Raw genomic sequence first — 115,343 nt, 5'->3', positions numbered from 1 at the left:
TCGGCTCGTCCACGGTCACGGCCTCTCCGCGAGTCGCTCGACGAGGCCGCCGACGACGGCGGCAGCGGTGAACCGCGGCGCGGCTGCCCGGGCACGTGCGCGGAGATCGGCGATGAGAGTGGGGTCGCCCGCGAGGCGGTCGATGGCGGCTGCGAGGGCCGAGGCGTCGCCCGGCGGAACGAACTCGGCGGCGTCACCGAGGACACGTCGCTGGGCCGCACTGTCGGACGTGATGAGCCCGACCTCGGCGGCGAGCGCCTGGTACGCCTTGTTCGGGACCACGCTCAGCGCCTTCTCGCTCGTTCCGAAGATGCCGAGGGCGAGGTCGTGCCGGGCGACGAGGGCAGGCAGTTCGGACGGCCCAACCCAGTCGAGTCGAGTGACCCCGTCCACCGCGCGGAGCGTCGCATCGACGGCCTCGCCGTCCTGGCCCGTCCCGATGATCGTCGCGTCGACCCGACCGTCGAGGGTCGCGATGGCCTCGGCGATCACGGGAGCGCCCTGCAGCGGGGTCATGAGCCCGTAGAAGACGACGCTCAACCGAGCGCCCGGTACCCGCTCGCCCGCCGCCGCCGCGTACCACGACGAGTCGGCGCCCACGGGCACGACGACCGTGGACGCGGAGGCCGGCACGAGACGGGCATGCTCCTCGGTGTCGACGACGACGATCGAGGCCGCGGCGATCGCCAGTCGATCGAGGCCCGCGAGCAGGCGCCCTTTGAGTCCTCCCGACACCCCGCGGTCGCTCGCCGTGGTTCCCGCGAAGATGAGGTGGTCGAGCACGATCGTCGTGCGCGGGAACAGGAGCCGCGCGAGAAGGACGTCGAAGTGGCCGAGGTAGCCGACCACGACGACATCCGGGCGTCGACGCAGACGGGCGCTCGTGGAGCGCACGGCGAGCCTCGCCCAGCAGGACACGAGCCGCAGGGCGAACAGTGGGAGCTTCCACGGGCGCTTCAGCATGTCGACACGTTCCGCCGTGGAGAAGCCCATCGGCACGTCGACCTCGCGGACCTCGAAGCCATGCGCGGCGAGTCCCGCGAGGATCACGCCGACGCGAGGATGACGCGCGGTGTCGTACGTGCCGAATCCGAGCACCGAGCGCCCGGTCGGCCGACTACTGGCGATACTGCAGCTCCTTGAGCCGCTCGAGCTGTTCCTCGAGCAGGATCCTGTTCGTGCGGAGCAGCTCGGAGATGACACCGAGCGCGAACGACAACAGGGAGCCGACCAGGAAGGCCGTGCCGAAGACGAGGGACTGGACGTGTCCGCCCTCCGTGCCCTGGATGAAGAAGATGCTGAACCGCACGAAGGGCACGAGCCCGATGGCGAGGAGGAAGAGTCCGAGGACCGTGAAGATCACATGCGGCTTGAACATGAGATAGCTGCGGACGATCGCGCCACCCGATTGCGCCATGTGCTGCCAGATGTTCTTGAACAGGCGGGACTCGCGCGTCTTCGCGTTCGTCTTCACGGGGATGCTCGCGATGCGGAGACGCTTGTTGCCCGCCTGGATGATCGTCTCCATGCAGTAGCTGAACTGCGTGACGATGTTGAGACGGTACATGGACTGCCGCGAGTACGCGCGGAATCCACTCGCCGCGTCGGGGAGCTGGGTGTCCGCTGCGTAGTTCACGACTCCGCTGCCGACCTTTTGCATGAATTTCTTGAAGGGCGAGAAGTGCTCGATCGTCGCGGTCTGGCGGTCGGCGATCACGATATCGGCCTCGCCGCGCAGGATGGGCTGCACGAGGTCACCGATGCGATCCTGCGGGTACTGGTTGTCGCCGTCGGTGTTGACGATGATGTCGGCACCGTGCTTGAGCGCGTAGTCGACACCGTCTCGGAACGAGCGAGCGAGTCCCATGTTCCGCGCATGACGCACGAAGTGGGTCACTCCGAACTGCTTCGCGATCTCGACGGTGCGGTCGCTCGACCCGTCGTCGATCACCAGGATCTCGACGGAGTCGACTCCCGGGATCTCGCGAGGGATGGAGGCGAGCACGAGAGGAAGGGTCTCCTCCTCGTTCAAGCAGGGGATCTGGACGAAGACCTTCATGCGCTCAGCAGGCCCTGCAGGTAGCGACCGTAGCCGCTCTTGACGAGCGGCGCGGCGAGCGCGGCGAGCTGCTCGTCGTCGATCCAGCCTGCGCGCCAGGCGATCTCCTCGATGCAGCCCACCTTGAAGCCCTGCCGGTCCTCGATGACGCGCACGTACTCCGACGCCTGCATCATCGACTCGAACGTGCCGGTGTCGAGCCACGCCGTGCCGCGGTCGAGCACCTGCACGTGCAGGGCCCCGGCCTCGAGGTAGCGCTCGTTGACCGTGGAGATCTCGAGCTCCCCCCGCGCACTGGGCTCGATGGTCTTCGCGATCTCGACGACCCTGTTGTCGTAGAAGTAGAGGCCGGGGACCGCGTAGTTGCTCTTCGGGATCTCGGGCTTCTCCTCGATGGAGACGGCCGTGAAGTCGTCGTCGAACTCGACCACGCCGTAGGACGTGGGGTTCGACACGTGGTACGCGAAGATCGTGGCACCGTCCACGTCGGTATTCCCCCGGAGCGACGAACCGAGGCCCGTGCCGTGGAAGATGTTGTCGCCGAGCACGAGGGCCACGCTGTCGTCGCCGATGAACTCCTCACCGATGATGAACGCCTGGGCGAGGCCGTCGGGCGACGGCTGCACGGCGTACTCGAGTCGGATGCCGAGCGACGAGCCGTCGCCGAAGAGCGCCTTGAACTGCTCGTTGTACTCCGGCGTCGTGATGATGAGGATCTCGTTGATGCCCGCCATCATGAGGGTCGACAGCGGGTAGTAGACCATCGGCTTGTCGTAGATGGGCATGAGCTGCTTCGAGATGCCCTTGGTGATGGGCCAGAGCCGGGTTCCCGACCCTCCAGCGAGGATGATCCCCTTCATCGCGTCACTCCCCTGCCTTGAGACCGTCGTAGAAGGCGCGAGCCGCGTCCCACGTGGGCAGGATACCGGCGGCCTCCGCCTCGGCGAGGGAGGGGGCGTCCGTGTCCTTCGGGGAGAGGAGGAGCTCTCCGGCCTCGGCGGGGAACGCGAGCGCGATGCGCTCGTCGAGAGGGTTGATGCCGTGTTCGCGCTCCGGCCGGTAGACGTCCGTCACGAGATAGCTCACGGTCGCGTCCTCCGTCAGGGCGACGAAGCAGTGCCCGAGGCCCTCGGAGAGGAAGATCGCCTTGCGGTCGGTGTCGTCGAGGATCACGGAGTCCCACTCGCCGAACGTCGGCGACCCCACCCGGATGTCGATGACGAAGTCGATGACGGCTCCGTGCGTCGCCGTGACGTACTTGGCCTGGCTCGGCGGGATATCCGCGAAGTGGATGCCGCGCACCGTCCCGCGCTTCGACACCGAGGTGTTCGACTGCGCGAGGGAGATCGAGCGACCCGTCGCCTGCTCGAGCGCCTCCGCCTTGTACCACTCGAGGAACACGCCACGATCGTCGCCGAACTGCCGGGGGACGATCTCGTAGCTGTCGGGGATCTTCAGTTCACGGATCTGCACCGGGAAAGTCTAGCAATCAGTGCGCGGCGACGGTCTCGCGGTCTCTCGCGAGACACCCTGAGTACTGCTCGGCAGGGCCCGATGTGACGATGCCTCACGATATGATCGGCGGAGAGCCTGGTCAGGGGTGGATTCTGGCCCCCAAATTGATTACATTCAAACCCCACGCACAACGAGGGCGCCTGACCCGGTGGCGCATCTTCAGACGGAAGGTACGCACCGATGATTCGACTCCGCCCCTTCGCTGCCGCCGCGGCGATCGTAGCGCTGCTCGCCGGAGGTCTCACGCTCGCCGCCCCCGACCCGGCTCAGGCCGCACCGCGCGACGACGTGGTCTCCCTCACCAATGCGAACCGTGCGAACGCGGGGCTCCCCGCGCTCCAGCGCGAGTCGAGCCTCGACGCGATGGCCCAGGAATGGGCGACGTACATGGCGTCGCAGAAGAGCATGGTGCACAGCTCGAACGAGTGGCGCACCTCCCGGGCGTCGAGTGGATGGACCCTCTGCTGCGGCGAGAACATCGCGTACGGGTACACGACGGCCTCCTCCGTCGTCTCGGCCTGGATCAACTCGCCCGGCCACCGCGCCAACATCCTCGACAGCCGCTACACGCACATGGGGGCCGGCTACAACGCCGACGGTCACTACTGGGTCCAGGTCTTCGCCACCTTCCCCGACGTCAAGACCGTGAAGGGGACGACGCCGACCATCTCCGGGACGACGACCGTCGGTCAGACGCTCACGGCGGCGGCGACCGGGTGGAGCCCGAGCGGCACGAAGCTCGCCTTCCAGTGGAAGGCCAACGGCAAGGCGATCTCGGGAGCCACGGGCACGTCCTTCAAGCTCACCGACTACCAGGCGGGCAAGCGGATCACGGTGACGGTCACCGGGACCGCGTCGGGCTACCGCTCAGCGAGCACGACGAGCGGCCAGACGGCCGTCGTCAAGACGACCTACGGCGTCGAGAGGGTGAGCGGGCAGACCCGCTACGCGAGCGCCGTCGCCGTCTCGAAGCGCACCTACCCGAGCGGCAGCGGCGTCGTCTACATCGCCTCGGGCGAGAACTTCCCCGACGCGGTCGGCGCAGCCCCCGCCGCCGTGAACGCTGGAGGAGCGCTGCTGCTCACGCGGCGGGACTCCGTCCCGTCCGAGGTCGTCGCCGAGGTGAAGCGCCTGAACCCCCGATCCATCGTCATCGTCGGCGGAGAGGCCGCCGTGGGTTCCGCGGTCCAGGCCACCCTGTCGGGCATCGCGACCACGACCCGCGTCGCGGGTGCATCGCGCTTCGAGGTGTCGACGGCTCTCGCCATCCAGGGATTCCCCGGAGGCACCGACACCGCGTACATCGCATCGGGAGCGGGATTCGCCGATGCTGTCTCCGCGGGCTCCGCCGCCGGAGCGGACGACGCCCCGATCATCCTCGCCCGACCGAAGGCCGGGCCCGACACTGCTCTCCTCCAGACCCTCGAGCGTCTGGGTGTGCGCACGGTGAAGATCGCGGGCGGCACGGCCGCGGTCTCTTCGTCGTTCGAGTCGACGCTCCGATCGAAGGGCTACACGGTGGAGCGCCTCGGCGGCGCGAACCGATACGCGGCGAACCAGGCGATCAACGCGGAAGCGTTCGGGTACAGCAACACGGCGTTCGTCGCGAGCGGACTCGCCTACCCCGACGCCCTCACGGGATCGACCTGGGCGGGCAAGTCGAACGCTCCCCTCTTCATCACGACGAGCGGGTGCGTGCAGCCCGGGATCATCTCCACCATGAAGGGAATGGGCGTCAGCAAGGTCATCGTGCTCGGCGGCACCTCGTCGCTCAGCGTGGACGTCTCGAATCTCGCGACCTGCTGAGGCGGGGACTGTTAAGCTTCCCGCTGGGCTCCGGCGGTCGGGTCGAGCCCGGACGGCGGAAGGCGGCGCGATGACGGAGACGACGGATTCCGCCCAGAAGCCCGTCGGCGCACTCCGATCACTCACCGCTCGACTCCGCGTCCTCGCGGCGCGCGTCCGCCATCGTGTGCTCCGTTTCCGCCGGGAACGGGCGCGCGTCCGATACGCGAAGGGCCGCTTCCACACGTCCACCCTCGCGGGTGCCGCACCCGCTGACGGGATCGCCGTCGTGATGTGCCTCTGGAACCGACCGGAGCGCATCGGAGACATCCTGCGGGTGCTCGCCCGGCAGACCGGCACTCCCCCGATCCGCCTCGTCCTCTGGGCGAATCGGGCTGCCGACCGTCGCCACTACGAGCGCGAGATCCGACGGATCGGCGCCTCGGGGGCGCTCGCCTCGGTGGAGCTCACGACGAGCCGCGTGAACGTCGGCGGGCTGGGGCGCTTCTTCGCTCTCCGCCGCCTGCGCGACTCCGGGTACTCCGGGCCCGCCATCACGCTCGACGACGATCAGGAGATCGAGCCGACCTTCATCCGGACGCTCCTCGACGTGTACGCACCGAGATCGCTGCACGGGGTGTGGGCGTTCCGCCAGGGCTCGAGCTATTGGGACAGGGAAGCGGCGGACGACGGACAGCCCGCCGACTACATCGGCACCGGTGGTTGTGTGCTCGATCCGAGCATCGTCGACGACGACGGATTCTTCACGGATCTGCCCGACCGCTACAGCTTCCTCGAGGACCAGTGGATGTCGTGGCGAGCGGCACGCGCCGGCTGGGACCTGCGCAAGGTGGACGCGCCGTTCGAGTTCGTCCTCGCCGAGCGCAACCAGTACGGCGCACTGCTGTGGCTGAAGGACGAGTTCCACGCGTACCTGGCATCGCCCGACCGGGGCTGAGGCCGGACGCCCCCCGTTCACGGTTCATCACCAAATCGTTACTGACAGGATCCTCACAGGTCTGGCATGATCCGAAAGACCGGCGCTCTCGACCGGCCAGCTCTCGACGAACGGTTCCGATGAACGCCAGCGCTCCACGGCCACGCGCCCTGTCCCGCCTCCTCCGGATCACGGCGATCGGCGCCCTCGCCGCCGCGGGGATCGCGATCCCCTCAGCCGCCTCAGCCGCGACTCGGACCGTCACGATCGACGCGTCCGACTTCCACCGCTACGTGAGCGTCTACGACTTCGACGGCCAGACGATCTCGAGGAACTCGACGACGATCACCGTCACGCTCCCCGACGTGGTCGACAGCGTCGAATACGACCTCGAGTCCGCGGACCTCGACGGCACGCTCGTCACCCTCGCACGCCAGGGCACGACGGCGACCCTGACCGTTCCGGGCAGCTTCTGGACGTCGCACCGCGTGAACTCGAGCTTCGACGTGACCCTCGTCGGCAATGACGAGCCCGAGGACGACTACGACATCACCGATATCTACACCGCGACCTTCACGGTGACGGTGGGCTCGGTCGGCGGCGGAGCGACGACGCTGACGAGTGACAACGCCCTCCTCGACATCCAGACGGCATTCGAACCGGCCTCCGCGCCGGTCGCCGTCGAAGAGGGCGACACCCTCGTCCTCGAGTCCGACGCCGGTTTCTGGACGGAAGGACCCGCCGCCTCGACGCCCCTCGTCGAGAGCGACTCGTCCGAGGACGCCGTCGAGATCTCCGAGGACGGCTCCACGGCGACTGTGACGGTCGGGCCGCTCTCCCGCTACCGCCAGGCCGTCTCCCCGTCGGGGCAGACAGTGGACGTGCTCGCCATGTCGGACTTCGCCGAGGACGTCACCGAGACCGTGTGGGTCACGTTCCCCGTCGCGTATCCGAAGCCCACTCCGGTGGTCGAGCGTGTCTCCGGTTCGGACCGGTACGCCGGTGCTGCAGCGATCTCCGCCGCGGCGTACCCTGACGGCTCCGACGTGGTCTACATCGCGGCCGGAACGGCGTTCCCCGACGCCCTGTCGGCGGCCCCAGCGGCCGCGCACGAGGGCGCCCCGCTCCTCCTGACGCTCCCGGGACGTCTGCCCGCATCCATCGAGACGGAGATCGCGCGCCTCGACCCCGACCGCATCGTCGTGATCGGCGGGACCACCGCCGTGAACAGCACCGTCTTCGACCAGCTCGAGACCATGGCCCCGACCGTCGACCGCATCGCCGGCGCCAACCGCTTCGAGGTCTCCCGCGCCGTCGCCGACTACGCCTTCGGCGAGGAGGGCAGCCAGGTCGCGTTCTTCGCCACCGGCGTCGCGTTCCCCGACGCCCTGTCCGCGTCCTCCGCCGCCGGCGCCTTCGGCGCCCCCGTCATCCTCGTGCGCGGCAACGCCTCGAGCCTCGACGACGCCACCTTCGACACGATCGAGTCCCTCGGCGTCGAGGTGCCCCTCATCGCCGGCGGCACCGTCTCCGTGTCCGAAGGCATCGAGGATGACCTCAACTCCGTGGCGAACCAGGAGATCGGCGCCGTGCGTCTCGCCGGGAGCAACCGCTACCTGACGTCCCTCGCGATCGCTCGATTCGCCTTCGACGCGACCGACCAGGTCTTCATCGCGAGTGGCGCGAACTTCCCCGACGCGCTCGCGGGTGCCGCCTGGGCCGGCAGCGTCGGCGGTCCGCTCTACATCGCCCCGACGTCGTGCGTCCCCGACGGCATGGTCCGAGACATCGACCGCTACGCCGAGAGCCGCATCACCATCCTCGGCGGTACGAAGTCCCTCACGCCCGCCGTCGAGAAGCTGACCATGTGCGGCTTCGGCGACGCGCCGGAGGACGACTGGTTCTTCGGGACCACCACGGCCGATGACGCCGTGGAGTCCATCGACGCCCTCGAGGGCCTCGAGTCGATCGACAAGTTCGAATCGATCCAGGGCATCCTCGAGCGCGACGAGAAGTGAAGCCGGGCTCCCCCCTGGTCCGACCGCGGCGAGCGACTCGTGTCCTCGCCGCGGTCGCCGCGGCCCTCACGGTTTCTCTGGCATCCACGACAGCGGTCGCGGCGCAGGCGGAGAGCAGTCCCACGGACCACGCGATTCAGGCTCCCTTCGGCCAGTGGGATGAACACCGTCGCCTCTCGGCTCTCGGCAACAGGATGGACGACGGTGGAACGAGTCCATCGGTCGGGCCGTCCGTCACGTCGCTTCTCATCGATGTGGGCTCATCGAGCAGTGGGCTGACTCTGGGCTCGACGACGTGGACGCTGCAGGCAGGCTCGACACGGACCACGGGAACGCTCTCCGCCAATACATCGGGTGAGGCGAAGGTGCCCATCTCGCCGGCCCTACGATCGGCGATCTCCTCCGGGCAGAGTCTGACGTTCTCGGCCACAGCCGGTGCCGACGAGAACACGACCATTGCGGGCGATTCGCTGTCGCTCTACGCCTATGTGACCTACGACGAGGGCGATACCAGAGCCACGTCAAGCATCACGTTCCGAGGTGCTCGAGCATCGAGCAGCTACTCCTTCACGGCGAAGCGGGCGCTCGCGGTGACGGCCGGACAGAGCGTGTCGGTGACGACCGATCGACCCGTGTGGGCGTCTGGGCCCGATGGCTCCTGGACGACAGAAGCCGACATGGGACCTGATTATTGGGTCGGTGATGGTCGCCTCGATGACGATCGTTGGACGTTGTTCGCGCCTGATGCAGCGATCGATGACGATGGTTCGACCATTCGGTGGGAGTTGCCGTTGCTCGAGCGCGGACTCGAAGCATCCGGGAACCCCGTCTTCGCCATGGTGCGCCAGGACATGAGAGCGCCCGGGTCGTCCTTCTACAGCTCCGTCTACGTCCGCATCCCCGTCGTGTACACGGAAGGGGATCCTCTCGTCGAGCGCATCAGCGGCTCTGACCGCTTCCAGGTGGCCGCGGCCGTATCGCGCGCCGCCTATCCGAGCGGGGCTGAGGTCGTCGTCCTCGCGAGCGGAGCCGCGTTCCCGGATGCATTGTCGGCGGCGCCGGCGGCTGCACGCCTGGGCGGACCGCTGCTCCTGACCTTGCCAGGCCGTCTACCATCCGTGATCTCCGAGGAGATCGACAGGCTGGAGCCCAGCCGTCTTGTGATCGTCGGCGGAGAGAAGGCGATCGGCTCGAGCGTCGAGCAGAGCCTCGAGTCGCCGGGCCGAGAGATCGTCAGGATTGCTGGAGCCAACCGCTACGAGGTATCGGCGGCACTCGCCGTCTTCGCCTTCAGCGATCCGCCCACGAGCGGTGCGTTCGTCGCGAGCGGAGCGAACTTCCCCGATGCGCTGAGCGCAGGACCGGCCGCGTTGGAGACTTTCGATGGCCCGGTGATCCTGACGAATGGGACGTCTCCCCGTATTCCTCAGCCACTCGTCGGGGCTATCGAGGACCTCGATCTCTTCCTCTTCCGGATCGCCGGTGGGCCGGCATCGGTGTCCACAGGGATCGAAGCCGACCTGAAGACCATCGCGGAGATACCCGAGCGCGTGGCCCGCATCGGGAAGGCCAATCGATTCGCGACCTCCGTCGAGATCGCTCGTTCCGCCTTCGATACCGCGACGACGGTGTACCTCGCATCGGGGAATGCCTTCCCTGACGCGCTCACGGGGTCCGCCTGGGCGGCGGCCGAAGGCGCTCCCCTCTATCTCGTGCCTCGGAACTGCGTCCCTCGCGCGGTCCTTGCCGACATCGCGGCGTTCCACGCGGAGCGCATCGTCGTACTCGGTGGAACCACGGCGCTCGGCACGGGTGTCTCCGACCTCACGGCGTGTTCGTTCTGAGGTCGACGACCGCGACCGGACCGGCAGCCCGACGCCGCGAACCAGACGCCCCGTCCTTGCTCCTTTCGTAAGATGGTCGTCGCCCGCTCGTCGAGCGGCGGCCATCTGCGCACGGAGGGGATCATGCGACTCGTCGGGCTCGACCTCCTCCGCGTCGTCGGCGTCGCCGCCGTCGTCTCGGCGCATGTGTACACCGGACCTCTCACCCACCAGTGGGTGTACCCGTGGCACGTCCCCCTCTTCTTCTTCCTCACCGGATACTTCTGGACCGCCGGCCGTTCGCTGGGGCATGAGGTGACCACTCGAGTGCGCACGCTCCTCGTCCCGTACGCGACCTGGCTCGTGATCGACACGGTGGTCTACTCGATCCTCGTCGGGTTCTCCGTCCCGCTTCTCGTGGCGGCGCTCTGGGGCGGATCCCGGGCGACCGGACCGTTCGGAGCCTTCTGGTTCATCACCGCCCTGTTCTTCACGGCACTGCTCTATCGAGTCGTCGAACGGTTCCCCCCGGTCGTGCACTGGAGCATCGCCGGGATCGGCCTGCTCGTGTGCGCCGTCCTCCCTGGGCGCCTCGACGACCTCCCGCTCGCCGTGGGGATGGCGCTGCCGTGCCTCACCTACGTCCTCGCCGGACGCGCCGCGCGAACGAAGACTCCGTCCGGTGGCCGAGGTCGCCTGCTCGGCGTCGGTCTGCTGCTCGTCGGCACGGTCGCGATCGGTCTGCTCCCGGTCGGAACGATCGACCTCAAGGTGGCCGCCGTCGGGACACCGGTCCTCGGAGTCGGCGTCTCGATCGCCATCTGCTGGGGACTCGTGGCGCTCTTCCGCGACATGGCCCTCCCGCCGCCGCTCGCGCGCGCGACGATCGCCCTCGCGGCCGTCGCCGTCACCGTGGTCCTCACGCACACCGTCGCCATCTCGTATCTGAGACTCGAGGGAGTGCAGCCGAAGATCATCCTGCTCGTCGCGCTCGTCGGGTCCTGGATCCTCGCGCTCGCTCTCCATCGCCTTCCGGGGTCACGGCTCACCGTGGGCGCGGCGCGTCCGCGCAGGGAGCCCTCCGGAACCTCCCCGTAGAATCGTCCTGGCCCATTCGAAGGAGCAGGATGCGATACCTCATCACCGGCGCGAACGGCATGCTCGGCACCGACCTCCAGGCGGTTCTCGCCGATCGCGCGGTCACCGCTCTCGGCCGTGCCGATCTCGACGTCACCGACCTCGACGCCGTGCGCGCAGCGGTCGCCGGCCATGACGCCGTCATCAACGCGGCCGCGTACACCAAGGTCGACGATGCCGAGACGCAGGAGGACGCGGCCTTCGCCGTGAACGCGACCGCCGTACGCAACCTCGCGATCGCGGCTCGCGAGGCCGGGGCGAAGCTCGTGACCGTCTCCACCGACTACGTCTTCCCCGGTGATGCGACCGAGCCGTACGCAGAGGACACCCCGCGCGACCCGATCAACGCCTACGGCCGTAGCAAGGCCGCCGGCGAGGAGGCGGCCATCGCCGAGCACCCCGACGGCACGTTCGTCGTGCGCACGGCGTGGCTGTACGGCGAGCACGGGCCGAACTTCGCCGCGACGATGGCTCGACTGTCCACCGCACACGAAACGGTCTCGGTCGTCTCGGATCAGACCGGCCAGCCCACCTGGACCCTCGACCTCGCGACACGCATCGTCGACCTGCTGGACTCCGATGCTCCCGCGGGCGTCTACCACGGCACGAACGCGGGGCGCACGACCTGGCACGGTTTCACGCGCGCGATCTTCGAAGAGCTCGGGCTCGATCCCGAGCGCGTCCTCGAGACCGACAGCTCGACGTTCGTCCGCCCCGCCCCGCGTCCGGCGTTCTCCGTCCTCGGCCACGACGGCTGGGCCGCCGCGGGACTCGAGCCCATGCGCGACTGGCGCGATGCGCTGCACGCAGCCGTCGCCGCCGGTGCCGTCTCCGTGCCGCCGACGGCACCCGCTCGGTCGTGAACGTCGTCCTCCGGGTCGTCGTCGACCACCTCGCCACACCCGTGCCGACCGGCATCGGCCGGTACACCCGCGAGCTGACGCGCGGACTCATCGAGACCGCTCCTCCCCGGTGCGCCGTCGAGGGGATCGTCTCGGCCCTCCCCCCTGAGAAGATCGACGACCTCGAGTCGCAGCTCCCCGGTCTCGCCGAGCTGCACCGGACGACGCTCCCCCGCCGTGAACTCGCCGCGGCGTGGCAGCTCGGCATCGCGCCGACCCTCGCGAACGGGATGATCCACGCGCCCGGCCTCCTCGCGCCCCTCGTGAAGCACGAGACGGCGAGCGACGGTACGCAGATCGTCGTGACCGTCCACGACACCCTCGCCTGGACCCACGCGAAATCCCTCACGCCCGCCACCGTCGCGTGGAACCGGGCCATGCTGAAGCGTGCACGCAAGCACGCCGACGCGATCGTCGTGCCATCGCACGCCGTCGCCGAGCGGCTCGCCGACATCGTCGATCTCGGCGACAGGGTACGGGTCATCGGCGGAGCGGCGAGCGAGGACCTCGTCGTTCCGGGTGACGCCGACGCACGCACCGAGCGGCTCGGTCTGCCTCCGGAGTACCTCCTGACGATCGGGACGCTCGACCCCCGCCGCGGGCTCACCGACCTCATCACGGCTCTCGGACTGCCGGGCGCGCCGGATCTCCCACTGCTCATCCTCGGCCCAGACACGTGGGGCGAGCTCGCCGTCGCGACCGTCGCAGACGAAGCGGGACTTCCCGAGGGGCGTGTGCGCGCGCTCGGAGTGGTCGACGACGCGGATCTCGCCGTCCTCCTCGACCGGGCGACACTGTTCGTCCACCCCGGACGGCAGGAGGGCTTCGGCCTGCCCATCATCGAGGCCTTCCGCTTCGGGACGCCCGTCGTCCACTCGGACGACGCCGCGCTCGTCGAGGTCGCCGGCGGTGCGGGGGTGGCGGTCGAACTCGACGGCAAGGGGTATCCGGAGCGCCTCGCCGCCGCGATCTCGTCGACGCTCTCGGATCCGGAGCGCCTGCGTCGCCTCGGCGTGCTCGCAGCAGACCGTGAGCGCGCCTTCAGCTGGCGCGACTCCGCTGAACGCGTGTGGCAGCTCCACGCCGATCTCTGATCGACCGCCTCGGCTCTCCCGAGACGCCGCCATCGACCCCGGCCGAGTCCCGGCGCTCCCGGTAGGATGAACGAATGTCCAAGCTTCTCGTGACCGGCGGTGCCGGCTTCATCGGTTCCAATTTCGTCCACCACGTCATCGCGAACACCGACTCGCACGTGACCGTGCTCGACTCCCTCACCTACGCCGGCAATCTCGCGTCCCTCGACGGGCTGCCTGAGGACCGCTTCACGTTCGTGAAGGGCGACATCACCGACGCTGCTCTGCTCGACGAGCTGTTCCCGACCGTCGATGCCGTCGTCCACTACGCGGCCGAGAGCCACAACGACAACTCGCTGGACGACCCGCGTCCGTTCCTCGACACGAACATCATCGGCACGTTCACCCTGCTCGAGGCTGCACGGAAGCACGGCACGCGTTTCCACCACATCTCGACAGACGAGGTCTACGGCGACCTGGAGCTCGACGACCCGGCGAAGTTCACGGAGAACACCCCGTACAACCCGTCGAGCCCGTACTCCTCGACGAAGGCCGGGAGCGACCTCCTCGTCCGCGCCTGGGTGCGCTCCTTCGGTGTACAGGCCACCATCAGCAACTGCTCGAACAACTACGGCCCGTACCAGCACGTGGAGAAGTTCATCCCGCGCCAGATCACCAACGTGCTGCGGGGCGAGCGGCCCAAGCTCTACGGTGCCGGCGAGAACGTCCGCGACTGGATCCACGCAGACGACCACTCCTCCGCCGTCCTCACGATCCTGCAGAAGGGCGAGATCGGCGAGACCTACCTGATCGGCGCCGACGGCGAGAAGAACAACAAGGAGGTCGTCGAGCTCATCCTCACGACCCTCGGGCAGCCGGCCGACGCCTACGACCACGTCGTCGACCGCCCCGGGCACGACCTGCGTTACGCGATCGACTCCTCCCGGCTCCGCCGCGAGCTGGGCTGGGAGCCGCGCTATGTCGACTTCGAGGCCGGTCTGGCAGCCACGATCGAGTGGTACCGCGACAACGAGGCCTGGTGGGCCCCGGTCAAGGACGCGACCGAGGCCCGGTACGCGGCCCAGGGCCAGTAGGACGCGCATTCGATACGACGAGAGGGGCGCCACGCGGATCGCGTGGCGCCCCTCTCGTCGCGCCGGGCTCGGCTCGGACTATCCGCCGCCGGAGGACGTGTCGGTGGTCGGCGCGAGCTTCTCGGCGATGAGATCGCGGATGGCAGCGAAGTCCGGATCGTCCGGATCCACCGTCGGAGGTGTCAACTCGATCGACTCGATCGGCTGCTCTCGCGTCTTCGATGCGAGGTCGACGTAGTACGACAGCATCCCTTGGGGGATGTCGGTCTTCACGATCTTGGTGCCCGCGTTCGCGATCGACTCGAACTTCGTGAGGACGTTGCCGGGCGTGAACTGCGTCAGGATCGCCTCGATGAGCGTGTTCTGTCGCTGCATCCGATCCCAGTCGCTCGTCGAGTGCCGCGAGCGCGCGTACCACTGAGCGTGATAGCCGTCGAGCACCTGCTTCCCGGGCTCGATCCACTCGACGACACCGTTGAGCTGCTCGTCGCCGCCGATGGGCAGGCGCTCGGTCACGGTCACCTCGACGCCCCCGAGCGCGTCGATGAGGTTCGCGAATCCCTCCATGTCGATGAGGACGTAGTACTGGATCGTGAGCCCCGTGACGCCCTCGGCGGCCTCTTTCATCGCCTCGATGCCCGCTGAGCTTCCCTCGGCCGCTGCGTTCGGATACAGATCCTGGTGGCGCAGCTCCGCCTCTGTGTAGATCGAGTTGAGCTTGCACGCGCTCACGTCGCAGTGCTGGAAGCCATCGGGGTACAGGGCGGCGAGCGGCGAGTCGTCGGAGAACGGCGTGTACCGCATGTCGCGGGGAAGGCCGATGGTGGTGGCGGCACCCGTCTCGGCGTCGATGCTCATCACGCGGATGGTGTCCGGACGCAGGCCGTCACGGTCGGGTCCGGCGTCTCCTCCGAGGAGGAGGATGTTGTAGCGGCCGTCCACGGGAGGCTCGATCGCTCCGCCGCCGAAGATCGACGACAGCGTCCCTCGCGTGACCCCGGCGTAGTACGCGCCCACGGACGCCCCACCCGCGGAGATCGCGAGGAGCACGACGGTGGCGGCCGCGATCAGGAACCGGGCGCCCGGGGCCGCCTTGACGATCCGCAGGAGCCGGAAGGTGTCCAGGGTGAGGACGAGCCACAGCACCGCATACGCGACCATGAGCCCCTGCACGACCCAGAGCACGATGTCGAACGTGACGATGGTGATGAAGGCCGAGCGGAGGAAGACGAAGAGGGCGAGCCCCACGACGAGCAGCGCCCACAGCGACAACGTGGCCCCGAGCCCGAGCCGGCCGAGTCTCCGGTTACCGGCGAGGACCTGGGCCGAGCCGGGAATGAGGAAGTTCATGAGCACGAGCCACCAGGCCCGATGGGTCATGACGCGTGCGGAGCGCGAGTCCGGATAGCGGAGGGGACTCGCGGCGATGCCGCTCACAGGCTCCCTTTGAGGCGCTCGTTCTTCTCCATCACCTGGTGTTCGAGATCGGCCGAGTAGGCGTCGAGCCGGGCGCGGATGTCGGCGTCGGCCGACCCGAGGATCCGGGCGGCGAGCAGACCGGCGTTCTTCGCACCACCGATCGACACGGTGGCGACGGGGATCCCCGCGGGCATCTGCACGATCGAGAGCAGGGAGTCCATGCCGTCGAGGCGGGCGAGCGGAACGGGCACGCCGATGACGGGGAGGGACGTCACCGATGCGAGCATGCCGGGGAGGTGAGCGGCGCCACCGGCTCCCGCGATGATGACGCGGAGGCCACGTCCGGCGGCCTCACGCCCGTAGGCGATCATGCGGTCGGGGGTGCGATGGGCGCTCACGACCTCGACCTCGTGGTCGATGCCGAAATCGCTCAGGACGACGGAGGCGTCGCTCATCACGGACCAGTCCGAGTCGCTCCCCATGACGACGCCGACGATCGGGCGCGCGGAATCGTGGTGTGGCATAACGCACATGTTAGGTCGACTCCCTGCGACTGCCCTCCAGGCGCGCCACAGTACCCGGGCTACAGGGTCGTGAAGAAGGCGGCAGCGGCGCGTGCCGCGTAGACGACCTCGTCGAGGTCGTCTCCCACCACGTTCACGTGACCGAGCTTGCGGCCGGGCCGGGGGGTCTTGCCGTAGGCGTGCATCTTCGCGGCCGGGTGCTGCGCCAGCATGGCCGGGTAGTGATCCACGAGGGCCGAGCCGTCGGTGGGGCCGCCGAGGACGTTCACCATGACACTCCACTCGGCGACCGGGGCTGTCGCACCCAGCGGGAGGTCGAGGACGGCGCGGACATGCTGCTCGAACTGGCTCGTGACCGAGCCGTTCTGCGTCCAGTGACCGGAGTTGTGCGGACGCATCGCGAGCTCGTTGATGAGGATGCGGTCATCGTCCGTCTCGAAGAGTTCGACGGCGAGCACACCGGTCACGCCGAGCCCCTCGGCGACGGCGACGGCGATCCGCTCGGCGACCTCGGCGATGCGACCGGAGGCGCCGCGTGCCGGCGCGATCACCTCGGCGCACACCCCGTCCTTCTGCACCGTCTCCACGACGGGCCACGCCGCGATGTCTCCCGACGGGCGACGAGCGACGAGTTGCGCGAGCTCGCGGCGGAAGTTCACGAGCTCCTCGACGAGCAGCTCGGGACCGTCGCCGTCGGCGGCGGCCGCGAACCAGTCGTCGACCTCGCCGGCCGAGCGCACGACGCGCACGCCCTTCCCGTCGTAGCCGCCCCTCGACGTCTTCACGACGCCGACGCCGCCGTGATCCGCCAGGAAGGCCGCGAGCTCATCGGCGTTCGCGACCGTCGCCCAGTCGGGTACGGGAAGGCCGAGCTCCTGGAGACGACGACGCATGAGGATCTTGTCCTGCGCATAGAGCAGCGCGTCGGGGCCGGGTCGCACGGCGATCCCCTCGGCCTCGAGAGCCCGGAGCACGCCCTGCGGGACGTGCTCGTGGTCGAACGTGACGACGTCGACGGTGCGGGCGAACGCGAGCACCATCGCCTCATCGCGGTAGTCGCCCACGGCCGTCGCGCTGATGGAGGCCGGCGAATCGTCCGACTCTGCGAGCACGTGGAGGTCGATGCCGAGTTCGAGCGCCTCCGGCACCATCATGCGGGCGAGTTGCCCGCCACCGATCACTCCGACACGTGGCATGTGCTCACTCCGATCTCGCGAGGTCGCGGGCGACGCGCACGCCGCCGGTCGCGATCTCCGCCTGCTCCGACCCCTCCATCCTCCCCCATCGGACGACTGAGCCGCGACGATGCCGAGGCGGTCGTTCAGTCGAACCGGGTCGTGCCGCCCGGGTTCGGTCCCGTCGTGTATCCGCCACCGGTGGCCTGCGCCCGCTCCACGAGTTCGTGGAGTGTCGACTGGACGAGGACCGCGCCCGGCACGTCCGCGAGAACGAGCGGACGGTCGTTCCCGCTGTCCACGATGATCGTGCCAGAGCCGGCGATCGTCTGAAAGGGTCCCCGCTTCAGCGTCACCGCGTAGCCACGGGAATGCAGGACCTCTCGTCGCGTCCGCGTGAAGAGCCCGTGTCGCACGATCAGTCGCTTGGTCGTGAGTGTGTAGCTGCGCGTGAGCCAGAACAGGAACGGGATGAGGACTCCGAAGAGGAAGAGCAGGCCGGCGGTGACGAGACCACCGATGAGCTGCCAGGTCTCTTCGGCGACTCCGAGGAGATAGACGACACCTCCGGCGAGGGCGATGAAGAGCACGGCAGGCAGGAAGAGCACACGCGCGTTGCGGTGCATGCGCGCGACGACCTGTTCGGTGGCGCCGGCCGCGCGCGCAGCGGCGCCGGCCTGAGCGTGCTGCTCGAAGGTCATGGACCCATTGTGCAGTATGGTCACACCCCGGCCGTGGAGGCGGGGACGTCAGTCGTGCACGACGGGAGGCGCCTCAGGCGTCCGGCCGCACATGCGTCACGTCGCCGGCCGAGACCGGGAGGAGGCCCGAACCGTCGTGCGGCTGCACGACGAGCCGACCGTCGGCGTCGATGCCCCTGGCCGTGCCGTGCACGACACCGCCGCCCGGCATGTCGAGTCGGATGCGCGACCCGACTGTCGCGCACCGCTCGGTCACAGCCGCGCGGATGCCGGCCGCCGTGGCGTCGCCGCCCGCGTCGACGAAGGAGCGGTAGAGGGAGGACAACTCCGTCAGATACGTGGAGAGGACGTCGTCGACCGCCGTCGTCGACGCCCCCTCCACGGCGAGCGAGGTCGCCGTGTCGACAGGGAGTTCGTCGGCCGTGGCGGCCGTGTTGATCCCGGCCCCCACGACGACGGAACCGTCGGCCGTGAGCTCGGCGAGGATCCCGCACAGCTTGCGTCCCCCGATGAGCACGTCGTTCGGCCACTTCACGGCGACGCCGACGTCCTCGACCCCGTCGAGGAGCGAATCGGCGGTGCGCGCGACGGCGAGGCCAGCGATGAGGGGGATCCACCCGAGCCGCTCTATCGGGACCGCCGGGCGCAGCAGCACGGAGACGGCGAGCGCCGAACCGGGCGGCGTCACCCAGGTGCGGTCGAGGCGTCCTCGCCCGGCGGTCTGCGTGTCGGTGGCGATGACGGAGAGATCTGGCCAGCCCGGATCGGCCGCGGCGGCCACGAGGTCGGCGTTCGTCGACGCGCTCTGCGCGCGCCACTCGAGTCGGGCGGCCAACCGGGAACTGCGGTCGAGGAGAGGAGCGTCGTCGATCATGTCGCCAGGTTATCGGCGCAGGATGTGAAGGTGACGAGCGCCCGGACGGCGAGGTCTTGTGGAGGATCGTCGAAGATCCGTCCGGTCTCTTGTCGATCGTCATGCACGGTGCCGCTACCGAGGCCCGGGATAGAGTGACATCCGTGACAGAAGAGAGTACGACCGAGCCCGACATGTACACGACGGCCGGCAAAGTCGCCGACCTCAAGAACCGGTACCAGCAAGCGGTCGTCGATGCCGACGCCGTCGCCCAGAAGAAGCAGCACGCCAAGGGCAAGATGACGGCGCGCGAACGCATCGCCGAACTGCTCGACCACGGGAGCTTCGTCGAGATCGACGAGTTCGTCCGCCACCGCACCCACGCCTTCGGCATGGACAAGTCCCGCCCGTACGGCGACTCGGTGGTCACAGGCACTGGCACGATCCACGGACGCCAGGTGGCGGTCTACTCGCAGGACTTCACGACGTTCGGCGGCTCGCTCGGCGAGGTCGCCGGCGAGAAGATCATCAAGGTCATGGACCTCGCCCTCCGCACCGGCGTGCCGATCATCGGCATCCTCGACTCGGGTGGAGCCCGCATCCAGGAAGGCGTCGTCGCCCTCGGCAAGTACGGCGAGATCTTCCGCCGCAACACCGCGGCCTCCGGCGTCATCCCGCAGATCTCGATCATCATGGGACCAGCGGCCGGCGGCGCTGTCTACTCCCCCGCCCTCACCGACTTCGTGATCATGGTGGACAAGACGAGCCAGATGTTCGTGACCGGCCCAGACGTCATCAAGACGGTCACGGGCGAGGACGTGGGCATGGAGGAGCTCGGCGGCGCGCTCACCCACAACACGCGCTCCGGTGTGGCCCACTACCTCGCGCAGGACGAGCACGACGCCCTCGAGTACGCCCGCACGCTGCTCGGCTTCCTCCCGGACAACAACCTCGCGGAGCTGCCGGAGTACGCCACCGAGGTGGAACTCGAGACGACGGACGCCGATCGCAAGCTCAACACCCTCATCCCGGACTCGCCCAATCAGCCGTACGACGTCCACACGGTCATCGAGCACGTCGTCGACGCCGGCGACTTCCTCGAGGTGCAGCCGCTGTTCGCCCCGAACATCGTGATCGGCTTCGCTCGCGTCGAGGGCCGCTCCGTCGGCATCATCGCGAACCAGCCCAATCAGATGGCGGGAACCCTCAACATCGAGGCGGGAGAGAAGGCATCACGATTCGTGCGCTTCTGCGACGCGTTCTCGATCCCGATCCTGACCCTCGTCGACGTGCCCGGGTATCTGCCGGGCACCGACCAGGAGTGGACGGGTGTGATCCGCCGTGGCGCGAAGCTGCTGTACGCCTACGCCGAGGCCACCGTGCCCCTCGTGACCGTCATCCTCCGGAAGGCCTACGGCGGCGCGTACATCGTGATGGGCTCGAAGCAGCTCGGGGCCGACATCAACTTCGCCTGGCCCACCGCGGAGATCGCCGTGATGGGCGGTCAGGGCGCCGTGAACATCCTCTACCGCGGTGAGATCAAACGGGCCGAAGAGGCCGGGGAAGACGTGGCGGCTGTCCGCACGCGGCTCGCCAACGAGTACACGTACAACGTCGCGAGCCCGTTCCTCGCGGCGGAGCGCGGGGAGCTCGACGGCGTCATCGAGCCGGCGACGACGCGCGTCGCCATCATCAAGGCGCTCCGGACGCTCAAGGGCAAGCGTGCAACGCTCCCGCCGAAGAAGCACGGCAACATCCCTCTCTGATCGGAACGACGATGGCAGGACGGCACGCAGCACCCATGGACGAGACGACTCCCCCCCTCGCGGCATCCGTCCGCGTCCTCTCGGGCGCCGCGACCCCGGAGGAGCTCGCGGCCGTGACGGTCGTCGTCGGAGCACAGCTCGAGGAGGAGGTCGCCCGCTCGACGGCGGACGACGGCCCCGTCCGGAACCCGTGGGCCGTCACACAGCGAAACCTCCGGGTCCCGCTTCGGCCGGGACCGGGAGCCTGGCGCTTCCCCTGGGTCTGATCGACCGCATGTGGATTCAGCGGAGACCGTTCCTCCGTGTCCCCCAAAAAGACGACTAGCGGAGCATCTCCGGAAGGCACAGAATATGTAGTGCTAGGTGTCTCTCTCTCAGAGTTGCACTGCCACTCATTCGCCTCACTAGGGTAGATGCGAATGTTTGGGGGCGGGTCGGAGCAATATTCGGGTTATTGCTCTGACCCGGGGTTTGGAAGGGCCGGTTCGGGAAGAACCGGCCCTCTTCCATTTAAGTCGCTTCGCTCCCCCGGGGGCGTGAGGCGACTGTCGTGGGGTGTATCCGGCGCGTGTGCGTGCCGCGCGGCGCGGGTCTCACCCCCGCCACACCCTGGCGCGTGTGCGTGCCGCGCGGCGCGGGTCTCACCCCCGCCACACCCTTCCGCGTGTGGGGGCCGCGCGGGGCGGGGTCTCACCCCCGCCGCACCCTGGCGCGCGTGCGTGCCGCGCGGCGCGGGGTCTCACCCCCGCCGCACCCTGGCGCGCGTGCGTGCCGCGCGGCGCGGGGTCTCACCCCCACTACTCGTCCCCGTGCGCATGTCGCGTGCCACAGGTGTCGACGGGCGGTCCTTGGGGAGGAGGATGGGGGCATGCAGATCGATGTGAGTGGGAAGACGGCCCTCGTGACGGGGTCGACGCAGGGAATCGGCGCGGCCATCGCCGAGGGGCTCGCGCGCGCGGGTGCCGTCGTCGGTGTGAACGGGCGAAGCGAGGAGAGCGTCGCGCGCGGAATCGGAACGCTCGCGACCCGCGTCCCCGACGCGACGTTCATCCCCGTCGTCGCCGACGTCACGACGGATGAAGGGCTCGAGCACACCCTGTCGGTGCTGCCGGACATCGACATCCTCGTCAACAACCTCGGGATCTTCGGCGCGCGCGACGCCCTCGAGATCGACGACGCCGAATGGCGACGGTACTTCGAGGTCAACGTCCTCTCGGCCGTCCGCCTCATCCGCGCCTACCTCCCCGCGATGATGGAACGCGGATGGGGCCGCGTCCTCGATATCGCAAGCGACTCCGCCATCGTCATCCCCACGGAGATGATCCACTACGGCATGTCGAAAACGGCTCTCCTCGCCGTCTCGCGCGGGTTCGCGAAGGAGGCCGCCGGCACGGGTGTGACCGTCAACTCGGTGATCGCCGGCCCGACGCACACCGGCGGCGTCGAGGACTTCGTCTACGAGCTCGTCGACCGCTCACTCGGATGGGACGAAGCCCAGCGGGCGTTCATGAGACTGCACCGACCGCAGTCGCTCCTCCAGCGGCTCATCGAGCCGGAGGAGATCGCGAACCTCGTGGTCTACCTCTCGTCCCCGCTCGCCTCGGCGACGACGGGCGCCGCCGTACGCGTCGATGGCGGCTACGTGGACTCCATCGTCCCCTGAGGACGAGCGGCGCCGCACCTCAGGAGACCGAGCGAGGCACTTCCCGCCACAGGTCCACGTCGTCGTCCGGGTCGTCGGACCCGGGAGCGGGCTTCGACAGTCCCACGAGCGTCACAGCGGCCGCCGAATCGATGGGGGCCGTCCGGATGATGAGACGCTCCGTCTTCGTGCTCGCGACGGACTCCGCGACGACGGCGAGCACACGATCCATCTCGGCTTGAGGCAGGTCGTCCATCGTGCCCTCGTCGAGGAGGGACACGGTGGTACCACGACGTCGGGCCGCCAGCACCTCGCGGCGCACGTCGTCGTTGAGCAGACGGCGACCGCGGATCTCGTCGCGGAGCCCCGCCTCGAGCAGGCGGGCCTCCTCGCGTTCCGCCGGGCTCAGATCGCCTCCTGACAGGACGATCCTCCGGAGGGTCGGGCCGGCGAGGCGTGAGGCGTCGTCGAGGCGACGCGCGCGTTCTGTGAAGTGGGCGTCCTGAGCCGCCTGCCAGTTCACAGCGGCCCTCTCGGCGAGGACGAGCTTCTCGGCGTCCCGACCCGCGCGGGCGAGGGCGCGCGCGATGACGATCGAGAAGGCCACCCACACGATCGAACCGGTGACGCCGATCTCCGCCGACGTGCCGATCCCCGCCACGAGGAGGGAGCCGATCGGTTCGGCGGAGTCGAGCGAGCCGGTGACGGCCCAGAACACGGATTGAACGGCCAAGAACGCCACCCCCACCCAGGCGGTCCACTCCCGACGTCGCGCGGCGGTGATCGTCATGAGGGTGCCAACGGAGGCGACGTGCCACGTCGCGTATCCGTTGTTGTTGTTCGGGTCGAGCTCGCTCGAGACGAGAAGACACAGCACGATCGCGGTCGCGAGGTTGAAGTTCGCGAGCCGGAGACTCATCTGCACGGGTGCCGTCGGCCACAGGCTGATCGTCGTCGCCACGATGTAGATCACCATCGCGGCCACGCTCGGCCACGGCGAATCGGGGACCCCGAGCGTGATGACGCCTCGGAACACGTTGTACAGGGAGAAGAGGGCGGCGAGCGCCAGCATGGTGTACCGCGAGATACGGATCACAGGTCTGCCCCGTCCTCCCGAGGAGACCAGGAGAGCCGGACGCTGGTACCACGCCCCGGTGCAGAGTCCACGACCGCGGATCCGCCCGTGGACGTCATACGCTCGACGATGGACACACGGACGCCCAGTCGGCCAGGCTCGATCAGCTCGGGGTCGAAGCCGTCGCCATCGTCGTCGATCGTGATGATGACCCCTGCATCGCCGGTCGTTCGAACGGTCACCGAGCGCTCCACGGGCCCGCTTCCCGCATGCTGGATGCTGTTCTGCATCGCCTGCGTCGCCGCGAGCACCATCGCCTCGGCGACGACCGACGGCACCGCGCGGTCGCGCGATCCGAGGGACGTCACGCCGATCGTCCGTTCCATCGACACGGCCGCCGTCGCGAGGGCCGCCGCGAGCTCCCCTGTCGTCACGACCGCATCGCTGTCCGCGGGTGCGAGACCCGCGTTCCGGAAGTGGGCGAGAGCCTTCACCGCGAGGGACGTGGCCGCTCGCGCCTGATCAGGGGAGGCCGCTCGGTCTGCCGCCTGAAGCGCAGCGAGGACGCTGTCGTGCACGATGGCGTCGACCTCAACGCGTTCGGCCTCGACGGCGTGCAGCCTCACGGCTTCGTCGTATCGGGCCAGGGCGGCGTCCCGAGCGAGGTCGACCCCCGTCGCCGATCGGCGGAAGGTCACGCCGACGACGAGGACGACGAGCCCGATGATGATCCCGTAGGACGCGTCGAAGACGCTGACGGCCCACTCCTCCGGGTCGTTCGTCGCGGCTCGGACGATGCCGTAGATCACCGGGGAGACGAGCGTGTACGCGACGGCCGCGCGGATGCTCACCGCATAGACGGCGCAGGCTCCGGCGACGGTCAGCAGGTACCACACCCAGGGTTCGGCGGCGGATCCGCCCGGCACGTCGACGATGAAGGGCCACAGGACGAGGCACACGAGGTACGTCCAGCAGAAGACGAGGCTCGCGACCCGCATCCCCCGCAGGATGACGGAGGACCACGCCACCCAGACGATCGCGGCGCTCATGAGCACGATGACCACGATCCCGCCTGGTCGCTCGGTCGACGAGGGCGTCGTCAGGCCGATCGCGACGGCCTGCGCCCCGAAGACCACCGTCCCGATACCGACGGTGCGGGTGAAGAGCTCGTCGACGCGCTGCGAACTGAAGACCTTCCGGCCGGACACCTCTGCCCGGGATGCGATCGTCGCCGCGACGCTCGCCGGCGGGCGAGCTGCACCGGGCCCCTCAGTCACCATCCACTTGACCGGGGTTGAGCTCCGGGAGGATGCCGTCTTCCACGGCTCGCCGGAGGAGATCGACCTTGGTCGGGGCCGGTCGGCCCACCTCCACGTACTTGCTACGGATGCGGCCGAGGTGCTCCTTGGCCGTGGAAACCGCGATGCCCAGCTCGAGAGCGACCTGCTTAAGCGGCAGACCGGATGCGTAGAGGTGGAGCACATCCCGCTCACGGCGGCCGAGCTGCACCGTGGCGAACTCGCTGTCCGCGTCGATCGCGCTCGCCCACTCGAGGTTGTTGAGCACGCCGCCCGCCGCGACGGTGGCGATCGAGTCCACGACGACCTCGGTCGGGGAGGCCTTGGGGATGACGCCGGCGACGCCCGCGGCGAGCGCTTCCCGCACACTCGCCACCCGGTCGGCGATGCTGTGGATGAGTACGGCAGCGCCCGTCGAATGCGCCCGCTGCACGTTGCTCGTGATGGAGGAGCCGTCTTCGAGCGAGAGGTCGAGAACGACCACGTCGACGGGTTGAGCAACCGCACGGGCGACGAAGGCGTCGACCGTCGACACGCTGTGAACGACCTCGTACCCCGCCATGGCGCAGACCGCCGAGACGCCCAGCCGTACCGACTCGTGGTCGTCGATGATCGCTACCCGTACCATGCGCTCATCGTAGCGTCACGGACGGACGTTCCCGGCGCGCACGAAGGTCGCGACGGCTTCCACGTGGTGAGTGTGCGGGAAGAGATCGAACGCACGGAGAGCGGTGAGCTCGTAGCCGTCCTCCCGGAGGGTCCGCGTGTCCCGGGCGAGCGCGACCGGGTCGCACGCCACGTAGACGATCTGAGCAGGGGCGAGCGTGGTGAGCGACCTCACGACGGCCGTGCCGGCTCCGGAGCGGGGCGGATCGAGGACGACGGTGGCGTCGCGGTAGCGTTCGGCCCCCGTCTCGTCTCCGATCCCTCGCACGAAGCGGTCGACACGAGCGGTGACGGCGCGTGCACCGAGGACGTCCGCGAGGTTCTCAGCGGCATGATCGGTGGCCGACGCTTCGGCCTCGACGGTCGTGATGCGGATTCCCCGGCCGAAACGATCCGCGAGAGTGCCGGCGAACAGCCCGACGCCGCCGTAGAGGTCGAGGTTCGGTGCCGACGGGTCGAACCGGTCGGGGTCGACGGCTCCGGCGACGGCCTCGCTGAGGACGTCAGCGGCCTCCCTGTGGACCTGCCAGAAGCCGAGCGGATCGAGCGTGTAGACGCGATCGCCGACGCGCTCCCGCACGGTGCCGCCGCCGGCGACACCATCCACGGCGACGAGGACCGCGTCCTCCGACTGTACGACGTCGACCGTCTCGGAGCCCGAGAGCACGTCACCGAGCGGTGCGGCCTCGGCGACCGCGGCCGTCGCGAGCGGCAGGTCGTCGACCGGGATGACACGGTGCGAGCGGACCGCGAACGGCCCGACCCGACCGTCGCCGTCCACATGGAGCGTCACACGGGTCCGCCAGCCGAGTCCGTCACCCGACGCGTCGCCGGGCGTCGGCTGCACGACCGTCCGCGTCACGGGGTCGCCCGTCTCGAGGCCGCCGAAGCGCACGAGGGCGTCGGACAACACCTCGCCCTTGAGTCGGCGCTGGGCCGGTAGCGCGATGTGGCCGAACTCGGCGCCGCCCGCCCGGTCGCCCGGCTCGCGGTCGATCGACGCCGCCGACCAGATGTGCTCGACCCGATCGGGTGAGGCCTCGAGCACCTCGAGCGTCTCCGCCCGCCAGAAGCTCTTCTTGCGGGTGTCGACGAGACGGGCGCGCACGACCTCCCCCGGCATGGTGTCGGGGACGAAGATCACGCGGCCCTCGTGACGAGCCACGAAGATCCCTCCGTGAGCTACGTTGGTGATCGTCAAATCCACGATGTCGGGTGTGTCGGCCATGCGTTCGAGCATGTCACAGCCCGCGTGAGAGAGGACCTCCTCCTGCTTCTCTACCTCGCCTCCACGTCTCCGGCGCGACTCGCGCTCCTGCGCTCGAGCGGCGTCGAGCCGGTCGTGTTCCCCTCCTCCGTCGATGAGGATGCCGTGCTCGCCGACGCAGCGGCGAGTCGGACCCTCACCCCTCCCGAGGTGGTCGCGCTGCTCGCCCGCGCGAAGGCCGAGGCCGTCGTGGACGCGGTGATCGCCACCGGCGGCGAACCCGGCCTCATCCTCGGCGGCGATTCCATGTTCGAACTCGACGGCGAGATCTACGGCAAGCCGCACACCCCGGATCGGGCGACGGAACGGTGGCGCCTCCAACGGGGACGCACCGGCACCCTCCACTCCGGACACTGGATCATCGACGTCGATCCCGCTTCCGGCACCATCCGGGGTGCACGCGGTCGGACGGCGGCGGCCACCGTCACCTTCGCCGACGACATCTCCGATGCCGAGATCGACGCGTACGTCGCCTCGGGCGAGCCGCTCGCGGTCGCGGGCGCCTTCACGATCGACAGTCTCGGCGCCCCCTTCATCACCGCGGTGTCGGGCGATCCGTCCACGGTCGTCGGGCTCTCCCTCCCCACGTTGCGCCGGCTGGTGCGGGAGTCCGGTCACGAGTGGACCTCCCTGTGGAACCGACGCGGGGCCCTGTGAACGCACGAGCCCCACAGACGCTTTAGTCGATTCCCACGCGCTCGGCGGCCATTTTTGTGTATGTTCCTCACAGCACGGGGTCGTCGCCCCCATAGACTCGTCTCTTGTGCCACGCATTTCGAAGGTCCTCATCGCCAACAGGGGAGAGATCGCGGTCCGTGTGATCCGCGCCGCTCGTGACAGCGGAATCGGCTCCGTCGCCGTGTACGCCGACCAGGATCGGGACGCGCTCCACGTCCGCCTCGCCGACGAGGCGTACGCCCTCGACGGGAACACGAGCGCCGACACCTATCTCGTCATCGAGAAGATCCTCAGTGTCGCCAGACGCTCCGGCGCCGACGCCGTGCACCCCGGCTATGGATTCCTCGCCGAGAACGCCGACTTCGCGCGCAGCGTCATCGACGCCGGCCTCGTCTGGATCGGCCCGTCGCCCGATGCGATCGAGAAGCTCGGCGACAAGGTCTCCGCTCGACACATCGCCGAGCGCGTGGGCGCTCCCCTCGCCCCGGGCACCCTCAACCCGGTCGCCGATGCTGCCGAGGTACTCGACTTCGTCGACACCCACGGTCTGCCCGTGGCGATCAAGGCCGCTTACGGCGGCGGCGGGCGCGGACTCAAGGTCGCGCGGGAGCGCGACGAGGTCGCCGAGCTCTTCGAATCCGCCACCCGTGAGGCGATCGCGGCGTTCGGCCGCGGCGAGTGCTTCGTCGAGAAGTACCTCGACAAGCCGCGCCACGTGGAGACGCAGTGCCTCGCCGATGCCCATGGCAACGTGGTCGTGGTGTCCACGCGCGACTGCTCGCTGCAGCGGCGTCACCAGAAGCTCGTTGAGGAGGCTCCGGCCCCGTTCCTCACCGACGAGCAGACCGCCGAGCTGTACCGCGCGTCCAAGGCGATCCTGCGCGAGGTCGGTTATCTCGGAGCCGGCACGTGCGAATTCCTCATCGGCCAGGACGGCACCGTCTCGTTCCTCGAGGTCAACACGCGACTCCAGGTGGAGCACCCCGTGTCGGAGGAGGTCACCGGCATCGACCTCGTCCGCGAGCAGTTCCGTCTCGCGGAGGGCGGCGTCCTCGACTACGACGACCCGGTACCCACCGGCCACTCGATCGAGTTCCGCATCAACGGCGAGGACCCTGGTCGCGGCTTCCTCCCGCAGCCCGGCCCCATCCACGTCTTCAAGACGTTCGGCGGTCCCGGAATCCGGCTCGACTCGGGCGTCACGGCCGGCGACAGCATCTCGGGCGCGTTCGACTCCCTGCTCGGCAAGATCATCGTCACGGGCCGCGACCGCGCGCAGGCGCTCGAGCGAAGCCGTCGTGCGCTCGACGAGTTCGAGGTGTCGGGACTGCCGACGGTGCTCCCGTTCCACCGCCTCATCGTGCGCGACCCCGCGTTCACTGCGGAGGACGGGCGCTTCGGTGTCTACACTCGCTGGATCGAGACGGAGTTCGCGGGCGGCATCGAGCCGTGGGACGGCGAACTGTCCGACACCGACGCCCCGGCCGACCGCCACACCGTGGTCGTCGAGGTCTCGGGCAAGCGGCTCGAGGTCAATCTGCCGCAGGCGCTCCTCCCGACGACGAGTCCCCGGGGGCGGAGCGCGACCCCTCCCCCGCGTCGCGGTTCGTCGACGGCTTCGTCCGCCGCGGCGACGGGCGACGACGTGAAGGCACCGATGCAGGCGACGATCGTCAAGATCGCCGTCGAGGAGGGTCAGGCCGTCGTGAAGGGCGATCTCCTCCTGGTTCTCGAGGCCATGAAGATGGAGCAGCCGATCACGGCCCACAAGGACGGCACGGTCACGTCGATCGATGCCCCCGCCGGTCAGACCGTCTCCTCGGGCCACCGCCTCCTCTCCCTCCCCTCCTCCTAACCCCAAAAAGATCGGGATACAGCACGAAATTTCGCGGGGTATCCCGATCTTCTTGGTGCGCTGTGGGCTGTGGAGAGCATGTCTCTGCACGTGATCCGCGCAGCACCCCTCCTCGCGGCGACGCAACCCGCATCGTGTCGGGATGGAATCCGACGAACACAGACTCATTCGACGACGAGACCGAATCGCGATGGGCGACTCGACCGCCGACCTCGACCGGGCCCTCCGCCGCGCAGAACTCATGACGATCGCCCCCGGCACGTACATCACGGGAGAAGACTGGCGCGAGCTCGGACCGGACCGCCGTTACCGACTCCGGGTCCTGGCCGCCGTCGAACGCGTGTCGTCGGACCCGGTCGTGTCCCACTTCTCCGCCGCGTCTCTCTGGGGAATGGATGTGTGGGGCGGATGGCCCACGACGGTCGACGTGCTTGCCGCACCCGGGCGTGGTCGTTCGTCCGGGTCGTTCCGACGACATGGGACCGACGCAGCCCGTCACGAGGTGACGCGCCTGGGCGAGATCCTTCTGACCACTCCCGCTCAGACGGTCATGGATATCGCGACGATCGTCCCTTTCGCCGACGCCGTGGTGACGGCGGACAGCGCGCTCCGGGCCCGGCCCGACGCGGGCGCCCTGGTCACTCGTGAGGAACTGCAGTCAGCAGCGGAGCGAATCGAGGGCACGCCGGGCAGCCGACGTGCCGCGGCCGTCGCCGCGTTCGCCTCGTCGCTGGCCGAATCCCCTCTCGAGTCGTTCAGCCGTGTGCGGATGAGCGAGGAGGGTTTCCCCCCGCCGATCCTCCAGCATCCGTTCGTCCTTCAGAACGGCGCCGTCGCCCGGGTGGACTTCTGGTGGCCGGATTTCGGCGTCATCGGCGAGGCCGACGGTGCTGGGAAGTATGGCGATGACTCGACGGCGCGGGTGGCGGTGCTCGCGGAGAAGAGACGCGAGGACGAGCTTCGACGAACCGTCGACGGCTTCGCACGGTGGAGCCACGCCGACGCGCTGAGTCGCCACAGACTCGTCTACATCCTCCGAAACGCTGGGCTCGTCTCAGGACGACGACGGGCCTTCCCCTGACCCCATGAAGATCGCGATACAGCATGGGATTTCGTGCCGTATCGCGATCTTTTTGGGGTTAGAGGACGATGTGGAGCGCCTTCGCCGCGTCGGTGATGCTGCCTGTGAGGGACGGGTAGACCGCGAACGCCCGCGCGACCTGGTCGACGTTGAGGCGGTGCTCCACGGCGAGCGCGAGCGGGAAGATCAACTCGGAGGCCTTCGGGGCCACGATGACACCGCCGATCACCGTGCCGGAGCCCGTCCGGGCGAAGAGCTTCACGAAGCCCTCCTTGATCCCCATCATCTTCGCGCGAGGGTTCGACGCGAGCGGCAGCTTGTAGATGTCGCCCTGAGCGATGCCGTCCTCGATCTGCTTCTGCGTCCAGCCGACGGTCGCGATCTCCGGCTGGGTGAAGATGTTCGCCGACACGTTCCGCAACTCGGTCGGGGTGACCGCGTCGCCCATGGCGTGGAAGATCGCCGTGCGTCCCTGCATGGACGCTACGGAAGCGAGCGGCAGGAATGTCGTGCAATCGCCGGCGGCGTAGATGTTCGGGATGGAGGTGCGCGCGACGCGGTTCACGCGGATGTGCCCACTCTCCGACATCTGCACTCCGGCCTCCTCGAGGCCGATCCCGGCGGTGTTGGGTACCGCACCGATCGCGATCAGGCAGTGGCTGCCCTCGACCGTGCGTCCGTCGGACAACGTCACGACGATGCCCGTGCCCGAACGCACGACGGACTCGGCGCGCGACTTCGACAGGACCGTCATGCCGTTGCGCTTGAAGACGCGCTCGATCACGGCCGCAGCGTCGGCGTCCTCTCCCGGGAGGACCTGGTCACGGCTCGAGACGAGGGTGACCTCCGACCCGAGGGCGCGGTAGGCGGAGGCGAACTCTGCTCCCGTGACGCCGGAGCCGACGACGACGAGGTGGTCGGGGATGGCCGACAGGTTGTAGAGCTGCGTCCAGGTGAGGATGCGCTCGCCGTCGGGGATGGCCGTCGGCAGGATGCGCGGGCTCGCACCGACCGAGACGACGATGGTGTCGGCCTCGATACGGTCGAAGTCGGTGCCGGCGCCGCCCGGCTCGGTCGAGACGATCACGGCGTCGCGACCGTCGAGCCGCCCCTCGCCATTGATGATGCGGACGCCGTTCTCGAGGAGCGTCGAATGCATGTCCTCCGACTGCTGTCGCGCGAGCCCGAGCAGGCGCTTGTTCACGGCCGCGAGGTTCACCGCGACCTCGGGCCGGATCGGCTTGCCGTCGGAGTTGCGACCGTAGAACTGGACGCCGAGTTCGGAGGACTCGCGGACAGCGATGGCGGCCTCGGCCGTGGCGATGAGGCTCTTCGACGGGACGACGTCGGTGATGACGGCCGAGCCGCCGACCCCCTGGCGCTCCACGAGGGTCACCTCAGCCCCCTGCTGCGCTCCTGCGATGGCGGCCTCGTACCCGCCTGGCCCTCCGCCGAGTACGGCGATCCGCTGTTTCCGCTCAAACTCGTAAGCCATGTCCCGATTCTCGCAGTCCGGAGACGCGCGCACCAATTCGTCGTCCGGGTGCCGACGACGGCCGGTGGAGGAGAGCACCACGGCGGACCGTCGCGCTGCTCGGCCGGGCGACGAGGAGGACGGAGTGCCGACGATTAGAGTGGAGGAATGGCTGAATCCTCGTCGAATCCGTTGGACGCTCCGGGCGTCGATCCGTTCACCGTCGCCGCGCAGGCCGCCGAGCGGATCGCCGAGATCTCCGGCGTCGCGCGGCATGACATCGCCCTCACCCTCGGATCCGGGTGGGGCCGCGCCGCCGAACTCATCGGCGAGACCGTCGCGACGATCCCCGCGACCGAGATCCCCGGCTTCTCGAAGCCCGCCCTCGAGGGGCATGTCGGAACGCTGCGTTCGGTCCGTCTTCCATCCGGGAAGCACGCACTCGTCATCGGAGCGCGCACCCACTATTACGAGGGCCACGGCGTCCGTCGTGTCGTGCACAGCGTGCGGACCGCCGCCGCGACCGGCGTGAAGACGATGATCCTCACGAACGGCGCAGGTGGCATCAAAGAGACGTGGACCCCCGGGACCCCGGTCCTGATCAGCGACCACATCAACCTGACGGCGGACTCCCCGCTCGAGGGCGCGACGTTCATCGACCTCACCGACCTCTACTCCGCGCGCCTCCGAGCGATCGCCCGGGAGGTCGCGCCAGACCTCGACGAGGGCGTATACACCCAGTTCCGCGGCCCCCACTACGAGACGCCGGCGGAGGTCCAGATGGCGAAAGCCATCGGCGGCCACATCGTCGGGATGTCCACGGCCCTCGAAGCCATCGCTGCACGTCAGGCCGGTATGGAGATCCTCGGCTTCTCCCTCATCACCAACCTCGCGGCCGGCATCCAGAAGACCCCCCTCAGCCATCAGGAGGTCATCGAGGCCGGGCGGGCGGCCGAGCCCGTCATCAGCGATCTCCTCGCCCGCGTGGTGGAGCGCCTGTGAGCGCCGGTCGTCTCGCCCGCGCCCAGGCGTGGCTGGCGCAGGACCCGGACGAGGAGACCCGCGCAGAGCTGCAGGACCTGATCGACGCCGTCGAGGGCGGGTCCGCTGAGGCGGAGGCCGCACTCGCCGACAGGTTCGACTCGCGGCTCGCGTTCGGCACGGCGGGCCTGCGCGGCGAGCTGGCCGCCGGTCCCAACCGGATGAACCGGGTCCTCGTGACGCAGGCGGCACGAGGACTCGCGGACTGGCTGCTCGCCTCCGGTCCGAACCCGTCGATCGTCATCGGCTACGACGGTCGGAAGAACTCGCGCATCTTCGCCGAGGACACCGCCCAGATCATGGCGGGGGCCGGTATCCGCGCCGTCCTTCTCCCCCGGTTGCTTCCCACGCCCGTCTTGGCCTTCGCCGTGCGACACCTCGACGTGAGTGCCGGCGTGATGGTGACAGCGAGTCACAACCCGCCGCGCGACAACGGCTACAAGGTCTACCTCGGTGGCCGCGACGCCGGTTCCCAGATCGTCTCACCCGTCGACGCGGAGATCGCCGCGGCGATCGACGTCGTGGCGGCGGGATCGATCGTCGATCTGCCCCGTTCCGACGACTTCGAGGTCGCCGACGAATCTGTCGTCGATGCCTACGTCTCCCGCACGGCCGCCGTCGCTGCGGCCGCTCCGGCCGCGCAGCCGGTCGTCGTGTACACGGCCATGCACGGCGTCGGGTGGGAGACCACCTCTCGCGTGCTCGAGGCCGCCGGGTTCGCCGCACCGATCCTCGTCGAGGAGCAGCTGCACCCCGACCCGGACTTCCCGACCGTCGCGTTCCCCAATCCCGAGGAGCCGGGTGCGCTCGACCTCTCGTACGCCTCGGCTCGAGAGCACTCGGCCGATCTCATCATCGCGAACGATCCCGATGCCGACCGCCTCGCCGTCGCGATCCCCGACGCGACGCAGCCGACGGGCTACAGACGACTCACCGGAAACGAGGTGGGTTCGCTCCTCGGATGGCGTGCGGCGGAATCACTGTCATCGCACGACGAGGCTGCCGCAGAGGGCACACTGGCATGCTCGATCGTGTCGTCGCCCGCCCTCGCTGCTGTCGCGAAGCACTACGGGCTCGAGTTCGCCGACACCCTCACGGGCTTCAAGTGGGTCTCGCGGGCACCCGGCCTCGTCTTCGGCTACGAGGAGGCGCTCGGCTACCTCGTGAACCCCGAGACCGTGCGCGACAAGGACGGCATCTCCGCGGCCGTCGCGTTCCTCGACCTCGCCGCACGGCTCGCCGCCGAGGGATCCGACATCGCGACCCAGCTCGACCGCTTCAGCGAGACGTTCGGCCACTTCGCGAGCGATCAGGTGTCGGTGCGCGTCGACGACCTCAGCAGGATCACGGCGACGATGACCCGACTGCGCGACACGCCTCCCCGGGACATCGGCGGCGTGCGGGTGGAGCGCGTGGAGGACCTGGCCGGAGGTTTCGGCTCCCTCCCGCCGAGCGACGTCCTCCGCTTCCGGCTCGAGGACGGGTCGCGCGTCATGGTGCGGCCGAGCGGCACGGAACCCAAGCTCAAGGTCTACATCGACGTCTCGAGCGACACCGGCACTCTCGCCGAACGGATAGCGGAGGCCGACGCGCGACTCGCGGCGCTGCGTGCCGGAGTGGCCGACCTCGTCGCCTGAGGCGAGAAGAGGGCGGGAGGCGGACGCTCAGCCCTGGGCGCTCATTCAGCCCAGCGCGTCGAAGAGCTTCTGCTCGATCTCGGCCATGTCGACGTAGTTCTGCACCACAACGATGTCCGCCCACGTCGGTGGGATCTTGTCGACGAGTTCCGGGGACGTGAGGATCACCTGGGCGTCCGCTGCGGTCGTCGCGAGCGAGGCCACGTCTGACGCGGTCACGTCGGCCTCGATGTCGAGTCGCGCGAGCGCACGCTCGGCGTTGACCTTGAGGATGCCGGACGTGCCCACACCAGCACCGCAGACCGCGACGATCTTCATGACACTCCTCGAGAGGTGCTGTGCAGGACGAGAGCGATGGCGTCCGACGGCGTCGCCGCGGCGCTCAAGGCGGGAACCAGTTCCGGGTCGTTGAAGGCGTTGGCGAGGTCGGCGATACCCGTGACGTGGGCGTCGGCCGTCGTGACGGCGAGACCGATGACGACGCTGACGGGGTCGTTGTGCGCGTGGCCGAACGACACGGGCTCCGCGAGGGTGACGAGCGAGAGCCCGTCGGCGAGGACGTCCTCGCCCGGCCGTGCGTGCGCGAGAGCGAGGCCCGGCGCGATCACCACGTAGGCGCCGAACTCCTCGATCACGTCGATCATGCGCTGGGTGTAGGTAACCCCGACCGAACCCGCCGCGATGAGTACATCGCCGGCGGCGCGCACGGCGTCTCGCCACGTCGCAGCCGGGACGCCCAATCGGACGGAGGCTTCAGTGAGCGGGGGCAGCGGCATCGGCAGGTCCAGAGGTCGGTGTGTCAAGACGTTGTTCGACGTCTTGTTCCAGGGTAGCGCTCGAAGGCCGAGCATTTGCTGTCCATCAACACCCCGGACGGTGCGCTCAGGGTGCGTCATTCTCCGCGGCATCGAAGCCCTGCGAGATGCGCTCGGAGAGTTCCTCTCGTTCCTCGAGTGGGAGGAAGGACGCAGCGGCGGCGTTGAGCTGGAAGGCCTCGAGGTCGCCGAGGTCGTACCCGAACGCGTCGCTCAGGAGGCCGAGCTCGCGGGTGAGGCTCGTGGCGCTCATGGTGCGGTTGTCCACGTTGACGGTCACGCGGAAACCGAGCTGGTAGAGCAGGTCGAACGGGTGGTCGTCGAGCTCGGCACCCCAGCGCGCGATCGCGCCGGTCTGGAGGTTCGAGGACGGACTGAGCTCGAGGACGATCTCCCGATCCTTGACCCATTGGGAGAGACGACCGAGCGAGACGTAGACGTTCTCGTCGTCGCTGCGTTCGATCGTGATGTCTTCCGCGATGCGGACGCCGTGGCCGAGCCGCAGAGCGCGACCGTCGAGGAGCGCGCCCCGGATCGATTCGAGACCGTCGGCCTCACCGGCGTGCACGGTGACCGGGAAGTACTCGGAGGCGAGGTAGTCGAAGGCGACGCGCTGCCTGCTGGCCGGGAACCCGGCCTCGGCGCCCGCGATGTCGAAGCCGACGACCCCGCTGTCGCGGTGGCGGACGGCGAGTTCCGCGATCTCGAGGCCGCGATCCGCGTGACGCATCGCCGTGACGAGCTGGCCGACACGGATGTCGCGCCCGTCGCGGGCGGCGTCGTCGATCGCCTGGTCGATGCCCTCCTGCACGGCGACGACGGTCTGGTCGAGAGTGAGACCACCCTGCAGGTGCTGCTCGGGTGCCCATCGGATCTCGCCGTACACGACGCCGTCGTCCACGAGATCCTCGACGAACTCACGCGCCACTCGGCGGAGTCCTTTCTCAGACTGCATGACGGCGATCGAGAGGTCGAACGTCTTGAGGTAGTCCGGGAGGTTGCCGGCCGAGCAGGAGTCCACGAACCAGTCGGCGAGGGCCTCGGGCTCCGACGCGGGGACATCGAGACCGATCTCCTCACCCAGCTCGATGATCGTCTGCGGGCGGAGTCCGCCGTCGAGATGATCGTGCAACGAGACCTTCGGGAGGTCCCGGATGTCGATGCCGTCGGAATAGTATTCGTCGTCGCTCGTGCTCACTGGTTCAGCGTACCGTGGGCCGACCGACGCGGCTGGGCGGATCTGAGATCAGCCGATGCGCTGGCGCACGAGCGGGCCACGCTCGACGACGGTTCCGGACGGTGCGATCTCCCACGCCCCATCGACGGCGGCGAGCGCGCGCTCGAAGCGCGAGTCGTCGTCGGCCGAGAGGGTGAAGAGGGGCTGACCCGCGACGACGTAATCGCCGGGCTTCGCGTGCAGGTCGATCCCGGACGCATGCAGGACCGGGTCCTGCTGGCGAGCGCGGCCGGCCCCGAGCCGCCACGCGGCGATCCCGAAGGGAAGGGCCTCCTGTCGGCTGAGGACACCGTCACGGTCGGCCGTGACGGTGTGGGTCTCACGCGCGACCGGAAGAGGCGCGTCGGGGTCGCCGCCTTGCGCCTCGATGGCGGCACGCCACGAGTCCATTGCCCGTCCGTCGCGGAGGGCCTCCTCGACGTCGGCGTCCGGCTGGCCGACGAGCGCGAGCATCTCCCGGGCGAGGGCAACCGTGAGCTCGACGATGTCGGCCGGGCCCCCGCCCGCGAGCACCTCCACGGACTCGCGCACCTCGTTCGCGTTGCCGATCGCGAGGCCGAGCGGCACGTTCATGTCGGTGAGCAGGGCCGACGTGGCGACACCCGCATCGGTTCCGAGCTCCACCATGGTGCGGGCGAGCTCCTCGGCGCGCGCGTAGTCGGTCATGAACGCCCCTGAACCGAACTTCACGTCGAGCACGAGAGCCTCTGTGCCCTCCGCGATCTTCTTCGACATGATGCTCGAGGCGATGAGCGGGATAGCCTCGACCGTCCCCGTGATGTCTCGAAGCGCGTAGAGCCGCTTGTCCGCTGGGGCGAGGCCGCTTCCGGCAGCGCAGATCACTCCCCCGACGTCCCGGAGCTGCGCGAATATCTGCTCGTTCGTGAGGTCGGCCCGCCACCCGGGGATCGACTCGAGCTTGTCGAGCGTTCCGCCCGTGTGGCCGAGACCACGTCCGGACAGCTGCGGCACGGCGACGCCGAAGGACGCCACGAGAGGCATGAGCGGGAGCGTGATCTTGTCGCCGACGCCGCCCGTCGAGTGCTTGTCGACCGTGCGCTTGCCGAGACCCGAGAAGTCCATCCGCTCACCGGAGGCGATCATCGCGAGCGTCATGTCGCGGATCTCGCGGCGGCTCATGCCGCGGATGAGGATCGCCATCGCGAGTGCCGACATCTGCTCGTCGGCCACGTAGCGGCGCGTGTAGGCGTCGATGAGCCAATCGATCTCCGCGGTCGCGAGCTCGCCGCCGTCACGCTTCGTCCGGATGAGGTCGACGACGTCGAAGGCCTCGATCTGCTCAGGGGTGGCGGTGTCGTTCATGGTGGTTCCTTTCGCGTCGGGCGCTCGTGCGCTCCGACCAGATCCCGCAGGTGTCAGCGGGCGTAGGCGTCGAGCGTGCTCGGACCGAACGCGTCCGGGAGGACCTCGTCGATCGTGCGCACCCCCGACACCGTCTCGAGCAGCATTCCGGGCGCCGCGTGCTCGAAGAGCAGCTGGCGGCACCGGCCGCAGGGCATGAGGATGTTGCCGTCGCCGTCGACGCACGTGAAGGAGACGAGCTTGCCGCCACCCGTCAGATGGAGCGTCGACACGAGGGCGCATTCGGCGCAGAGCGTGAGTCCGTACGACGCGTTCTCCACGTTGCAGCCCGTGATGGTCCGGCCGTCGTCGACGATCGCCGCGACCCCGACGGGGAACTTCGAGTACGGGACGTAGGCCTTTCGCATGGCCTCGGAGGCGAGGGCGCGCAGGGCGTCCCAGTCGACGTCGGCTGCGTGGTTCGACATGTCGGTCATGACTTGATGTACGGCTTTCCCGAGGCGGCCGGGCCCCGTGCGTAGCCGACGAGGCCGGCGACCGCGAGGATCGTGACGACGTACGGCAGCATGAGCATGAACTCGCTCGGTACGGGCGATCCGATCGCCCCGAGCACGTTCTGGAGGTTCGTCGCGAAGCCGAAGAGGAGCGCGGCGAAGGTGGCCCTGATCGGGTTCCAGCGGCCGAAGATCACGGCGGCGAGGGCGATGAATCCGGCACCTGCCGTCATGTCCTTGCCGAAGCTCGAGACCGAGTCGAGGGTGAAGTACGCCCCACCGAGACCGGCGACGGCGCCAGCGAGCGACACGTTCCAGAACCGCGTGGCGTTCACGCGGATGCCGACGGTGTCGGCCGCCTGCGGGTGCTCGCCGACGGCGCGGAGCCGGAGGCCCCACTTCGTGTGGAACAGACCGAGGTAGACCGCGATGACGGCGATGTACATGAGGTAGACGATGAGCGTCTGGCGGAACAGGACAGGTCCCACGATGGGGATCTCGCTGAGTACGGGGATCGGGAACCGCGGGAAACGCGGTGCCGTGTTGAGGTTCGCCGTGTCCTGCGAGAGCACCGTCGAGAAGAGGAACGACGTGAGCCCGAGCACGAGCACGTTGAGCACGACACCGACGATGACCTGGTCTACGAGGTACTTGATCGAGAAGGCCGCGAGCACGAAGCTCACGAGCACGCCGGCGACCATGGCGGCGATGAGCCCAGCGAACGGGTTGCCCGTGATCGACGCGACGAGGGCGGCGCAGAACGCGCCAGCCAGCAGCTGTCCCTCGATCGCGACGTTCACGACGCCGACGCGCTCCGAGATCACGCCGCCGAGGGCTCCGAAGATGAGCGGCGCACTGAGGGACACCGTGCCGAGGAGGAGCCCCGTGACGGGGATCGCCGCTCCGGCGGCGGCCCACGTGAGGAAGCCGAGCAGGAAGAGGAACGTGAACGCCACGATCGACGCGGCGAGCACGATCCGGCGGGTCCGGAGACCGAGCCGCGAACCGGCCACCGTGAGACCGACGACGAGGGCGGTCAGCAGGGCGAGAAGGACGGTGACGACGATTCCCGTCCCGCGGGCTGGCAGGACCCAGTCCGCGAGCTGGACGAGGTCGCTGTCGGACGAGAGCCGGAACGTGGTCTCGCCGTCGCGACCGACGGCGACGAACAGGATCGCCGCGACGATCACGAAGATGGCGAGGGCGATGGGCGCCTTCCAACTGCGGATCTCGGTGGCCTCGAGCGTCTCCGAGACGGGCGTGGCGTCGGGGGTCGTGATGGTGGTCATTTGGCCGCGACCTCCTTCGTGACGATCGGCGTCGTTCGGCGTCGCCTCCGTGTGCCGTCCGGCAGGAAGAAGATGGCACGCACGAGGGGCGGGGCTGCGATGAAGAGGACGATGAGCGACTGGACGATCGTGACGACGTCGACGGGGACGCCCTGTGACGCCTGCATCGAGTATCCGCCGGCCTTGAACGCACCGAACAGGATGCCGGCGGCGAAGATGCCCCACGGTCGCGAGCGCCCGAGGAGGGCGACCGTGATCGCGTCGAATCCGATCCCGGCATCGATGCCCGAGCTGAAGCCCGTCGGCACCGTCCCGAGCACCTGCATGACTCCGGCGAGACCGAGGAGGCCACCGGACACGAGCATCGCGTAGACGTAGATGTTCTTCACGTCCATGCCCGCGACGCGCGCCGCGTTCGGGTTCTCTCCGACGGCGCGGAAGCGGAAGCCGAGGCTCGACCGGTTGAGGAGCCACCACACGAAGATCGTGGCGAGGATCACGAGGATGAAGCCAGCGTGCAGCTTGTACGCGGGCCCGAAGAGGGACGGGAAGATCGCGGTCTCGAGCATCGGCGGCGACTTGGGGTTCACCTGTCCTGGCGCCTGCAGGAGCCCGGGGGTCCGCAGCATGTAGGCCACGAGGTAGAACGCCACGTAGTTGAGCATGATGGTGAGGATCACCTCGTGCGCACCCGTCCTGGCCTTCAGCAGGCCGACGATGCCACCCCAGAACGCTCCGCCGAGGATTCCCGCGATGACCGCGACGATCAGGTGGATGCCCCACGGGAGCTCGAAGGAGAAGCCGACCCACCCGGCAGCCGCTGCGGCGATGAGCATCTGACCGCGGCCACCGATGTTGAACATCCCGACGCGGAAGGCGAGCCCCACGCCGAGACCGGCGACGATGAGCGGTGCGGCGTAGGTCAGCGTGTCGGTCAGCGGACGGATCGCGGTGAGGAAGTCGTCGCGGCGGAAGTTGTAGATCGAGCCCTGGAAGAGCGCGACGTACGCGCCGGAGACCGCGTTCCAGATCGCGAGGAACGTGTCCTGCGGTCGGCTGAAGAAGTAACCGGCGGCCGCCTGCACGTCCTCGTTCGTGAGGGCGATGAGCACGCCGCCGATGAGGAGAGCGAGGAAGACGGCGAGCACCGTGATGAGCACGTTGCCACCCGTGATCTCCTTGAGGATCGCGTTGGCACGCGGCTGCTCAGGCGTGCTCGTGGGTGTCGAGGACGTGGGCGTCGTCGAGGCGGTCGTCGACTCGGGCGCGCTCATGCGGCGACCTCGGCCGGACGCTCGCCGGCCATCATGAGGCCGAGCACATCGCGCGGGGTGTCCCCCGGGACGATCCCCACGATCGATCCGCGGTACATGACCGCGATGCGGTCCGCGAGCGCGACGACCTCGTCGAGCTCGGTCGAGACGACGATCACGGGGATGCCGGCGTCGCGCGTCTCGATCATGCGCTTGTGGACGAACTCGATGGAGCCGACGTCGATGCCGCGGGTGGGCTGAGCCGCGATGAGGAGCCGGAGATCCCGGCTCATCTCCCGCGCGAGCACGACCTTCTGCTGGTTGCCGCCGGACAGCCGACCGGCGGCCGTCGAGATGGACTGGGCGCGGATGTCGAACTCCTTCTTCTTCTCCTCGGCGAACTCGTCGAGGTGGTCGCGACGGAGGGAGCCGCGCACGACGAAGGGCTCCCCGTGCGATCGGTCGAGCATGAGGTTCTCCGCGATCGTGAACTCGCCGACGAGGCCGTCCTCCGTGCGGTCCTCCGGGACGAAGCCGACGCCGGCGTCGAGGACGCGACGGACGCTCAGCCCCGTGAGGGTCTGGGAGCCGAGGGACACGCGGCCGCTCACGCGCGGCTGGAGGCCCATGATCGCCTCGGTGAGCTCGGTCTGACCATTGCCCTGCACCCCGGCGATGGCGAGGATCTCGCCTTCGCGCACCGTGAAGCTGACGTCGTTGACGACCTTGAGGCCGAGAGGGTCGATGACGTCGAGGTGCTCGACGACGAGCGCCGCTCCCCCGGGGTCGGCCGGGCCCTTCTGCACGACGAGCTCGACGGCGCGCCCCACCATGAGGGCGGCGAGCTCGGAGTTGCTCGCAGTCGGCTGGGCCTCGCCCACGACCTTGCCGAGGCGGATGACCGTGATGCGGTCCGCGACCTCGCGCACCTCGCGCAGCTTGTGGGTGATGAAGACGATGGAGGTGCCCTCGTCGCGGAGTTGGCGCATGATGGCCATGAGCTCGTCGGTCTCCTGCGGCGTGAGGACGGCCGTGGGCTCGTCGAAGACGAGGACCTTCGCGTCGCGCGAGAGCGCCTTGATGATCTCGACGCGCTGCTGCACGCCGACGGGGAGGTCTCCGACGAGGGCATCGGGGTCGACACTGAACCCGAAGCGGTCGGAGATCTCCCGCACGCGCTTGCGCGCGGCGTCGAGGTTGAGGCGGCCGCCGAAGGTGGTCTCCTCGTGTCCGAGCATGACGTTCTCGGCGACGGTGAAGACGGGGATGAGCATGAAGTGCTGGTGCACCATGCCGATACCGGAGCGCATCGCGTCTCCCGGCCCGTCGAAGTGCTGGACGGCGTCGTCGAGCAGGATCTCGCCCTCGTCGGCCTGGTACAGGCCGTACAGGACGTTCATCAGGGTGGACTTTCCCGCCCCGTTCTCGCCGAGGAGGCAGTGGATTTCGCCGGGAGCGACGACCAGATCGATGTGATCGTTGGCCGTCAGGGCACCGAAACGCTTGGTGATCCCGCGGAGTTCGAGCTTCATTGGATGGTCCCTAGATGCCGGGCACGGATCGCGTGCTGGCGGAGTTCGAGCGTCGGGTGACGCTCAATCGTAAGACGGAACAGAGGGGGAGACCAGCCGGACGGCTGGTCTCCCCCGATGTGCATGAACGATCGGCGCCCACCCGCGACACGGGCGGGCGCCGATCCTCGGTCGACCTACTCCGCGGTGGGCGAAGCGGGCGACGTGACCTCGATCGAACCGTCGACGATGCCGGCGGAGATCTCGTCGAGCTCGCTCTGCAGCGTGTCGCTCACCGAGTCCTCGAAGTCGTGGAACGGCGCGATGCCGACGCCCTCGTTCTCGAGCGTGCCGACGTATGCGGTGTTGTCGAAGTCACCGTTGCCGGCGGCCGTGACGACGTCCTCGACACCGGTCGACATCTGCTTGAGGACCGAGGTGAGGAAGTACTCCTTGCCCTCGGGGTAGGTCTCGTAGAGGTCGGCGTCGACGCCGATCATCTTGATGTCCTTGCCCGAGTCGCGGATGGCCTCGATCGCGCTGATGAAGATCGGTCCACCGACGGGGAGCAGGATGTCGGCGTTCTGGTTGATGAGCGTCGTGGCGAGCTGCTTGGCCGTGTCGTTGGCCTCGAATCCACCCGTGAAGGAACCGGTCTGGGCGTCGACGTCCCAACCGACGACCTTGACGTCGGCGTCCTTCTGCTCGTTGTAGTACGCGACGCCGTCGGCGAAGCCGTCCATGAAGATCGTGACGGTCGGGAACTGCATGCCGCCGAAGGTGCCGACGACGCCGGTCTCCGTGGTGTCAGCCGCCGCGTAGCCGGCGAGGAACGCCGCCTGAGCGGTGTCGTAGATGATCGGCTTGACGTTGTCGGCCTCGATCGAGCTGTCGTCGAGCATGACGAACTCGACATCGCTGTTGGCCTCGGCGGCGGCCTTCGTTGCCTCGGCGAGCGCGAAGCCGACCGAGACGATGAGGTTGCAGCCCTCGTCGACGAGGCTCGTGATGTTCGGGGCGTAGTCGTCCTCGGTCTCGGACTCGACCTCGGTCACCTCGGTGCCGAGCTCGTCGGCCGCCTTCGTGATGCCTTCGTAGCTCGCCTGGTTGAACGACTTGTCGTCGAAGCCGCCCGCGTCGGAGACGATGCAGGGCTTGAAGTCGCTCGCCGCGTCGCCTCCGCCGGTGCCGCTCTCCGTGGGCGCCTGGCCGCAGCCGGCGAGAAGAGCGATGACGCCGAGGCCGGCGATGCCCGAGACGGTGACCCGTCGGGTGGTGATAGTCAAGATGTCCTCCAAATGAGTCCCCGGCAGGGCAGCGGGGACGGATGCAGTCAGGTTACCCAATGTGACGATCCGCCCCGAACCCCGGGAGGTTCTCGCAACAGACTCGTTACATAGCGGACCCGCGACGAGGATTTCCTGCTCGGCGGTGCCGTCGGGAGCACCGTGTTCAGACCCCCTGGACGACCGATCCGCCCCGGTTGATGACGATCTCCTCGCCCGCCCAGCGCCGCCTCAACCAGCGGTCGTGGCTCGCGATGACGACCGCTCCCGGGTATGCGCCGAGTGCGTCCTCGAGGTCGGTCGCGAGCGCGAGGGACAGGTGGTTCGTCGGCTCGTCGAGCAGGAATACGTGGGGTGGCCTCGCCAGGATCAGCGCGAGGGCGACGCGTCGCTGCTGCCCGACCGACAGCTGCGACACGGGGCGGTCGAGGTCGGTCGCGTTCACGAGGCCGAGCCCCGCGAGCGGGATGCGCGAGGCGCGCTCCTCCCCGAGCGCCTTCTCGTAGACGGTTCGAGGAGAGGCCGACGGATCGGCGAAGCTGACGTCCTGTTCGAGGAGCCCGATCCGCAGCCCCTTCCTCCGCGCGACGCGCCCTCCGTCCGTGGCCACCGTCCCGGCGAGCAGCGCGAGGAGCGTCGACTTGCCCGCCCCGTTCGCTCCCGTCACGAGCAGCCGGGTGTCGGGCTTCACGTCGAGCCGCTCGACACGAAGACGTCCCGGCACGACGGCGTCCCTCACGCTCACGAGCGGCTCGCCACCCCCGATGGATCCGAATCCGGCCGGGATCCCCGCGAAGGCGAGGGGCGTCGGCGGGGCCTCGACACGATGGGCCTCGAGGTCCTCGATGCGACGCTCGGCATTGCCGATCCGGCGGCTGATCTGCGCCTCGACCTTCGCGCCCTTGAAGGGACCGATGTACTTGTCGTTGTCCCTCCGGACACCGGTGAACCGGAGGGACTCGCCCGTGCCTGACACGGTCTCCCTGAGTTCGCGCAAGCGCTGCTCCTCCTCGCGGAATCTCCGCTCCCAGCGGTCGCGCTCCGCCGCTTTGACGGCGAGGTAGTCGCTGAAGCCGCCTCCGAAGACGGCGACGCCCGCCCCGGTGCCGCGCGGGTCGCTCGGGGTGCGCGCCGGGTCGAGATCGACGAGCCCCGTCGCGACCTCGTCGAGGAATGCACGATCGTGGCTCGCGAACAGGACGGGACCGTTCCACCCGACGAGTTCGTCGCGCAGGAAGGCGACGGCCACGTCGTCGAGGTGATTCGTCGGCTCGTCGAGGAGGAGGGCGTCCGGGCGAGACAGCAGCAGGCCTGCGAGGGCCAGCCGTGACCTCTGTCCACCGCTCACGTCCGAGACGAGCCGGGACCTGTCGACGTCCGCGACACCGAGTGCATCGAGCACGACGTCCAGTCGCGCGGCGAGCGACCAGACGTCGGCTCGCTCGGCGGCGTCGAGTGCGGCCGCGTAGCGCTCGGCGGCGGACGGGTCACCGTCGGCGAGCGCGTCGGCGGCGTCCGAGAGGTCCCGCTCGAGAGCTCTGACCTCGTCCGTCGCGGCATCGAGGAGCCCGCCGACGGTCGTCGACGCGGATCGCGGCACCTCCTGCCAGAGCATCCCGATCCGGCGCGGGGAGGCGATTGTCCCGCCGTCGGGGTCATCGACCCCCGCGACGATCCGGAGCAGCGTGGATTTGCCGGCACCGTTCTCGCCGATGAGTCCCGTGCGCGATCCCGGCGGCACCACGAACGACACGTCCGTGAGGACCCGCCGGTCGCCGAAGCGGCGGGAGACGCCGTCGAGCCGGATGTGGTCGAGCTCGGGGGACGACGGACGAGCCGTCTGGGCAGAGGAGGAGGACGAAGAGGGAGAGGAAGATCGCAAGGCTGCACCGCCGTCTGGAAAGGGGGCGTTGACCTTCCGCTGTGTAGAGCGTCGTCCCCACGGACAGAGCCAGGAGAAGACAGGAGGTGCGGATCACGAACGCCCGGAAACCGGATCACCCGCCGGGCATAAGCTCCCGGATCGAACGGGAGCGCCTCGGACGCGGGGAGGAATGGCGTTACAACTTCACCTCTCGACGCTAACAGACGGGCGCGCCGACGGAAAGGCCGGCGCCACGGATCCGGGGAATCCGTGGTGCCGGCCGGGCGTCATCGCGCGATGGATCGCGCACCGTCGGAGACGGTGTCAGGAACCGCCCTCGATGTCGTCCTCCTGCAGGTAGTTGCTCACCACGGGCAGGCTCGCCGTCATGAGGGTACCGTCGTCGCGACGCGCCCGCGAGTGGATGCGCTGCGTGGGCTTGCCGGGGATGCGCGGACCCTGGTCGCGCAGGGGCACCACGAGCTCCGCGCCGGCCTCCACGGTGTAGTCCTTCCCGCGGACGGAGAAGTCGACGGCCTCGCCCTCGACGACCTCAACGCTGAACTCGTTCGTCCGCACGCGCACGACGAGCTTGCTCCCGCGCCAGGTGAGGTTGAAGGCGAGCTTCGTCCACTCGGCCGGCAGTCGGGGGTCGAACGACAGCGAGCCGTCGTAGTCGCGCATACCGCCGAAGCCGCTCACGAGGGAGCTCCACACGCCACCGGCCGATGCGACGTGAACGCCGTCCGACGAATTGTTGTGGAGGTCCGCGAGGTCGACGAAGAGCGAGTCGGTGAAGTACTCGAGCGCGAGGTCCTGGTACCCGATCTCCGCGGCGATGATCGACTGCACGGCCCCGGACAGCGTGGAGTCCCCCGTGGTCAGCGGGTCGTAGTACTCGAAGTCGGCGAGTTTCTCGTCGTGCGTGAACTCGCCGCCCTGGAGGAACAGGGCGAGCACGACGTCCGCCTGCTTGAGCACCTGGAACCGGTAGATGACGAGAGGGTGGAAGTGGAGCAGGAGGGGCATCCGCTCCTTCGGCGTGTTCGCGAGGTCCCACACCTCACGGTCGAGGAACTGCGCGTCCTGCGGGTGGATGCCGAGCGCCTCCGAGTACGGGATCATCATCGACTCCGCGATGCGCTCCCACTCCTCGACCTCGTCGGCGTCGAGCGACAGGCGGGCCGTGAGGAGCGCGAAGCCCCGCGGGTCCGTCTCCTTGAGCTCACGGACGCACTGCGCCGCATACCGCAGGTTGAAACGCGCCATGACGTTCGTGAAGAGGTTGTCGTTGACGACCGTCGTGTACTCGTCAGGGCCGGTGACCCCGTGGATGTGGAACGTCTCCGTCTCCTCGTCCACGATGCGCCAGAAACCGAGCGTCGTCCACAGTCGAGCCGTCTCCACCGCGATGTCGATCGCTCCGCGGTGCAGGAAGTCGGTGTCGCCCGTCGCCCGAACGTAGCGCGCGAGCGCGAAGGTCACGTCGGCGTTGATGTGGTACTGGGCCGTACCCGCCGCGTAGTAGGCGGACGCCTCCTCTCCGCTGATCGTGCGCCAGGGGAAGAGCGCCCCATCCTCGTTCAACTGGCCGGCACGCTTCCGGGCCGCCGGCAGCATCTGCTCGCGCATCCGCAGCGCATTGCGGGCGAAGAGCGGCGTCGTGTAACTGAGGAAGGGGAGCACGTAGATCTCGGTGTCCCAGAAGTAGTGGCCGCTGTAGCCGCTCCCCGTGAGGCCCTTGGCGGGAATGCCGAGCCCATCGGCGCGCGCGGCCGCTTGTGCGAGCTGGAGCAGGTTCCACCGCACGGCCTGCTGGATCTCCGGCTGCCCGTCGATCTCCACGTCGGACGCGGCCCAGTAGGTGTCGAGCCAGTCGCGCTGCTTCTCGTACTGGGCGGCGAGACCCTCGGACCGCGCGCGGTCGAGGGTGCGGCGGCAGCGGTTGATGAGCTCGCGCGTCGGCGCTCCGCGAGACGAGTGGTAGCTCACGAACTTCGTCACGCTGATGGGTACACCGGCCTTCGCCTGAACGCGGTAGACGTTCTTCGCGATGTCGGGCTCGACGATCGTGCGATGGACGTAGTCGTTCTCGGTCTCGATGGCGTGGTCGGCCGCGACGGCGACCGTCATTCCGGAGTTCGCCACGCGGTAGCTCAGGACGCTCCGCCCGCCGTCCTGCCAGTACTCCCCCGGCACGAGCACGCGCTCGGAGATCTTGTCGGTCTTCCGCGGATCGAAGGACTTGCCGCTCCGTCCGGGGGCACCGCCGTACTCGTCCTCGCCGTCCTGGCGGTTGAGCATCTGGCAGGAGATCGTGACGGGGGCATCGGAGTCCTCGACCGTGACCTCCATGGTCATGACCGCGAGGTGGCGCTCGACGAAGGAGACCATCCGACTCGTCCGCACGCGAACACGCTTGCCGGCCGGCGTGAACCACAGCAGCTCGCGCGTGAGCACCCCACTGCGGAAGTCGAGGGTGCGGGTGTAGTCGATGAGCTCGGCCTCGTCGAGCGAGAGCGGCTCGTCGTCCACGTAGAGGCGCATGACCTTGGCGTCCGGCGCGTTCACGATGGTCTGCCCCACCTCGGCGAAGCCATAGGCCTGCTCGGCGTGGCGGATCGGCCACGTCTCGTGGAGGCCGTTGATGAAGGTGCCGTGCTCGTGCGCCTTCCGACCCTCCGCGTTGTTGCCGCGCATGCCGAGGTAGCCGTTCCCGATGGAGAACAGGGTCTCCGCTTGGCCGGCCGAGTCGAGATCGTACGTCTTCTCGACGAGCTTCCACGGGTCGACCGGGAAGCGTTCGCGGTCCATCATCGCCATGGGCGTGTCGTTCCTTCGCTGGAGGTGGGGTGGGTGAACGTCAGTGGGAGGAGGGGGCCGCGGCCCCCAGGAGATCGGAGAGATCGGGGACCACGAGGTGCGCGCCGGCGGCGAGCAGCGCGTCGGGCCCAGCTCCCCTGTCGACTCCGAGGACGAGGGCGAAGCCACCGGTGACCCCGGCGGCCACGCCCGATGCCGCGTCCTCCACGACGACGGAGCGCGCGGGATCCACGCCGAGCCGTGTGGCTCCGAGCAGGAACATGTCGGGGGCTGGCTTGCTCGGCAGCCCCTCGACCTCCGCGACGGCGCCGTCGACCACGACGGGGAAGCGGTCGCGGAGACCAGCGGCTCGGAGGACGGACTCGGCGTTCTTCGAGCTCGACACGACGGCCTTCGGGGTACCGGCCGCCTCGAGGACGTCGAGCATGGCGATCGAACCGGGGTACGCCGTGACGCCGTCACGCTCGAGGATGTCGGCGAACACGACGTTCTTCCGGTTGCCGACGCCGCAGACGGTCTCGGCCGTCGGTGCGTCGTCGGGCGAGCCCCAGGGGAGGTCGATCCCGCGGGAGGCGAGGAGCCGCGAGACGCCCTCATACCGCTGCATCCCGTCGAGGGAGAGGTAGTAGTCGTCGTCCGTGTACGGCTTTGCGACGCCCCACGCGTCGAAGAGCTCCGTGAACATGACCTTCCAGGCGTGCATGTGCACGTCGGCGGTGGGCGTGAGCACCCCGTCGAGGTCGAAGAGGATGGCGTCGTACGAGGTGAGGTCAGGCAAGGACGTGTTGCCCGGTTCCGGCTGGATGGTGGTCACTGGGTCTCCGCTGGTCGAGTGTTCAGCTGGTCGGGTGGAGCCGCGCTGCGGCCGGTGGCGCGGGGCGCGGAGACAACTCTCCTCAGTTGCGCCGGGAACTGCAAGATGAGCACGTCCGCTCGCTCGAGTGACGGATCACAGGACGTCGCCGCGGCCCGACAGCTTGAGGGCGTCGACGACCGACTTCACGCGCTGCGCGTTCTCCCGCGTGGTCACGAGCAGCGCGTCGGGGGTGTCCACCACCACGATGTCCTTCACCCCGATGAGGCTGATCACCCTCTCCGTCTGGGTCACGACGATGCCGCTCGACGAGTCCGCGAGCACGCGGGCGTTCTCGCCGAGGATCGCGAGATCCGACGGACGTCCGCCCGAGTTGATCTTGGCGAGCGACGCGAAATCGCCGACGTCGTCCCAGTCGAAGTGTCCGGGAACGACAGCGAGCCGTCCGGCCTTCGCCGCCGGCTCGGCGACGGAGTAGTCGATCGCGACCTTCGGGAGCTCCGGCCAGATCCGGTCGACGGCCGGCCCGCGCAGAGCCGGGTCGTCCCACACGGCTGCGAGTTCGAGCAGGCCGTCACGCAGGGCGGGCTCCGAGCGGCCGAGCTCCTCGAGGAGCACGTCGGCACGGCTGATGAACATGCCGGCGTTCCAGAGGTACTCCCCGGACCGCAGATAGCGACGTGCGGTCGCCAGATCGGGCTTCTCGACGAACGAGCGGACGCGCATCGCGCTCGGCGACGACGCGATCTCGAGGCTCTCGCCGCTGTTGATGTAACCGAATCCGATGGCCGGCTCCGTCGGCTGGATACCGATCGTCGTGACGTATCCGGCATCGGCGGCCGCGGCGGCCTCCGCCACGGTGGCGCGGAACTGACGGGAGCTCCTGATGACGTGGTCGGCGGCGAACGATCCGATGATCACATCGGGCTCGCGCCGCGACAGGATGGCCGCAGCGAGGCCGATCGCCGCGGATGACTCGCGCGGTTCGCTCTCCAAGACGATGTTGTGGTCGGCGATCCCCGGGAGCTGGGCCTCCACCGCCGAGCGGTGGGCGCGCCCCGTGACGACCATGATGCGTTCGGCGCCCGCGAGGGGTGCGAGACGGTCGTATGTCGCGCGCAGCAGAGTCGTGCCGCTGCCCGTGAGATCGTGCAGGAACTTGGGCGCGTCGGCGCGAGACAGCGGCCACAGCCGGGAGCCGATACCGCCGGCCGGGATCACGCTGTAGAACCGCTCGAGAGACGTCGTCATGGGGCCACCATACCGAGACCGCGTGACGGGAGGATTTCCGGGCTGACGGCACTGTGGGCAGGTCTACAGTGGTGTCGTCACGGAAGGGACACACGTGGACGACTCGAACACCCTCGGTATCCCGCTCCCCGACCCCCGACGGAACGTCTCGGCGCGAGGCGCGAGACGGCTCGTGCACGCTCCGGACGATCGGGACAGCCTCGTGGCGGCCGGCATCTACTCGGATGGACGGAAGGTCTCGGCGCCCGACAGCCTCCAGGAGGCGTTCGCGACTCTGCGCGAGACGCCCGACTCCTTCGCCTGGATCGGGCTCTACCGTCCGGACGAGAACGAGGTCGGGGAGATCGCACACGAATTCGGGCTGCACGCTCTCGCCGTCGAGGACGCCGTGCTCGCGCACCAGCGACCCAAGATGGAGCGATACGACGACGTGCTCTTCATCGTCCTGCGCGCCGCGGACTACGTCGACGAGACCGAGCGCCTCGTCTTCGGGGAGCTCCACGTGTTCCTCGGACCGAACTTCATCGTCACCCTGCGCCACGCCGAAGCACCCCAGCTCACGGGTGTGCGCTCGCGCATGGAGGACAACCCCCAACTCCTGAGGCTCGGCCCGCACGCCGTCCTGTACGCGATCATCGACGCCGTCGTGGACGAGTACCAGCCCGTGATCCGCGGCCTCTCGAACGACATCGACGAGATCGAAGAGGAGGTCTTCGAGGGCGACGCGACCGTCTCGAGGCGCATCTACGAGCTCTCCCGCGAGGTCATCGCCTTCGAGCGCGCCGAGCAGCCCCTCCTCGACGTCGTCCGCCGCCTCGAGCTCGGCAGCGACAAGTACGGGGTCGCGCCCGAGCTGCAGCGCGGGCTCCGGGACGTCGCGGACCACCTCGTGCACGTCGACGAGAAGGTCACGGCCTTCCGGCAGCTCCTGCGCGACATCCTCACGGTCAACGGCACACTCGTCGCCCAGCGGCAGAACGACGAGATCGCCCGCATGACCGAGACGAGCCTCGAACAGGGAGAGGTCGTCAAACGCATCTCCGCGTGGGCAGCGATCCTGTTCGGTCCCACGGTGATCACGGGCATCTACGGGATGAACTTCGACAACATGCCCGAACTGCACTGGGCGTTCGGGTACCCCTTCGCCCTCGCGCTGCTCGCCGGGTCGGGAGCAGCCCTCTACGCCGTGTTCAAGCGGAAGACGTGGCTCTAGCACGAAATCTCGACGTCGAGACACTTAGGGTGCCCTAAAGGGACAATTTGGACGCGCCCGAATACACTGGACCCACGCGCCGAAGTGACGCACGGAGCCTGTCGGCTCCGACAGCCCCCGTCGAACTGGGAGGTCGTTTCGTGTCAGTGAAGACTGTCGGAACACCGGAGCAATCGAGACAACCCGATCCGTCCACGACGACGTCGCGCCGTCCATCCGGAACGCTGTACCGCGGCCGCGAAGGCATGTGGTCGTGGGTGCTGCACCGGATCACGGGCGTGTCCATCTTCTTCTTCCTCCTCGTGCACGTGCTCGACACGGCACTCGTCCGCGTCTCGCCCGAGGCGTACAACGCGGTCATCGGCACGTACCAGACGCCCATCATGGGTCTGGGCGAGACGGCGCTCGTCGGCGCGATCGTCTTCCACGCCTTCAACGGACTGCGGATCATCCTCATCGACTTCTGGTCGAAGGGCACGCGATACCAGCGCGTCATGTTCTACGTCGTGATCGGCCTGTGGGTCGTCACGATGATCGGTTTCGTGCCGCGGCACCTCATCAACGTGTTCAGCCACTAGGGGGCCGGCCATGACATCCACCACCATCGAATCGCCCCGCACCCCTGCGGGCTCCGCGAAGCGTCGCGGCGTCAACTGGGAGAAGTGGGGATGGGTCTACATGCGGGTCTCCGGTGTGATCCTCATCGTCCTGATCTTCGGCCACCTCTTCGTCAACCTCATGGTCGGCGAAGGCGTGAAGGCGATCGACTTCGCGTTCGTCGGCGGCAAGTGGTCCGACCCGTTCTGGATGGTCTGGGACACGCTCATGCTGTGGCTCGCCATGATCCACGGCGGCAACGGAATGCGCACGATCGTCAACGACTACGCGCGTTCGCCCCGCCTGCGGAAGGTGCTCCTCGGAGCCATCGCCGCATCGGTCGTCGTCCTCATCCTGCTCGGCACGCTCGTCGTCTTCACCTTCGACCCGTGCCCCGTGGTGCCCGCCGATCAGGCGCACCTGCTGCCCTCCTTCTGCCCCGCTCCGTGACCTCAGGACCCATGACGAACTCAACAGCACCCTCTTCCGAGTCGACCGTCGTCGACGGCGTCCACTACCACCAGTTCGACATCGTCATCGTGGGCGCCGGCGGCGCCGGCATGCGCGCGGCGATCGAGGCCGGGCCCGGCGCCAAGACGGCCGTGATCTCCAAGCTCTACCCGACGCGCTCCCACACGGGAGCAGCGCAGGGCGGCATGGCCGCGGCACTCGCGAACGTCGAAGAGGACAGCTGGGAGTGGCACACCTTCGACACGGTCAAGGGAGGCGACTACCTCGTCGACCAGGACGCTGCGGAGATCCTCGCGAAGGAGGCCATCGACGCGGTCATCGACCTCGAGAACATGGGCCTGCCGTTCAACCGCACGCCGGAGGGGAAGATCGACCAGCGCCGGTTCGGCGGCCACACGCGCGACCACGGCAAGGCGCCCGTGCGCCGCGCCTGCTACGCCGCCGACCGCACCGGGCACATGATCCTGCAGACGCTCTTCCAGAACTGCGTCAGGCTCGGCATCAACTTCTTCAACGAGTTCTACGTCCTCGACGTCGTGATGACCGAGGTCGACGGGGTCGAGCAGCCGTCCGGCGTCGTCGCGTACGAGCTCTCCACCGGGGACCTCCACGTCTTCCAGTCGAAGGCGATCATCTTCGCCACCGGTGGCTTCGGGAAGATCTACAAGACCACCTCGAACGCGCACACCCTCACGGGCGACGGCGTCGGCATCATCTGGCGCAAGAAGCTCCCCCTCGAGGACATGGAGTTCTTCCAGTTCCACCCCACGGGCCTCGCCGGGCTCGGCATCCTCCTCACCGAGGGCGCTCGAGGCGAGGGCGCGATCCTGCGCAACGCCTCGGGCGAGCGCTTCATGGAACGCTACGCCCCCACCATCAAGGACCTCGCCCCCCGTGACATCGTCGCGCGCTGCATGGTCCAGGAGGTGGCGGAGGGCCGCGGCGCCGGTCCGCACAAGGACTACGTCCTCCTCGACTGCACCCACCTCGGCGCGGAGGTGCTCGAGACGAAGCTCCCCGACATCACCGAATTCGCCCGCACGTACCTGGGCGTCGACCCTGTCGTCGAGCCGGTTCCCGTCATGCCTACGGCGCACTACGCGATGGGCGGCATCCCCACGAACGTCGCGGCCGAGGTCCTGCGCGACAACACGACCGTGGTCCCCGGGCTCTACGCCGCCGGCGAGTGCGCTTGCGTGTCGGTGCACGGCTCCAACCGTCTCGGCACCAACTCTCTCCTCGACATCAACGTGTTCGGCAAGCGCGCCGGTCGGAACGCGGCCGAGTACGTGCAGAACGTCGACTTCACGCCGCTGCCGGAGGATCCCACCAAGGAGATCCGCGAACTCATCTCGCAGCTGCGCTCGGCCACCGGCACGGAGCGCGTCGCCGCGCTCCGCAAGGAGCTGCAGGACAACATGGACCGCAACGCCCAGGTGTTCCGGACCGACGAGTCGCTCGCTGAGGTGACCGAGACCATCCACGGTCTGCGCGAGCGCTACCTCGGCATCTCGGTGCAGGACAAGGGCAAGCGGTACAACACCGACCTCCTCGAGGCGATCGAGCTGGGCTTCCTGCTCGACCTCGCCGAGGTCGTCGTGTTCTCGGCGCGGAACCGCGAGGAGAGCCGTGGCGGTCACATGCGCGACGACTTCCCGAAGCGCGACGACGAGAACTACATGAAGCACACGATGGCGTACCTGTCGGGTGACCCCCATTCCGCGAACCCGGCCGACCACATCCGGCTCGATTGGAAGCCCGTGGTCATCACCCGGTACCAGCCGATGGAGAGGAAGTACTGACATGTCGACGGCCACCCTCGACGCAGCACCGAGCGACGCTGACGCGATCCAGTCGTTCACCGTGACCCTCATCATCCGCCGGTTCGACCCGGAGGTGGACGAGGAGCCGCGCTGGCAGGACTTCGACGTGGAGATGTTCGCGACGGACCGCATCCTCGACGCGCTGCACAAGATTAAGTGGGACCAGGACGGCTCGCTCACGTTCCGCCGCTCCTGCGCCCACGGGATCTGCGGTTCCGACGCGATGCGCATCAACGGGCGCAACCGTCTGGCCTGCAAGACGCTCATCAAGGACCTCGACATCTCGAAGCCGATCTACGTCGAGGCGATCAAGGGCCTCCCCCTCGAGAAGGACCTCATCGTCGACATGGAGCCGTTCTTCGCCTCCTACCGCGAGGTCCAGCCGTTCCTCCAGGCCCGCACGGAGCCGGGCGCCGGCAAGGAGCGCGTGCAGTCGGTCGCCGACCGCGCCCGCTTCGACGACACCACGAAGTGCATCCTGTGCGCCGCGTGCACCTCGTCGTGCCCCGTGTTCTGGACCGACGGCCAGTACTTCGGCCCGGCCGCCATCGTGAACGCGCACCGCTTCATCTTCGACTCCCGCGACGACGAGGCGAAGGTCCGCCTCGACATCCTCGGGGGCAAGGACGGCGTGTGGCGCTGCCGCACCACGTTCAACTGCACCGAGGCGTGCCCTCGCGGCATCCAGGTGACCCAGGCGATCGCGGAGGTCAAGTCCGCGATGATGCGAGGCACCGCCTGACACCCCTTCTTCACCCCAAAAAGATCGCGATCCAACACGAAAATTCGTGCCGGATCGCGATCTTTTTGGGGTAAGGGGGGGGCTAGTGGCCGGCGGCGAGGGGCTGGCCCGGCATGATCTCGATCACGTTGCCGTCACCGATGTCGATGAAGGTGCCGGCCGGCACGACGAGGGATTGGCCGGCGGCCAAGCGCTGCCAGCTCGCGCCCGGAACGATGAGGGACGTGCCGTTCGTGGACTTCAGGTCGGTGACGACGACACTGTCGCCGAGCTGCTCGATCTCGACGTGCGTCGCGGAGACGGACTTCGTCGAGGACTGGACCACGACGACGCGGCCGCCGGCCGGCGGGCGCTTGGGGTTGCGGCCGAAGAAGTGGGGAACGTCGAGAGCGAAGGGCTGACTGCCGTTGAGGCGGTAGCCGAAGAGCAGGCTCCGCGGGCCGTGGGCCGGGGCCGGCTCGATCCCCTCGTCCAGATCGCGTGGGCGAGGGAGGTCCGAGCGCAGCACGGTGTGACCGTCGTGCGCGACGTCGACCGCCGACATGGAGCCCGTGCGCGGCTGGGTGAGGCGCTCGTCCGCGAAGACCATGTCGAGACGAGCGGCCCTGACGACACCGTCGGCGAGCGGGAGCGCCGGGGCGTGGATCTGGGCGGGATCGCCGAGCGAGAGGTGCGTGACGCCGTCGAGGCTCGTGCGGAACCACGGGCTCCCCTCGGCGGCGATGCGGCGTCGCACCCCGGACACCAGGACGTCGAGGCCAGCGCCGGCGTGCACGAAGAGGGTGAGCGCCGTCTCGCCGTCCTCCGGGAGGCCGACGACGGCGAACGGGAGCGGCACTCCGCCGACGTCGGCGGGGACATCCCGGAGGACACGATCGACCGTCGCGTCGTCGTTCGACGCGACGGCCCACAGCTTGTGGATGAGCGCAGGGTCGGGGGCGGAGTTGAGCGCCAGTACGATCTTCCGCGTGACGAGCAGCACCCAATCGGGGCTCTCCGTCCACGCGGAGTAGCGGATGCTGGGATTCACGAACTCACCTCGGACGACGACGGACGGAGGGCTCGGACCCGGACCACAGGTCCGCTCACACGATTGCCCTCGGATCATTCTGTCAGAACACCCCCCGTATGCGGCACGACGCAACGCGCGAACTGGGTCCGCGCGAATCTGTAGGCTTCTGGCCATGAGCCGAGCGAGCACGACGGAGACACCCGAACAGGACTCGCCGACGCTCGTTCAGCGCATGACGACACTCACGGAGCGCGTGATGCGGCTGAAGCCGGTGCGCGTCCTCACGCGGTTCACCGAGCGCGACGGTGACCTGCTCTCGGCCGGGATGAGCTTCCAATCCGTGTTCGCGGTGTTCGCCGCGATCTTCGTGGGCTTCGCCGTGGCGGGTTTCTGGTTGCGTTCGACCCCCGACCTGCTCGACGGTCTCGTCGACATCATCAACAGCTACGTCCCGGGACTGATCGGCGCGACCGAGGACGACGGGATCATCTCCCGTGAGGCGCTCGCGAGCGCGAGCGTCGCCAACTGGACGGGCGCCATCGCACTCGTGGGTCTGCTGTGGACGGCGATCGGCTGGCTCGGGTTCATGCGGCAGGCCGTGCGCGCGGTGTTCGGGGCCCCGCCCGTGACGCGCATCTTCGTGCTGCAGAAGGCGATCGATCTCGGCCTCGCACTCGGATTCGGGCTCCTGCTCGTCGCCGGCGGACTCGCCTCCGTCGTGAGCACCGCCGCCCTCGACTGGGTGGTGGGAATCCTCCGACTGAACGAGGACTCGCTGCCCGTCGTCGTCGGCGTGCGCGCCGTCGGCATCCTCGTCTCCGTGGTCGTCAACGTCGTCGCGCTGTCGCTCATCTTCCGTGTGCTCTCCGCTATCCCGATCCCCCCGAGGTTCCTGTTGATCGGAGCGGGAATGGGGAGTGTCGCACTGGCAGCGCTCAGCGTGGTGAGCGGTCTCATCCTCGGAGGAGCCGGTCGCAATCCCCTCCTCGCGACGTTCGCGGTCTTCATCGGTCTCCTCCTCTGGTTCGCCATCGTCTGGCGCGTCGTGCTCCTCTGTGCCGCGTGGATCGCCGTGAGCCTCGACGACCGCGGCATCGAGGTGACCCACTACACACCGGAACAGCGCGAGCGTCGGGAACGCGAGGCGAGGCGGATCGTGGCGGCCGCCGCTCTCGACGCCGCACGGACTCGCCTCGACGAGGCGACGGGGCCGATCAGTCGGTTCCGCGCCAGACGAGCCCTCGAAAACGCCGAGAGGGAGGACGCGGAGGCGCGCGCCGCCGAGAAAGAGCCCATCGTCGTCGGTTGACGCCCCGAACGGGCTGTCGGTGGTCGCCCCTAAACTGGGAGCATGCCCGCTCGTCCCCTTCGTGTCGCCTCTGTCAACGTCAACGGCATCCGTGCCGCGTACCGGAAGGGCATGGGCGATTGGCTCGCTGGGCGCGACATCGACATCCTCGCGATGCAGGAGGTGCGAGCGTCGACCTCCGACATCGAGGGGCTGCTCGGCCCCGAGTGGACAGTGCTCCATGACGAAGCAACGGCGAAAGGCCGTGCGGGCGTCGCGCTCGCCAGCCGCCGCGCGGCCGACGTCCATCGCGTCGACTTCGGCGCCGAGGACTTCGACAGCGCAGGACGCTGGATCGAGGCCGACTACGACGTCGACGGCACTCCCATCACCGTCGTGTCCACCTACGTGCACTCCGGCGAGGTGGGCACGCCCAAGCAGGTCGAGAAGTACAGGTTCCTCGACGCGATGACGGCCCGCCTCCCCGAGCTTCGAGCGCACGCCGAATACGCCCTCGTCGTGGGCGACCTCAACGTGGGCCACCGCGAGCTCGACATCAAGAACTGGAAGGGCAATCGCAAGAACGCCGGATTCCTGCCGGAAGAGCGCGCCTACTTCGACCGCTTCTTCGGCGCCGAGGGAGAGCAGATCACGGGCGTCGACGGCAGCGTCGGCCCCGGTCACGGCTGGGTCGACGTCGGCCGTGTTCACGCCGGCGAGGTCGAGGGGCCGTACACGTGGTGGTCTCAGCGCGGCAAGGCGTTCGACACGGACACCGGCTGGCGCCTCGACTACCATGTGGCCTCCCCCGCCCTCGCCCGGACGGTCGTGTCCTACGAGATCGACAAGGCCTCGGCCTGGGACACGCGATGGTCGGACCACGCGCCCGTGGTCGTCGACTACGCGATCTGACCCCACGCCCCCTTCTCACCCATCCACCGGGTCCGCGTCGTACGCGGACCGTCTCGCGAAGGACCACCATGACCTCGCCCCGTCTCTACTCCGGAATGCAGCCGTCGGCCGATTCGCTCCAGATCGGCAACTACATCGGAGCCCTCCTCCAATGGCGTGACCTCCAGAGCACGCACGACGCCTTCTTCTCCGTCGTCGACCTGCACGCGCTCACACAGCCGAACGAGGCCGCGGAGCTGCGGGACAAGACCCGGCGCACCGCCGCCCAGTACATCGCCGCCGGTATCGAGCCCGAGAAGTCAACGCTCTACGTTCAGTCGCACGTACGCGCCCACGCCGAGCTGGCGTGGATCCTCAACACCATCACCGGCTTCGGCGAGGCCGGCCGGATGACGCAGTTCAAGGACAAGTCGGCGCGCTACGGTTCGGACGCCACGTCGGTCGGCCTGTTCGCGTACCCGGTGCTCATGGCGGCAGACATCCTGCTGTACCAGACGAACGTGGTTCCCGTCGGCGACGACCAGCGGCAGCACATCGAACTGACGCGCGACCTCGCGGAGCGCTTCAATTCGCGCTACGGCACGACGTTCACGATCCCCGAGGCGATGGTTCAGAAGGAGACCGCCCGCATCTACGACCTCCAGAACCCCACGTCGAAGATGTCGAAGTCGTCCGAGTCGCAGGCCGGTGTTCTGTGGCTGCTCGACGATCCGGCGGTCAACCGCAAGAAGATCATGCGCGCCGTGACCGACGACGAGGGGTCCGTGCGCTTCGATCGCGAGACCAAACCAGGGGTGTCGAACCTGCTCACGATCCACTCCGCGCTGTCCGGTCGCTCCATCGCCGAACTGGAGGACGAGTTCGCGGGGTCGGGTTACGGAGACTTCAAGAAGGCCATCGCCGAGCTGGTGCTGTCGGAGTTCGAACCGGTGCGGGCACGCGCTCTCGAGCTGCTCGACGACCCGGCGGAGCTCGATCGCATCCTGTCGCTCAACGCCGAGAAGGCCGACACCGTCGCCGACGCGACCCTGTCGGACGTGTACGACCGAGTCGGACTCCTCCGGCGGCGGTGACAGACGCATGACGGCCCCCATCGAGCTGCGGACCGCGCGGCTCGTCCTCTCGATCCCGACCGGAGACGACGTCGACGACATCACGTCGGCCTGCCAGGACGAGTCGGTGCAACGGTGGACCACCGTTCCGTCCCCCTACAGCAGGAGAGACGCGGAGACCTTCGTCAGGGACTTCGTCACGGCCGGGTGGGAGACAGGGAAGACCCGGACGTGGGCGATCCGCCTCGCCTCCGAGCTCGATGGCGACGGACGGTCCGCGACGCTCGTCGGCATGATCGGCCTGGAAGGCATCGAGGACGGTGCAGCCGAGATCGGGTACTGGCTCGCACCGGTGGCGCGCGGCGCTGGCATCATGTCCGAGGCCGTCGCAGCCGTGATCGACCACGCGTTCGCCGCTGACGGGGTCGGTCTCCAGCGTGTGCAGTGGAGGGCGTACCGGGGTAATCGACCGTCCGCGCGGGTGGCGCACGGCGCGGGACTGCGGTTCGAGGGCACTCGACGTCTCGGAGCCGTCGGGCGCTCCGGTCGGGAGGATGAGTGGACGGCGGCGATCCTGAACACCGATGAGCGCTCGTCGGCACCTGGTTGGCCGGCTGAGGCTGTCGGAGGCTGAGCTCCGTGCCACACTGACCCTGATGAGTCGCCGCGCGGCGCGACGACGGGAAGGTGCGTCATGGTCCCGGAGATCAACTACATCGCGGTCATCCTCGCGACGCTGTCGAGCATGGTCGTGGGCTCGATCTGGTACGCGCCGAAGGTGTTCGGCGACCGATGGATGCGACTCGCGAACATCACGCCGTCCGGTCGAGCCTCCGACGCCGTGCGGCCCATCATCGTCACCGTGATCGTGAGCTTCGTCACGTCCTGGGTGCTCGCAGGCGCGACGTGGATCGCGTACGACTTCTACGGCGGCGGCTTCCTCGTCGGCGCACTCGTCACAGCGGGCACCCTCTGGGCCGGCTTCACCGCAGCCCGCTTCATCACGCACGACGCGTTCGACAACAGACCGACGGGGCTCACGGTGCTCAACTGCGCCCACGAGTTCGTCACGATCGTCATCATGGCCCTCATCATCGGCGTGTGGCCCCCCGCGGGAGCCTGAGGGACCCCTGAACACGAGAAAGCCGCGGGAGCACTCGATCCGAGTGCTCCCGCGGCCGTCAGGTCACGCGGTGGTGAAGGTCAGTCGACGTCCTCGTCCACCCAGTCGAAAGTCTTCGTGACGGCCTTCTTCCAGCTGCGGTAGAGCTTGTCGCGCTGCTCCTGCGGCATGGACGGCTCCCAGCGCTTGTCCTCCTGCCAGTTCTTGGCGAGGTCATCGAGGTCGGACCAGAATCCGACGGCGAGACCGGCGGCGTACGCGGCACCGAGCGCCGTGGTCTCGGCGACGACCGGACGCACGACCGGCACACCGAGCATGTCGGCCTGGAACTGCATGAGCGTGTCATTGGCGGTCATTCCGCCGTCGACCTTGAGCTCCGTGAGGGGCACACCGGAGTCGGCGTTGACGGCGTCGATGACCTCGGCCGTCTGGAACGCCGTCGACTCGAGAGCAGCGCGCGCGATGTGGTTCTTGTTCACGTAGCGCGTGAGGCCGACGAGGGCACCGCGGGCGTCCGGACGCCAGTACGGCGCGAACAAGCCGGAGAACGCCGGAACGAAGTACGCTCCTCCGTTGTCTTCGACCTTCTTGGCGAGCTCCTCGATGTCCGGAGCCTGCGCGAACATGCCGAGGTTGTCGCGGAGCCACTGCACGAGCGAACCCGTGACGGCGATCGAACCTTCGAGCGCGTAGTGGGGCTTCGCGTCGCCGAGCTTGTACCCGAGGGTCGTGAGCAGCCCGTTCTCGGAGTGGACGATCTCCTCACCCGTGTTGAAGATGATGAAGTTACCGGTGCCGTAGGTGTTCTTCGCCTCACCGGTCTGGAAGGCGGCCTGACCGAAGGTGGCGGCCTGCTGGTCGCCGAGGATTCCGGCGATCGGGACCTCGCGCAGGAGGCTGTGCGTCGACGCGTTGCCGTAGACCTCGCTCGAGGACTTGATCTCCGGGAGCATCGACTTCGGCACGCCGAAGGTCGCGAGGATGTCCTCGTCCCACTCGAGGGTCTCGAGGTCCATGAAGAGCGTGCGGCTCGCGTTCGTCACGTCGGTGACGTGGATGCCGCCGTCCGTCCCACCCGTGAGGTTCCACAGCACCCAGGTGTCGGTGGTGCCGAACATGAGGTCGCCGGCCTCGGCCTTCTCACGCGCACCCTCGACGTTCTCGAGGATCCAGACGATCTTCGTGCCCGAGAAGTAGGTGGCGAGCGGGAGCCCGACCGTCTTCTTGAAGCGCTCGACTCCGCCGTCCTTGGCGAGCCGGTCGACGATCGACTGGGTTCGGGTGTCCTGCCACACGATCGCGTTGTAGACGGGCTCGCCCGTGTTGCGGTCCCACACCACGGCGGTCTCGCGCTGGTTCGTGATGCCGATGGCGGCGATGTCGTGACGGGTGATGTTCGCCTTCGAAAGCGCCTGACCGATCACCTCGCGGGTGTTGTTCCAGATCTCCTTGGGGTCGTGCTCGACCCATCCGGCCTTTGGGAAGATCTGCTCGTGCTCGAGCTGGCCGGTGCTCACGATCGAGCCCGACTTGTCGAAGACGATAGCACGCGACGAGGTCGTGCCCTGGTCGATGGCGATGACGTATTGCGCCATGGGTTAACTCCTTTGTTGGGACAGCGTGTAACGGGGGGTCGGGTGCGGCGATCGAGGTCGCCGCACCCGCGGGGATCACATGATGGGGAGGAGGACTCCGGACAGACCACCGGCGAGCGCGCCGCCGATGAGCGGGCCGACGATCGGGACCCAGGCGTACGACCAGTCGCTCGAACCCTTGCCCTTGATCGGCAGGAGCGCGTGCACGATGCGCGGGCCGAGGTCACGTGCCGGGTTGATGGCGTAACCGGTCGGTCCACCGAGGGATGCACCGATACCGACGACGAGAAGCGCGACGGGGAGAGCTCCGAGGGCTGCGAGGCCAGCCGGGACACCGAGCTCGGCGTCGCCGACCCGGCCGAAGCCGATGACGACGAACACGAGGACGAACGTCGCGACGATCTCGGTGACGAGGTTCCAGCCGTAGTTGCGGATGGCCGGGCCCGTCGAGAAGACGCCGAGCTTGGCGCCCGGGTCCTCTTCAGCGTCGAGGTGCTGCTTGAAGGTGAGCCACACGAACACCGCACCGATGATCGCACCGACCATCTGTGCGGCCCAGTAGACGAGGGCCGTGGGGAAGTCCAGATCGCCCTTCACCAGCAGGCCGATCGTGACGGCCGGGTTCAGGTGGGCGCCGGACGCGTAGGAGACGGTCACACCGGCGAAGACCGCGAGACCCCAACCGAAGTTGATGAGCAGCCAACCGCCGCCGAGACCCTTCGACTTCGCGAGGATCGCCGTCGCCACCACACCTCCACCGAGGAGGAGCAGCATCGCGGTACCGACCACCTCGCTCAGGAAGATAGTTGCCAGAGGAGTGTCCACATTGACCTTCTTTCAGGTATGCCGGCCGGGTCTATCCCGACGATCGGCAAGGATTGTCAACCCACCTGAAACGTAGCGCCAGGTGGGAGTCGCAACAAGGGCCGATGGTCCCCGCTGTGGATCGTTCAGCGGACGCCGTTGGTCTCCTTGCGTGTAGAGGCATCGAGATCGACCCCGTGACGCTCGACGAGCAGGGCAGCCATGCGCTCCACCTCGGCGTCGGTCGTCGTCTCGTCCCAACCGAGCACACCGGCGGTGATCTCGGCGAGTTCGTGGAGCGCTGCACGCGACGCGCGGCCCGTGAAGGCGATGCTCGTGCGGCGGAGGAGGAGATCGTCGAGGTGGACGACCTGCTCGGTGCGCACGATGTGCGCGATCTCTTCGCGGCTGTAGGACGGCACCGTCTCGAGCGGCTGCTCGTCCGCCTCGTCGGCGAGCGCGATGAACGCGTCCGCGCGGGTGCCGTAGCGCTCGAGCAACTCGTCGACCCGCTCGGTCGAGAGCGCGTCGGCGCGAGAGCTCACCCACACCCGGCGCGCAGCCGGGGTCGTCGGGTAGTCGCGGCCCCCACCGATCGGGAGCGACGTCGTCGACACGGTGCGCTCGCGGCCGAGCTTGCCGAGGACCTCGTTCGCGAGGTGCTCGCCGAGGGCGCGGAACGTGGTCCACTTCCCGCCGACGAGGCTGAGGACGGGGGTCCCGGCGAGGTCGCCCTCAACGATCCGGTAGTCGCGGGACACGAAACCGGGTGCCGTGTCGCCGTGGCCGGGCAGCGGGCGGATGCCGGAGAAGCGGTAGACGATCTGCGAGCGGTCGACGGCGATGTCGGGGAAGACGTGCTTCACGAGGTCGAAGAAGTAGTCGACCTCCTCCTCCGTGCACACGGCCGGCTTCGTGGGGTCGGCCTCGAGGTCGGTGGTGCCGACCATGACCATCCCCTTGAGCGGGTAGATGAGGACGATGCGGCCGTCCTCGTGCTCGAAGAAGATCTCGCGGCCACCTGTGGCCTCGAGCAGCTCCGGGTGGTCGAGGACGATGTGCGAGCCCTTCGTCCCTCCCATGTAGGAGGTGGGCTTGCCGAGGCCGGCGTTGGTCAGGTCGGTCCAGGGCCCGCTCGCGTTGACCACCACGTCGGCGGTGAAGGGGAAGGTCTCCCCCGTCTCCTCGTCACGGAGCACGATGGAGCCGCCGTCGGCCCCCACGGCGGAGAGCCGGTTCGCCGCGCGCGCGGTCGGACCGGTCTCGACGCCGTCGCGGAGCACGTCCAGCGCGAGGCGCTCCGGGTCGTGCATGGAGGCGTCGTAGTAGGTGGCGGTGTACTTGAGGCCGGCGTTCAGGCGGGGCAGTTCCTCGAGAGAACGGGTGCGCCCGAGGAACCGGTGGCGGGGCACCGATCCGCCGTCCCGCGAGAAGGAGTCGTAGAGGACCATGCCGACCTTGATGAGGGCCGCACCGCGCTCGGTCGGCTTTCCGGCCTTGTGCGTGAGGAAACGCAGAGGCGCCGAGAGGATGCCCGAGAACGTCGAGTAGATCGGGATGGTCGTGCGCAGCGGCTTGACGTAGTGCGGCGCCGTCTTGATGAGTCGGTTTCGCTCCTGCACGGACTCGCGGACGAGGCGGAACTCGCCGTTCTCGAGGTAGCGGACGCCGCCGTGGATCATGTGGGACGACGCGGACGAGGCGCCCGAGACGAAGTCGTCGCGCTCGACGAGGACGACGTCGATCCCCTGGAGGGCGAGGTCGCGGAACGTGGCGATTCCGTTGATGCCGGCGCCGATGACGAGCACCTGGGCGTTCGGCCGTTCGGCGATGGCCGAGACGGTCGCGCGGCGTTCGGACGGGCGGGGGGTAGGACGAACCACGGTGTGCTCCTTGCGACGGTCGATAGGCACGTCTGCGTTCGGATTCCGCTCGTGCCCTCGCATCGATCATCGGCGTAGACTCACGTCTGTTCAAGCACGTTGCACAAACGTGCACCGAGGAGGAGCGATCGTGGACGTACCGGGGACCCTGAGCTCCAAGACACGGGACGCGCTGACGGCCGCCCAGCTCTATTACCTGCAGGACCTCACGATGGAGGCGATCGCCGCGGAACTGGGCACGTCGCGATCATCCGTCTCCCGGCTGCTCAGCCACGCCCGCGAAACGGGGCTTGTGGACATCCGCGTCCACTCGCCGTTCGACATGCCCCGTCAGCTCGAGGGCGACATCGCCAGCCTGTTCGGGATCGTCGCCCACGTCGTCCCCGTTCCCGACCAGACGGGCGACGTCGACCGGCTCGAGCGCGTCGCGGTGTCGGCTGCACGAATTCTCGGCACGTTCTTCGACTCCAACATGTCGATGGGCATCGCCTGGGGCTCCACGATGAGCGCGATCTCCCGACACCTGGTCCCCAAGGCCACCCACAACTCGAACATCGTCCAGCTCAATGGTGCAGCCAACCCGCGGACCACGGGCATCCTCTACGCGAGCGAGATCCTCGAGAGGTACGGATCGGCGTACGGAGCCCACGTCCAGCAGTTCCCCGTCCCCGCGTTCTTCGATGATCCCGAGACGAAGGCTGCCCTCTGGCGCGAGCGCAGCGTGGCTCGCGTCGTCGCCATGCAGCGCGCGCTCGACATCGCCGTGTTCGGCCTCGGTTCCCCGTTCGCCGGCGTTCCGAGCCACGTGTACATCGGCGGCTATCTCGACGACGAGGACTTCGCGAGCCTGTCGACGGCCGGTGTCGTCGGCGACGTCGCGACCGTCTTCTATCGCGAGGACGGGAGCGAGGACGGGGTCGCGCTCAACGCGCGATCGTCCGGCCCGGGGATCGCGGTGCTCCGCGGCGTCGCGCGCCGCGTGTGCGTCGTGTCCGGGGTGTCGAAGATCCCGAGCCTGAAAGGGGCGCTGGCGGCCGGAATCGTCACCGATCTCATCGTCGATTCGGGCACGGCACGTCGGCTCGTGGACGAGACCATGGCGGCGAGGGCTCACGGATCCTGACGGGACCCGCGTCACGCAGGGAAACCTCACAGGCGCGAATGACCCCGTGCCGGTCGCGGTGATTTATGATCGCAGGAGACACGTGCTCCGGGGTCGGTGAGAGTCCGAACCGGCGGTGATAGTCCGCGACCCGCATTCGTGCGGTTGAGCCGGTGGAACTCCGGCACCGACGGTTATGGGTCGATCCTCACGGATCGGCTCGAGTCCGGATGGAAGGCAGCACGACGGTCGCCGGTTCTCCGACGACCGCTGTCGTCGATGTCCCCACGGCATCGCGGCGCCCCGGAGTCCGTCTCGCGAACACGGACGGAGCGGGAGATGCCGGCGGATCGGAGCATCGACGAGGCGATGACGCGTGCGTTCGAGCTCGCCGCCCTCGGCCCCGCTCGCGGCGTGAACCCCCGCGTGGGGTGCGTCGTGCTCGACGCCGGCGGGCGCGTGATCGCCGAAGGACACCACCGCGGCGCCGGCACGGCCCACGCCGAGGTCGACGCTCTCTCTCACCTCCCTGCCGGAGCCGCGCACGGCGCGACAGCAGTCGTCACCCTCGAACCCTGCAACCACACCGGCCGGACGGGGCCGTGCGCCGAGGCACTCATCGCCGCCGGCGTCGCGCGCGTCGTGTACGCCGTCGACGATCCGGGACGCACGTCGGGCGGTGGAGCGGAACGACTGCGCGCCGCGGGTGTCGAGGTCGTCGCCGGATTCCGCCGCGAGGAAGGCGAGATCTTCCTCGACGACTGGCTCGTCACCGCACGCCTGGGGCGCCCCCTCATCACCGTCAAGTGGGCGTCGACCCTCGACGGACGGGTCGCCGCGGCGGATGGATCGAGCCGCTGGATCACAGGCCCCATCGCGCGAGCCGACGTGCACAGCCGCCGCGCCTCAGTGGACGCGATCGGCGTGGGGACGGGCACCGTCCTCGCCGACGATCCGGCCCTCACCGCACGCGACGGAGACGCCCTCGCGGACCGTCAGCCGATCCCCGTGGTGTTCGGCCGCACCGCGATCCCGTCGGGCGCCCGTGTGCGCTCGCACCCGCGGGGATTCCTCACGTCGCCGGGTAACTCCCTGGTCGGAGAGTTCGTCGCGCTCCATTCCCGCGGCATTCGCACCCTCCTCATCGAGGGCGGCCCCCGGTTCGCGAGCGCGGTCATCGCGACGGGGCTCGTCGACGAGTACCACGTCTACCTCGCCCCCACGATCCTCGGAGGGCCCCGCACGGCCATCATCGACATCGGCGCGACCACTATCGCGGACGGCCTCCGGCTCGACGTCCGCGAGACGCTCGCCCTGGGTCCGGATCTCCTCCTCATCGCAGCTCCGAAAGGACGTCACTGACATGTTCACGGGAATCATCGAAGAACTCGGCGAAGTCGTCGCCGTCGAGCGCGGAGACGACGCCGCCCGTCTGACCGTTCGCGGCCCCCTCGCCGTCACGGGTGTGCACATCGGCGACTCGATCGCGGTCAGCGGGGTCTGCCTCACCGTCGTGACCGCTGGCGACGAGAGCTTCACCGCCGACGTCATGGCGCAGACCCTCGCGATGTCGAGCCTCGACACGGTCGTGGCCGGCCGCCGCGTCAACCTCGAGCGGGCGGCCCAGGTGGGAGACCGACTCGGCGGGCACATCGTGCAGGGCCACGTCGACGGCACGGCCACCCTCCGGTCGATCACGGAGGGATCCGCCTGGCGCGTCCTCCGGTTCGCGCTCCCGGCTGCGCTCGCTCCCGTTGTCGTGGACAAGGGGTCGATCGCGGTGGACGGAGTCTCTTTGACCGTCAGCTCGCTGTCGGAGCCGGCCACGACGGACCACTGGTTCGAGGTGTCGCTCATCCCCGAGACGCTCGCCGTCACGAGCCTCGGGTCACTCGCGGTCGGAGACGTCGTCAACATCGAGACCGACATCCTCGCCCGCCACGTCGAGCGTATGCTCGCGTTCCGAACGCTCTCCGAAAGGGATGATGCATCATGACCATCGCAACGATCCCCGAGGCGCTCGACGCGCTCCGCGCGGGCAAGCCGGTCATCGTCGCCGACGACGAAGGACGCGAGAACGAGGGTGACGCGATCATGGCTGCGCAGTTCGCGACCCGGGAGTGGATGGCGTGGATCATCCGGCACTCGAGTGGCTATGTGTGCGCTCCCATGACCGGTGCGACAGCCGACCGTCTCGAGTTGCCGCCGATGGTGGCGCGCAGTGAGGACCCGCGCGGCACCGCCTACACGATCTCGGTGGACGCCGCATCGCACGTGACGACGGGTATCAGCGCGCACGACCGTGCCCACACCCTCCGCACCCTCGCGGATCCGGCGTCCGGACCGTCCGACGTGATCCGTCCTGGCCACATCCTGCCCCTCCGTGCCGTCGCCGGCGGCGTGCGCGCCCGCGCCGGTCACACCGAGGCGGCCGTCGATCTGCTGACGCTCGCCGGGCTCGAACCCGTCGGCGTCATCGCGGAGCTCGTCGAGGACGACGGCGACATGATGCGGCTCCCCGGACTCATCACGCTCGGGCAGCAGGCGGATCTGCCGGTGATCACGATCGCCGACCTCATCGACTTCCTCGACGCCCACCCGGAAGCCGCCGGTATCTGCGATCGCACCCCAGGCGAGGCGACGCACGAGTCGGCCGTGCGCTTCGAGGTCGAGACCACCATCCCCACGACACACGGCTCGTTCCGGGTGCGCGCGTACCGTGACCGCGAGACGGGGGCCGATCACGTCGCGATCATCTCGGGCGAACCGACCGACGGCGCGATCGTGCGTGTCCACTCCGAGTGCCTCACGGGTGAGGCCTTCGGCTCGCTCAAGTGCGAGTGCGGGCCGCAGCTCACCGCGGCCCTCGACGAGATCGACCGGTCCGGTGGCATCGTGATCTACCTGCGCGGGCACGAGGGGCGCGGGATCGGCCTCGTCAACAAGCTGCGCGCGTACAGGCTTCAGGAGGACGGGCTCGACACCCTCGACGCCAACCTCGCTCTCGGGCTGCCGGCCGACGCTCGCAGCTACACGGCGGCGACGGCGATCCTCGAGGAGCTCGGCATCTCGACCGTCCGGCTTCTCACCAACAACCCCGAGAAGGTGCGCCAGCTCGAGTCGCGCGGCATCGCCGTCTCGGAACGCGTCCCCCTCGTGGTGGGCGTCGGCGAGATCAACGCGGCCTACCTCGATACGAAGCGCGACCGCATGGGGCATCAGCTCGACCGGGTGATCCCCGTGTCCGAGCCCGCCATACACGGCGAGCGCCGGTAGCACTCCCTCGACGCAACACGAACGGAAGGACACCCGATGAGCGGTGCAGGATCCCCCGACCTCCAGGTCGACGGCAGCGGACTCGACGTGGTCATCGTCGCCGGCAGCTGGCACGAGACGATCAGCGAGGCCCTCATCGCGGGCGCCACGGCCGCGCTCGACGACGCCGGCGCATCACATCGTCTCGTGCGCGTGCCCGGGAGCTTCGAGCTCCCCGTGGTCGCGAAAGCCGCCCTCGAGGCGGGAGCGGACGCCGTCGTCGCGCTCGGCGTGATCATCCGCGGCGGAACCCCGCACTTCGAGTACGTCTCGGCGGCGGCGACCGATGGCCTCACCCGTGTCGCCCTCGACACCGGCAAGCCCGTCGGCTTCGGCCTCCTCACCCTCGACGACGAGCAGCAGGGGATCGACCGATCCGGGCTGCCCGGGTCGAAGGAGGACAAGGGCAGGGAGGCCGCGGAAGCCGCGGTCGTCACGGCCGTCGCACTGCGGTCGTTGCGCGCCTGACGGACGGCCCGCCGGGACGACGGAGCCGAAGCCCTCGTCAAGCCGTCCCCTGTGAAGTGGCGATGAATTCGGCGCAGGCGTAGGGTTGCCAGGTCCGTCACGAGCGGACCCACCAGCATCCACCGTCGGTCGCAGGCACGAACGGCGTGTCGCGCGGCGGTCCATCACTCCCACCTCTTTGGACCTCAGCACCGCCATGTCACGTACAGCCCCCGTCTCTTCGGGCACGACGCCCGCCAATCCCCGTTCCCGCGTCATCCTCGCGAGCCTCGTCGGCACCACGATCGAGTTCTACGACTTCTACGTCTACGCGACCGCCGCCGTCCTCGTCTTCCCGCGCCTCTTCTTCCCCGCGGCCGACGAGACCACCTCGCTCCTCGCCTCGTTCGCGACGTTCGGCGCCGCGATGATCGCCCGCCCCATCGGTGCGGTGGTGTTCGGCCACTACGGCGACAAGTTCGGGCGCAAAGCGACCCTCGTCGCGTCGCTCCTCACGATGGGCATCGCGACCTTCCTCATCGGCGTGCTGCCGACCTACGAGAACATCGGCTGGTTCGCGGCCCTCCTGCTGCTCGTCCTCCGCCTCGCGCAGGGCTTCGCCCTCGGCGGCGAGTGGAGCGGCGCGGCCCTCGTCGCCACCGAGAACGCACCGAAGGGCAAGCGCGCCTGGTACGGCACGTTCCCGCAGCTCGGCGCACCGCTCGGCTTCATCATCGCGAACGGCATCTTCCTCATCATCAACGCCGCGCTCCCCAACGCCGACGCACCCGGCTCCCCGTCGCAGGCGTTCGACGACTGGGGATGGCGCATCCCGTTCCTCTTCTCTGCCGTCATGGTGATCATCGGCCTGTGGGTGCGGCTGCGTCTCGTCGAATCGGCGACCTTCCAGAAGACGGTCGACCGCGGCACGGTGCGGAAGCTGCCGCTCGGCACGGTTCTGAAGTCGAACTGGCGCGAGCTCATCCTCGGCACGTTCATCATGCTCGCCACGTACGTGCTGTTCTACCTGATGACGAACTTCACGCTGACCTACGGCACCAAGGCGTCCGACGTCGACGTCGCGACCGCGAACGCGCAGGCAGCGGCGGAGGCCGCCGGCAACCCCTTCAACGAGGAGGCGTTCCGCGCAGCGTTCTACCCGGGTCTCGGATACACCTACACCGATTTCGTGCTCATGCTCATCTTCGGCGTCGTGTTCTTCGGGATCTTCACGCTCGTGTCCGGTCCCCTCGCCGACCGATTCGGGCGACGGAAGACGCTCATCGTGGTGACGCTCCTCATCATCGTGTTCGGCTTCCTCTTCGTCCCGATGCTCGGCGGCGGCACCCCGGCCGTGATCCTGTTCCTCGTCTTGGGCTTCGCGCTCATGGGGTCGACGTTCGGTCCGATGGGTGCGCTCCTGCCGGAGCTGTTCCCCACGAACGTGCGGTACACGGGGTCGGCGATCAGCTACAACGTGAGCTCGATCCTCGGTGCGGCGCTTGCACCCATCGTGGCTCTGTGGCTGTGGTCGTCCGCCGACGGCAGTCCGTTCTGGGTGGGCGTGTACCTGTCCGCGATGGGAGTCCTGACGCTCATCGCGCTCATCCTCTCGAAGGAGACGAAGGACATCGACATCGACCGCTGACCCGGTCCCCCACCTCCGTGAGGTGTCGCGTTCCGTTGCCGACCGTCGGGTCGAGCGGCCGGACGCGGCACCTCACGGTCGTTCGTGGCGGCGGATCAGTCCGTACGGTGCGGCCGGGGTGGAGAGGTCCGCCTGCGTCACCCGAACGATGACCGACATCCCGTGGGTCGGAGGCAGGGGCTGGGACTGGGTCAGGCGAGGAAGAGGGCGCGGAGGCGGCGGGTCGTGAAGACGAGGCCGAGTGCGATCATCACGAGGTAGTAGAGCACGTGGACGAGCATCCACGGGCCGACCGAGCCGGTGGTGAGGCCGCGGACGAGCTCCACGCCGTGCCAGAGCGGAAGAGCCTGGATGACGCCCTGGATGACGGGTGGGTAGACGCTGAGCGGGTAGAACGTGGCGGAGAACAGGAACATCGGCAGCATCACGAAGGTGATCCAGTCCATCTGCTGGAACGTCTTCATGTAGCTCGTGATCGCCATGCCAAGGCTCGCGAACCCGAACGCGATGAGCAGGACCGCGGGGAACGCGAGCAGAGCCCACCACGAGAGGTTCAATCCGAGCACCTGCATGACGAGGAGGAACCCTGTCGCGTAGAGCGCGCCCCGCAGGAGGGCGAGCGCGATCTCGCCGAGCGCGACGTCGAGCGGACCGAGGGACGTGGCCAGCATGCCCTCGTAGAGCTTCGAGAACCGCATCTTGAAGAACACGTTCCACGTGGAGTCGTAGATCGCGCCGTTCATCGCAGAGACCGCGAGGAGCGCCGGAGCGATGAACGCGGCATACGGGATCTCGTCGCCACGGGAGTCCGTGACGGCCCCGACGAAGCTCCCGAGGCCGATGCCGAACGACAACAGGTAGAACACAGGCTCGAAGAATCCCGAGAGCACCACGAGGTAGTTGGAGCTCTTCGTGGCGAGGAGGCCTCGGTAGACGACCGAGCGAGCGTTTCCGGCCGAGAGGGCGCTCACTCCCCCGACGCGCGACGGGCTGCGAGTGGACACGACGCTCACTTGTTCAACCTCCGAGCGGTGATGCGGGCGGCGAGGACCCAGCCGACGGCGGCGAGGGCGACGAGGTACACGACGTGCACGACGCTCAACCACGTGGGCTCCGTCATTCCGTAGGACGTGACCCTCGCCAGCTCGGTCGAATGCCAGAGCGGAGAGATCCACCCGATCCACTGCAGGCCGACGGGCAGCTGCGTGAGCGGGAACATCGTGCCGCTGAAGAGCGTCATGGGGACGACGATGAAGCGCATGACCATGGCGAACTGGCCGCGGTCCTCCGTGAGAGATGCGCTGTAGGCCATGAGCGGCGTTCCGAACGCGAGTCCGCCGAGCACCGCGATCGCGACGCCGAGGACACCGGCCGGCGACTGCACGGCGCCGAAGGCCGCGACGATCGCGAAATAGATGCCGCACGTGACCGTCATGCGGATGGCCACGAAGAGGATCACGCCATTGACGATCTGGAACGGCTGGAGCGGCGCGGCGTTCATGGCGAAGAAGATGGGGTTCCACTTGAAGCCCATCATGATCGTGTACGTGAACTCTTCCGAGGCGACCGTGACCGCGGCTGTGCAGAGGAGCGCCGGGGCCACGAAGACGAGGTAGTCGACGCCTGCAACAGCCCCCTCGCCGCGGTTCTGGGTGATGAGGGTGGCGAGTCCCACGCCGAAGGCGAACAGGTAGAGCAGCGGTGTGCCGAAGGCCGTGGCGACGACCGTCCACCCGTAGTTCTTGAGACGCCGCAGGTTGTGCTCGGTGACGTACCACGTGCCGAAACGCTGGGCCGTGGCCCGCGCGACGGCCGGTTCGGCTCGCTGCGTGACGGTGGCGCTCATTCGATGAGGCTCCGTCCGGTGAGTCGGAGGAAGACGTCTTCGAGGCTGGATCGGCGCACGAGGCTCGTCAGCGGGGTGAGACCCATCGCCGTGATGCGCGCGAGTTCCGCCTCGCCGTCTGCCGAGTACACGAGGATGCGGTCGGGCAGCACCTCGATGCGGTCGCCGACGGACGCGAGCCGCTCGGCCGCTTCGGCGTTGCGATCGCTTCCGAACCGCACCTCGAGCACCTCGCGCGACGAGTGATCGCGGATGAGGGACGCCGGGGATCCCTCCGCCATGATGGCCCCCTTGTCCACCACGACCAACCGGTCGCAGAGCTGCTCGGCCTCGTCCATGTAGTGGGTGGTGAGGACGAGCGTGGTGCCCTGCTCCTTGAGTCGGAAGAGCCGATCCCACAGGATGTGCCGTGCCTGCGGGTCGAGACCGGTCGTGGGCTCGTCGAGCAGCAGGATGCGCGGCTGGTTGATGAGAGCACGCGCGATCGTGAGGCGCCGCTTCATGCCGCCGGAGAGGTCGTCGACCTTGGCTTTGGCCTTCTCCTCGAGCTGCGCGAAGACGAGGAGCTCGTCGGCGCGCTCCGCCACCTCCACTCGGGGCAGCCCGAAGTAGCGCCCGTAGACCAGGAGGTTCTCGCGGACCTTGAGCTCCATGTCGAGGTTGTCCGCCTGTGGCACCACGCCCAGCTGCGAGCGGATCTGCGGGCCGGCGGAGTCGGGGTCGAGCCCGAGGATCGTCAGCTCTCCGGAGGTACGACTGGAGACGGCGCCGATCATGCGCATCGTCGTGGACTTGCCCGCTCCGTTGGGGCCGAGCAGACCGAACGACTCACCAGGGGCGACCTCGAAGTCGATGCCGTCGACGGCGGCGAAGTCGCCGTACTTCTTGACGAGTGAGCGAGCGGTGATCACGGGAGCAGACACAGTGATTCACTGTAGCCGCGGCCTCCGACATCGGTCGAGCGAGTGGGGGGATGGCGGCTGCGCCCCGACGATCGTCCGGATGTCGGAGTCCGGTGTCATCATGTTCGAGTGTCCACGACGCTCACGATCGACGACCACCTCGACGCCCTCCGGACCTCCGTCGCGCGCCTCCTCGATGTGGCGGCGAACGCGCCCCAATCGACACCCGTGCCCACCTGCCCGCGCTGGGATCTGCGCGCCCTCATCGCTCACGTCGTGATGGTGCACGCGTGGGCCGCGGAGAACGTGCGCGGACGGGAGGGGCCGCCCGCGCGAACCCAGACGGAACTGCGCCGGTCGGACGAGGACCTCGCGCTGCTGCTCGCCGCCGGCGCCGACGACCTCGTCGACGCGATCCGGACCGCTCCAGCCGAGGCCGCGGCCATGGTCTTCCTCCTCGACGCCCCTCCTCCACGAGCGTTCTGGGCCCGCCGACAGGCCCACGAGACGACGATCCATGCCGCCGACGCCCTGTCCGCAGCCCTCGGTCGCATGCCGACAGCCGCCGAGAGCGCGATTGCGCCGGCCCTCGCCGTGGACGGGATCGACGAGCTCGTCCAGGGCTTCCTCCCGCGGGGCGCATCGCGATGGAGGGTCGACGAACCGTTCTCCATCGCCGTCGTCCCGACAGACGCCGACGTCGCCTGGACTCTCGACATCAGTGCGGCCTCCGTCGAGGTCGACACGACCCCTCGACGCAACTCCCCCGGGTGCCGATTCTCGGGAACGGCCGCGGAACTCTATCTCGGCTTGTGGAACCGCGGCGGCGACATCCGGCAATCGGGCCGACCGGGAACGCTCGAGATGTGGCACGCCGTGCAACGGGTGCGCTGGTCCTGAAAGCGCTTCGGCGAATCCCTCGTGTCAATCCAGGTTGACACTTCTCCGATCTCGACATACAGTCGGATCGTCAACCTGGGTTGACAGAGCCCTGTATTGAGAGAAGGAGGACGCCGTGGACTCCACCACGATCCACACACTCGCGGCGAGCGCGGGCTCCAACGACCCCCTCGAGTCCCTCAAGGCCGTCGCCGCGCTCCGTCGCGAACTCGACCGGGTCGAGACGATCGCCGTTCGACGCGCTCGCAACGCGAATGCGAGCTGGCAGCTCATCGCGCTCTGCCTCGGTGTGAGCCGTCAGGCGGTTCACAAGAAATACGGTCGAAGCTGATGATCGACCACCCCTCCCTTCCTCCCCGAACGCCCCTTCCCGACAGGACCGACGAATGACCAGCACCACCAGCTCCGATCGATCGACGCCGGCCACCGAACGCGCCTCACGCGCGGGTGGCCGGGGTCGCGGACGACGCGGCGGCGAGATCGACGAAGGCCCCCGCGCCCGCTTCAGCGAGCTCCTGCCGTATCTCTTCGAGCACAGCCGGATCCTGTGGTTCATCATCGTGCTCAGCATCCTCGGGGCCGGCGCGTCGCTCGCCCAGCCCTTGCTTGTGAGCCAGGTCATCTCGATCGTGGAGAGCGGCGACTCGCTCGGCACCCTCGTCTGGGGTCTCATCGGCCTGGTCGTGGTGAGCGGACTCATCAGCGGATACCAGCACTACCTCCTCCAACGGACGGGAGAGGGCGTCGTGCTCAGCTCCCGACGACGACTCGTCTCACGCATGCTGCACCTCCCCGTGTCCGAGTTCGACGCCCGACGCACGGGCGACCTGGTGTCGCGCGTCGGCAGCGACACGACACTGCTGCGGGCCGTCCTCACACAAGGACTCGTCGAGGCGGTCGGCGGAGCCGTCACGTTCGTGGGCGCACTCATCGCGATGTTCATCATCGATCCGGTCCTCCTCGGGCTGACGGTGCTCGTCGTCGCCGTCTCGGTCGTGACGGTCGTCCTCCTCGCGGCACGCATCCGGGTGGCGAGCGCCCGCGCACAGAAGAAGGTGGGCGATCTCGCCGCCTCGGTCGAACGTGCCATCAGCGCCGTGCGGACCATCCGTGCCGCGGGAGCGACGGATCGCGAGATCCGCGCGATCGAGGAGGATGCCACCGGCGCATGGCGCATGGGGATCAGCGTCGCGAAGATCTCGGCCCTCATCGTACCGGTCGCGGGCATCGCGCTGCAGGTGTCGTTCCTCGTCGTGCTCGGCGTCGGCGGCTTCCGGGTGGCCTCCGGCTCGATCACCGTCGCGAACCTCGTCGCCTTCATCCTGTTCCTCTTCATGATGATCATGCCGCTCGGCCAGGCCTTCGGCGCCATCACGGCGACCAACCAGGCACTCGGCGCCCTCGGGCGCATCCAGGAGATCATCGGCCTGCCGTCGGAGGACGCGAACGACGCCGAGATCGCCGCATCCGCCGCTGCACCGAAGACCCCGGCGGAGGCGCAGCCGGCGATCGCGTTCGACGACGTGGTGTTCGCGTATGCGACCCGACCGGTCGCCGACGATGCGACGGGCGGATCGTCCGACCGGCCCCCCGTCCCGGACGTTACCCCCGAGTCGGCGTCCACCGAGAAGGACTCCACAGCGAAGCGCATGCCTGGCGACCCCGTGCTCCGGGGGGTGAGCTTCGCCGCCGAACGCGGTCGACGCACGGCTCTCGTGGGTCCGAGTGGCGCAGGCAAATCCACGATCCTCGGTCTCATCGAGCGCTTCTACGACCCCGCGTCCGGCGTGGTGCGGCTCGACGGCGTCGACGTGCGGTCGATGCCGCGCGACGAGCTCCGTGCTCGGATCGGCTACGTGGAGCAGGACGCACCCGTGCTCGCGGGGACGATCCGCGAGAACCTGCTCCTCGGCAACCCCGAGGCGACCGACGAGCTCTGCATCGATGTGCTCCACGCCGTGAACCTCGGCGACGTGCTCGACCGCGACCCCGCCGGGCTCGACGCGCCGGTGGGCGAAGACGGCATCATGCTCTCGGGCGGCGAGCGCCAGCGCTTGTCGATCGCCCGCGCTCTCGTGGCCGCTCCCCCGATCCTGCTGCTCGACGAGTCCACATCGAGCCTCGACGGGGTGAACGAGCAGAAGATGCGCCTCGCGATCGACGCCGTCGCGGCGGACCGCACGCTCATCGTGATCGCGCACAGGCTCTCGACGGTCGTCGACAGCGACCACATCGTCGTGCTCGAGGACGGCCGCGTGGTGGGCTCGGGCACTCACTCCGAACTCGTGGAGTCGACTCCGCTCTACCGCGACCTCGCGAAGCACCAGCTCCTCGTCTGACCCCCGCCCCACCCCACCCCACCCCACCCCAAAAAGATGGCGATACAGCACCGGGTTTGATGCTGTATCGCCGTCTTTTTGGGGTACGGGGGTGGGGTGGAGGGGGTGGGGGGTCGGGTGGTGACGCAGATCGGTCCCGCCAAGGTCGAGCTGCGCCGCCACCCGACCCACCACCCCCGCCCACGAGGCGCGGCGAGAGGAGCAGGTGGGTGGGTGGGCCGTCAGGCTGGCACAGTCGTGGCCAGGCGGTACCGGAGGGCAGCGAGCTCCGTCGAGAGGGCGGCCGGCAGTCGGCCGCCGAACTGAGCGAAGAACTCCTCGGTGAGGTCGGCCTCGTCACTCCACGACGCGGGGTCGACGGCGAACAGGCGCTCGAGCGCGCCATCGGCGAGGTCGAGACCCTCTACATCGAGGTCCTCGAGCAGCGGAAGGCGACCGATCGACGACTCCTCCGCGGCGACGTCGCCGGAGACGCGCCCCGCGATCCATTCGAGGACGCGGGCGTTCTCCGAGAAGCCCGGCCACAGGAACTCACCGTCCGGTCCCTTCCGGAACCAGTTGACCTGGAACATGCGCGGAGCCCGGTCGAAGCGCAGCTTCTCGCCGATCGACAGCCAGTGCGCCCAGTGGTCCGCCATGTTGTAGCCGCAGAACGGGAGCATCGCGAACGGGTCACGGCGCAGCTCGCCGACGGTGCCTTCCGCGGCCGCCGTCTTCTCCGAGGAGATCGTGGCACCGATGAAGACGCCGTGTCGCCAATCCGTCGCCTCGACGACGAGCGGCACGTTCGTCGCCCGCCGTCCACCGAAGAGGATCGCGTCGATGGGCACGCCGTCGGGCGCCTGCCAGTCGTCCGCCATCTGAGGGCACTGCGCGGCGGCCACCGTGAACCGGGAGTTCGGGTGCGCGGCCGGACGACCGCTCGTGGGCGTCCAGTCGCGTCCCTCCCAGTCGATGAGGTGGGCTGGAGGCGTGTCGGTGAGGCCCTCCCACCACACGTCGCCGTCGTCGCGCAGAGCGACGTTCGTGAAGATCGTGTTGCCCCAGAGCGTCTCGACGGCCGTCACGTTCGTCGACTCGCCTGTACCGGGTGCGACGCCGAAGAAGCCCGCCTCCGGGTTGATGGCCCAGAGCCGTCCGTCGTCGCCGGGACGCAGCCAGGCGATGTCGTCTCCGATGGTCTCGACGCTCCAGCCGGGAAGCGACGGGCGGAGCATCGCGAGGTTGGTCTTGCCGCACGCCGAGGGGAACGCCGCAGCGATGTGGAACGAGCGGCCCTGCGGATCCGTGAGCTTGATGAGCAGCATGTGCTCGGCGAGCCAGCCCTCTTCGCGGCCCATCGCCGAGGCGATGCGGAGCGCGAAGCACTTCTTGGCGAGGATCGCGTTGCCGCCGTAGCCGGAGCCGTACGACCACACCTCGCGCGTCTCCGGGAACTGGACGATGTACTTCGTCTCGTTGCACGGCCAGGCGACGTCCTCATCGCCCGGGGCGAGGGGAGCCCCCACCGAGTGCACGGTCGCGACCCACGACTCCCCGGCCGCGATGAGGTCGAGGACACGGTCGCCCATGCGCGTCATGACACCCATCGACAGCACGGCGTACTCCGAGTCGGTGAGCTGGACACCGAGCTGCGAGAGCCGACCTCCGACCGGACCCATCGAGAACGGGACGACGTACATCGTGCGCCCGCGCATGCTGCCGGCGAAGACACCGTCGAGCTCGGTGCGCATCTCCTCGGGAGCGACCCAGTTGTTGGTGGGGCCGGCGTCCTCCTCGAACGTCGTGCAGATGAAGGTGCGCGCTTCGACACGGGCGACGTCGCTCGGGTCGGTGCGTGCGAGGAAGCTGTTGGGCCGCCACTCGGGGTTGAGTCTGATGAGCTTGCCCTCGGCCACGAGCTGCTTCGTGAGTCGGTCCGACTCGGCACGCGAGCCGTTGCACCAGACGATGTCCGCCGGCTCGGTGAGGGCGGCGATCTGGTCGACCCACGCGCGGAGTGCCTCGATGCCGCGGTGTGCGGTGGGGGTGGTCTCGTCGACGTCGGCCCGGTCGACGTCCGTGATCTGCGCGATGCTCATGGCGAGTTCCCTCCATCGGGTTGCGTTCAAGAATCGGTGTTGACCTCAGTCTGGAATGGAATGAACCGCACATATCGGAAGATGTAGTGGAAAGAATCGCAATTCTTTCGATATTGTCAAGGCCATGGCCTCATCGAACGCCGAACTCGACACCCTCGGGCACCGCCTCCGCCACTTCCGCACGGCCGCGGGCCTCACCCTCGACGCGCTCGGCGAGCGCACGGGGGTGGCGCCGAGCCAGCTCTCGCTCGTGGAGAACGGCAAGCGGGAACCGAAGCTCTCGACCCTCCAGTCGATCGCCCGCGAGCTCGGGCTCGACCTCGCGGAGCTCCTCTCGGGCGAAGCCCCCTCGCGCCGCGCCTCGCTCGAGATCGAGCTCGAGCGCGCGCAACGGGGCGCCCTGTACGCCTCACTCGGACTGCCGCGCGTCCGCGTGACGAAAGGGACCTCCGACGAGACGCTCGAGGCCGTCGTGGGCCTGCACCGCGAGCTCCAGCGCCGCGCGAGCGAGGCGATCGCGACGCCGGAGGAGGCGCGGCGCGCGAACACGGAGCTGCGCGAACTCCTGCGGCGCCAGGACAACTACCTCCCCGACATCGAGACCGTTGCGGAGGAACGGGTTCGCGCCGCCGGTCACGTATCGGGCGCACTCACCCACCGGACGGTCGGCATCATGGCCGAGCAGCTCGGGTTCACCCTCATCTACGTGTCCGACCTGCCGAGCTCGGCCCGCAGCGTCATCGACCTCGAGAACGGGCGCATCTACCTTCCGCCGGCCTCGATCCCCGGCGGCCACGGCCTCCGGTCGATGGCGCTCCAGGCCATGGCCCACCGCGTGCTCGGTCATGAGCGCCCGGAGAGCTACGCGGAGTTCCTGCGGCAGCGGCTCGAGATCAACTACTACGCGGCGTGCTGCCTCATGCCGCAGACCGCCGCCGTCTCGTTCCTCACCCAGGCCAAGCGGGACAGGAACCTCGCGATCGAGGACTTCCGCGACGCCTTCGGGGTGACGCACGAGGCGGCGGCGCACAGGTTCACCAACCTCGCGACCTCGAAGCTCGATATGCGCATGCACTTCCTGCGCGTCTCGGGCGACGGCGCGCTCCTCCGCGGCTACGAGAACGACGCTCTCCCGCTCCCCACGGACGTCACGGGAGCGATCGAGGGGCAGATGGTGTGCCGGAAGTGGAGCGCGCGCAGCGCGTTCGACCGCACGAACCGGACGACGGAGCTCTACCAGTACACGGATACGCCGGCCGGGACCTTCTGGTGCGCGACGCAGACCGGATCGACGTCCGACGGGGAGTTCTCGATCAGCGTCGGCGTGCCGTTCGACGACGCGAAGTGGTTCAGGGGCCGGGAGACGACGGAACGCGCCGTGTCGACGTGCCCGGACGAGGCCTGCTGCCGCCGCCCCTCGGACGAACTCACCGCACGGTGGAAGGACAAGGCGTGGCCGAGCGCACGCGTGCACACGCACACCTTCGCTCCGCTCCCCCGCGGCACCTTCCCCGGTGTCGACGACACCGAGGTGTACGAGTTCCTGTCACGCCACGAGTCGTGACGCGGGACGGCGCCACCCGCCGTATCCCCACGGGCGACGCCCTGCCGGTCACCAGTCGTGCACGGTCCCGTCGGCGAGACGGTTGTAGGGCAGGTAGGCCTGCTGGTACGGGTACTGCCCCGCCGCATCCACGTCGAGCTCGACGCCGAGGCCCGGCTCGTCGCCCGGGTGGAGGAAGCCGTCGGTCCACGTGAAGGACTGCTGGAAGACCTCGTCGGTCTTCGCCCCGTGCTTCATGTACTCCTGGATGCCGAAGTTGTGGATGGCGAGCCCGAGGTGCATGGCAGCGGCCATGCCGACCGGGGAGATGTCGGTGGGCCCGTGCATGCCCGACTTGATCTGGTACTGGCTCGCGTAGTCGAGCACCTTCTTGAGGTGCGTGATGCCGCCCGTGTGCGTCACGGCGCTCCGCACGTAGTCGATGAGCTGCTCGCGGATGATCTGCTGGTAGTCCCACACCGAGTTGAAGATCTCGCCGATCGCGAGCGGCGTCGTGGTGTGCTGGCGCACGAGACGCAGCGCCTCCTGATTCTCGGCCGGTGTGCAGTCCTCCAGCCAGAACAGGTCGTACGGCTCGAGGCTCTTGCCGAGCTTCGCCGCCTGGATCGGCGTCATGCGGTGGTGCGCGTCGTGGAGGAGCGGCAGTTCCGGTCCGAACTCGCTCCGCACCGCCTCGAAGACGGTGGGGATGTGCCGGAGGTAGCTGCGGGTGTCCCAGTCCTCCTCGGCGGGGAGCGCGCCGCGCTGGGCGGGCTCGTGGTCGTAGCGCACGCCGGAGTTGGCCTCGAACGTCGCGTTGGAGGCGATGCCGTAGATCGACTTCAGCCCGGGCACGCCGGTCTGCACGCGGATCGCGCGGTAGCCCTGCTCCTGGTGCGAGCGGATGCTGTCGAAGAGCTCGTCGTTCGTCTTCCCCGACGCATGCCCGTAGGCGAGCAGGCCGGTGCGCGACGCGCCGCCGAGCAGCTGGTACACCGGCATCCCGGTGGCCTTGCCCTTGAGGTCCCACAGTGCCATGTCGACGGCGGCGATCGCGGCCATCGTCACGGGCCCGCGACGCCAGTAGGCGCTGCGGTAGAGGAACTGCCAGGTGTCCTCGATCTTGTGCGCGTCGCGGCCGATGAGGAGCGGCACGACGTGCTCGGCGAGGTAGCTCACGACGGCCAGCTCGCGTCCGTTGAGGGTCGCGTCGCCGAGTCCCGTGAGACCATCGTCGGTCGTCAGCTTGAGCGTGACGAAGTTGCGGTCGGGGCTCGTGACGATGACCTCCGCTTTGTCGATCCTCATCGGTCTCCTCCTTCTGCCGCGGCGTCGCGCCGCGCTGTCCATCGGGCCTTGAGCACACGGGCGACGGACTTCGGCCGCCGATCACGCGTGAACACGCCTTTCTTGTTGCCGTCCACCCGGATGATGCCGGCCTTCGTCTGGAAGTCGGCGAAGTTCCAGATCTGCTCACCGGTGACGGCGGGAATGCGGTCGAAGACGCGGTGGTACATCTCGAGGAAGTCGATCTGGTACTCCTCGCTCCACGGTGACGGCACGGCCTGGTGGAGTCCCGCGACGGTGTCGACGCCGTACTCGGTCATGACGATCGGCTTGTCGTACGTCGCGGCCCAGCCGAGCAGCTCCTTCTCGAGCTCGACCTCGGCGCGCGCCAGGTCACCCGTCTGCTGGTACCAGCCGAAGTAGCGGTTGAGGCAGATCACGTCGAAGAGGTCCACGATGAGGTCGTTGTCGAAGCGTGCATCGCCCTGGTTGGCGAACGTGACGGGACGCGTCGGGTCGAGCTCGCGTGTGAGCTCGACGAGCGGTTCGAAGTACTCGCGCGCGCCCTGCTCCGCCGAGGCCGGCTCGTTGGCGATGCACCACATCACGACGCTCGGGTGGTTCTTGTCGCGAGCGATGAGCTCGCGGATGCCCTGGGCTGTCGCGTCGCGAGTGACGTCGCTCATCGTCTCAGGGGAGAAGGTGGGCTTCCGCGCTCCGCCGAGGATGCCTCCCGCCATGTTGATGTTCATGCCGACGGCCGCGGTCTCGTCGATCACGACGATGCCGTGCCGGTCCGCGTACTCGAGCACCTCCTCGGCGTACGGGTAGTGCGACGTGCGGAAGGAGTTCGCCCCGATCCAGTCCAGGAGGGCGAAGTCGTGCACGAGCAGCACGTCGTCGTGGCCCTTCCCGCGGAACGGCGCATCCTCGTGCTTCCCGAAGCCGGTGAAGTAGAAGGGCTCGTCGTTGATGAGGAACTGCTGCCCCCTCACCTCGACGGTGCGGATGCCCACGGGGAGCGTGTACGAGTCGGCGTCGGCGCCGTCCCCCATGGAGACCTCGAGCTCGTACAGGTAGGCGGCCCCGGGCTGCCAGAGGTTCGGGTCGGTGACGGTGAGTGTGCCGCTCGCGCCGGCGGCCGCGGCGACCTCGCGCCGGTCCTCGTCGCGCAGCACGACGGACACATCTCCGTCGCCGACCGTGTCGACCGTGTAGTGCACGCGAGCGGAACCGTCGGACTCGCGCGTCGTCGTGACCGAGACGTCGTCGATGTGCGCAGGCGACGTCGCGATCAGGTGGACGGAGCGGTGGATCCCGGCGTAGTTGAAGAAGTCGTGGCGGTAGAGCTGCGTCGGCTTCCCGTCGGCCGCGGTTCCGACCTCGCCGGGCGGCACGGTCGCACTCGTGAGCCGGTTGTCGACGGCCACGGTCACGACGACCGCGGTGCCGGGTGCGGCGAGCTCCGTCACGTCGACCTCGAAGGGCGTGTAGCCGCCCTCGTGGTGCGCCACCTGCTCGTCGCCCACGAAGACGGTGCCCGTGTGGGTCACGGCGTCGAAGCGCAAGACGATGCGGCGACCCGTCCACGTGGAGGGGACGACGAATTCGCGCTGGTACCAGGCGACGCCGATGTGGTCGCGGATCTCGGCGTCGGCGAAGACGTCGTTGTAGCTCGCGGGGACGGGAGCCTGCCGGATCGCGGGCAGGCGTCCGCGCCAGGGCTCGTCGCCGACCTCGCTGTCGAGGGCGAAGGACCAGAGCCCGTCGAGCGATCGCAGGTCGCGAGTCCGGGTGGCCTGGGGCTTCAGCATTGAATCTCCTTCATTTCAGGGTGCGCTCAGGGGAACGAGGTCGTCGAGCAGGTCGAGACATCCGTCGACGACGGCGTCGTCGACGGGCGTTCCGGCGATGCGGTCGAGGGCGGCTCTCAGCGTGATGCGATCCGGCGAGGCCGTATCGATCCCGTCGAGCGTCGCGAGGTGGGCGGCGAGCGCTCGGGCGGCGCCCGAACCGTTGCGACCGGCGGCGCGTTCCGCGTCGAGCACGGGCACGATCCGCACGCGCAGCTTCGTCTCGGCGTCGGTCGCGATCTGCTCGAGCGAGTGCCGGATGGCCGAGTTGCCGAAGCGGCTCGCGAGGTCCGATCGGTAGCGGTCGAGGTCGAGCCCCTCGGGGAGGTGCCGGACGCATTCGTCCCAGAACTCCTCGACCCATGACCGCACCACGGGGTCGGCGAATGCCTCGTCGACGTAGGCATGCCCGCGCGCGGGCCCCGCCGCGGCGAGCAGCGTGTGCGCGCCGTTGAGGAGCCACAGCTTGCGACGCTCGAACGGTTCGACGTCGTCGACTATGCGCGCGCCGGCCGATTCCCAGTCGGGTCGTCCAGCAGGGAAGTCTCCGGACATCGTCCAGTCGGCGAACGGCTCCGCCACCACGACGCACGCGTCCCGGAACCCGGTGAGGGCAGCGGCCGCCTCCTGATCCGCGTCCGTGGCGCGCGGCGTGATCCGATCGACGGAACTCGACACGAAGCCGATGTGCGTCTCGGCCCAGGCGACCGTCTCGCCGCCGATCGCCTCGAGGAGGGGACGGAGAGCCTCGCGGAGCACTCCCCCGTTGTCCGGCAGGTTGTCGCAGCTCACCAGGGCGATCGGTCCGGAGCCCGAGCGGCGGCGGGCATCGAGAGCGACGGCCAGGCGTCCGAGTGCGGAACGAGGGGCCTCGCATCGCCCCTCGGCGGCGGATGCCAGCCTCTCGAGGTCCGCCGCGCCCTCCTCGGACGCCTGGTAGCCGGCCTCCGTGATCGTGAGCGTCACGAGGGCCGTCCGCTGGTCGCTCACGGCGCGAGCGAGATGCTCGACGTCCGCGCCGTCGACGGCCTCCGTGATGACACCGACGATCGTCGCGTGGTCCCCGGAGTCGTCGCGTTCGATGAGCGTGTAGAGGCCGTCCTGGGCCTGCAGGGCGTCCGCGGCGTCCGGGCGCCGACCGGAGTACGCAGTGATCTCCCAGTCGTCCCGATCGTTCGCGCGGGCCGTGTACCAGGCCTGGTGAGAGCGATGGAAGGCGCCGAGGCCGAGGTGCACGATGCGGCGGGGGCGCGTGCCGCGGGGCTCCGGGTGGGTCGATCGGTCGATGGGCGCCGTCACAGTTTGAACACCTTCCGCGGCATCGTGTCGGTGAGGTCGTGGATGATGCGCTCCGCGGCGGCTGGCCGCACCCGTCCCTCGGCCACGAGTCGCGCCAGGAAGGCCGCGTCGAGCCGGCGCGACATGTCGTGGCGGGCCGGGATCGAGAGGAAGGCACGCGTGTCGTCGATGAAGCCGGAATGACGGTAGAAGCCGGCCGTCTCGGTGACGGCCGAGCGGAAGCGCATCCCGGCGTCGGGGGCATCGAGGAACCACCACGGCGCGCCGATGTACACCGAGGGGTAGAAGCCGGCGAGCGGGGCGATCTCTCGCGAGTACACCGTCTCGTCGACGCTGAACAGCACGAGGTGCATGCCGTCCACGAGTCCTACCTCGTCGAGGAGGGGGCGGATCTCGTCCGTGAAGTGCGTCGCGATCGGGATGTCGTGCCCGGTGTCAGCGCCGTGGCGCTCGAACGTTGCCGTGTTGTGGTTGCGCCGAACACCGGGGTGGATGGTCATGACGAGCCCGTCCCGGGCGCTCATGCGCCCCATCTCGAGAAGCATGTGCCCGCGGAAGGCGTGCGCGTCCTCGGCCGAGAGCGAGCCGGACCGCGCACGGTCGTAGAGGCGGGCGGCCGTGTCGGTGCCGAGGTCGACGATGCGCAGGTCGGCGATGCCGTGATCGGCCGAGACAGCACCGTTCGCGATGAAGTGAGCGCGCCGTGCCGCGAGGGCTGCGAGGTAGCCGTCGAACGTGGCGGGTTCGCCCGTCGCCTCGTGCAGTCGTGCGACGTCGGCGGGGAACGTGGGGCTCTCCGGATCGAGGTAGCGGTCCGGACGGAACGTCGGCAGCACCCGCCCGGTGAACGTCGGGTCGTCGCGCAGTGCGGCGTGGTCCGCGAGGTCGTCGAGCGGATCGTCGGTCGTCGCGAGCACGTCGATGCGGAAGGTGTGGAAGAGCGCACGAGGCCGGAACGCCGTCTCGCCGAGCCGCTCCTCGATCGCCTCGTAGATCCGGTCGGCGTTCCCCGCGGCCAGGTCCTCCCCGATGCCGAAGACACGCTCGAAGGTGCGCTCGAGCCAGTACCCGGATGCCGTCCCCGCGAATTCGTGCCAGTGCTCGGCGAGGAGCCGCCACGCCCGCCGGCCGGCCGCAGACCCGTCCGTCGGCCGCAGGTCGTCGTAGTCCACGCCGTTCGCGTGGAGCAGCCGCGTCACGTAGTGGTCGGAGCTGATGAGCAGCTCCGTCGGATCCTCGAACGCCCGGTCCTGCCGGAGGAGCGATGCGGGAACGTGGCTGTGGGGCGAGACGATCGGCAGGTCGGCGACCGTCTCGTAGAGGTCTCGAGCGATCGCGCGCGTTCCGGCGTCGACGGGCAGGAGCCGGTCGTCCGATGCCGCCGAGGTCGCGGTGGCCCCCATCAGGACGTCCGTCATCGTTCGACCCCCGACCCCGCCGCGACGCGCTCCTCAGCGGCCATCCGGCCACGGAGAGCTCGCCGCTCCGCTTGAGCGTCGGGGTCGGGCAGAGGCGACGCGAGGAGGAGCCGCCGGGTGTACCGGTGCTGCGGCGACGTGGTGACGACCGCCGCTTCGCCGCGCTCGACGACGTCGCCGCGGTAGAGCACGGCGACGTCGTGACTGATGTGACGGATCACGTCGAGATCGTGCGAGATGAAGAGATACGACACCCCGAGGTCCTGCTGGATCTCGAGGAACAGGTCGAGCACGCGAGCCTGTGTCGTGAGGTCGAGCGCGCTCACCGGCTCGTCGCACACGATGAGCTTCGGCCGCAGGGCGAGGGCGCGCGCGATGGCGATCCGCTGGCGCTGCCCGCCCGAGAACTCGCGGGGCACCCGGGTGATGGCGTTGCTCGGGAGTCCCACCCGGTCGAGCAGCTCGGCGACGCGGGCGCGGCTCTCCTTCGCACCGACCTTCTGCACCTGCAGCGGCTCGGCGAGGATCTGACCGATCTCCATCGCCGGGTTGAGCGAGCTGTACGGGTCCTGGAAGACCACCTGGAGGTCGGCGGCGAGCTCTGCCCGCTTCCGTCGCCCGGCGTGCGTGATGTCGACGCCGCCGAAGGTCACCGTTCCGCGGGTGATCGGCGCGAGGCCCAGGATGGCGCGGCCGATCGTGGTCTTCCCGGATCCCGACTCCCCCACGACGCCGAGCGTCTTGCCCGGCTCGATGTCGAGGGAGACGCCGTGGAGGATCTCGACGGGGCCGCGGCGGAAGCCCTTCCGCGGATAGGCCACGGCGAGGTCGTCGACCTGGAGCAGCTTCTCGGTCATCGGGTCGTCTCCTCGGTGAGCGGCGTGAGCGGTTCCCGACCGGTGAGCATCGAGCCGAGCAGGGTGCGGGTGTACGGGTGGCGCGGGTGGTGCAGGATCTCGCGCACGGGTCCCTCCTCCACGAGCCGGCCGCGCTGCATGACGGCCACGCGGTCGGCGATGTCGGCGACGACGCCGAAGTTGTGGGTGACGAGGAGGATCGCGACTCCGAGCTCGTCGCGCATGCGGCGGAGCAGATCGAGGACCTCGGCCTGAACCGTCACGTCGAGCGCCGTGGTCGGCTCGTCGGCGATGATGAGGTCGGGTTCGCAGCTCACGGCCCCCGCGATGAGGACGCGCTGCGCCATTCCGCCGGAGATCTCGTTCGGATACGAGGCGAACGTCCCCTCCGGGTCGGAGATCCCGACACGTTCGAGGAGATCGATCGCGCGCCGTTTCGCATCGGCGCGGCTGATGCCGAGGAGCTTGACCATCGGCCGGGCCAGCTGGTGCCCGATCGTGTAGTTCGGGTCGAGGTTCGACATCGGCTCCTGCGGGATGTAGGAGATCCGCCGCCCACGCAGCGGGCCCACCTCCTTCTGGAGGATGCGCTGCGACGCCGGGTCGATGGTCTGGATGTCGTCGATGACGATGCTCCCCGCGACGATGCGGGCCGAACTCGGCAGCAGGCCGAGCACGGCGAACGCCGTCTGGCTCTTGCCCGATCCGGACTCGCCGACGATGCTGAGCACCTCGCCGCGGTCGATCGAGAAGCTGACACCCTGCACGACCGTCGTGAGGCCGCCATCGGCGTTCGGGTAGCCGATCTCGAGGTCGCGCACTTCGAGGAGGTGGTCGCCCTCGGGCAGTTCGTCCGTGCCAGGGAGCGGGTCGGCGCTCGTCGAGACCGAGACCGTCGGAGCCATCTCGGGCTCCACCGTCACGGAGACGGTGTCGGCGAGAGCGCCGGGCGTCACGCCGCTCGCGGCGACGGCGGCCGTCGCCTTGCGGTTCGCGCGCACGCTCGGCAGGTCCTCGAGGGCGTCGCGCAGGGCGTTCCCGATGAGCACGAACGCGCCGACGGTGAGGCCGATCGCGAGCGCCGGCCACAGCATGAGGGTCGGCGAGATGTAGATGTTGCGGAAGCCCTCGCTCAGCATGGCGCCCCACGTCGGCTCCGCCGGGTTGCCGAGGCCGAGGAACTCGAGCCCCGACTGGATGGCGATCGCGACGCCGGCGATGAGGGCCGTCTGGATGATGATCGGCGCGCGCACCACGGAGATGATGTGGCGGGCGATGATGCGGGCGTCGCTCAGTCCCGAGACGCGCGCGGCATCGACGTACAGCTCGTTCCGCACCGATTGGACGGCGGTTCGCGTGAGGCGGTAGTAGCCGGGGCTCAGCAGGACACCGAAGACGATCATGGTGACCCAGACGCTCGGTCCCACCGCGGATCGCACCGAGAGGAGCACGATGATGGCGGGAAGGCTCATGAGCGCGTTGGCCGACCAGGAGGACACGCCGTCGAACGGGCCGCCGAAGTAGCCGGCGATGAGACCGGAGGGCAGTCCGATCGCGATGGCGACCACGGCGCAGAGGACCGCGGACGACAGTGTCAGCTGAGAGGCCCAGAGGAGCCGGCTCCACGTGTCGCGTCCCGAACTGTCGGTGCCGAGGAGGTGGTCCCCTCCGGGGCTCGCGAACGGGTTGGCGATGTCCGCGGTCGTGGCTCCGTACGGAGCGAGGAGGGGCGCAAGGATCGCGCCGAGGACGACGAGGAGGACGACCGAGAGTCCGATCGCTCCGAGTGGGTTGCGGAGGAGACGGATCACGACATTGTCGCGACGACGCTCGGCTCCGCCTGTGCTGATCGAGGTCACGAGACACGCACCTTCGGGTTGAGCCAGCCGTTGATGAGGTCGACGGCGAGATTGACGATGACGACGATCACGACCGTGTAGAGGACGACGCCCATCACGATGGGGATGTCTCCGCTCACGGTGGACGTCACGGCGAGCTGTCCGATCCCGGGGAGCGCGAAGATGCGCTCGAGAATCACGGCTCCGCCGAGCAGGCCGACGAACTGCAGACTCAGGACGGTGAGGCCGGCGGGCGCCGCCGCGCGCAGCACGTGCTTCAGGAGGATCTCCCCCTCGCCGAGTCCGCGGCTGCGGAGAGTCCGCACGAAGTCGCGGTCGCGCTGCTGGATCACGGCCGATCGGATCTGCTGTGCGCTCGCTGTGACGTAGTTCAGCACGATGGCGATGACCGGAAGCGTGAGCGAAGCGATCCACGCGTCGATTCCGGAGCCTGGTCCGATACTCGAGACCGCGGGGAACCACCCGAGCTGGACCGCGAACACCGTTGCGAGCACAACGGCGAGGACGAAACCGGGGATCGCGTCGCCGATGACGGCACCGACCTGGACCGCCCGATCGATCCAGCCGCGTTTGACGGCCGCGAGCGTCCCGATGGTGGTCGCGAATATCGTGACGAAGAGCATCGCGACGCCGATCAGGGCGAGCGTGACGGGGAGCCTCGTCGTGAGGCTGTCGGACACGGTGATCGTCCCGAACCAGCTCCGACCCAGGTCTCCGGAGAGGGCGCTCGCCACCCAGTCGAGGAACCGGACGGGGAGGGGCTGATCGAGGCCGAGCTCGACTTCTTTCGCCGCGACCTGGGCTTCGGTGGCCTGATCGCCGACGATGTTGCGGGCGATGCTCGACCCGTTGACGAAGAGCAGCGCGTAGGCGGCGGCGCAGATGGCGACGAGCAGGACGAGTCCCGACGCGATGCGCTTGAGGGTGTAGGTGATCACGAGTGCTCCAGAGCGGGCCGAGGGGCGGGGAGACGACCGCGGTCGCCTCCCCGCCGGCGGTTACGAGGCGGGCGCGAAGTTGTAGATGGACGGCACGGCCTGCTGGATCTGCTTCTCCACCGAGATCTTCTCGGAATCGTAGGAGTAGACCTGGTCGATCCGGTACACGGGGGCGAACCAGGCGTTCTCCGAGATGTACTCGTTCACGGCCTTGGCGTTCTCTGCCGACTCGTCTCCGCCCGTCTGGACGGCGGCGATGAGTTCGTCGAGTTCGGGCGTGGCCGAGTCGAAGGGGTTGTAGATGGCATCGGTGGAGATGATCTGATTGATCGCCACCCACGGCTCACCCTGGAAGAGGTTCTGGTAGAGCACCGGGACCTTGCCGGACGACAGATCGTCGAGGAACGTCTGGACGTTCAGGGTCGTCACCTGGACCCGGATGCCGACATCGGCGAACTGCTGCGTCAGCGCGGCCAGGGCCGTCTCGAAGCCGGGACCGGCGGAGATGGGGAGGTCGAAGCCGTCGGCGTATCCGGCCTCGGCGAGGAGTTCCTTCGCCTTCTCGGGGTCGTAGTCATACCGACTGTCGAGCTCATCGACGGATGCCCCGCTGTCGGGACCGAACACCTGCTGGGTCGGCTCACCGTATCCGCGCAGGATCGACTCGAGCATCGTGTCGCGGTCGATCGCGTAGTTGATCGCCTGGCGCACACGCACATCCCCGAGCGCCGGAACCTGCGTACCCTCGCGGTCGAGGAGAAGGAGTCCCTGCCAGTCCACCCGATAGTCCTCGAGTGTGGCGAAACCGGCGCCGTCGGCCTGTTCCGCAGTAGACGCGTCGAGGATCGTCGCGTCGACCTGCTTGGACAGGAGCGCGTTCACACGCGCGGTGAGCTCCTCGTACGGCTTGAGGACGACGGTGTCGAACTTCTGCAGGTCGGGGTTCCAGTAGTCCTCCCGCGCCGTGAACACGAACTGCGATCCCGAGACCGATTGCTCCGTGTCCATCACGTACGGTCCCGATCCGACCGGTGTGGAGATCATCTCCTCGGTCCCCAGAGACTCGGGGCTTCCCATGAGGCCGCCTGCTTGCGACAGGTTGTACTCGAGGGAAGGGTCCGGAGCCGAGAGGTTGAGCACGACGGTGTCGTCGTCCACGGGGTCGACCGACTCGACGGCGGCCACCTGCGCGGCCTGCCGCCCGTTGTTGTTCTGGAGGTTCTCGATGTTGGCCTTCACGGCCTCGGCGTTGAACGCCGCGCCGTCGCTGAAGGTGACGTCGTCGCGCAGCTCGAGCGTGAGCTGAGTGCGGTCGTCGTTGTACGACCATTCGGTGGCGAGCATCGGCTCGAGGTCGCCGTCGGCCGTGCGGAGGATGAGCGTGTCGTACGCCACCTGGTACGGCTGAAGCGTGTGCCCGACGTGGGCCTGCGCGGGGTCCCACGACGTCGGCTCGCCGATCGTCCCGAGGGTGAGCGTCCCGCCTCCGGCGGTTCCTCCCCCGTTGTCGGCGTTTCCGCCTGAGCATCCGGCGAGCAGCGCCGCCGCGGCGATCGACGCGGTCACGGCCGCGGCTCTCTTCGAAACCAACTTCATCGTCAGTAGTCCTTCGTTCGTCATTGACACGGTGGGGCTGTCGGGGTGGAAGCCTGTGCCCGCGCTGTTCGCCGGATCCGGTCCGACGCGTGAGCTGGGGCCGTCGTATGGGTCTTTTCGACCCGTCGACGTGACTCGACCGTAGCAAGTGCAACCGATTGCCGCAATCGATTGCCGAATACTCGTGACCAACCGAGACCGGTTTGTGATTAGATTGGCAAGCGGTTGCCAGATCCATAGGTTCTGGAGGCCTGCCGGAGCCGAAGGGGGAACCGATGACCGAACGTACGCGCCGATCGACCGCGCCGACGATCTACGACATCGCCGAGAAGGCCGGCGTCGCCGCCTCGACGGTCTCCCGCGCGCTCAACAAGCCCGGCCGGATCAATTCGGAGACCGAGCGCCGCATCCGCGCGGCGGCCGATGAGCTCGGCTACCGCCTCAATCCGATGGCCCGCTCCCTGCAGTCGGGTCTCACGGGGAACTTCGCCCTCGTGATGTCCGACATGACGAACCCGGTGTACTTCGACCTCGTACGCGGTGCCGAACGGGTCACAGCCGAGGCCGGCTGCACGCTCCTCTTCGCCGACTCCCAGGAGAACGTGGACGTCGAGCTCGACGCAGCCCAGCGCCTCCTCCGCGTGGCCGACGGCCTCATGCTCGTGGGCTCGCGTCTCAGCGACGAACAGATCGTCGCGCTCGCCGAGCTCAAGCCCGTCGTCACCGTCAACCGACTCGTCGCCGATCTTCCGGCGGCCACCGCCGAGGTGGAGGTGGGCGTGCACGAGGCCGTCCGCCATCTCGCCGAGCTGGGGCATCGGGACATCGCCTACCTCACCGGCCCCTCGGCATCCTGGATGAACGGGCGCCGCCACGAGGTGCTCGTGGCGGACGCCCTCTCCCGAGGAATGACCGTGCGCGCGATCGAGTCGGACAGCCCCACGATCGACGGCGGCCGGGCCGCCGTCCCGCGCGTGGCGGCGAGCGGTGTGACGGCGGTCGTGGCGTTCAACGACCTCCTCGCCTTCGGTCTGCTGCAGGGCGCCAGGGATGCCGGCATCGACGTACCCGGCACGCTCAGCGTGATCGGCTTCGACGACATCTTCGGCGCGGACCTCCTGACGCCGCCCCTCACGACCGTGCGCAGCCACATGCGGAGCCTGGGTGAGGCCGCGGTCGTCGCCCTCCAGCGCGCGATCGCGGGCGAACCGGGGGCAGACTCCGACCGGCCGGCCACGAAGCTCATCGTGCGGGGGTCGACCGGACCCGCGACGGACTGACGGGCCGGAGGTCCACCCCATCCGATTCCCGAGCGGGACCGAACGGGTTCACTGGGGCCGGGGAGGCGGTGCGACCTCCTCGGTCCCCTCCGCGTCGACCGCCGACGGCTTCAGCCCTCCGAGGGAGCCTCGACGACCGTGCTCGACACGAGTTCCCCGCCGTGGTGCGCGACCTCGGCGAGCGCCGCAGCGCTCGGATCCGGAGCGACCCCGGCGACGAGGTCGGTGAGGATCCGCACGTGCAGCCCGTGCTCGATCGCGTCGAGGGCCGTCGCCCGCACGCAGTGATCGGTGGCGATGCCGACGACGTCGACCTCGGTGACGCCGTGCGCTGCGAGGGCCGCCGACGCGGTCCGGCCGTCGTCCGTCGTGCCCTCGAAGAGCGAGTACGCCGGCACGCCCTGGCCCTTCCGCACGTGCACGTCGACCAGGGACGCGTCGAGTGCCGGGTGGTAGTCGGCTCCCGGTGTTCCCGCCACGCAATGCCGTGGCCAGGTGTCCACGAAATCGGGAGCGCCGTCCGCGAAGTGGCCGCCGTTGGAGGTGTCGCCGTCGTGCCAGTCCCGCGAGGCGAACACCACACCGTAGGCGCCCGACGTGCGGCGCACGAAGGCCGTGACGTTCTCGGCGACGGCCGCTCCGCCGTCGACGCCGAGGGCGCCGCCCTCGGTGAAGTCGTTCTGTACGTCGACGATGAGAAGTGCGCGCGTCACGGTGGTCCTCCTGGGACGTCGGGGTGGGTCCGCCCCGATTCTACGAGCGCCAAGCGCTCACCGGAATGCCGCGGCGCTCGGAGGAGCCTCAGCGGCCGGGCGCCTGGAAGCGCGTGTCCTGACGGTCCTCCACGGCGGCGGCGATGCGAGCGCGCATGTCATCCGAGATCGGCGGGAGGTCGTCGAGCGGGAACCAGCGGGCCTCGGTGTTCTCGCCGTCGGCGGGCGTCGGCTCCCCGCCCGTCCAGGCGAGCCGGAAGACGAGGTCGAGGTACTGCGACTCGTCGCCGTTCGGGTATATCACGGGCTCGGTGACTCGCACCCAGGCGAGGCGTTCGACGACCGACGAGACGCCGGCCTCCTCCTCGACCTCGCGCACGGCCGCGAACGCCGGTTCCTCGCCGGGATCGATGATGCCGGTGACCGGGGTCCATGCGCCGCTGTCCGCGCGCTTCACGAGGAGGACGTTCGCGCCGTCGAGGACGACGGCGGTGACGCCGGACAACCACAGCGGGTCGGTGCCGATCTTCTCGCGGAGGGCGATGATGAAATCAGGAGTGGCCACACCGGGACTCTACCGGCCGCGTCGGAGGGTCAGCCGTTCGAGAGGCTCGAGCCGCAGCGGTAGAAGGCCGTGGTGAGAGCGTCGATCCCCTCCATCGTCGTCGTGGGGAGCGTCTCCCCCACCGTTCCGAGCGCGTAGATCGTGAAGACGAGCGTCGAGCCGTCGGCCGCCTCGATGATGCCGGACAGCGTGTAGGCGGAGCGGATGTAGCCCGTCTTCGCGAAAACGTGCCCGCGGGCGGCGGCGCTGTCCCCCGTGAAGCGCTCGTCCTCGTCGAGCGTGCCCGTCTCGCCGGCGACGGGCAGACCGGCCTCGACCGCCTCGAGGTCCCCCGCGCCGTCCTCCACCAGACCGAACAGCCGCGTGAGGTACGACGGTGGCACCGCGTTCTCCGTGCTGAGGCCCGAGCCGTCGGCGACGACGATACCGTCCGTCGGGATTCCGTAGTCGGCGAGCGCCTCGGGGATGGCCTGCTGAAGCGCTGCGAAGGTGTTGCCGGCGCCGAGCTCGATCGACACGAGCCGAGCGAGCGCCTCGGCGATCATGTTGTCGCTCTCGAGCAGGCTGTCGTGGACGAGTGACGCCACCGTGGGCGACGAGACGACGGCGAGCTCCTCCGCGTCCGCGGACGCCGTTCCCGACTCGACCACGGCACCGGGGAAGTACGACGCGAACGCATCAGCCGCGCGCCCCACGGGGTCCGTGCCGCGCGGAGAGCCCGTGCGTGTGGGGTCGTCGCGGTCCCCGTCCACCTGCAGCGCGGTCACGCGCGTCTGGTACCCCTCCGCCGGCGAGTTCGGGTTCCAGTCGGGGCGCCAGTCGTCGGTGCCGAAGAGGGACGCGTCCACCACGATGCGCGTCACCGTCCCATCCGTTTCACCGGTCTCCGTGAGGGCCATGAGGGTGCGTGCGGCCAGATCGTCGAGGTGCGCGGCGTCCGTGTAGACGGACGACTGCCCCGTCGGGAGCCGTGTCAGGGTGATGTCTCCCCCGCCCACGAGCACGATCGTGCCCGGCTCGTCCCCTTCGACCACGCGGGTCTCGAAGGTGTGGTCGGCCCCGAAGACGGCGAGCGCCGCAGCCGACGTGATGACCTTGAAGGTGCTCGCCGTGCGGTTCGGGGTGTCCCCGTCCCGGTCGAAGAGGATCTCGCCGGTATCCGCGCTCCGCACCTGCGCCTGCAGGGTGGCGAGGCGGGGGTCGGCGGCGACGTCGGCGACCGAGCACATCCGCGGCGTCGTCGCCGGCACCGGATCGTCCGCGACGATGCGCGGGTCCACCGTCGGCGTGGGGGTCGGGGTGGCGGTGACGGCCGGGGCGGCCGTCGCCGTGGTCGCGACCACACCGAGCGAGGTGACGGACGCTCCCACGAGCACGGCCGCGAGGACGACTCCGACGAGGGAACGCACGGGACCGCCAGACGCGAACGGGCCGGCCCTCCGGACGTGTCGCGCAGCTCCCGCCACCGTCGCCGGCCGATCGACCGCGAAGGCGTCGGAGCGGTCGGTCGAGGTCACCCCTCGATTCTACGAGCGGCTTCCTGGGCGATGCGGCCGTCAGCCGACGATGCTCGAGCGGGCCGCAGGCACGCCAGGGGCGCTCTCGCCCGGGTAGGTCAGCCCCGTCTGAGCGCGGATGGCGTCGAGCGTGCCCATGATCGCGACGGACTCTTCGAGCGGGAGGATGTCGCCGGAGATCAGACCGGCGGCAGCCAGGCGTTCGAGCTCGGCCGCCTGGTAGCGCATGCCGCGGCCCTCGACGGGCAGGTCGATCTCCTCGACGACGGCACCGCCGGGGACGACGTGACGCACGACGGTGGGCGTGAAGAAGGTGGGCTCGAAATCGAGCCGCCCCTCCGTGCCCACGATCGATGCCCGGTTCGCACCGGCCGCATCGCTCGCGCACACGGTCGACGACGTCGCGCCGGACGCGTACTGGAAGAGCGTCGTCGTCTGCGCGTCCGCACCCGTGTCCTTGAAGACCGCCGCCGCCATGATCCGTTCGGGGGCGCCGAGGATGTCCCACGTGAACGAGATCGGGTAGATGCCCAGGTCGAGGAGCGCTCCGCCGCCGAGCGCGAGGTCGTTGAGCCGGTGCGACGGGTCGTCCGGCAGGTCCTGACAGTGCTCGCCCACCACGGAGCGCAGCTCGCCGAGGACCCCGGAAGCGACGATCTCGCGCACCCGGATCATGTGCGGGAGGAAGCGTGTCCACATCGCCTCGAGCGCGACCTTCCCCACCCGTGTGGCCGTGTCGGCGATGAGTCGCGCCTCGGCCTCGTTGATCGTGAACGGCTTCTCGACGAGCACATGCTTGCCCGCCTCGAGCATCTGCACGGCGTTCTCGGCGTGGAACGGGTGCGGCGTCCCGATGTAGACGGCGTCAACCTCGGGGTCGGCGGCGAGGTCGGCGTAGCTGCCGTGGGCGCGAGCGATGTCGTGCTCCTGCGCGAAACGCTCGGCCGACTCCGTGGAACGCGACCCCACGGCGACCACCGGGAAACCCCCGTCGATCATGTCGCCGGTGAAGTTCGTGCTGATTCCCCCCGTGCCGAGGATGCCCCAGCGGAGCCCCGTGGGGGTGGGGGACGTGGTGTCGGTGTTCTGCTCGCTCATCGGCGCTCCTCGCTCAGGTCGGCCCGGATGCCCCAGTGCACCTCGAGAGTGTCGCCGGGGGCCAGCCACGTGAGGCCGTCCCCCGTGTTGAAGGCGTTGGCCGGCATCGTCATGGGTTCCACGGCGAGGGCCAGCCCGCCCGGACGCAGCTTCGTGGAGACGAAGGCCTGCATCCACGCGAATGCCTCGTCGGCCCAGAGGGTGACGGTCGAGCCGTCCGGGGCGGCGAGCACGTGCTCGACGCGACCGTCCACCACGTCGAGGTCCGTGTACGCGTCGTCGAGACTCAAGTCGCCGACGCGCGGACCGCCGCGCAGGTCCTTCTCCGCCGGAACGGGTGCCGTCCCGGTCGGGTTGAGGCGGTCGTCGACCACGACGAGGGTCGATCCGCTGCTCGTGAGCGTGAGCTCGGCCGTGGGGGTGTCGCCGATGCAAAGGTAGGGATGGGCGCCCACGCCGACGGGTGCAGCCGCAGTGCCGTGATTCGTGAGGCGATGGGTGACGACGAGACCGTCCTCCGTCAGCGCGTACTCGACCTCGGTCGCGAGGCTGAACGGGTATCCGCGTGTCGGATGGATGGGCGCGCGAAGGACGACACGGTCGTCGGCGAGCCGCTCCACGGCGTACGCGGTGTTCCGCAGCAGCCCGTGGGACGCGTTGCCGTTCTTCGGCTCGCTGATATCGAGCTGCATCTGCTCGCCGTCGAGCGTCCACTTCCCGTCGCGCACGCGATTCGGCCACGGCACGAGGATCGCGCCTTGCGACTGCTTCGGCAGCTGCTCGGCGGGGAAGCTCTCGACGATCTCGACTCCGTCGACGGCGAGGTGGCGGAGGAACGCCCCCACCTCCGTGACGACGGCCGAGACGCGGCCGGCGGACAGGTCGACCTGGATTCCGGTGGGATACCACTCCGATGTACTCATCGTTCCGAACTCTATCCGAGGGGGCGTTCGACGACCCATCTGTCGCACCGATCGTCGAGCGGGGCGTGAGGACCGTCGTGGGGCCTCACGCCCTCACTCCTCCCCCTGTCCTGCGGCGATCAGCGGACGGGAGGCGGGGCCGTGCTCGACCGCACGACGAGCTCCGTCTGCACGAGCGTCACCCTGTCGCGGACGGCGCCGCCATCGATGCGCTCGAGCAGGGAGTCGACGGCGGCCGAGCCCACGGCGGCGAAGTCCTGGTGCACCGACGTGAGCGGCGGCCAGAAGCCCTGCGCCTCGTCGATGTCGTCGAAGCCCACGACGCTCACCTCGCCCGGTACATCGCGCCCGGCCTCGTGGAGGGCGCGGAGGAGACCGAGCGCCATCTGGTCGTTGGCGGCGAACACGGCCGTGACGTCGTCCCTGGCGGCGAGCTCCCGCCCGGCCTCGTAACCCGACATCGTGGTCCACGCACCGTGGATCACCGGCGGGACCCTGCGCCCGTGGCGCTCGAGGGTCTCCTGCCATGCCGCGAGGCGGTGCACGGCGGAGAACGAATCGGCCGGGCCGGCGATGTGCCACACGGTCTCGTGGCCGAGATCGAGGAGGTGCTCGGTCGCGCGCGACGCCCCGTCGAACTGGTCGGTGTCGATCACGGGGTGCTCCGGCCCGCCGTTCGAGTCGACCACGACGACGGGCAGGCCGGGGGGCAGCGTGATGACACCCTCGTCGAGCAGGCGGGCCTCGAACACGATCACGACGCCGTCGACGGCTTGCGCCGTGAGTCGCGAATAGGCGCCCGACACGGCATCGACGGTCGGGGGGATCGAGATGAGCGTCACGGTGTAGTCGGCGGCGGCGGCGCGCGTCGTGATGCCCTCGAGCGTGCGCATGTTGCCGACGGTCGCGAGGGTGAAGGTGATGACGCCGATCGAGTGGAAACGGCCGCTCTTGAGGGCGCGCGCTGCACCGTTCGGGCGGTAGCCGAGCTCCTGCATCGACTCGATGACGCGGGCCCGCGTGTTCTCGTCGACGTTCGTCAGCCCGTTCGACACGCGGGAGACGGTCTGCGTCGAGACGTTCGCGTGTTTCGCCACATCGAGCATCGACGGCGCGCGCCGACTCCGCCGCGGCTTCGCGTTCACTGCATCGTGTCCCATCGAGTTCCCTCCAACACGCGAGAGTGGCGCATGTTTACGTCAACATGCTAGTGTCTCGCTCGACGATGTTGGCGCAAACATCTTGGCCGACCCACAAGGAAGTGACCCGATGGCTCAAACGACCCCTCTCGTGAGCGGACCCCCGCGGCGAACACGCGCGAAACGCGACTGGCGTGGTTGGGGGTTCGTCGGCCCCTTCATGATCGTGTTCCTCGCCGTGCTCGTGGCCCCCGTCGTCTACGCGATCGTCCTGAGCCTCTTCCGCCAGCAGCTCATCGGCGGCACGGTGTTCGCGGGACTGTCGAACTACACGCAGCTCTTCCAGGACCAGAAGTTCTGGGAGTCGCTCGCCCGCGTCACCCTCTTCCTGGTGGTGCAGGTGCCGATCATGCTCGTGCTCTCCCTCTGCGCCGCCCTCGCCATCGACAGCTCGCGACTCCGCGGCGCCGGCATCTTCCGCATCCTGATCTTCCTGCCCTACGCCGTCCCCGGCGTCGTCGCCGCCCTCATCTGGGGCTTCATCTACGGCGACCAGTTCGGCCTCGCCGGCAACATCAACGACTTCTTCGGCACGACGATCCTCGAGCCGTTCGGGAAGGACTGGATCCTCGCCTCTATCGGCAACATCGTCACGTGGGAGTTCCTCGGCTACAACATGCTGATCTTCTACTCGGCCCTCAAGGTCATCCCCGGGGAGCTCTACGAGGCCGCCGAGATCGATGGGGCCGGCGAGGTCCGGATCGTCTTCGGCATCAAGCTGCCTGCCCTCCGAGGCGCGATCGTGATCGCGACGATCTTCTCCATCATCGGCAGCTTCCAGCTCTTCAACGAGCCGAACCTGCTGCAGAAGCTCGCCCCCAATGTGATCTCGAGCTTCTTCACCCCGAACATGTACGCCTACAACCTGTCCTTCGCCGGACAGCAGTTCAACTACTCCGCCACCGTCGCGATCGTGATGGGCGTGATCACGGCGATCATCGCCTACATCGTCCAGGTCCGTGGCTCACGACAGGAACTCCGCTGATCATGACCGCCATCACCCGCCCAGCCCCCACGGCGACCGAGTCCATCACTACGGCCTCGCGCGGCCGTTCCCGGACGCGCCGCTCCCGCGACCCACGCAAGAAGCGCTCGATCCTGCTCACGGTCGTCATGGCGATCTTCGTCATCTACTCGATCGTCCCGCTCGCCTGGCTCGTCATCAACGCGACCAAGGGCCAGGGCGAACTGTTCTCCACGTTCGGCCTCTGGTTCGGCCCGAACTTCTCGCTCTGGGACAACATCGTCGAGACGCTCACCTACCGCGACGGCGTCTTCCTGCAGTGGTTCCGGAACACGCTCATCTACGTGGTCGTGGGAGCGGGTGGGGCGACCTTCCTCGCGACCGCCGCCGGATACGGCATGGCGAAGTACAACTTCCCCGGACGGAAGGTCGTCTTCGCCCTCGTGCTCGGAGCCGTCGCCGTCCCCGGGACCGCACTCGCCGTTCCCACGTTCCTCATGTTCAGCCAGCTCGGCCTCACGAACACGCCGTGGGCCGTGATCCTCCCGTCGCTCATCAGCCCGTTCGGCCTCTACCTCATGTGGACGTTCGCGAACGAGGCCGTTCCCACCGAGCTGCTCGAGGCAGCCCGCATGGATGGGGCCAGCGAGTTCCGCACCTTCTTCACGATCTCGCTGCGGCTTCTCGCCCCCGGCATCGTGACCGTGCTGCTCTTCGCCGTCGTCGCCACGTGGAACAACTACTTCCTGCCCCTCATCATGCTGAGCGAGCCCACGTGGTACCCGCTCACCGTCGGCCTCAGCCAGTGGAGCGCGCAGGCCACGGGTGTCGCTGCGCAGCCCATCTACAACCTCGTCATCACGGGAGCGCTCCTCACGATCGTCCCGATCGTGATCGCGTTCCTGATCCTCCAGCGCTACTGGCAGTCCGGCCTCAGCGCCGGAGCCGTCAAGCAGTAGCCCCGCACGATGACACAGACCACCGGGATTCCCGGCTCCCCCGCACAACGAAGTGATTCGAAAGGAAACAGCATGTCCAGCATCATCAGGAGGCGCTCGACGCGCACCGCTGCCGCGGTCGTCACCGTCGGACTCGCCGCCGGCTTCGCCCTCGCCGGTTGCTCGTCCGACCAGGGTGGCGGCGGCGCGTCGGGCGACGCGTCCGACATCGAGACCGCGCTCGAGGAGGGGGGCACGCTCACGTACTGGAGCTGGACCCCATCCGCCGAGGCGCAGGTCGCGGCGTTCGAGAAGGAATACCCGAACGTCGACGTCAAGCTCGTCAACGCCGGAACCAACACCGAGGAGTACACCAAGCTCCAGAACGCCATCACGGCCGGATCCGGTGCGCCCGACGTCGCGCAGGTCGAGTACTACGCGATCCCCCAGTTCGCCCTCGCCGACGCCCTCGTCGACCTCACGGCCTACGGATTCGCCGACCTCGAGGACGACTACAGCCCCGGTCCCTGGAGCTCGGTCAACGTCAACGGCGGCCTCTACGGCCTCCCGCAGGACTCCGGCCCCATGGCCATGTTCTACAACAAGACCGTGTTCGACGCGAACGGCCTCACCGTCCCCACCACGTGGGACGAGTACATCGCCGCGGCGAAGACGCTGCACGAGAAGAGCCCCGACTCGTACATCACGTCCGACACGGGTGACTCCGGCTTCACCACCAGCATGATCTGGCAGGCCGGCGGCACGCCCTTCTCGGCCGACGGCACGAACGTGTCGATCGACCTCCAGGACGAGGGTTCGAAGAAGTGGGCCGACACCTGGAACGAGCTCAACGAGGGCGGCCTCCTCTCGCAGACCCCCGGGTGGAGCGACGAGTGGTACAAGGGCCTCGGAGACGGCACCATCGCGACGCTCCTGACCGGCGCCTGGATGCCCGGCGTGCTCGAGTCCTCGGTGGCCGACGCCTCCGGTGACTGGCGCGTCGCGCCCATGCCGACCTACGACGGCACCCCGGTGACCGCCGAGAACGGCGGCGGCGGCCAGGTCGTGCTCAAGCAGAGCAAGAACCAGGCTCTCGCGGCCGGCTTCCTCAAGTGGCTCAACAACGACGAGGACAGCATCTCCGTCTTCCTCGAGTCCGGCGGATTCCCGTCGACCACGGCCGACCTCGAGTCGGACGACTTCCTCGCAGCGGCCCCCGAATACTTCGGCGGTCAGAAGATCAACGAGGTCCTCGTCGACGCGTCGAAGAACGTGCCGTCCGGATGGCAGTACCTGCCCTACCAGGTCTACGCCAACAGCATCTACGGCGACACCGTCGGCCAGGCCTACGTGAACGGCTCCGACATCAACGCCGGTCTCGAGGAGTGGCAGAAGCAGCTCGTCGAGTACGGCAACCAGCAGGGCTTCACGGTGGAGTAGTCCCCACCTGGAATCCCCGGTGCGGCGGCGGGCGCTCAGTCCGCCGCCGCACTTTTCACGCCACCTCTCGAGGAGACCTCCCAGTGACCCCCAGCACGATCACCATCGACCCGACCGACGTGGTCGGCCCCGTCCCCCGTCGCCTCTTCGGCACGTTCGTCGAGCACATGGGTCGCAGCGTCTACGACGGCATCTACGAACCGGGTCACCCGGCGGCCGGTGCCGACGGGTTCCGTTCCGATGTCGCCGACCTCGTTCGCGAGCTCGGCGCGACGACGGCCCGCTACCCCGGCGGCAACTTCGTCTCGGGCTACCGGTGGGAGGACGGTGTGGGCCCCGTCGACGAGCGCCCCGTGCGTCTCGACGCCGCGTGGCACAGCCTCGAGACCAACCGCGTCGGCCTCCACGAGTTCGCCGACTGGGCGGAGTCCGTCGACCTCGAGCTCGTCTACGCCGTCAACCTCGGCACGCGCGGCGTCGCCGAGGCGGCCGACGTACTCGAGTACATCAACCACCCGAAGGGCACGGCCCTCTCGGAGCGCCGGCGGGCCAACGGGGCCGACGCCCCCTTCGGCGTCTCCGTGTGGTGCCTCGGCAACGAGATGGACGGTCCCTGGCAGATCGGACACAAGACGGCCGACGAGTACGGCCGGCTCGCCGCAGAGGCTGCACGCGTCATGCGGTTCATCGACCCGGACGTCGAGCTCGTCGCGGCCGGAAGCTCGAGCGCCGACATGCCGACCTTCGGAGAGTGGGAGCGCACCGTGCTCCGCCACACCGCCGGACTCATCGACCACATCTCCCTCCACGCCTACTACGAAGAGCTCGACGGCGACGTCGACAGCTTCCTGGCCTCCGCCGTCGGCCTCGACCGCTTCATCGAGCAGGTCGTCGGAATCGTCGAAGAGGTGCGCGCCGAGCAGGGCATCGAACGCCCCATCGGCATCAGCGTCGACGAGTGGAACGTCTGGTACCTCTCGCGCTGGAACGACGTCGACAAGGACGTGGTCATGACGGGCGACTGGCCCGAAGCACCCCGCCTCATCGAGGACGAGTACTCCGTGACCGACGCCGTCGTCGTCGGCTCGCTGCTCTCCTCCCTCCTGCGTCACGTCGACCACGTGACGATGGCGAACCTCGCACAGCTCGTCAACGTGATCGCCCCCATCCGGACGGAGCCAGGCGGCCCCGCGTGGCGGCAGACCACCTTCTTCCCGTTCCAGCGCACGGCGGCCCTCGCCTCTGGAACGGTCGTCCGCGCGACGGTCGACGCCCCGGAGGTCGCGACCTCGCGGTACGGCGCCGTCCCCGTGCTCGACACGGCTGTGACGATGAGCGACGACGGGACCTTCGCCGTCTTCGTCACCAATCGCTCGACCGACGCATCCTCTCCTGTGGAGCTCCTCGTACGCGGATCGCACCTCGAGCTCGCGAGCGCCGAGACGCTGCACACCCCGGCCGGTGCGGATCGGCACACCCGGAACACCCAGGACGACCAGCCCGTGGGCATGGCACCACTCGGCGGCGTGCGCGTCGTCCACGAGGGCGCCGACTCGCGCGTCAGTGTCGAGCTGCCGGCGCTCTCCTGGTCGGCCATCTCGCTCCGCCCGACCGCCCAGGAGGCACCCCGTGGCTGACTTCCGCATCGGTGACGCCGACTTCCTGCTCGACGGCGAACCGCACCGCATCCTCTCGGGAGCCCTGCACTACTTCCGCGTGCACCCGGACGAGTGGCGCGACCGCATCCGAGCCGCGCGACTCCTGGGGCTCAACACGATCGAGACGTACGTGCCATGGAACCTGCACGCGCGCACTCCCGACACGTTCGATCTGGACGGGCGACTCGACCTCGGCCGCTTCCTCGACGACGTCGCCGCCGAGGGCATGCACGCGATCGTCCGACCCGGTCCGTACATCTGCGCGGAGTGGGACGGCGGCGGGCTGCCCGCGTGGCTCTTCATCGACGGCGAGACGGGCGTGCGGCGCAACGAGCCGCGGTTCCTCGCCGCGATCGCGACCTTCTTCGATCACCTCGCGCCCGTTCTCGTCCCGCGGCAGATCGACAGGAGCGGACCGATCGTCCTCGTGCAGATCGAGAACGAGTACGGCGCCTACGGCGACGACGCCGACTACCTGCGGGCCCTCATCGAGATGAACCGCGGGATCGGACTGACCGTCCCGTTCATCACGGTCGACCAGCCCACCGACGAGATGCTGTCCCGCGGCAGCCTCCCCGAGCTCCACCGCACGGGATCGTTCGGGTCGCGCGCCACCGAGCGCCTCGCGACGCTCCGCCGGCACCAGCCGACGGGTCCACTCATGTCGTCCGAGTTCTGGATCGGCTGGTTCGACCACTGGGGAGCGCACCACCACACGACACCGGTCGACGAGGCGGCAGGCGAACTCGACACGCTCCTCGCCGCCGGGGCCTCCGTCAACATCTACATGTTCCACGGCGGCACCAACTTCGGTTTCACGAACGGCGCGAACGACAAGGGCGTCTACCAGCCCACGGTCACGAGCTACGACTACGACGCCCTCCTCGACGAGAGCGGCGCCCCGACGGCGAAGTACTGGGCGTTCCGCGAGGTCCTCTCCCGCTACACGGAGGTGCCGACGGAGACCCCCGCCGGGCCGGCGATCGGGGTCGTGGACAGGGCGGGAATCGATCGCGTCGTGCCGCTCTCCGCCGTCGTGGACCGCGTCGACGGCTGGACGCATCACGACGACGCCCCGACGATGGATGAGATCGGGCACTACTCCGGGTACGTTCTCTACCGCCTCGACATCGATACCAGCGGCCCCGTCGTCCTCGCATGCGAGGAGGTGCGCGACCGCGCCCAGGTCTTCGTCGACGGCTCACCCGTCGGCGTCCTGTCCCGCGACGCGCACGAGAACGCGATCGTGCTCCCCGGGGCGGGCTCCCGCCGAGTCGAGGTCCTCGTCGAGGACCAGGGGCGCGTGAACTACGGCGTCCGCATCGGCGAGCCGAAGGGCCTCATCGGCCCTGTGACCGTCGGCGGTGAGAGCGTCGGCCCGTGGTCCGTGCTGCCGCTCGCGCTCGACGATCCCGCGCGCGACCTCGGTCTCGTGGAGGATCCGGACGTCGCGGGGACGAACACGACCCGCGCCGCGGAGCCCGCCGTCGGACCGGCGTTCCACGTGGGCACGGTCGAGGTCTCCGCCGTGGGTGATCTCCACCTCGATTCGAGCGGCTGGGGCAAGGGCGCGGCGTGGGTGAACGGATTCCCGCTCGGCCGCTACTGGTCGCGCGGACCACAGCACACGCTGCGCGTTCCCGCTCCCGTCCTGCGTGTCGGCACCAACGAGATCGTCATCTTCGAGACCGGCACCACGACGGGCGTCCTTGCGTTCCGCCCCACCGCCGACCTCGGCCACACCGAGTTCTGACCCCCCCACCCCATTAAGATTGCGATACAGCACGAGTTTTCGGGCCGTATCGCAATCTTTTTGGTGCGGGTGTCGGCGGTCAGGCGGCCTGGTTGATACGGATGGTGTTGCCCGAGGGGTCACGGAACGCGCAGTCGCGGGGACCCCACGGCTGATCGATCGGTTCCTGGAGCACGTCGGCTCCCGCAGCACGGGCGCGTTCGAAGGCCGCGTCGACGTCGTCGGTCTGGAACACGAAGAAGCCGAGCACACCCTTCACGAGGAGTTCCTGGACGGCGTCACCGTCCGCCTGTGAACGACCGGCGTGCGGGGCCGAGAGCACGAGCTCCGCTGCGGCCGGGTCGGAGCCCGCGCCGAGGGTGACCCAGCGGAACTCACCCGACGAGACGTCGTTCCGCACCTCGAAGCCGAGGGCGTCCCGGTAGAAGACGATCGACTCGTCGACGTCGTTGACGGTGATGGCGCAGTATCTGAGGGAGATCATGCGTTCACGGTACGGCGAGGCGACGCGGCGGTGCTTCTCCGATCCTGCCCGATGAGCGTAGGGTCGGCGACCGACGGAGTGCGGCGGGGGCGGGTCACGGCGTGCGCGAGCCGGGACGGCATCGCGGACACGGCGCCGTGCTCGCGACGCGCATAGCTGCTCGGCGACTCCCCCGTGAGTTCGGAGAACCGGGAGCTGAAGGAGCCGAGCGATGTGCACCCGACGGCGGTGCACGCATCGGTCACGCTCATACCCGCACGCAGGAGACGCATGGCCCGCTCCACGCGTCTGGTCATGAGGTACTCGTAGGGAGTCTCACCGTAAGCCGCCTTGAACTGGCGGGAGAAATGCGCCGGTGACATGTACGCGTGCGCTGCCATCGTGGGGACGTCGAGCGGCTGCGCGAATTCGCGATCGATGCGGTCGCGCGCCCGTCGCAACTGCGTGAGCAGGGCGATGCGGTCGGGCGTCATGCCCATACCGTACGCGTCGAACGGGGAACCCGGAACCCTCGCCCCACCAAAGAAGCGGGGCGGAAAGCCCGGCAGACCACAGACGTCATCACCGGACGGGCCATTGGCCCTGAAAGACCCGGCGAGCCGTCGATCCTGAAAGACCCCGGCGGGCAGTTGATTCTGAAAGACCCTGTGGAGCCACCTGTCAGAATCGAACTGACGACCTATTCATTACGAGTGAATCGCTCTACCAACTGAGCTAAGGCGGCGTTGCACGATGCATGTCCCCGTTGCCGGGCGCTGCATCGCACAGTGAACAATCGTAGCGTGTCGGAGCCTGATCGTGAAAACGAGCGGCGGCCCTGTGTGGCGGGCGTTGCGCTCAGGAGCAGTCGAGCCCGTCCTCCGGGACGGTGCCGTCCACGAGGTACGACTCGACCGCGGCGTTCACGCAGTCGGAGCCCTTGTTGTAGGCCGTGTGACCCTCACCCTCGTAGGTGACGAGGACCCCGCTGTCGAGCTGATCGGCGAGCGCCTCGGCCCACGCGTACGGCGTGGCCGGGTCGTTCGTCGTTCCGATGACGACGATGGGGTCGGCCCCCTCCGCGTGGATCTCGGCGCGCTCCGCCTGCTCCGGATACGGCCACGTAGAGCATCCGATGTCGCCGTAGCCCATGTAGGGCCCGATCACGGGGGCCGCCTCGGCGAGTTCCTGCGCCTTCTGCCTCATCGAGTCGACGTCCGCGTCGAAGGTGTAGTCGCGGCAGTTGTACGCCGTGAACGCCTCCGTCTGGTTGTTGATGTAGTTGCCCTGCTCGTCGCGCCCGTTGTACTGGTCGGCGAAGAAGAACGCGTAGGTCGGGTCGCCCGACATGGTCTGGTCGAACATCTGGGACAGGTACGGCCAGCTGTCCGCCGAGTAGAGCGGGTAGATGATGGCGGTGAGGAGCGTGGACGAGCCGAGTTGGCGGCCGTCGGATGCCGGCAGGGGCGACGCCTGCACCGAGGCGAGGAGGTCGGCGATGTCCTGCTTCGCCGAGTCGACCGTGCCGTCGAACGGGCAGTCACTCGAGCCGAGGCAGTCCTCGAGGTACGCCGACAGCGCGCTCTCGAAGCCCATCGACTGGGCCTCGTTGACGTCCGAGATGGAGGCCGACGGGTCGATGGCGCCGTCGAGGACGAGTCGACCGACGGTGTCGGGGTAGAGCTCCGCGTACGTCGCGCCGAGGAACGTCCCGTAGGAGTATCCGAGATAGTTGAGCTTCTCGTCGCCGAGCACCGCACGGAGGAGGTCGAGGTCGCGAGCTGCGCTCACGGTGGTGACGAATTCGAGCGACTCCCCGGTGTTGTCCGCACAGGCCTGGTTGAAGGCAGCGGAGCTCTCTCCCACCTCCGCGATCCAGGCATCGCTGCCCGTCTCGTTCTGCGGAAGGTCGTAGAGGTAGGAATCCATGTCGGCGGAGTCGAGGCACGAGACGGGGGCCGAACGGCCGACGCCCCGCGGGTCGAATCCGACGATGTCGAAGTTCTGCTGAAGGGCGTCGCCCGCGGCGAAGTCGACGCTGTCCGCGACGAGGTCATAACCCGAGCCGCCCGGGCCTCCAGGGTTCATCAGGAGCGAACCGACGGCGTTGCCGTTCAGGGCGCGCTGGCGGACGATGGCGAGCTCGATCTCCCCGTCTGACGGGTTCTCCCAGTCCATGGGGGCCGTGACGGTGGCGCAGTCGAAGCCGTCCCCCGCGCATGCCTCCCAGCTGAGCTGCTGCTCGTAGAAGGGACGCAGCTCGGCGTCGAGGTCGTCGGCGACGGGAGCCGGAGTGGAGGTCTGCGACGCGGCTTCCTTCGGGAAGAACGCGGTCACACACCCGGAGAGCGTCATCGTCAGGGCCGCGGCGAGCGCCCCGACGGCGATCAGCGAGCGGCGGCGTGTGCGTTGCATGTCGTTCCTCACCGGACGGCCGAGACGAGCATCGCCTCGAGGGCGAGGGCCGGCGCGACGTTCCCTTCGATACGTTTCCTGGCCACGGCGATCTCGTCCATGGTCTCGAGCGTTCGGGCCGGAGTGGTCGCGGCGGCTGCGCGAGCGATCTCGTCCCCGAACTCGCGATTGATGACGGCCGCGGGTCGTCCCAATTGAACCATGACGATGTCTCGGAACACCGAGAGGAGGTCGATGAGGATGCGGTCGATGCCGTCGCGAAGGGACCTCGTGGCGCGACGCTTCTGATCGTCCTCGAGCGCCTTCAACTGGGAGCGGAGGGCTGGAGGCACCGCTTGCCCGGGCTCCACACCGAGGGAGCGGAGTGCACTCTCGCGCTCCTCGGCGTCGCGCGACGCCGTGTACGCCTTCGCGTCATCCGTCGCCACCTCGATCATGCGGGCGGCGGCCAGAACCGCTCCCCCCACGGAGCGGATGCCGAGGGCCGTGCGTACCGTGTCGTCGCGACGCCGGCGCGCATCGGGATCGGTGGCGAGGCGGTGGGCCATGCCGATGTGACTCTGGGCGAGCCGTGCCGCCTGCTCCGCCGTTGCGTCGTCCACGCCATCGCGGCGGGCGATGAGGTCGGCCACTTCGGCGACGTCGGGGATGCGCAACCGGACCGTGCGAACCCGCGAGCGGATAGTGGGGAGCATGTCGGCGTCGCTCGGTGCGCAGAGGATCCACACGGTGCGCACGGGCGGTTCCTCGAGAGCCTTCAGCAGCACGTTCGACGTGCGCTCCGTCATGCGGTCGGCATCCTCGACGACCATGACCCGATAGCGCCCGACGGATGGGGAGTAGTAGGAGCTCGTCGCGAATCGGCGGACGTCCTCGATCTTGAATGACACGTTCTCCGTCGCGAGCACGCCGAGGTCAGGGTGCGTGCGGGCGTTCACCTGCCGGATCGTCTGCTCGTCGCCGAGGCCGTCCGGGCTCATGAGCGCCGCAGCGAACGCGTACGCGAGGTTGGAACGCCCGGATCCCGGTGGACCGGTGATGAGCCACGCATGCGTCATGGAACTGGCGTTGGCGGAGGCGGTGGGCGCGTCGTCAACGGTTGGATCGAGCACGGGCGGCTGGGCGTCGTCGACGACGGCCGAGCTCGGGGAGATCGACGAGGCGCGGGCGAGCTCTGCGACAGCGTCGCGCTGGCCCGTGATCTCCGTCCACACCGTCACGGCTCAAGCGTAGCCCGGACGTCCGACACCGGACGACGGGGGGGGGGGTCAGTCGCGGAGGGCTGCTGCGACGCGGTCGCGGATCGCAGCGGAGATCTCCTCGACGGGCGAGGAGGCGTCGACGACGAGGAACCGCTCGGGCTCAGCGCTGGCGAGCTCGAGGAACGCCGCGCGGACCCGCGCGTGGAAGTCGGCCTTCTCGGCCTCGAGCCGGTCGTACCGGGTGCGTGACCGGTCGAGTCGAGCGCGAGCGGCCGTCTCGTCGAGGTCGAGGAGGATCGTCACATCGGGCAGCGCGTCGCGGGTCGCCCAGAGCGACAGCGACCGCACCTCCTCCGCGTCGAGCACACGACCGGCCCCCTGGTAGGCGACGGACGAGTCGAGATAGCGGTCCTGGACTACGACCTCACCTCGCTCGAGCGCCGGCCGGACGACGGTGGCCACGTGGTGGGCCCGATCGGCGGCGTAGAGCAGCGCCTCCGCTCGCGGATCGATGTCGCCGCGGTGGTGCAGCACGATCTCGCGGATGGCGACGCCGACGTCGGAACCGCCCGGCTCGCGCGTGCGGAGGACGGTGCGACCTCGACCGACGAGCCACTCCTCGAGGAGGGCGGCCTGGGTGGATTTACCCGAGCCGTCGCCTCCCTCGAGGGTGATCCAGAGACCCTCGCCCGAGACCTCCGTCGTCACTTCTTCTTCGCCGGGGCCTTGCGGGCTGCCGGCTTCTTGGCGGGAGCCTTGCGAGCAGGCTTCTTGGCCGGCCCCTTCGCCCGCTTGTCGGCGAGCATCTGGACGGCCTGCTCGAACGTGATGTCCTCGGGCTTCTCTGACTTCGGCACCGTCACGTTGGTCTCGCCGTCGGTGACGTACGGACCGAAGCGACCGTCGCGGATACGGATCGGCTTGCCGCTCACGGGGTCGGCCTCGAACTCCTTCAGGGCCGAGCTCGCGCGACGGGCTCCGTACTTCGGCTGAGCGAAGATCTCGAGCGCCGCGGGCAGCTCGATGTCGAAGATCAGGTCCTCTGAGTCGAGCGAGCGGGAGTCGGTGCCCTTCTTGAGGTAGGGGCCGTAGCGACCGTTCTGCGCCGTGATCTCGGCACCCGACTCCGGGTCCGTGCCCACGACGCGCGGCAGCGAGAGCAGCTTGAGCGCGGTCTCGATGTCGATCTCCTCCGGCGACATCGAGCTGAACAACGACGCCGTACGCGGCTTAGGTGCCGCGGACTTCGCCGGGGCCTTCGCCTTGCCCTTCGCAGGGGCTTTCGCCTTCGTCGCGGTCTTCGAGGCGGCCGGGGCCGGCTCGATGATCTCGCCCGTCTTCGCGTCGGCGAGCGGCGCCTCGTCGGGCTCCGATGCGACCTCGGGTTCGACCTCGGTCACGTAGGGGCCGAATCGTCCCGTCTTGACGACGATCTCCTTGCCGTTCTCGGGGTCGACGCCGACGACGCGGTCGCCCACGACGGGTGCGTCGACGAGCTCGCGCGCCTTCTCGGCGGTGAGCTCGTCGGGCGCGAGGTCCTCCGGAACGTTCACGCGACGAGGCGGCACGACGCCGGTCTCCGCGTCGGGTGTGCCGTCGGGGTCAGCGACCTCGAGGTACGGGCCGTACCGGCCGATGCGCAGGGTGATGTCGTCCGTGAGGTGCACGGAGTTGATCTCGCGAGCATCGATCTCGCCGAGGTTGTCGATCACCTGGCGGAGTCCGCGGTGCGCGTCCTTCCCGAAGTAGAAGGACGTGAGCCAGTCGAGCCGGTCGCGGCGACCGGCCGCGATCTCGTCGAGGTCCTCCTCCATCGACGCCGTGAAGTCGTACTCGACGAGCTCGGAGAAGTGGTCCTCGAGCAGCCGTACCACGCTGAAGGCGATCCAGTTCGGAACGAGTGCCTGGCCGCGCTGACTCACGTATCCGCGATCCATGATCGTCGAGAGGATGGCGGCGTACGTCGAGGGACGACCGATGCCGAGCTCCTCGAGGGCCTTGACCAGGCTCGCCTCCGTGTAGCGCGGCGGCGGGGAGGTCTCGTGGCCCTTCGCATCGACCTCGGTGAGGGTGAGCGACTGACCCTCCGTGAGCTCGGGGAGCTTCGCCTCGCGCTTCGACGGGTCGGCGACGCGCTCCTCGTCCTTGCCCTCCTCGTAGGCGGCGAGGAAGCCGCGGAACGTGATGACGGTTCCGGCGGCCGTGAACTCCGCGAGCGAGGCCACGCTGCGTGCGGCCTCGGGCACGGGGGCCTCGATCGTGACGGTGGCCGTCTGGCCCTTGGCATCGGCCATCTGGCTCGCGACGGTGCGCTTCCAGATGAGGTCGTAAAGCCGGAAGTCGTTCCCGCGCAGCGCACTGGAGAGCGAGGACGGCGAACGGAAGTTCTCACCCGAGGGACGGATGGCCTCGTGCGCCTCCTGGGCGCCCTTCGACTTACCCGTGTAGACGCGGGGCTTGTCCGGGATGGAGTCGGCGCCGTAGAGCTCGACGGCCTGCGCGCGAGCCGCGTTGATCGCCTGCCCGGAGAGCGAGGGCGAGTCGGTACGCATGTAGGTGATGTACCCGTTCTCGTACAGCGACTGCGCCACACTCATCGTCTGCTTCGCGGAGAAGCGCAGCTTGCGCGCGGCCTCCTGCTGGAGCGTCGACGTCGTGAAGGGTGCAGCCGGTCGACGCGAGTACGGCTTGGTCTCGAGCTTCGACACGTGCACGCCCGAGCTGTCGGCCGCGAGGGCGCTCGCAAGGAGGCTGGCGGACTGCTCGTCGAGCGTCGTCACCTTCGCGGTGAGCGTTCCCTTGTCGTCGAAATCGCGTCCCGTTGCGACGCGCGTGCCGTCGAGCCTGACGAGGCGCGCCTCGAAGGCGTCGGTCTCGCTGCCCGGAGTAGCTGTGGTGGTGATGTCCCAGTAGGAGGCGGCGACGAAGGCCAGGCGCTCGCGCTCGCGATCCACGACGAGGCGGGTCGCGGCGGACTGGACGCGGCCGGCGGACAGACTCGGGCCGACCTTGCGCCAGAGGACGGGCGAGACCTCGTAGCCGTAGATGCGGTCGAGGATGCGCCGGGTCTCCTGGGCGTCGACGAGGGACTCGTCGAGCTGGCGCGTGTTGTCCTTGGCTGCGAGGATCGCGTCCTTCGTGATCTCGTGGAACACCATGCGGTGAACGGGCACCTTCGGCTTCAGCACCTGCAGGAGGTGCCAGGCGATCGCCTCGCCCTCCCGGTCCTCATCAGTTGCGAGGAAGAGTTCGTCGGCGTCCTTCAGAGCCCGCTTGAGTTCGGCGACCGTCTTCTTCTTGGCCTCCGAGACCACGTAGTAGGGCTCGAAGCCGTTGTCGACGTCCACGGCGAACTTGCCGAGCGGACCCTTCTTGAGCTCGGCCGGGAGGTTCTTCGGCTCGGCGAGGTCCCGGATGTGTCCGACGCTCGAGAGCACCTCGTAGTCGTCGCCGAGGTACCCCGCGATCGACTTCATCTTCGTCGGGGACTCGACGATCACGAGCTTCTTGGTGGTGGCCACAGGGGTCCTTTCTTCAGGCACACCATACACACACAGTCGGAGCGGGTGCCTAATCGCTCCGGGCGCACAGTCGAGACCCTTGTAGTCCTCGGCGCGCCGAGGACAATGGTTCGCATGAGTACATCAGTCGACACCCACTACACGGCGAAGCTCGCGGATGGACCTCTCGAGGGGAAGACGATCTCGATCGACTTCCTCGACTCAGGTGAACCGAAACCGAGCATCGGAATTCCCGCTGGCGGGAACAAGACCTATATATATGCACGCACTTCCGACATGGAGTTCGATCGGGAGGGCTCGGATCGCCCGAGCGCGGTCGCATACCGCTACAGAGAGGCGTCGTTCGGCTGATCGGGCGCTGCCCGATCCGATTTGCCGCGTCACCCGTCCGCCGGTCCGGCACGAGCACGCGACGACACGTGAAAGCCCATCACGGCGGTGTCGACGACGACGTCGACGATCGCTCCGTCTGTGTCGCACTCCGCGAGTCGCGCCCCGTTGAGCGATGCCGCGCGCCGCGCCACGGCGCACGGCTCGTCCGCGACGAAGCCGGCCAGCGCATCGGCGGCCGCGAGGGCCGCGGCGTCGGCCGCCGCATCGAGCGCGACGCGTGTCGCGACGGCGTACCCGACGGCACCGGTGGCGGCGACCAGCAGGCCCGACACTCCGACGAGGCCGACTGCGAGCACGGAGGCCGATCCGCGGCTCACTCCGCGACCTCGCCGGAGAGCGCGCACGAGCTGCCGCTCACGCGAATGCCCACCGTGCGCGCGGCTGCGAAGGCGACCTCCGATGTGACGGTCGCGCACACGAAGTCGCCGTCCCGCCGGATGCTGACGCTGCCACCGCCCGCTCGCGAGACCGCGCCCTCGGCGGATCCGCCGGCCTCGCCACGAGCGACGGCACGCGCCGCAGCCGCTGCCGCCGATTGGACGGCGATCCGCTGCACCGCGACCGAGGCGCTCCCCACGCAGAGGACGAGCACGAGCAGCACGGCCGGCAGCACCACGGCGAACTCAGCCGTGATGCTGCCGCGTTCGTTGTGCATCGTCATCCGTCGAACGAGAGCGCGCGACGGACGAGGTCGGTGAGGATGCCCCGCACCTCCCCCGATCGCATGATCGCGACCAGAACGCCGGCGAAGGCGACAGCGGCCATGGTGGTGATCGCGTACTCGGCCGTGGCCGCGCCGTCCTCGTCCGCGAGGCGTCGAAGGCCGCGTCTCACGTGGTCGAGGGGCTGGATGGTGGGAATGGTCATGTCGGTCCTTCCGTCGGGATCGGGTGGACGGCCAGTCAAGCCGTCCACGATCGACGACGATTCGTGAGACGGCGGATCGGGGGACAACCCTCACCACGACAGGCCGGTGGACGACAGGAGGCTCAGCACCATCGGCACCACGCCGAGCACGAGGAACGACGGCAGCACGCACACCCCGAGCGGCACGAGCAGCAGCGAGCCGAGGCGGGCGGCCCGCGCCGCGCCGTCGGTCGC

At 68.8% G+C, this 115,343-nt stretch carries 103 protein-coding genes, 1 tRNA gene and 1 riboswitch (2 of these 105 cut by a window edge); of the genes, 43 read left to right on the top strand and 61 right to left on the bottom strand.

Annotated elements, in window-relative coordinates; genetic code table 11:
- The 5 genes in view from CLV49_RS11985 to rfbC are tightly spaced (at most 19 nt apart) and all read right to left on the bottom strand, a layout consistent with a single transcriptional unit that may run on beyond the window.
- Positions 1-19, bottom strand: the 5' portion of a protein-coding gene (locus CLV49_RS11985) for a lysylphosphatidylglycerol synthase domain-containing protein (RefSeq protein ID WP_106563742.1). 980 nt of this gene lie to the left of the window's left edge; only the first 19 of its 999 coding nucleotides appear in the window; it begins with the start codon at positions 17-19; the stop codon falls past the left edge of the window.
- Positions 16-1,098: a glycosyltransferase gene (locus CLV49_RS11980; RefSeq protein WP_208019788.1), complete on the bottom strand. Its 1,083-nt coding sequence runs from the start codon at positions 1,096-1,098 to the stop codon at positions 16-18. The genes CLV49_RS11985 and CLV49_RS11980 overlap by 4 nt, the downstream gene beginning before the upstream one ends.
- Before the next feature lie 19 nt (positions 1,099-1,117).
- Positions 1,118-2,059: a glycosyltransferase family 2 protein gene (locus tag CLV49_RS11975; RefSeq protein WP_106563741.1), complete on the bottom strand. Its 942-nt coding sequence runs from the start codon at positions 2,057-2,059 to the stop codon at positions 1,118-1,120.
- Positions 2,056-2,919 (bottom strand): glucose-1-phosphate thymidylyltransferase RfbA, encoded by an 864-nt coding sequence (gene rfbA, locus CLV49_RS11970; RefSeq protein WP_106563740.1) that lies wholly within the window; start codon positions 2,917-2,919, stop codon positions 2,056-2,058. Before rfbA ends, CLV49_RS11975 begins: the two co-directional genes overlap by 4 nt.
- A 4-nt stretch (positions 2,920-2,923) precedes the next feature.
- Complete coding sequence (gene rfbC, locus CLV49_RS11965; RefSeq protein ID WP_106563739.1) at positions 2,924-3,532, bottom strand: dTDP-4-dehydrorhamnose 3,5-epimerase; 609 nt, start codon at positions 3,530-3,532, stop codon at positions 2,924-2,926.
- Positions 3,533-3,754: 222 nt separating this feature from the next.
- Between rfbC and CLV49_RS11960 the strand changes: the two genes are divergently transcribed.
- From CLV49_RS11960 to rfbB, 8 genes are all read left to right on the top strand, one after another.
- Positions 3,755-5,380: a cell wall-binding repeat-containing protein gene (locus CLV49_RS11960; RefSeq protein ID WP_106563738.1), complete on the top strand. Its 1,626-nt coding sequence runs from the start codon at positions 3,755-3,757 to the stop codon at positions 5,378-5,380.
- Between the two features lie 70 nt (positions 5,381-5,450).
- Positions 5,451-6,317 (top strand): glycosyltransferase family 2 protein, encoded by an 867-nt coding sequence (locus CLV49_RS11955; protein ID WP_106563737.1) that lies wholly within the window; start codon positions 5,451-5,453, stop codon positions 6,315-6,317.
- 119 nt (positions 6,318-6,436) lie between these two features.
- Positions 6,437-8,314, top strand: coding sequence for a cell wall-binding repeat-containing protein (locus tag CLV49_RS11950; RefSeq protein ID WP_106563736.1), 1,878 nt, complete (start codon positions 6,437-6,439; stop codon positions 8,312-8,314).
- Between the two features lie 194 nt (positions 8,315-8,508).
- Positions 8,509-10,158 (top strand): cell wall-binding repeat-containing protein, encoded by a 1,650-nt coding sequence (locus CLV49_RS11945; RefSeq protein WP_127054298.1) that lies wholly within the window; start codon positions 8,509-8,511, stop codon positions 10,156-10,158.
- 72 nt (positions 10,159-10,230) lie between these two features.
- Positions 10,231-11,235 carry an acyltransferase family protein gene (locus tag CLV49_RS11940; RefSeq protein ID WP_106563734.1) on the top strand — a complete coding sequence of 335 codons (1,005 nt, stop codon included), beginning with the start codon at positions 10,231-10,233 and terminating at the stop codon, positions 11,233-11,235.
- A gap of 29 nt (positions 11,236-11,264) precedes the next feature.
- Positions 11,265-12,137, top strand: coding sequence for a dTDP-4-dehydrorhamnose reductase (gene rfbD / locus CLV49_RS11935; RefSeq protein ID WP_106563733.1), 873 nt, complete (start codon positions 11,265-11,267; stop codon positions 12,135-12,137).
- Positions 12,134-13,270, top strand: a complete 1,137-nt coding sequence (locus CLV49_RS11930; protein ID WP_106563732.1) for a glycosyltransferase family 4 protein — start codon at positions 12,134-12,136, stop codon at positions 13,268-13,270. The genes rfbD and CLV49_RS11930 overlap by 4 nt, the downstream gene beginning before the upstream one ends.
- 74 nt (positions 13,271-13,344) lie before the next feature.
- Positions 13,345-14,343 (top strand): dTDP-glucose 4,6-dehydratase, encoded by a 999-nt coding sequence (rfbB, locus tag CLV49_RS11925; RefSeq protein WP_106563731.1) that lies wholly within the window; start codon positions 13,345-13,347, stop codon positions 14,341-14,343.
- 78 nt (positions 14,344-14,421) lie between these two features.
- On the opposite strand, the gene CLV49_RS11920 is transcribed toward rfbB, so the two are convergent.
- From CLV49_RS11920 to CLV49_RS11900, 5 genes are all read right to left on the bottom strand, one after another.
- Complete coding sequence (locus CLV49_RS11920; protein WP_341810517.1) at positions 14,422-15,780, bottom strand: LCP family protein; 1,359 nt, start codon at positions 15,778-15,780, stop codon at positions 14,422-14,424.
- Complete coding sequence (gene purE / locus CLV49_RS11915; RefSeq protein ID WP_106565067.1) at positions 15,777-16,244, bottom strand: 5-(carboxyamino)imidazole ribonucleotide mutase; 468 nt, start codon at positions 16,242-16,244, stop codon at positions 15,777-15,779. The genes CLV49_RS11920 and purE overlap by 4 nt, the downstream gene beginning before the upstream one ends.
- A gap of 101 nt (positions 16,245-16,345) precedes the next feature.
- Positions 16,346-17,593 (bottom strand): 5-(carboxyamino)imidazole ribonucleotide synthase, encoded by a 1,248-nt coding sequence (locus tag CLV49_RS11910; protein WP_279432414.1) that lies wholly within the window; start codon positions 17,591-17,593, stop codon positions 16,346-16,348.
- A gap of 14 nt (positions 17,594-17,607) precedes the next feature.
- Positions 17,608-18,162 (bottom strand): PH domain-containing protein, encoded by a 555-nt coding sequence (locus tag CLV49_RS11905; protein ID WP_106563729.1) that lies wholly within the window; start codon positions 18,160-18,162, stop codon positions 17,608-17,610.
- Between the two features lie 73 nt (positions 18,163-18,235).
- Positions 18,236-19,036, bottom strand: coding sequence for a biotin--[acetyl-CoA-carboxylase] ligase (locus tag CLV49_RS11900; protein WP_106563728.1), 801 nt, complete (start codon positions 19,034-19,036; stop codon positions 18,236-18,238).
- Positions 19,037-19,209: 173 nt separating this feature from the next.
- Between CLV49_RS11900 and CLV49_RS11895 the strand changes: the two genes are divergently transcribed.
- From CLV49_RS11895 to CLV49_RS11885, 3 genes are all read left to right on the top strand, one after another.
- On the top strand, positions 19,210-20,781 hold the full coding sequence (locus CLV49_RS11895) for an acyl-CoA carboxylase subunit beta (protein WP_243696696.1): 1,572 nt from the start codon (positions 19,210-19,212) through the stop codon (positions 20,779-20,781).
- An 11-nt stretch (positions 20,782-20,792) separates the two neighbouring features.
- The gene (locus tag CLV49_RS11890) at positions 20,793-21,047 is read left to right on the top strand and encodes an acyl-CoA carboxylase subunit epsilon (RefSeq protein ID WP_106563727.1); all 255 of its coding nucleotides are present in this window, start codon (positions 20,793-20,795) and stop codon (positions 21,045-21,047) included.
- A 602-nt stretch (positions 21,048-21,649) separates the two neighbouring features.
- A complete protein-coding gene (locus tag CLV49_RS11885) occupies positions 21,650-22,444 on the top strand; it encodes an SDR family NAD(P)-dependent oxidoreductase (RefSeq protein ID WP_106563726.1) in 795 nt (264 codons plus the stop codon).
- Positions 22,445-22,463: 19 nt separating this feature from the next.
- On the opposite strand, the gene CLV49_RS11880 is transcribed toward CLV49_RS11885, so the two are convergent.
- Genes CLV49_RS11880 through CLV49_RS11865 form a run of 4 tightly spaced genes read right to left on the bottom strand, consistent with a single transcriptional unit; the run spans position 22,464 to position 26,690 of the window.
- Positions 22,464-23,519, bottom strand: a complete 1,056-nt coding sequence (locus tag CLV49_RS11880) for a hypothetical protein (protein ID WP_106563725.1) — start codon at positions 23,517-23,519, stop codon at positions 22,464-22,466.
- On the bottom strand, positions 23,516-24,778 hold the full coding sequence (locus tag CLV49_RS11875; RefSeq protein ID WP_106563724.1) for a sensor histidine kinase: 1,263 nt from the start codon (positions 24,776-24,778) through the stop codon (positions 23,516-23,518). Before CLV49_RS11875 ends, CLV49_RS11880 begins: the two co-directional genes overlap by 4 nt.
- A complete protein-coding gene (locus CLV49_RS11870; protein WP_106563723.1) occupies positions 24,768-25,424 on the bottom strand; it encodes a response regulator transcription factor in 657 nt (218 codons plus the stop codon). Before CLV49_RS11870 ends, CLV49_RS11875 begins: the two co-directional genes overlap by 11 nt.
- A 15-nt stretch (positions 25,425-25,439) precedes the next feature.
- Positions 25,440-26,690, bottom strand: a complete 1,251-nt coding sequence (locus tag CLV49_RS11865; protein ID WP_106565065.1) for a class I SAM-dependent RNA methyltransferase — start codon at positions 26,688-26,690, stop codon at positions 25,440-25,442.
- A 42-nt stretch (positions 26,691-26,732) separates the two neighbouring features.
- Between CLV49_RS11865 and CLV49_RS11860 the strand changes: the two genes are divergently transcribed.
- The 3 genes from CLV49_RS11860 to CLV49_RS11850 all read left to right on the top strand — a co-directional run bounded on the left by CLV49_RS11860 (position 26,733) and on the right by CLV49_RS11850 (position 30,343).
- Positions 26,733-27,386, top strand: a complete 654-nt coding sequence (locus tag CLV49_RS11860) for a Maf family protein (protein WP_106565064.1) — start codon at positions 26,733-26,735, stop codon at positions 27,384-27,386.
- A 106-nt stretch (positions 27,387-27,492) separates the two neighbouring features.
- Entirely contained in the window at positions 27,493-29,262 is a 1,770-nt protein-coding gene (locus CLV49_RS11855; protein WP_106563722.1) for an acetyl/propionyl/methylcrotonyl-CoA carboxylase subunit alpha, read from the top strand.
- Between the two features lie 190 nt (positions 29,263-29,452).
- Positions 29,453-30,343, top strand: coding sequence for a hypothetical protein (locus tag CLV49_RS11850; protein WP_106563721.1), 891 nt, complete (start codon positions 29,453-29,455; stop codon positions 30,341-30,343).
- Between the two features lie 58 nt (positions 30,344-30,401).
- On the opposite strand, the gene CLV49_RS11845 is transcribed toward CLV49_RS11850, so the two are convergent.
- On the bottom strand, positions 30,402-31,838 hold the full coding sequence (locus CLV49_RS11845) for an NAD(P)H-quinone dehydrogenase (protein WP_106565063.1): 1,437 nt from the start codon (positions 31,836-31,838) through the stop codon (positions 30,402-30,404).
- A gap of 147 nt (positions 31,839-31,985) precedes the next feature.
- On the opposite strand from CLV49_RS11845, the gene CLV49_RS11840 reads away from it, so the two are divergent.
- Together CLV49_RS11840 and CLV49_RS11835 are read left to right on the top strand one after the other, a co-directional pair.
- Entirely contained in the window at positions 31,986-32,819 is an 834-nt protein-coding gene (locus CLV49_RS11840; protein WP_106563720.1) for a purine-nucleoside phosphorylase, read from the top strand.
- A complete protein-coding gene (locus CLV49_RS11835; RefSeq protein ID WP_106563719.1) occupies positions 32,816-34,495 on the top strand; it encodes a phospho-sugar mutase in 1,680 nt (559 codons plus the stop codon). The genes CLV49_RS11840 and CLV49_RS11835 overlap by 4 nt, the downstream gene beginning before the upstream one ends.
- Before the next feature lie 45 nt (positions 34,496-34,540).
- On the opposite strand, the gene CLV49_RS11830 is transcribed toward CLV49_RS11835, so the two are convergent.
- From CLV49_RS11830 to CLV49_RS11770, 13 genes are all read right to left on the bottom strand, one after another.
- On the bottom strand, positions 34,541-34,813 hold the full coding sequence (locus CLV49_RS11830; protein ID WP_106563718.1) for a PTS sugar transporter subunit IIB: 273 nt from the start codon (positions 34,811-34,813) through the stop codon (positions 34,541-34,543).
- Entirely contained in the window at positions 34,810-35,271 is a 462-nt protein-coding gene (locus CLV49_RS11825) for a PTS sugar transporter subunit IIA (protein ID WP_106565062.1), read from the bottom strand. The genes CLV49_RS11830 and CLV49_RS11825 overlap by 4 nt, the downstream gene beginning before the upstream one ends.
- Positions 35,272-35,377: 106 nt before the next feature.
- Positions 35,378-36,508, bottom strand: a complete 1,131-nt coding sequence (locus CLV49_RS11820; RefSeq protein WP_106563717.1) for an adenosine deaminase — start codon at positions 36,506-36,508, stop codon at positions 35,378-35,380.
- Positions 36,509-36,556: 48 nt separating this feature from the next.
- Positions 36,557-37,870, bottom strand: coding sequence for a thymidine phosphorylase (locus tag CLV49_RS11815; protein ID WP_106563716.1), 1,314 nt, complete (start codon positions 37,868-37,870; stop codon positions 36,557-36,559).
- Between the two features lie 53 nt (positions 37,871-37,923).
- The gene (locus CLV49_RS11810) at positions 37,924-38,346 is read right to left on the bottom strand and encodes a cytidine deaminase (RefSeq protein ID WP_106563715.1); all 423 of its coding nucleotides are present in this window, start codon (positions 38,344-38,346) and stop codon (positions 37,924-37,926) included.
- On the bottom strand, positions 38,343-39,653 hold the full coding sequence (locus tag CLV49_RS11805) for an ABC transporter permease (protein ID WP_106563714.1): 1,311 nt from the start codon (positions 39,651-39,653) through the stop codon (positions 38,343-38,345). The genes CLV49_RS11810 and CLV49_RS11805 overlap by 4 nt, the downstream gene beginning before the upstream one ends.
- The gene (locus CLV49_RS11800; RefSeq protein WP_106563713.1) at positions 39,650-40,927 is read right to left on the bottom strand and encodes an ABC transporter permease; all 1,278 of its coding nucleotides are present in this window, start codon (positions 40,925-40,927) and stop codon (positions 39,650-39,652) included. Before CLV49_RS11800 ends, CLV49_RS11805 begins: the two co-directional genes overlap by 4 nt.
- Positions 40,924-42,438, bottom strand: a complete 1,515-nt coding sequence (locus CLV49_RS11795) for an ABC transporter ATP-binding protein (RefSeq protein WP_106563712.1) — start codon at positions 42,436-42,438, stop codon at positions 40,924-40,926. The genes CLV49_RS11800 and CLV49_RS11795 overlap by 4 nt, the downstream gene beginning before the upstream one ends.
- Before the next feature lie 176 nt (positions 42,439-42,614).
- Entirely contained in the window at positions 42,615-43,703 is a 1,089-nt protein-coding gene (locus tag CLV49_RS11790) for a BMP family lipoprotein (protein ID WP_106565061.1), read from the bottom strand.
- 166 nt (positions 43,704-43,869) lie between these two features.
- The gene (locus tag CLV49_RS11785) at positions 43,870-45,585 is read right to left on the bottom strand and encodes an ABC-F family ATP-binding cassette domain-containing protein (protein WP_243696595.1); all 1,716 of its coding nucleotides are present in this window, start codon (positions 45,583-45,585) and stop codon (positions 43,870-43,872) included.
- 306 nt (positions 45,586-45,891) lie between these two features.
- Complete coding sequence (locus tag CLV49_RS11780) at positions 45,892-48,384, bottom strand: glycoside hydrolase family 65 protein (RefSeq protein WP_106565059.1); 2,493 nt, start codon at positions 48,382-48,384, stop codon at positions 45,892-45,894.
- 46 nt (positions 48,385-48,430) lie between these two features.
- Positions 48,431-49,204 (bottom strand): HAD family hydrolase, encoded by a 774-nt coding sequence (locus tag CLV49_RS11775; RefSeq protein WP_243696596.1) that lies wholly within the window; start codon positions 49,202-49,204, stop codon positions 48,431-48,433.
- A gap of 135 nt (positions 49,205-49,339) precedes the next feature.
- A complete protein-coding gene (locus CLV49_RS11770; RefSeq protein ID WP_106563711.1) occupies positions 49,340-50,455 on the bottom strand; it encodes a mannose-1-phosphate guanylyltransferase in 1,116 nt (371 codons plus the stop codon).
- 94 nt (positions 50,456-50,549) lie between these two features.
- Between CLV49_RS11770 and CLV49_RS11765 the strand changes: the two genes are divergently transcribed.
- The 5 genes from CLV49_RS11765 to CLV49_RS11745 all read left to right on the top strand — a co-directional run bounded on the left by CLV49_RS11765 (position 50,550) and on the right by CLV49_RS11745 (position 55,301).
- Positions 50,550-51,668 (top strand): magnesium and cobalt transport protein CorA, encoded by a 1,119-nt coding sequence (locus CLV49_RS11765; RefSeq protein ID WP_424978389.1) that lies wholly within the window; start codon positions 50,550-50,552, stop codon positions 51,666-51,668.
- 140 nt (positions 51,669-51,808) lie between these two features.
- Positions 51,809-52,246, top strand: a complete 438-nt coding sequence (gene sdhC, locus CLV49_RS11760) for a succinate dehydrogenase, cytochrome b556 subunit (RefSeq protein ID WP_424978391.1) — start codon at positions 51,809-51,811, stop codon at positions 52,244-52,246.
- 10 nt (positions 52,247-52,256) lie between these two features.
- Entirely contained in the window at positions 52,257-52,715 is a 459-nt protein-coding gene (locus CLV49_RS11755; RefSeq protein WP_106563709.1) for a succinate dehydrogenase hydrophobic membrane anchor subunit, read from the top strand.
- Between the two features lie 11 nt (positions 52,716-52,726).
- Entirely contained in the window at positions 52,727-54,538 is a 1,812-nt protein-coding gene (gene sdhA / locus CLV49_RS11750) for a succinate dehydrogenase flavoprotein subunit (protein WP_106563708.1), read from the top strand.
- 1 nt (position 54,539) lies between these two features.
- Positions 54,540-55,301: a succinate dehydrogenase iron-sulfur subunit gene (locus tag CLV49_RS11745; RefSeq protein WP_106563707.1), complete on the top strand. Its 762-nt coding sequence runs from the start codon at positions 54,540-54,542 to the stop codon at positions 55,299-55,301.
- Positions 55,302-55,383: 82 nt separating this feature from the next.
- Here CLV49_RS11745 and CLV49_RS11740 read toward each other — a convergent pair whose 3' ends face one another.
- Entirely contained in the window at positions 55,384-56,331 is a 948-nt protein-coding gene (locus CLV49_RS11740) for an FHA domain-containing protein (RefSeq protein WP_106563706.1), read from the bottom strand.
- 154 nt (positions 56,332-56,485) lie between these two features.
- On the opposite strand from CLV49_RS11740, the gene CLV49_RS11735 reads away from it, so the two are divergent.
- The 5 genes from CLV49_RS11735 to CLV49_RS11715 all read left to right on the top strand — a co-directional run bounded on the left by CLV49_RS11735 (position 56,486) and on the right by CLV49_RS11715 (position 60,688).
- Positions 56,486-57,622 carry a YihY/virulence factor BrkB family protein gene (locus CLV49_RS11735; protein WP_158261966.1) on the top strand — a complete coding sequence of 379 codons (1,137 nt, stop codon included), beginning with the start codon at positions 56,486-56,488 and terminating at the stop codon, positions 57,620-57,622.
- Positions 57,623-57,664: 42 nt separating this feature from the next.
- On the top strand, positions 57,665-58,513 hold the full coding sequence (locus CLV49_RS11730; RefSeq protein WP_106563704.1) for an exodeoxyribonuclease III: 849 nt from the start codon (positions 57,665-57,667) through the stop codon (positions 58,511-58,513).
- A 68-nt stretch (positions 58,514-58,581) separates the two neighbouring features.
- Positions 58,582-59,586 (top strand): tryptophan--tRNA ligase, encoded by a 1,005-nt coding sequence (gene trpS / locus CLV49_RS11725; RefSeq protein ID WP_106563703.1) that lies wholly within the window; start codon positions 58,582-58,584, stop codon positions 59,584-59,586.
- Positions 59,587-59,593: 7 nt separating this feature from the next.
- A complete protein-coding gene (locus CLV49_RS11720) occupies positions 59,594-60,199 on the top strand; it encodes a GNAT family N-acetyltransferase (protein WP_106563702.1) in 606 nt (201 codons plus the stop codon).
- 60 nt (positions 60,200-60,259) lie between these two features.
- Complete coding sequence (locus tag CLV49_RS11715) at positions 60,260-60,688, top strand: DUF1761 domain-containing protein (protein ID WP_106563701.1); 429 nt, start codon at positions 60,260-60,262, stop codon at positions 60,686-60,688.
- Positions 60,689-60,768: 80 nt separating this feature from the next.
- Here CLV49_RS11715 and glpK read toward each other — a convergent pair whose 3' ends face one another.
- The 3 genes from glpK to CLV49_RS11700 form a co-directional block, all read right to left on the bottom strand.
- The gene (glpK, locus tag CLV49_RS11710; protein ID WP_106563700.1) at positions 60,769-62,283 is read right to left on the bottom strand and encodes a glycerol kinase GlpK; all 1,515 of its coding nucleotides are present in this window, start codon (positions 62,281-62,283) and stop codon (positions 60,769-60,771) included.
- Between the two features lie 75 nt (positions 62,284-62,358).
- Positions 62,359-63,108, bottom strand: a complete 750-nt coding sequence (locus CLV49_RS11705) for an MIP/aquaporin family protein (RefSeq protein WP_279432396.1) — start codon at positions 63,106-63,108, stop codon at positions 62,359-62,361.
- 125 nt (positions 63,109-63,233) lie between these two features.
- Positions 63,234-64,970: a glycerol-3-phosphate dehydrogenase/oxidase gene (locus CLV49_RS11700; RefSeq protein ID WP_243696597.1), complete on the bottom strand. Its 1,737-nt coding sequence runs from the start codon at positions 64,968-64,970 to the stop codon at positions 63,234-63,236.
- Positions 64,971-65,100: 130 nt separating this feature from the next.
- Here CLV49_RS11700 and CLV49_RS11695 point away from each other — a divergent pair, with 130 nt between their 5' ends.
- The 6 genes from CLV49_RS11695 to CLV49_RS11670 all read left to right on the top strand — a co-directional run bounded on the left by CLV49_RS11695 (position 65,101) and on the right by CLV49_RS11670 (position 71,482).
- The gene (locus CLV49_RS11695; RefSeq protein ID WP_279432397.1) at positions 65,101-66,093 is read left to right on the top strand and encodes a sugar-binding transcriptional regulator; all 993 of its coding nucleotides are present in this window, start codon (positions 65,101-65,103) and stop codon (positions 66,091-66,093) included.
- A 78-nt stretch (positions 66,094-66,171) separates the two neighbouring features.
- Positions 66,172-66,320: riboswitch (FMN riboswitch) on the top strand.
- A gap of 91 nt (positions 66,321-66,411) precedes the next feature.
- Positions 66,412-67,434 carry a bifunctional diaminohydroxyphosphoribosylaminopyrimidine deaminase/5-amino-6-(5-phosphoribosylamino)uracil reductase RibD gene (gene ribD, locus CLV49_RS11690; protein ID WP_243696598.1) on the top strand — a complete coding sequence of 341 codons (1,023 nt, stop codon included), beginning with the start codon at positions 66,412-66,414 and terminating at the stop codon, positions 67,432-67,434.
- A 1-nt stretch (position 67,435) separates the two neighbouring features.
- Positions 67,436-68,068 carry a riboflavin synthase gene (locus tag CLV49_RS11685; protein WP_106563698.1) on the top strand — a complete coding sequence of 211 codons (633 nt, stop codon included), beginning with the start codon at positions 67,436-67,438 and terminating at the stop codon, positions 68,066-68,068.
- Positions 68,065-69,348, top strand: a complete 1,284-nt coding sequence (gene ribA / locus CLV49_RS11680) for a GTP cyclohydrolase II (RefSeq protein WP_106563697.1) — start codon at positions 68,065-68,067, stop codon at positions 69,346-69,348. The genes CLV49_RS11685 and ribA overlap by 4 nt, the downstream gene beginning before the upstream one ends.
- 36 nt (positions 69,349-69,384) lie before the next feature.
- Positions 69,385-69,855 carry a 6,7-dimethyl-8-ribityllumazine synthase gene (gene ribH / locus CLV49_RS11675; protein WP_106563696.1) on the top strand — a complete coding sequence of 157 codons (471 nt, stop codon included), beginning with the start codon at positions 69,385-69,387 and terminating at the stop codon, positions 69,853-69,855.
- A 196-nt stretch (positions 69,856-70,051) separates the two neighbouring features.
- On the top strand, positions 70,052-71,482 hold the full coding sequence (locus CLV49_RS11670) for an MFS transporter (RefSeq protein WP_106563695.1): 1,431 nt from the start codon (positions 70,052-70,054) through the stop codon (positions 71,480-71,482).
- Between the two features lie 191 nt (positions 71,483-71,673).
- Here the strand turns inward: CLV49_RS11670 and CLV49_RS11665 are convergent, their stop codons facing one another.
- Genes CLV49_RS11665 through CLV49_RS11655 form a run of 3 tightly spaced genes read right to left on the bottom strand, consistent with a single transcriptional unit; the run spans position 71,674 to position 74,251 of the window.
- Positions 71,674-72,486: an ABC transporter permease gene (locus CLV49_RS11665; RefSeq protein ID WP_424978398.1), complete on the bottom strand. Its 813-nt coding sequence runs from the start codon at positions 72,484-72,486 to the stop codon at positions 71,674-71,676.
- A gap of 5 nt (positions 72,487-72,491) precedes the next feature.
- Entirely contained in the window at positions 72,492-73,328 is an 837-nt protein-coding gene (locus CLV49_RS11660; protein WP_106563693.1) for an ABC transporter permease, read from the bottom strand.
- Entirely contained in the window at positions 73,325-74,251 is a 927-nt protein-coding gene (locus tag CLV49_RS11655) for an ABC transporter ATP-binding protein (protein WP_106563692.1), read from the bottom strand. The genes CLV49_RS11660 and CLV49_RS11655 overlap by 4 nt, the downstream gene beginning before the upstream one ends.
- Before the next feature lie 108 nt (positions 74,252-74,359).
- Between CLV49_RS11655 and CLV49_RS11650 the strand changes: the two genes are divergently transcribed.
- From CLV49_RS11650 to CLV49_RS11640, 3 genes are all read left to right on the top strand, one after another.
- Positions 74,360-75,130: a maleylpyruvate isomerase family mycothiol-dependent enzyme gene (locus tag CLV49_RS11650; protein ID WP_158261965.1), complete on the top strand. Its 771-nt coding sequence runs from the start codon at positions 74,360-74,362 to the stop codon at positions 75,128-75,130.
- Between the two features lie 115 nt (positions 75,131-75,245).
- Positions 75,246-75,461, top strand: coding sequence for a hypothetical protein (locus CLV49_RS11645; protein ID WP_424978401.1), 216 nt, complete (start codon positions 75,246-75,248; stop codon positions 75,459-75,461).
- Between the two features lie 55 nt (positions 75,462-75,516).
- Complete coding sequence (locus CLV49_RS11640; RefSeq protein ID WP_106563690.1) at positions 75,517-77,469, top strand: ABC transporter ATP-binding protein; 1,953 nt, start codon at positions 75,517-75,519, stop codon at positions 77,467-77,469.
- Between the two features lie 221 nt (positions 77,470-77,690).
- Here CLV49_RS11640 and CLV49_RS11635 read toward each other — a convergent pair whose 3' ends face one another.
- Positions 77,691-79,550, bottom strand: coding sequence for a phosphoenolpyruvate carboxykinase (GTP) (locus CLV49_RS11635; protein ID WP_106563689.1), 1,860 nt, complete (start codon positions 79,548-79,550; stop codon positions 77,691-77,693).
- A 124-nt stretch (positions 79,551-79,674) separates the two neighbouring features.
- Between CLV49_RS11635 and CLV49_RS11630 the strand changes: the two genes are divergently transcribed.
- A complete protein-coding gene (locus tag CLV49_RS11630) occupies positions 79,675-81,114 on the top strand; it encodes an XRE family transcriptional regulator (protein ID WP_106563688.1) in 1,440 nt (479 codons plus the stop codon).
- A gap of 48 nt (positions 81,115-81,162) precedes the next feature.
- Here CLV49_RS11630 and manD read toward each other — a convergent pair whose 3' ends face one another.
- From manD to CLV49_RS11590, 8 genes are read right to left on the bottom strand one after another with little or no spacing between them, the layout of a single operon-like run.
- Complete coding sequence (manD, locus tag CLV49_RS11625; protein WP_106563687.1) at positions 81,163-82,401, bottom strand: D-mannonate dehydratase ManD; 1,239 nt, start codon at positions 82,399-82,401, stop codon at positions 81,163-81,165.
- A complete protein-coding gene (gene uidA / locus CLV49_RS11620) occupies positions 82,398-84,194 on the bottom strand; it encodes a beta-glucuronidase (RefSeq protein ID WP_106563686.1) in 1,797 nt (598 codons plus the stop codon). The genes manD and uidA overlap by 4 nt, the downstream gene beginning before the upstream one ends.
- A gap of 15 nt (positions 84,195-84,209) precedes the next feature.
- The gene (locus CLV49_RS11615) at positions 84,210-85,532 is read right to left on the bottom strand and encodes a mannitol dehydrogenase family protein (protein WP_106563685.1); all 1,323 of its coding nucleotides are present in this window, start codon (positions 85,530-85,532) and stop codon (positions 84,210-84,212) included.
- Entirely contained in the window at positions 85,529-86,950 is a 1,422-nt protein-coding gene (gene uxaC / locus CLV49_RS11610; protein WP_243696599.1) for a glucuronate isomerase, read from the bottom strand. The genes CLV49_RS11615 and uxaC overlap by 4 nt, the downstream gene beginning before the upstream one ends.
- Complete coding sequence (locus CLV49_RS11605) at positions 86,947-87,807, bottom strand: ATP-binding cassette domain-containing protein (RefSeq protein ID WP_106563684.1); 861 nt, start codon at positions 87,805-87,807, stop codon at positions 86,947-86,949. Before CLV49_RS11605 ends, uxaC begins: the two co-directional genes overlap by 4 nt.
- On the bottom strand, positions 87,804-89,666 hold the full coding sequence (locus CLV49_RS11600) for a dipeptide/oligopeptide/nickel ABC transporter permease/ATP-binding protein (protein ID WP_166426847.1): 1,863 nt from the start codon (positions 89,664-89,666) through the stop codon (positions 87,804-87,806). The genes CLV49_RS11605 and CLV49_RS11600 overlap by 4 nt, the downstream gene beginning before the upstream one ends.
- Positions 89,663-90,604 carry an ABC transporter permease gene (locus tag CLV49_RS11595; protein ID WP_106565050.1) on the bottom strand — a complete coding sequence of 314 codons (942 nt, stop codon included), beginning with the start codon at positions 90,602-90,604 and terminating at the stop codon, positions 89,663-89,665. The genes CLV49_RS11600 and CLV49_RS11595 overlap by 4 nt, the downstream gene beginning before the upstream one ends.
- Before the next feature lie 60 nt (positions 90,605-90,664).
- Positions 90,665-92,200 carry an ABC transporter substrate-binding protein gene (locus CLV49_RS11590; RefSeq protein WP_106563683.1) on the bottom strand — a complete coding sequence of 512 codons (1,536 nt, stop codon included), beginning with the start codon at positions 92,198-92,200 and terminating at the stop codon, positions 90,665-90,667.
- A gap of 275 nt (positions 92,201-92,475) precedes the next feature.
- Here CLV49_RS11590 and CLV49_RS11585 point away from each other — a divergent pair, with 275 nt between their 5' ends.
- On the top strand, positions 92,476-93,480 hold the full coding sequence (locus CLV49_RS11585) for a LacI family DNA-binding transcriptional regulator (RefSeq protein WP_106563682.1): 1,005 nt from the start codon (positions 92,476-92,478) through the stop codon (positions 93,478-93,480).
- A 110-nt stretch (positions 93,481-93,590) separates the two neighbouring features.
- Here CLV49_RS11585 and CLV49_RS11580 read toward each other — a convergent pair whose 3' ends face one another.
- The 6 genes from CLV49_RS11580 to CLV49_RS11555 all read right to left on the bottom strand — a co-directional run bounded on the left by CLV49_RS11580 (position 93,591) and on the right by CLV49_RS11555 (position 99,456).
- On the bottom strand, positions 93,591-94,193 hold the full coding sequence (locus CLV49_RS11580) for an isochorismatase family protein (RefSeq protein ID WP_106563681.1): 603 nt from the start codon (positions 94,191-94,193) through the stop codon (positions 93,591-93,593).
- Between the two features lie 88 nt (positions 94,194-94,281).
- Positions 94,282-94,758, bottom strand: coding sequence for an NUDIX hydrolase (locus CLV49_RS11575; protein ID WP_106563680.1), 477 nt, complete (start codon positions 94,756-94,758; stop codon positions 94,282-94,284).
- A 29-nt stretch (positions 94,759-94,787) separates the two neighbouring features.
- Positions 94,788-96,275: a D-alanyl-D-alanine carboxypeptidase/D-alanyl-D-alanine-endopeptidase gene (locus CLV49_RS11570; RefSeq protein ID WP_243696600.1), complete on the bottom strand. Its 1,488-nt coding sequence runs from the start codon at positions 96,273-96,275 to the stop codon at positions 94,788-94,790.
- 39 nt (positions 96,276-96,314) lie between these two features.
- Entirely contained in the window at positions 96,315-97,373 is a 1,059-nt protein-coding gene (locus tag CLV49_RS11565) for a Gfo/Idh/MocA family protein (RefSeq protein ID WP_106563679.1), read from the bottom strand.
- On the bottom strand, positions 97,370-98,296 hold the full coding sequence (locus CLV49_RS11560; RefSeq protein WP_106563678.1) for an aldose 1-epimerase family protein: 927 nt from the start codon (positions 98,294-98,296) through the stop codon (positions 97,370-97,372). Before CLV49_RS11560 ends, CLV49_RS11565 begins: the two co-directional genes overlap by 4 nt.
- Positions 98,297-98,415: 119 nt before the next feature.
- Positions 98,416-99,456, bottom strand: coding sequence for a LacI family DNA-binding transcriptional regulator (locus tag CLV49_RS11555; protein ID WP_106563677.1), 1,041 nt, complete (start codon positions 99,454-99,456; stop codon positions 98,416-98,418).
- A gap of 109 nt (positions 99,457-99,565) precedes the next feature.
- Here CLV49_RS11555 and CLV49_RS11550 point away from each other — a divergent pair, with 109 nt between their 5' ends.
- The 5 genes from CLV49_RS11550 to CLV49_RS11530 all read left to right on the top strand — a co-directional run bounded on the left by CLV49_RS11550 (position 99,566) and on the right by CLV49_RS11530 (position 106,248).
- Positions 99,566-100,480 (top strand): carbohydrate ABC transporter permease, encoded by a 915-nt coding sequence (locus tag CLV49_RS11550; RefSeq protein ID WP_106563676.1) that lies wholly within the window; start codon positions 99,566-99,568, stop codon positions 100,478-100,480.
- Between the two features lie 2 nt (positions 100,481-100,482).
- Positions 100,483-101,418 carry a carbohydrate ABC transporter permease gene (locus tag CLV49_RS11545; RefSeq protein WP_106563675.1) on the top strand — a complete coding sequence of 312 codons (936 nt, stop codon included), beginning with the start codon at positions 100,483-100,485 and terminating at the stop codon, positions 101,416-101,418.
- A 72-nt stretch (positions 101,419-101,490) separates the two neighbouring features.
- The gene (locus CLV49_RS11540; RefSeq protein ID WP_106563674.1) at positions 101,491-102,837 is read left to right on the top strand and encodes an ABC transporter substrate-binding protein; all 1,347 of its coding nucleotides are present in this window, start codon (positions 101,491-101,493) and stop codon (positions 102,835-102,837) included.
- An 83-nt stretch (positions 102,838-102,920) separates the two neighbouring features.
- Positions 102,921-104,474 (top strand): arabinosylfuranosidase ArfA, encoded by a 1,554-nt coding sequence (arfA, locus tag CLV49_RS11535; protein ID WP_208019789.1) that lies wholly within the window; start codon positions 102,921-102,923, stop codon positions 104,472-104,474.
- On the top strand, positions 104,467-106,248 hold the full coding sequence (locus tag CLV49_RS11530; protein WP_106563673.1) for a glycoside hydrolase family 35 protein: 1,782 nt from the start codon (positions 104,467-104,469) through the stop codon (positions 106,246-106,248). Before arfA ends, CLV49_RS11530 begins: the two co-directional genes overlap by 8 nt.
- 79 nt (positions 106,249-106,327) lie before the next feature.
- On the opposite strand, the gene CLV49_RS11525 is transcribed toward CLV49_RS11530, so the two are convergent.
- The 7 genes from CLV49_RS11525 to topA form a co-directional block, all read right to left on the bottom strand.
- Positions 106,328-106,732, bottom strand: coding sequence for a VOC family protein (locus tag CLV49_RS11525; protein ID WP_106563672.1), 405 nt, complete (start codon positions 106,730-106,732; stop codon positions 106,328-106,330).
- Positions 106,729-107,211 (bottom strand): helix-turn-helix transcriptional regulator, encoded by a 483-nt coding sequence (locus CLV49_RS11520; protein ID WP_424978411.1) that lies wholly within the window; start codon positions 107,209-107,211, stop codon positions 106,729-106,731. The genes CLV49_RS11525 and CLV49_RS11520 overlap by 4 nt, the downstream gene beginning before the upstream one ends.
- 169 nt (positions 107,212-107,380) lie before the next feature.
- Positions 107,381-107,456 (bottom strand) — tRNA-Thr (locus CLV49_RS11515).
- A 113-nt stretch (positions 107,457-107,569) separates the two neighbouring features.
- A complete protein-coding gene (locus tag CLV49_RS11510) occupies positions 107,570-109,126 on the bottom strand; it encodes an alpha/beta hydrolase (protein ID WP_106563671.1) in 1,557 nt (518 codons plus the stop codon).
- An 8-nt stretch (positions 109,127-109,134) separates the two neighbouring features.
- Positions 109,135-110,346, bottom strand: coding sequence for a DNA polymerase III subunit delta' (locus tag CLV49_RS11505; RefSeq protein WP_106563670.1), 1,212 nt, complete (start codon positions 110,344-110,346; stop codon positions 109,135-109,137).
- Positions 110,347-110,394: 48 nt separating this feature from the next.
- Positions 110,395-111,036: a dTMP kinase gene (tmk, locus tag CLV49_RS11500; protein ID WP_106563669.1), complete on the bottom strand. Its 642-nt coding sequence runs from the start codon at positions 111,034-111,036 to the stop codon at positions 110,395-110,397.
- Positions 111,033-113,849 (bottom strand): type I DNA topoisomerase, encoded by a 2,817-nt coding sequence (topA, locus tag CLV49_RS11495; RefSeq protein WP_106563668.1) that lies wholly within the window; start codon positions 113,847-113,849, stop codon positions 111,033-111,035. Before topA ends, tmk begins: the two co-directional genes overlap by 4 nt.
- 114 nt (positions 113,850-113,963) lie before the next feature.
- Between topA and CLV49_RS11490 the strand changes: the two genes are divergently transcribed.
- Positions 113,964-114,200, top strand: coding sequence for a hypothetical protein (locus tag CLV49_RS11490; RefSeq protein ID WP_106565046.1), 237 nt, complete (start codon positions 113,964-113,966; stop codon positions 114,198-114,200).
- A 29-nt stretch (positions 114,201-114,229) separates the two neighbouring features.
- Here CLV49_RS11490 and CLV49_RS11485 read toward each other — a convergent pair whose 3' ends face one another.
- The 4 genes from CLV49_RS11485 to CLV49_RS11470 all read right to left on the bottom strand — a co-directional run.
- A complete protein-coding gene (locus CLV49_RS11485; protein ID WP_279432399.1) occupies positions 114,230-114,559 on the bottom strand; it encodes an Rv3654c family TadE-like protein in 330 nt (109 codons plus the stop codon).
- Positions 114,556-114,903: a TadE family type IV pilus minor pilin gene (locus CLV49_RS11480; RefSeq protein ID WP_106563667.1), complete on the bottom strand. Its 348-nt coding sequence runs from the start codon at positions 114,901-114,903 to the stop codon at positions 114,556-114,558. The genes CLV49_RS11485 and CLV49_RS11480 overlap by 4 nt, the downstream gene beginning before the upstream one ends.
- Positions 114,900-115,109 (bottom strand): DUF4244 domain-containing protein, encoded by a 210-nt coding sequence (locus CLV49_RS11475; protein ID WP_106563666.1) that lies wholly within the window; start codon positions 115,107-115,109, stop codon positions 114,900-114,902. The genes CLV49_RS11480 and CLV49_RS11475 overlap by 4 nt, the downstream gene beginning before the upstream one ends.
- Before the next feature lie 90 nt (positions 115,110-115,199).
- Positions 115,200-115,343: the end of a type II secretion system F family protein gene (locus tag CLV49_RS11470; RefSeq protein WP_158261964.1), read on the bottom strand. The gene runs 765 nt beyond the window's last position; the window shows 144 of its 909 coding nt (coding positions 766-909); its start codon lies beyond the right edge, outside the window; the stop codon is at positions 115,200-115,202.

Origin of the sequence: Labedella gwakjiensis, from assembly GCF_003014675.1 — a bacterium.
GTDB lineage: Bacteria > Actinomycetota > Actinomycetes > Actinomycetales > Microbacteriaceae > Labedella > Labedella gwakjiensis.
This window is presented reverse-complemented; position numbering and strand designations above follow the sequence as displayed.

Bases quoted from the DNA above. Each gene is read 5' to 3' on its own strand.
- rfbB (WP_106563731.1), top strand. From the start codon at position 13,345: ATGTCCAAGCTTCTCGTGACCGGCGGTGCCGGCTTCATCGGTTCCAAT.
- ribA (WP_106563697.1), top strand. From the start codon at position 68,065: ATGACCATCGCAACGATCCCCGAGGCGCTCGACGCGCTCCGCGCGGGC.
- CLV49_RS11955 (WP_106563737.1), top strand. From the start codon at position 5,451: ATGACGGAGACGACGGATTCCGCCCAGAAGCCCGTCGGCGCACTCCGA.
- CLV49_RS11950 (WP_106563736.1), top strand. From the start codon at position 6,437: ATGAACGCCAGCGCTCCACGGCCACGCGCCCTGTCCCGCCTCCTCCGG.
- CLV49_RS11540 (WP_106563674.1), top strand. From the start codon at position 101,491: ATGTCCAGCATCATCAGGAGGCGCTCGACGCGCACCGCTGCCGCGGTC.
- CLV49_RS11845 (WP_106565063.1), bottom strand. From the start codon at position 31,838: ATGGCTTACGAGTTTGAGCGGAAACAGCGGATCGCCGTACTCGGCGGA.
- CLV49_RS11875 (WP_106563724.1), bottom strand. From the start codon at position 24,778: ATGGTGACTGAGGGGCCCGGTGCAGCTCGCCCGCCGGCGAGCGTCGCG.
- CLV49_RS11480 (WP_106563667.1), bottom strand. From the start codon at position 114,903: ATGACGATGCACAACGAACGCGGCAGCATCACGGCTGAGTTCGCCGTG.
- rfbD (WP_106563733.1), top strand. From the start codon at position 11,265: ATGCGATACCTCATCACCGGCGCGAACGGCATGCTCGGCACCGACCTC.
- uidA (WP_106563686.1), bottom strand. From the start codon at position 84,194: ATGCTGAAGCCCCAGGCCACCCGGACTCGCGACCTGCGATCGCTCGAC.
- CLV49_RS11520 (WP_424978411.1), bottom strand. From the start codon at position 107,211: ATGGGCATGACGCCCGACCGCATCGCCCTGCTCACGCAGTTGCGACGG.
- trpS (WP_106563703.1), top strand. From the start codon at position 58,582: ATGACCTCGCCCCGTCTCTACTCCGGAATGCAGCCGTCGGCCGATTCG.
- CLV49_RS11720 (WP_106563702.1), top strand. From the start codon at position 59,594: ATGACGGCCCCCATCGAGCTGCGGACCGCGCGGCTCGTCCTCTCGATC.
- CLV49_RS11565 (WP_106563679.1), bottom strand. From the start codon at position 97,373: ATGAGCGAGCAGAACACCGACACCACGTCCCCCACCCCCACGGGGCTC.
- CLV49_RS11635 (WP_106563689.1), bottom strand. From the start codon at position 79,550: ATGAGCATCGCGCAGATCACGGACGTCGACCGGGCCGACGTCGACGAG.
- CLV49_RS11555 (WP_106563677.1), bottom strand. From the start codon at position 99,456: ATGGGACACGATGCAGTGAACGCGAAGCCGCGGCGGAGTCGGCGCGCG.
- CLV49_RS11685 (WP_106563698.1), top strand. From the start codon at position 67,436: ATGTTCACGGGAATCATCGAAGAACTCGGCGAAGTCGTCGCCGTCGAG.
- rfbA (WP_106563740.1), bottom strand. From the start codon at position 2,919: ATGAAGGGGATCATCCTCGCTGGAGGGTCGGGAACCCGGCTCTGGCCC.
- CLV49_RS11795 (WP_106563712.1), bottom strand. From the start codon at position 42,438: ATGAAGCTCGAACTCCGCGGGATCACCAAGCGTTTCGGTGCCCTGACG.
- manD (WP_106563687.1), bottom strand. From the start codon at position 82,401: ATGAGGATCGACAAAGCGGAGGTCATCGTCACGAGCCCCGACCGCAAC.
- CLV49_RS11870 (WP_106563723.1), bottom strand. From the start codon at position 25,424: ATGGTACGGGTAGCGATCATCGACGACCACGAGTCGGTACGGCTGGGC.
- CLV49_RS11975 (WP_106563741.1), bottom strand. From the start codon at position 2,059: ATGAAGGTCTTCGTCCAGATCCCCTGCTTGAACGAGGAGGAGACCCTT.
- CLV49_RS11900 (WP_106563728.1), bottom strand. From the start codon at position 19,036: ATGATCGACGACGCTCCTCTCCTCGACCGCAGTTCCCGGTTGGCCGCC.
- CLV49_RS11780 (WP_106565059.1), bottom strand. From the start codon at position 48,384: ATGATGGACCGCGAACGCTTCCCGGTCGACCCGTGGAAGCTCGTCGAG.
- CLV49_RS11755 (WP_106563709.1), top strand. From the start codon at position 52,257: ATGACATCCACCACCATCGAATCGCCCCGCACCCCTGCGGGCTCCGCG.
- CLV49_RS11585 (WP_106563682.1), top strand. From the start codon at position 92,476: ATGACCGAACGTACGCGCCGATCGACCGCGCCGACGATCTACGACATC.
- CLV49_RS11940 (WP_106563734.1), top strand. From the start codon at position 10,231: ATGGTCGTCGCCCGCTCGTCGAGCGGCGGCCATCTGCGCACGGAGGGG.
- CLV49_RS11850 (WP_106563721.1), top strand. From the start codon at position 29,453: ATGGGCGACTCGACCGCCGACCTCGACCGGGCCCTCCGCCGCGCAGAA.
- CLV49_RS11605 (WP_106563684.1), bottom strand. From the start codon at position 87,807: ATGACCGAGAAGCTGCTCCAGGTCGACGACCTCGCCGTGGCCTATCCG.
- CLV49_RS11660 (WP_106563693.1), bottom strand. From the start codon at position 73,328: ATGAGCGCCACCGTCACGCAGCGAGCCGAACCGGCCGTCGCGCGGGCC.
- CLV49_RS11745 (WP_106563707.1), top strand. From the start codon at position 54,540: ATGTCGACGGCCACCCTCGACGCAGCACCGAGCGACGCTGACGCGATC.
- CLV49_RS11630 (WP_106563688.1), top strand. From the start codon at position 79,675: ATGGCCTCATCGAACGCCGAACTCGACACCCTCGGGCACCGCCTCCGC.
- ribH (WP_106563696.1), top strand. From the start codon at position 69,385: ATGAGCGGTGCAGGATCCCCCGACCTCCAGGTCGACGGCAGCGGACTC.
- CLV49_RS11770 (WP_106563711.1), bottom strand. From the start codon at position 50,455: ATGACGACGTCTCTCGAGCGGTTCTACAGCGTGATCCCGGCCGGCGGT.
- CLV49_RS11475 (WP_106563666.1), bottom strand. From the start codon at position 115,109: ATGACCATTCCCACCATCCAGCCCCTCGACCACGTGAGACGCGGCCTT.
- CLV49_RS11670 (WP_106563695.1), top strand. From the start codon at position 70,052: ATGTCACGTACAGCCCCCGTCTCTTCGGGCACGACGCCCGCCAATCCC.
- CLV49_RS11490 (WP_106565046.1), top strand. From the start codon at position 113,964: ATGAGTACATCAGTCGACACCCACTACACGGCGAAGCTCGCGGATGGA.
- ribD (WP_243696598.1), top strand. From the start codon at position 66,412: ATGCCGGCGGATCGGAGCATCGACGAGGCGATGACGCGTGCGTTCGAG.
- CLV49_RS11805 (WP_106563714.1), bottom strand. From the start codon at position 39,653: ATGACCACCATCACGACCCCCGACGCCACGCCCGTCTCGGAGACGCTC.
- CLV49_RS11525 (WP_106563672.1), bottom strand. From the start codon at position 106,732: ATGATCTCCCTCAGATACTGCGCCATCACCGTCAACGACGTCGACGAG.
- CLV49_RS11590 (WP_106563683.1), bottom strand. From the start codon at position 92,200: ATGAAGTTGGTTTCGAAGAGAGCCGCGGCCGTGACCGCGTCGATCGCC.
- CLV49_RS11545 (WP_106563675.1), top strand. From the start codon at position 100,483: ATGACCGCCATCACCCGCCCAGCCCCCACGGCGACCGAGTCCATCACT.
- uxaC (WP_243696599.1), bottom strand. From the start codon at position 86,950: ATGACGGACGTCCTGATGGGGGCCACCGCGACCTCGGCGGCATCGGAC.
- CLV49_RS11945 (WP_127054298.1), top strand. From the start codon at position 8,509: ATGGACGACGGTGGAACGAGTCCATCGGTCGGGCCGTCCGTCACGTCG.
- CLV49_RS11815 (WP_106563716.1), bottom strand. From the start codon at position 37,870: ATGAACGACACCGCCACCCCTGAGCAGATCGAGGCCTTCGACGTCGTC.
- CLV49_RS11735 (WP_158261966.1), top strand. From the start codon at position 56,486: ATGAGCCGAGCGAGCACGACGGAGACACCCGAACAGGACTCGCCGACG.
- CLV49_RS11800 (WP_106563713.1), bottom strand. From the start codon at position 40,927: ATGAGCGCGCCCGAGTCGACGACCGCCTCGACGACGCCCACGTCCTCG.
- CLV49_RS11730 (WP_106563704.1), top strand. From the start codon at position 57,665: ATGCCCGCTCGTCCCCTTCGTGTCGCCTCTGTCAACGTCAACGGCATC.
- sdhA (WP_106563708.1), top strand. From the start codon at position 52,727: ATGACGAACTCAACAGCACCCTCTTCCGAGTCGACCGTCGTCGACGGC.
- CLV49_RS11895 (WP_243696696.1), top strand. From the start codon at position 19,210: ATGTACACGACGGCCGGCAAAGTCGCCGACCTCAAGAACCGGTACCAG.
- CLV49_RS11890 (WP_106563727.1), top strand. From the start codon at position 20,793: ATGGCAGGACGGCACGCAGCACCCATGGACGAGACGACTCCCCCCCTC.
- CLV49_RS11885 (WP_106563726.1), top strand. From the start codon at position 21,650: ATGCAGATCGATGTGAGTGGGAAGACGGCCCTCGTGACGGGGTCGACG.
- CLV49_RS11550 (WP_106563676.1), top strand. From the start codon at position 99,566: ATGGCTCAAACGACCCCTCTCGTGAGCGGACCCCCGCGGCGAACACGC.
- CLV49_RS11560 (WP_106563678.1), bottom strand. From the start codon at position 98,296: ATGAGTACATCGGAGTGGTATCCCACCGGAATCCAGGTCGACCTGTCC.
- CLV49_RS11825 (WP_106565062.1), bottom strand. From the start codon at position 35,271: ATGCCGCTGCCCCCGCTCACTGAAGCCTCCGTCCGATTGGGCGTCCCG.
- CLV49_RS11830 (WP_106563718.1), bottom strand. From the start codon at position 34,813: ATGAAGATCGTCGCGGTCTGCGGTGCTGGTGTGGGCACGTCCGGCATC.
- purE (WP_106565067.1), bottom strand. From the start codon at position 16,244: ATGGGGAGCGACTCGGACTGGTCCGTGATGAGCGACGCCTCCGTCGTC.
- glpK (WP_106563700.1), bottom strand. From the start codon at position 62,283: ATGGCGCAATACGTCATCGCCATCGACCAGGGCACGACCTCGTCGCGT.
- CLV49_RS11840 (WP_106563720.1), top strand. From the start codon at position 31,986: ATGGCTGAATCCTCGTCGAATCCGTTGGACGCTCCGGGCGTCGATCCG.
- CLV49_RS11810 (WP_106563715.1), bottom strand. From the start codon at position 38,346: ATGACCGACATGTCGAACCACGCAGCCGACGTCGACTGGGACGCCCTG.
- CLV49_RS11715 (WP_106563701.1), top strand. From the start codon at position 60,260: ATGGTCCCGGAGATCAACTACATCGCGGTCATCCTCGCGACGCTGTCG.
- CLV49_RS11510 (WP_106563671.1), bottom strand. From the start codon at position 109,126: ATGCAACGCACACGCCGCCGCTCGCTGATCGCCGTCGGGGCGCTCGCC.
- CLV49_RS11905 (WP_106563729.1), bottom strand. From the start codon at position 18,162: ATGACCTTCGAGCAGCACGCTCAGGCCGGCGCCGCTGCGCGCGCGGCC.
- CLV49_RS11865 (WP_106565065.1), bottom strand. From the start codon at position 26,690: ATGGCCGACACACCCGACATCGTGGATTTGACGATCACCAACGTAGCT.
- CLV49_RS11640 (WP_106563690.1), top strand. From the start codon at position 75,517: ATGACCAGCACCACCAGCTCCGATCGATCGACGCCGGCCACCGAACGC.
- CLV49_RS11960 (WP_106563738.1), top strand. From the start codon at position 3,755: ATGATTCGACTCCGCCCCTTCGCTGCCGCCGCGGCGATCGTAGCGCTG.